104 protein-coding genes and 1 tRNA gene (2 of these 105 cut by a window edge) are annotated in these 115,343 nt (G+C 42.6%); 44 read left to right on the top strand and 61 right to left on the bottom strand.

What is annotated here, in order from left to right:
- The 5 genes from glpK to COR50_RS09590 all read right to left on the bottom strand — a co-directional run.
- Nucleotides 1–140, bottom strand: the beginning of a protein-coding gene (glpK, locus tag COR50_RS09610) for a glycerol kinase GlpK (protein WP_098193787.1). 1,348 nt of this gene lie to the left of the window's left edge; 140 of the gene's 1,488 nt are visible here — the first part of the coding sequence; it begins with the start codon at nt 138–140; its stop codon lies off the left edge, out of view.
- A 5-nt stretch (nt 141–145) separates the two neighbouring features.
- Nucleotides 146–496 carry a PadR family transcriptional regulator gene (locus tag COR50_RS09605; protein WP_098193786.1) on the bottom strand — a complete coding sequence of 117 codons (351 nt, stop codon included), beginning with the start codon at nt 494–496 and terminating at the stop codon, nt 146–148.
- A gap of 151 nt (nt 497–647) precedes the next feature.
- Nucleotides 648–1,421: a hypothetical protein gene (locus COR50_RS09600; protein WP_098193785.1), complete on the bottom strand. Its 774-nt coding sequence runs from the start codon at nt 1,419–1,421 to the stop codon at nt 648–650.
- A gap of 27 nt (nt 1,422–1,448) precedes the next feature.
- On the bottom strand, nt 1,449–3,023 hold the full coding sequence (locus COR50_RS09595; RefSeq protein ID WP_098193784.1) for a RagB/SusD family nutrient uptake outer membrane protein: 1,575 nt from the start codon (nt 3,021–3,023) through the stop codon (nt 1,449–1,451).
- Between the two features lie 8 nt (nt 3,024–3,031).
- Entirely contained in the window at nt 3,032–6,112 is a 3,081-nt protein-coding gene (locus COR50_RS09590; RefSeq protein WP_098193783.1) for a SusC/RagA family TonB-linked outer membrane protein, read from the bottom strand.
- A gap of 392 nt (nt 6,113–6,504) precedes the next feature.
- Here COR50_RS09590 and COR50_RS09585 point away from each other — a divergent pair, with 392 nt between their 5' ends.
- The 5 genes from COR50_RS09585 to COR50_RS09565 all read left to right on the top strand — a co-directional run bounded on the left by COR50_RS09585 (nt 6,505) and on the right by COR50_RS09565 (nt 10,211).
- Nucleotides 6,505–6,957, top strand: a complete 453-nt coding sequence (locus tag COR50_RS09585; RefSeq protein ID WP_198405817.1) for a hypothetical protein — start codon at nt 6,505–6,507, stop codon at nt 6,955–6,957.
- Nucleotides 6,958–7,034: 77 nt separating this feature from the next.
- Entirely contained in the window at nt 7,035–7,628 is a 594-nt protein-coding gene (locus COR50_RS09580) for a TetR/AcrR family transcriptional regulator (RefSeq protein ID WP_098193781.1), read from the top strand.
- Nucleotides 7,629–7,644: 16 nt separating this feature from the next.
- Nucleotides 7,645–7,890: a copper-exporting P-type ATPase CopA gene (locus COR50_RS09575; RefSeq protein ID WP_098193780.1), complete on the top strand. Its 246-nt coding sequence runs from the start codon at nt 7,645–7,647 to the stop codon at nt 7,888–7,890.
- A 23-nt stretch (nt 7,891–7,913) separates the two neighbouring features.
- Nucleotides 7,914–9,179 carry an MFS transporter gene (locus tag COR50_RS09570; protein WP_098193779.1) on the top strand — a complete coding sequence of 422 codons (1,266 nt, stop codon included), beginning with the start codon at nt 7,914–7,916 and terminating at the stop codon, nt 9,177–9,179.
- Between the two features lie 102 nt (nt 9,180–9,281).
- Nucleotides 9,282–10,211 carry a DUF6528 family protein gene (locus COR50_RS09565; protein ID WP_098193778.1) on the top strand — a complete coding sequence of 310 codons (930 nt, stop codon included), beginning with the start codon at nt 9,282–9,284 and terminating at the stop codon, nt 10,209–10,211.
- Nucleotides 10,212–10,297: 86 nt separating this feature from the next.
- On the opposite strand, the gene COR50_RS09560 is transcribed toward COR50_RS09565, so the two are convergent.
- Both COR50_RS09560 and yiaA read right to left on the bottom strand, forming a co-directional pair.
- Nucleotides 10,298–10,681, bottom strand: a complete 384-nt coding sequence (locus COR50_RS09560) for a hypothetical protein (protein ID WP_098193777.1) — start codon at nt 10,679–10,681, stop codon at nt 10,298–10,300.
- 537 nt (nt 10,682–11,218) lie between these two features.
- A complete protein-coding gene (yiaA, locus tag COR50_RS09555) occupies nt 11,219–11,620 on the bottom strand; it encodes an inner membrane protein YiaA (protein WP_098193776.1) in 402 nt (133 codons plus the stop codon).
- A gap of 178 nt (nt 11,621–11,798) precedes the next feature.
- Between yiaA and COR50_RS09550 the strand changes: the two genes are divergently transcribed.
- Complete coding sequence (locus COR50_RS09550) at nt 11,799–12,908, top strand: suppressor of fused domain protein (protein WP_098193775.1); 1,110 nt, start codon at nt 11,799–11,801, stop codon at nt 12,906–12,908.
- Between the two features lie 82 nt (nt 12,909–12,990).
- On the opposite strand, the gene COR50_RS09545 is transcribed toward COR50_RS09550, so the two are convergent.
- A complete protein-coding gene (locus tag COR50_RS09545) occupies nt 12,991–14,118 on the bottom strand; it encodes an erythromycin esterase family protein (protein ID WP_157760721.1) in 1,128 nt (375 codons plus the stop codon).
- A gap of 288 nt (nt 14,119–14,406) precedes the next feature.
- Here COR50_RS09545 and COR50_RS09540 point away from each other — a divergent pair, with 288 nt between their 5' ends.
- Nucleotides 14,407–15,207, top strand: a complete 801-nt coding sequence (locus COR50_RS09540) for a TlpA family protein disulfide reductase (RefSeq protein ID WP_098193773.1) — start codon at nt 14,407–14,409, stop codon at nt 15,205–15,207.
- 47 nt (nt 15,208–15,254) lie between these two features.
- Here COR50_RS09540 and COR50_RS09535 read toward each other — a convergent pair whose 3' ends face one another.
- Together COR50_RS09535 and COR50_RS09530 are read right to left on the bottom strand one after the other, a co-directional pair.
- Nucleotides 15,255–15,779: a hypothetical protein gene (locus COR50_RS09535; protein ID WP_098193772.1), complete on the bottom strand. Its 525-nt coding sequence runs from the start codon at nt 15,777–15,779 to the stop codon at nt 15,255–15,257.
- 9 nt (nt 15,780–15,788) lie between these two features.
- Entirely contained in the window at nt 15,789–16,484 is a 696-nt protein-coding gene (locus tag COR50_RS09530) for a hypothetical protein (protein ID WP_098193771.1), read from the bottom strand.
- 536 nt (nt 16,485–17,020) lie between these two features.
- Here COR50_RS09530 and COR50_RS09525 point away from each other — a divergent pair.
- Nucleotides 17,021–17,620 (top strand): dihydrofolate reductase family protein, encoded by a 600-nt coding sequence (locus COR50_RS09525; protein WP_317044439.1) that lies wholly within the window; start codon nt 17,021–17,023, stop codon nt 17,618–17,620.
- Between the two features lie 8 nt (nt 17,621–17,628).
- On the opposite strand, the gene COR50_RS09520 is transcribed toward COR50_RS09525, so the two are convergent.
- The 3 genes from COR50_RS09520 to COR50_RS09510 form a co-directional block, all read right to left on the bottom strand.
- Nucleotides 17,629–17,907, bottom strand: a complete 279-nt coding sequence (locus COR50_RS09520; RefSeq protein WP_098193769.1) for a hypothetical protein — start codon at nt 17,905–17,907, stop codon at nt 17,629–17,631.
- A gap of 50 nt (nt 17,908–17,957) precedes the next feature.
- Nucleotides 17,958–19,337, bottom strand: a complete 1,380-nt coding sequence (locus COR50_RS09515) for a B12-binding domain-containing radical SAM protein (protein WP_098193768.1) — start codon at nt 19,335–19,337, stop codon at nt 17,958–17,960.
- 109 nt (nt 19,338–19,446) lie between these two features.
- Nucleotides 19,447–19,749 carry a hypothetical protein gene (locus COR50_RS09510; protein ID WP_098193767.1) on the bottom strand — a complete coding sequence of 101 codons (303 nt, stop codon included), beginning with the start codon at nt 19,747–19,749 and terminating at the stop codon, nt 19,447–19,449.
- 265 nt (nt 19,750–20,014) lie between these two features.
- Between COR50_RS09510 and rhuM the strand changes: the two genes are divergently transcribed.
- Nucleotides 20,015–21,007: a virulence protein RhuM/Fic/DOC family protein gene (rhuM, locus tag COR50_RS09505; protein WP_098193766.1), complete on the top strand. Its 993-nt coding sequence runs from the start codon at nt 20,015–20,017 to the stop codon at nt 21,005–21,007.
- Nucleotides 21,008–21,042: 35 nt separating this feature from the next.
- On the opposite strand, the gene COR50_RS09500 is transcribed toward rhuM, so the two are convergent.
- Nucleotides 21,043–21,116 (bottom strand) — tRNA-Met (locus COR50_RS09500).
- A 99-nt stretch (nt 21,117–21,215) separates the two neighbouring features.
- The gene (locus COR50_RS09495) at nt 21,216–23,330 is read right to left on the bottom strand and encodes an alpha-ketoacid dehydrogenase subunit alpha/beta (RefSeq protein WP_232516330.1); all 2,115 of its coding nucleotides are present in this window, start codon (nt 23,328–23,330) and stop codon (nt 21,216–21,218) included.
- Between the two features lie 87 nt (nt 23,331–23,417).
- Between COR50_RS09495 and COR50_RS09490 the strand changes: the two genes are divergently transcribed.
- Nucleotides 23,418–23,858 (top strand): MarR family winged helix-turn-helix transcriptional regulator, encoded by a 441-nt coding sequence (locus COR50_RS09490; protein ID WP_098193765.1) that lies wholly within the window; start codon nt 23,418–23,420, stop codon nt 23,856–23,858.
- Between the two features lie 75 nt (nt 23,859–23,933).
- Here COR50_RS09490 and COR50_RS09485 read toward each other — a convergent pair whose 3' ends face one another.
- The 4 genes from COR50_RS09485 to COR50_RS09470 form a co-directional block, all read right to left on the bottom strand.
- Nucleotides 23,934–24,545: a fumarylacetoacetate hydrolase family protein gene (locus tag COR50_RS09485; RefSeq protein WP_098193764.1), complete on the bottom strand. Its 612-nt coding sequence runs from the start codon at nt 24,543–24,545 to the stop codon at nt 23,934–23,936.
- A 198-nt stretch (nt 24,546–24,743) separates the two neighbouring features.
- On the bottom strand, nt 24,744–25,313 hold the full coding sequence (gene pth / locus COR50_RS09480; protein ID WP_098193763.1) for an aminoacyl-tRNA hydrolase: 570 nt from the start codon (nt 25,311–25,313) through the stop codon (nt 24,744–24,746).
- A gap of 156 nt (nt 25,314–25,469) precedes the next feature.
- Nucleotides 25,470–26,051 carry a 50S ribosomal protein L25 gene (locus tag COR50_RS09475; protein WP_098193762.1) on the bottom strand — a complete coding sequence of 194 codons (582 nt, stop codon included), beginning with the start codon at nt 26,049–26,051 and terminating at the stop codon, nt 25,470–25,472.
- Between the two features lie 40 nt (nt 26,052–26,091).
- The gene (locus COR50_RS09470; RefSeq protein ID WP_232516329.1) at nt 26,092–27,063 is read right to left on the bottom strand and encodes a ribose-phosphate pyrophosphokinase; all 972 of its coding nucleotides are present in this window, start codon (nt 27,061–27,063) and stop codon (nt 26,092–26,094) included.
- A 185-nt stretch (nt 27,064–27,248) separates the two neighbouring features.
- Between COR50_RS09470 and radC the strand changes: the two genes are divergently transcribed.
- Both radC and COR50_RS09460 read left to right on the top strand, forming a co-directional pair.
- The gene (gene radC, locus COR50_RS09465) at nt 27,249–27,962 is read left to right on the top strand and encodes a RadC family protein (protein ID WP_098193761.1); all 714 of its coding nucleotides are present in this window, start codon (nt 27,249–27,251) and stop codon (nt 27,960–27,962) included.
- A 431-nt stretch (nt 27,963–28,393) separates the two neighbouring features.
- Nucleotides 28,394–29,377 carry a Gfo/Idh/MocA family protein gene (locus tag COR50_RS09460; RefSeq protein ID WP_098193760.1) on the top strand — a complete coding sequence of 328 codons (984 nt, stop codon included), beginning with the start codon at nt 28,394–28,396 and terminating at the stop codon, nt 29,375–29,377.
- A gap of 106 nt (nt 29,378–29,483) precedes the next feature.
- Here COR50_RS09460 and COR50_RS09455 read toward each other — a convergent pair whose 3' ends face one another.
- From COR50_RS09455 to COR50_RS09440, 4 genes are all read right to left on the bottom strand, one after another.
- Nucleotides 29,484–30,167, bottom strand: coding sequence for a 2-C-methyl-D-erythritol 4-phosphate cytidylyltransferase (locus COR50_RS09455; RefSeq protein WP_098193759.1), 684 nt, complete (start codon nt 30,165–30,167; stop codon nt 29,484–29,486).
- Between the two features lie 161 nt (nt 30,168–30,328).
- On the bottom strand, nt 30,329–31,378 hold the full coding sequence (queA, locus tag COR50_RS09450) for a tRNA preQ1(34) S-adenosylmethionine ribosyltransferase-isomerase QueA (protein WP_098193758.1): 1,050 nt from the start codon (nt 31,376–31,378) through the stop codon (nt 30,329–30,331).
- Between the two features lie 114 nt (nt 31,379–31,492).
- On the bottom strand, nt 31,493–33,253 hold the full coding sequence (locus COR50_RS09445) for an ABC transporter ATP-binding protein (protein WP_098193757.1): 1,761 nt from the start codon (nt 33,251–33,253) through the stop codon (nt 31,493–31,495).
- Complete coding sequence (locus COR50_RS09440; RefSeq protein WP_098193756.1) at nt 33,253–34,023, bottom strand: AMP nucleosidase; 771 nt, start codon at nt 34,021–34,023, stop codon at nt 33,253–33,255. The genes COR50_RS09445 and COR50_RS09440 overlap by 1 nt, the downstream gene beginning before the upstream one ends.
- A gap of 64 nt (nt 34,024–34,087) precedes the next feature.
- Here COR50_RS09440 and COR50_RS09435 point away from each other — a divergent pair, with 64 nt between their 5' ends.
- Entirely contained in the window at nt 34,088–34,531 is a 444-nt protein-coding gene (locus COR50_RS09435) for a type I restriction enzyme HsdR N-terminal domain-containing protein (RefSeq protein WP_098193755.1), read from the top strand.
- Nucleotides 34,532–34,589: 58 nt separating this feature from the next.
- Here COR50_RS09435 and COR50_RS09430 read toward each other — a convergent pair whose 3' ends face one another.
- From COR50_RS09430 to COR50_RS09415, 4 genes are all read right to left on the bottom strand, one after another.
- Entirely contained in the window at nt 34,590–36,020 is a 1,431-nt protein-coding gene (locus COR50_RS09430) for a Glu/Leu/Phe/Val family dehydrogenase (RefSeq protein ID WP_098193754.1), read from the bottom strand.
- Nucleotides 36,021–36,053: 33 nt separating this feature from the next.
- Nucleotides 36,054–36,293 carry a CcmD family protein gene (locus COR50_RS09425; protein ID WP_098193753.1) on the bottom strand — a complete coding sequence of 80 codons (240 nt, stop codon included), beginning with the start codon at nt 36,291–36,293 and terminating at the stop codon, nt 36,054–36,056.
- On the bottom strand, nt 36,286–36,951 hold the full coding sequence (ccsA, locus tag COR50_RS09420) for a cytochrome c biogenesis protein CcsA (protein WP_098193752.1): 666 nt from the start codon (nt 36,949–36,951) through the stop codon (nt 36,286–36,288). The genes COR50_RS09425 and ccsA overlap by 8 nt, the downstream gene beginning before the upstream one ends.
- 484 nt (nt 36,952–37,435) lie before the next feature.
- The gene (locus COR50_RS09415; RefSeq protein WP_098193751.1) at nt 37,436–38,095 is read right to left on the bottom strand and encodes a heme exporter protein CcmB; all 660 of its coding nucleotides are present in this window, start codon (nt 38,093–38,095) and stop codon (nt 37,436–37,438) included.
- A gap of 96 nt (nt 38,096–38,191) precedes the next feature.
- On the opposite strand from COR50_RS09415, the gene accC reads away from it, so the two are divergent.
- Together accC and COR50_RS09405 are read left to right on the top strand one after the other, a co-directional pair.
- Nucleotides 38,192–39,673 (top strand): acetyl-CoA carboxylase biotin carboxylase subunit, encoded by a 1,482-nt coding sequence (gene accC, locus COR50_RS09410; RefSeq protein ID WP_098193750.1) that lies wholly within the window; start codon nt 38,192–38,194, stop codon nt 39,671–39,673.
- 67 nt (nt 39,674–39,740) lie between these two features.
- Nucleotides 39,741–40,259: a GtrA family protein gene (locus COR50_RS09405; protein ID WP_098193749.1), complete on the top strand. Its 519-nt coding sequence runs from the start codon at nt 39,741–39,743 to the stop codon at nt 40,257–40,259.
- Between the two features lie 2 nt (nt 40,260–40,261).
- On the opposite strand, the gene COR50_RS09400 is transcribed toward COR50_RS09405, so the two are convergent.
- Entirely contained in the window at nt 40,262–40,834 is a 573-nt protein-coding gene (locus COR50_RS09400) for a thymidine kinase (RefSeq protein WP_098193748.1), read from the bottom strand.
- Between the two features lie 91 nt (nt 40,835–40,925).
- Between COR50_RS09400 and COR50_RS09395 the strand changes: the two genes are divergently transcribed.
- A complete protein-coding gene (locus COR50_RS09395; RefSeq protein ID WP_157760719.1) occupies nt 40,926–41,729 on the top strand; it encodes a hypothetical protein in 804 nt (267 codons plus the stop codon).
- Here COR50_RS09395 and COR50_RS09390 read toward each other — a convergent pair.
- The gene (locus tag COR50_RS09390) at nt 41,699–42,961 is read right to left on the bottom strand and encodes a 3-deoxy-D-manno-octulosonic acid transferase (protein WP_098193746.1); all 1,263 of its coding nucleotides are present in this window, start codon (nt 42,959–42,961) and stop codon (nt 41,699–41,701) included. The two genes, COR50_RS09395 and COR50_RS09390, sit on opposite strands and share 31 nt — an antisense overlap.
- 106 nt (nt 42,962–43,067) lie before the next feature.
- Here COR50_RS09390 and COR50_RS09385 point away from each other — a divergent pair, with 106 nt between their 5' ends.
- From COR50_RS09385 to rfbD, 6 genes are all read left to right on the top strand, one after another.
- The gene (locus COR50_RS09385) at nt 43,068–44,195 is read left to right on the top strand and encodes a DegT/DnrJ/EryC1/StrS family aminotransferase (RefSeq protein WP_098193745.1); all 1,128 of its coding nucleotides are present in this window, start codon (nt 43,068–43,070) and stop codon (nt 44,193–44,195) included.
- 7 nt (nt 44,196–44,202) lie between these two features.
- Entirely contained in the window at nt 44,203–45,513 is a 1,311-nt protein-coding gene (locus COR50_RS09380; protein WP_098193744.1) for a UDP-glucose dehydrogenase family protein, read from the top strand.
- A 6-nt stretch (nt 45,514–45,519) separates the two neighbouring features.
- Nucleotides 45,520–46,470 (top strand): UDP-glucuronic acid decarboxylase family protein, encoded by a 951-nt coding sequence (locus COR50_RS09375; protein ID WP_232516328.1) that lies wholly within the window; start codon nt 45,520–45,522, stop codon nt 46,468–46,470.
- An 89-nt stretch (nt 46,471–46,559) separates the two neighbouring features.
- Nucleotides 46,560–47,615 carry a dTDP-glucose 4,6-dehydratase gene (gene rfbB / locus COR50_RS09370; protein WP_098193743.1) on the top strand — a complete coding sequence of 352 codons (1,056 nt, stop codon included), beginning with the start codon at nt 46,560–46,562 and terminating at the stop codon, nt 47,613–47,615.
- Nucleotides 47,616–47,651: 36 nt separating this feature from the next.
- Nucleotides 47,652–48,215 carry a dTDP-4-dehydrorhamnose 3,5-epimerase gene (gene rfbC / locus COR50_RS09365; RefSeq protein WP_098193742.1) on the top strand — a complete coding sequence of 188 codons (564 nt, stop codon included), beginning with the start codon at nt 47,652–47,654 and terminating at the stop codon, nt 48,213–48,215.
- 5 nt (nt 48,216–48,220) lie between these two features.
- Nucleotides 48,221–49,081, top strand: a complete 861-nt coding sequence (gene rfbD / locus COR50_RS09360) for a dTDP-4-dehydrorhamnose reductase (RefSeq protein WP_098193741.1) — start codon at nt 48,221–48,223, stop codon at nt 49,079–49,081.
- A 38-nt stretch (nt 49,082–49,119) separates the two neighbouring features.
- On the opposite strand, the gene COR50_RS09355 is transcribed toward rfbD, so the two are convergent.
- Nucleotides 49,120–49,770 (bottom strand): ABC transporter ATP-binding protein, encoded by a 651-nt coding sequence (locus tag COR50_RS09355; protein ID WP_098193740.1) that lies wholly within the window; start codon nt 49,768–49,770, stop codon nt 49,120–49,122.
- 101 nt (nt 49,771–49,871) lie between these two features.
- Here COR50_RS09355 and COR50_RS09350 point away from each other — a divergent pair, with 101 nt between their 5' ends.
- Nucleotides 49,872–50,093 (top strand): DUF2795 domain-containing protein, encoded by a 222-nt coding sequence (locus COR50_RS09350; RefSeq protein ID WP_012794455.1) that lies wholly within the window; start codon nt 49,872–49,874, stop codon nt 50,091–50,093.
- A 101-nt stretch (nt 50,094–50,194) separates the two neighbouring features.
- Here COR50_RS09350 and COR50_RS09345 read toward each other — a convergent pair whose 3' ends face one another.
- The 5 genes from COR50_RS09345 to COR50_RS09325 form a co-directional block, all read right to left on the bottom strand.
- Nucleotides 50,195–51,001 (bottom strand): enoyl-ACP reductase FabI, encoded by an 807-nt coding sequence (locus COR50_RS09345; protein ID WP_098193739.1) that lies wholly within the window; start codon nt 50,999–51,001, stop codon nt 50,195–50,197.
- 97 nt (nt 51,002–51,098) lie between these two features.
- The gene (recN, locus tag COR50_RS09340; RefSeq protein WP_098193738.1) at nt 51,099–52,751 is read right to left on the bottom strand and encodes a DNA repair protein RecN; all 1,653 of its coding nucleotides are present in this window, start codon (nt 52,749–52,751) and stop codon (nt 51,099–51,101) included.
- 93 nt (nt 52,752–52,844) lie between these two features.
- Nucleotides 52,845–54,332 carry a tetratricopeptide repeat protein gene (locus COR50_RS09335; RefSeq protein WP_098193737.1) on the bottom strand — a complete coding sequence of 496 codons (1,488 nt, stop codon included), beginning with the start codon at nt 54,330–54,332 and terminating at the stop codon, nt 52,845–52,847.
- A 451-nt stretch (nt 54,333–54,783) separates the two neighbouring features.
- Entirely contained in the window at nt 54,784–55,536 is a 753-nt protein-coding gene (locus tag COR50_RS09330) for a zinc ribbon domain-containing protein (RefSeq protein ID WP_098193736.1), read from the bottom strand.
- Between the two features lie 3 nt (nt 55,537–55,539).
- Nucleotides 55,540–56,640 (bottom strand): Nif3-like dinuclear metal center hexameric protein, encoded by a 1,101-nt coding sequence (locus COR50_RS09325; RefSeq protein ID WP_098193735.1) that lies wholly within the window; start codon nt 56,638–56,640, stop codon nt 55,540–55,542.
- 84 nt (nt 56,641–56,724) lie between these two features.
- On the opposite strand from COR50_RS09325, the gene COR50_RS09320 reads away from it, so the two are divergent.
- The gene (locus COR50_RS09320) at nt 56,725–58,236 is read left to right on the top strand and encodes a carboxypeptidase M32 (RefSeq protein WP_098193734.1); all 1,512 of its coding nucleotides are present in this window, start codon (nt 56,725–56,727) and stop codon (nt 58,234–58,236) included.
- Nucleotides 58,237–58,285: 49 nt separating this feature from the next.
- On the opposite strand, the gene COR50_RS09315 is transcribed toward COR50_RS09320, so the two are convergent.
- Nucleotides 58,286–58,990, bottom strand: a complete 705-nt coding sequence (locus tag COR50_RS09315) for a rhodanese-like domain-containing protein (RefSeq protein ID WP_098193733.1) — start codon at nt 58,988–58,990, stop codon at nt 58,286–58,288.
- Nucleotides 58,991–59,062: 72 nt separating this feature from the next.
- Complete coding sequence (locus COR50_RS09310; RefSeq protein ID WP_098196165.1) at nt 59,063–59,692, bottom strand: methyltransferase domain-containing protein; 630 nt, start codon at nt 59,690–59,692, stop codon at nt 59,063–59,065.
- A gap of 232 nt (nt 59,693–59,924) precedes the next feature.
- Between COR50_RS09310 and COR50_RS09305 the strand changes: the two genes are divergently transcribed.
- The 4 genes from COR50_RS09305 to COR50_RS09290 all read left to right on the top strand — a co-directional run bounded on the left by COR50_RS09305 (nt 59,925) and on the right by COR50_RS09290 (nt 66,903).
- Nucleotides 59,925–64,748 (top strand): PKD domain-containing protein, encoded by a 4,824-nt coding sequence (locus COR50_RS09305; protein WP_098193732.1) that lies wholly within the window; start codon nt 59,925–59,927, stop codon nt 64,746–64,748.
- A 10-nt stretch (nt 64,749–64,758) separates the two neighbouring features.
- Nucleotides 64,759–65,784, top strand: coding sequence for a PorP/SprF family type IX secretion system membrane protein (locus COR50_RS09300; RefSeq protein WP_098193731.1), 1,026 nt, complete (start codon nt 64,759–64,761; stop codon nt 65,782–65,784).
- Between the two features lie 162 nt (nt 65,785–65,946).
- A complete protein-coding gene (locus COR50_RS09295) occupies nt 65,947–66,417 on the top strand; it encodes a redoxin domain-containing protein (RefSeq protein ID WP_098193730.1) in 471 nt (156 codons plus the stop codon).
- Nucleotides 66,418–66,570: 153 nt separating this feature from the next.
- Nucleotides 66,571–66,903 (top strand): T9SS type A sorting domain-containing protein, encoded by a 333-nt coding sequence (locus tag COR50_RS09290; protein WP_157760717.1) that lies wholly within the window; start codon nt 66,571–66,573, stop codon nt 66,901–66,903.
- Nucleotides 66,904–67,056: 153 nt separating this feature from the next.
- On the opposite strand, the gene COR50_RS09285 is transcribed toward COR50_RS09290, so the two are convergent.
- On the bottom strand, nt 67,057–68,229 hold the full coding sequence (locus COR50_RS09285) for a class I SAM-dependent rRNA methyltransferase (protein WP_098193728.1): 1,173 nt from the start codon (nt 68,227–68,229) through the stop codon (nt 67,057–67,059).
- Between the two features lie 169 nt (nt 68,230–68,398).
- On the opposite strand from COR50_RS09285, the gene COR50_RS09280 reads away from it, so the two are divergent.
- The 4 genes from COR50_RS09280 to COR50_RS09265 all read left to right on the top strand — a co-directional run bounded on the left by COR50_RS09280 (nt 68,399) and on the right by COR50_RS09265 (nt 72,739).
- A complete protein-coding gene (locus COR50_RS09280) occupies nt 68,399–68,965 on the top strand; it encodes a nucleotide exchange factor GrpE (RefSeq protein WP_098196164.1) in 567 nt (188 codons plus the stop codon).
- Nucleotides 68,966–69,096: 131 nt separating this feature from the next.
- The gene (gene dnaJ, locus COR50_RS09275) at nt 69,097–70,269 is read left to right on the top strand and encodes a molecular chaperone DnaJ (RefSeq protein ID WP_098193727.1); all 1,173 of its coding nucleotides are present in this window, start codon (nt 69,097–69,099) and stop codon (nt 70,267–70,269) included.
- Between the two features lie 78 nt (nt 70,270–70,347).
- Nucleotides 70,348–71,292: a class I SAM-dependent methyltransferase gene (locus COR50_RS09270; RefSeq protein WP_232516327.1), complete on the top strand. Its 945-nt coding sequence runs from the start codon at nt 70,348–70,350 to the stop codon at nt 71,290–71,292.
- 37 nt (nt 71,293–71,329) lie between these two features.
- The gene (locus COR50_RS09265; RefSeq protein ID WP_098193726.1) at nt 71,330–72,739 is read left to right on the top strand and encodes a sodium:solute symporter family protein; all 1,410 of its coding nucleotides are present in this window, start codon (nt 71,330–71,332) and stop codon (nt 72,737–72,739) included.
- Here the strand turns inward: COR50_RS09265 and COR50_RS09260 are convergent.
- The 6 genes from COR50_RS09260 to COR50_RS09235 form a co-directional block, all read right to left on the bottom strand.
- Nucleotides 72,729–74,495, bottom strand: a complete 1,767-nt coding sequence (locus COR50_RS09260) for a YfbK domain-containing protein (protein ID WP_098193725.1) — start codon at nt 74,493–74,495, stop codon at nt 72,729–72,731. The genes COR50_RS09265 and COR50_RS09260 overlap by 11 nt on opposite strands.
- Nucleotides 74,496–74,587: 92 nt before the next feature.
- Complete coding sequence (gene hpt, locus COR50_RS09255; RefSeq protein WP_098193724.1) at nt 74,588–75,124, bottom strand: hypoxanthine phosphoribosyltransferase; 537 nt, start codon at nt 75,122–75,124, stop codon at nt 74,588–74,590.
- A gap of 54 nt (nt 75,125–75,178) precedes the next feature.
- Nucleotides 75,179–76,663 (bottom strand): glucosaminidase domain-containing protein, encoded by a 1,485-nt coding sequence (locus COR50_RS09250; RefSeq protein ID WP_098193723.1) that lies wholly within the window; start codon nt 76,661–76,663, stop codon nt 75,179–75,181.
- A 73-nt stretch (nt 76,664–76,736) separates the two neighbouring features.
- Nucleotides 76,737–77,381, bottom strand: a complete 645-nt coding sequence (locus COR50_RS09245) for an O-methyltransferase (RefSeq protein ID WP_098193722.1) — start codon at nt 77,379–77,381, stop codon at nt 76,737–76,739.
- A gap of 174 nt (nt 77,382–77,555) precedes the next feature.
- Entirely contained in the window at nt 77,556–78,254 is a 699-nt protein-coding gene (locus COR50_RS09240) for an LOG family protein (RefSeq protein ID WP_098193721.1), read from the bottom strand.
- 32 nt (nt 78,255–78,286) lie between these two features.
- Nucleotides 78,287–79,783, bottom strand: coding sequence for a sodium:solute symporter (locus COR50_RS09235; protein ID WP_098193720.1), 1,497 nt, complete (start codon nt 79,781–79,783; stop codon nt 78,287–78,289).
- Between the two features lie 235 nt (nt 79,784–80,018).
- Here COR50_RS09235 and COR50_RS09230 point away from each other — a divergent pair, with 235 nt between their 5' ends.
- Nucleotides 80,019–80,573 carry an LOG family protein gene (locus COR50_RS09230; RefSeq protein ID WP_198405816.1) on the top strand — a complete coding sequence of 185 codons (555 nt, stop codon included), beginning with the start codon at nt 80,019–80,021 and terminating at the stop codon, nt 80,571–80,573.
- Between the two features lie 91 nt (nt 80,574–80,664).
- On the opposite strand, the gene COR50_RS09225 is transcribed toward COR50_RS09230, so the two are convergent.
- The 8 genes from COR50_RS09225 to tgt form a co-directional block, all read right to left on the bottom strand.
- Nucleotides 80,665–81,249: a hypothetical protein gene (locus COR50_RS09225; protein WP_098193719.1), complete on the bottom strand. Its 585-nt coding sequence runs from the start codon at nt 81,247–81,249 to the stop codon at nt 80,665–80,667.
- 199 nt (nt 81,250–81,448) lie between these two features.
- Nucleotides 81,449–82,861 carry an FAD-binding oxidoreductase gene (locus tag COR50_RS09220; RefSeq protein ID WP_098193718.1) on the bottom strand — a complete coding sequence of 471 codons (1,413 nt, stop codon included), beginning with the start codon at nt 82,859–82,861 and terminating at the stop codon, nt 81,449–81,451.
- A 56-nt stretch (nt 82,862–82,917) separates the two neighbouring features.
- Nucleotides 82,918–83,937 carry a PorP/SprF family type IX secretion system membrane protein gene (locus tag COR50_RS09215; protein WP_098193717.1) on the bottom strand — a complete coding sequence of 340 codons (1,020 nt, stop codon included), beginning with the start codon at nt 83,935–83,937 and terminating at the stop codon, nt 82,918–82,920.
- Nucleotides 83,938–83,944: 7 nt separating this feature from the next.
- Nucleotides 83,945–87,556 (bottom strand): gliding motility-associated C-terminal domain-containing protein, encoded by a 3,612-nt coding sequence (locus COR50_RS09210; RefSeq protein WP_198405815.1) that lies wholly within the window; start codon nt 87,554–87,556, stop codon nt 83,945–83,947.
- Nucleotides 87,557–87,859: 303 nt separating this feature from the next.
- Nucleotides 87,860–89,950 (bottom strand): ATP-dependent DNA helicase RecG, encoded by a 2,091-nt coding sequence (recG, locus tag COR50_RS09205; protein ID WP_262496298.1) that lies wholly within the window; start codon nt 89,948–89,950, stop codon nt 87,860–87,862.
- 128 nt (nt 89,951–90,078) lie between these two features.
- A complete protein-coding gene (locus tag COR50_RS09200; RefSeq protein ID WP_232516325.1) occupies nt 90,079–91,434 on the bottom strand; it encodes a citrate (Si)-synthase, eukaryotic in 1,356 nt (451 codons plus the stop codon).
- Nucleotides 91,435–91,550: 116 nt separating this feature from the next.
- Nucleotides 91,551–92,636, bottom strand: a complete 1,086-nt coding sequence (locus COR50_RS09195) for an LptF/LptG family permease (RefSeq protein ID WP_157760713.1) — start codon at nt 92,634–92,636, stop codon at nt 91,551–91,553.
- Nucleotides 92,637–92,706: 70 nt separating this feature from the next.
- On the bottom strand, nt 92,707–93,840 hold the full coding sequence (tgt, locus tag COR50_RS09190; protein WP_232516324.1) for a tRNA guanosine(34) transglycosylase Tgt: 1,134 nt from the start codon (nt 93,838–93,840) through the stop codon (nt 92,707–92,709).
- 152 nt (nt 93,841–93,992) lie between these two features.
- Between tgt and COR50_RS09185 the strand changes: the two genes are divergently transcribed.
- On the top strand, nt 93,993–95,129 hold the full coding sequence (locus COR50_RS09185; protein ID WP_098193713.1) for a glycosyltransferase: 1,137 nt from the start codon (nt 93,993–93,995) through the stop codon (nt 95,127–95,129).
- A 34-nt stretch (nt 95,130–95,163) separates the two neighbouring features.
- A complete protein-coding gene (rsmG, locus tag COR50_RS09180; protein ID WP_098193712.1) occupies nt 95,164–95,796 on the top strand; it encodes a 16S rRNA (guanine(527)-N(7))-methyltransferase RsmG in 633 nt (210 codons plus the stop codon).
- A 549-nt stretch (nt 95,797–96,345) separates the two neighbouring features.
- On the opposite strand, the gene COR50_RS09175 is transcribed toward rsmG, so the two are convergent.
- Nucleotides 96,346–97,245 carry a cation diffusion facilitator family transporter gene (locus tag COR50_RS09175; protein WP_098193711.1) on the bottom strand — a complete coding sequence of 300 codons (900 nt, stop codon included), beginning with the start codon at nt 97,243–97,245 and terminating at the stop codon, nt 96,346–96,348.
- A gap of 374 nt (nt 97,246–97,619) precedes the next feature.
- On the opposite strand from COR50_RS09175, the gene COR50_RS09170 reads away from it, so the two are divergent.
- From COR50_RS09170 to COR50_RS09150, 5 genes are all read left to right on the top strand, one after another.
- Nucleotides 97,620–98,180 carry an RNA polymerase sigma factor gene (locus COR50_RS09170; RefSeq protein ID WP_098196159.1) on the top strand — a complete coding sequence of 187 codons (561 nt, stop codon included), beginning with the start codon at nt 97,620–97,622 and terminating at the stop codon, nt 98,178–98,180.
- A gap of 11 nt (nt 98,181–98,191) precedes the next feature.
- On the top strand, nt 98,192–98,602 hold the full coding sequence (locus tag COR50_RS09165; protein WP_098193710.1) for a hypothetical protein: 411 nt from the start codon (nt 98,192–98,194) through the stop codon (nt 98,600–98,602).
- Nucleotides 98,603–98,647: 45 nt separating this feature from the next.
- Complete coding sequence (locus COR50_RS09160) at nt 98,648–98,857, top strand: hypothetical protein (protein WP_098193709.1); 210 nt, start codon at nt 98,648–98,650, stop codon at nt 98,855–98,857.
- 149 nt (nt 98,858–99,006) lie between these two features.
- A complete protein-coding gene (locus tag COR50_RS09155; protein ID WP_098193708.1) occupies nt 99,007–99,567 on the top strand; it encodes a DinB family protein in 561 nt (186 codons plus the stop codon).
- Between the two features lie 376 nt (nt 99,568–99,943).
- A complete protein-coding gene (locus tag COR50_RS09150) occupies nt 99,944–101,374 on the top strand; it encodes a matrixin family metalloprotease (RefSeq protein WP_098193707.1) in 1,431 nt (476 codons plus the stop codon).
- A 271-nt stretch (nt 101,375–101,645) separates the two neighbouring features.
- On the opposite strand, the gene COR50_RS09145 is transcribed toward COR50_RS09150, so the two are convergent.
- The 7 genes from COR50_RS09145 to COR50_RS09115 all read right to left on the bottom strand — a co-directional run bounded on the left by COR50_RS09145 (nt 101,646) and on the right by COR50_RS09115 (nt 108,786).
- Entirely contained in the window at nt 101,646–102,500 is an 855-nt protein-coding gene (locus tag COR50_RS09145) for a hypothetical protein (RefSeq protein ID WP_098193706.1), read from the bottom strand.
- Nucleotides 102,501–102,786: 286 nt separating this feature from the next.
- The gene (locus COR50_RS09140) at nt 102,787–104,664 is read right to left on the bottom strand and encodes a M1 family metallopeptidase (RefSeq protein ID WP_098193705.1); all 1,878 of its coding nucleotides are present in this window, start codon (nt 104,662–104,664) and stop codon (nt 102,787–102,789) included.
- 102 nt (nt 104,665–104,766) lie between these two features.
- Entirely contained in the window at nt 104,767–105,291 is a 525-nt protein-coding gene (locus COR50_RS09135; protein WP_098193704.1) for a hypothetical protein, read from the bottom strand.
- A gap of 159 nt (nt 105,292–105,450) precedes the next feature.
- Nucleotides 105,451–106,170 (bottom strand): 16S rRNA (cytidine(1402)-2'-O)-methyltransferase, encoded by a 720-nt coding sequence (rsmI, locus tag COR50_RS09130; protein ID WP_098193703.1) that lies wholly within the window; start codon nt 106,168–106,170, stop codon nt 105,451–105,453.
- A gap of 114 nt (nt 106,171–106,284) precedes the next feature.
- Nucleotides 106,285–106,530 (bottom strand): phosphoribosylformylglycinamidine synthase subunit PurS, encoded by a 246-nt coding sequence (gene purS / locus COR50_RS09125; protein WP_098193702.1) that lies wholly within the window; start codon nt 106,528–106,530, stop codon nt 106,285–106,287.
- 89 nt (nt 106,531–106,619) lie between these two features.
- Nucleotides 106,620–107,387 (bottom strand): CDP-alcohol phosphatidyltransferase family protein, encoded by a 768-nt coding sequence (locus tag COR50_RS09120; RefSeq protein ID WP_098193701.1) that lies wholly within the window; start codon nt 107,385–107,387, stop codon nt 106,620–106,622.
- A 103-nt stretch (nt 107,388–107,490) separates the two neighbouring features.
- Nucleotides 107,491–108,786 (bottom strand): aminopeptidase P N-terminal domain-containing protein, encoded by a 1,296-nt coding sequence (locus COR50_RS09115; protein ID WP_098193700.1) that lies wholly within the window; start codon nt 108,784–108,786, stop codon nt 107,491–107,493.
- A 383-nt stretch (nt 108,787–109,169) separates the two neighbouring features.
- Between COR50_RS09115 and pckA the strand changes: the two genes are divergently transcribed.
- The 4 genes from pckA to COR50_RS09095 all read left to right on the top strand — a co-directional run bounded on the left by pckA (nt 109,170) and on the right by COR50_RS09095 (nt 114,487).
- On the top strand, nt 109,170–110,774 hold the full coding sequence (gene pckA, locus COR50_RS09110; RefSeq protein ID WP_098193699.1) for a phosphoenolpyruvate carboxykinase (ATP): 1,605 nt from the start codon (nt 109,170–109,172) through the stop codon (nt 110,772–110,774).
- A gap of 125 nt (nt 110,775–110,899) precedes the next feature.
- A complete protein-coding gene (gene folD / locus COR50_RS09105; protein ID WP_098193698.1) occupies nt 110,900–111,787 on the top strand; it encodes a bifunctional methylenetetrahydrofolate dehydrogenase/methenyltetrahydrofolate cyclohydrolase FolD in 888 nt (295 codons plus the stop codon).
- Nucleotides 111,788–111,897: 110 nt separating this feature from the next.
- Nucleotides 111,898–112,527, top strand: a complete 630-nt coding sequence (locus COR50_RS09100) for a 7-carboxy-7-deazaguanine synthase QueE (RefSeq protein ID WP_232516323.1) — start codon at nt 111,898–111,900, stop codon at nt 112,525–112,527.
- A gap of 64 nt (nt 112,528–112,591) precedes the next feature.
- Complete coding sequence (locus COR50_RS09095; RefSeq protein ID WP_098193697.1) at nt 112,592–114,487, top strand: OmpA family protein; 1,896 nt, start codon at nt 112,592–112,594, stop codon at nt 114,485–114,487.
- A gap of 155 nt (nt 114,488–114,642) precedes the next feature.
- On the opposite strand, the gene COR50_RS09090 is transcribed toward COR50_RS09095, so the two are convergent.
- Nucleotides 114,643–115,343, bottom strand: the 3' portion of a protein-coding gene (locus COR50_RS09090; RefSeq protein ID WP_098196157.1) for a 5'-nucleotidase, lipoprotein e(P4) family. Its footprint extends 115 nt past the window's final position; the window shows 701 of its 816 coding nt (coding positions 116–816); the start codon falls outside the window, past its right edge; its stop codon occupies nt 114,643–114,645.

Raw genomic sequence — 115,343 nt, 5'->3', positions numbered from 1 at the left:
TCTACTTCGATCCAACCGGGTTGCGGGTAATACTTATCGTATTCCTTCTGCAATTGTTTTACAACGCGCCCTTTTTTATCAAATAAGACGACTCCTGCCGTGCTAGACCCTAAATCGAGGGATAAGATATGACCGTTCATAAAGATTACACGTTTTTCAAATCAGTAATGGCTTGCATCAGTTCACCGAGGTATTGATACATGGCTTCGAGGTATTCGTTACCTTGCTCTGTAAGTTTATAATATTTGCGGGGAACACCTTCATCCATTTCAACCCACCTGGAATCCACCAGTTTCTCCTTCTTGAGCCTGCTCAGCAGGGGGTAAATCGTTCCTTCTGCAATATCCATGTCAGCCAACTTCTTGATTTCGCTGATCAATTCATAACCGTAGCGCTCTTGTTTTTGCAAGAGCAACATGATGATATACTCGAACAATCCCTTTTTGATCTGGGATTGCCAACGGGTTATGAAATAGGCATTTTGCTTATTCTCCATGCGGATTTAATATCTTGATTCATAAAAGTAGGTAAAAAAAACTTTGCATGTAGCAGGCGATGGTAATAAGGTGGCCGGCATCCTGATAAAAGAAAAAGGCTACCTGCTAACAGGCAACCTTTCTGTCTTTTCACACATTCATACCTAGCAATTACGGGTACACAAATCCTTCTTTCTTGAAGAAGTAAAAGTTGCGGAACCCGCCCCAACTTTCAATATGTGTAGCCGCGATTACCAGTTCATTTTCATTGAGCTTTATTATATCGTAATTCCAATTCTGCCCGTTACTAACATCGCTTCCCACGAAAGATAACTTCATGCTTTCCACATCGAAGCTGAATTTACCCGGTTTATTACCATTCGGTGTAATCAACTCGAAATTATAACTACCGTTTAAGTCAAATGTCATCTTATCATTAATGATTGCTTGTTGATCCGCCATGTTATCTTTCCACCATGTGGGACCGTTATCCCGGTAATCGCCACCGCCGGTAATGCAGCCCAGGGGATTATCAACAGCCCATACCCAAGTTTTACCATCGACGCCGTTTGTTAATAAATCCCAGTACGGGTCAGCAAAGAAATTAGCATCATTTTCCGTTACGGTAATTTCTACTGAGTCTACAGAGGGGCCGCCTTTTCCGTAAGCGTAATATTTGATCGGGAAAGTTCCTGCAAAGGGGATTACCGCTTTGAACTTACGTGCGTTTGATACACCGAAACCATAATCCCAATATGGAATTATCTCCGGGGTGAGACTTTCCATGGTTACCTCGTTATCATAGCCTGGTGTTTGCGTCACCGTAAACTCCAATTGATCTGCGGGTAATGGTTTACCCATCGACTCGCGATCTTCCTTAGCGGTACAAGCTACGAACGAACTTGCGATGATGGCTATATATAGAGTATTGCGTAACTTTTTCATGTATAAGAATATTTACCTTGAAAAATATTAGTTCCAACCATCGTTTTGTACGAGGTTGCCATTAGAAATATTGATTTGTGTTTCGGGAATCGCGAATAATCCCATGGTGATCTCGCGGAAGTTTACATTCAATTCCGAGTTTGTACTGGTATTGTCTATGGCACTTTTAGCGATGTTTAGCCCTTGCCGCAGTAAGTCCCAATAACGGATTCCTTCCCCTGCAAATTCATATCTCCTTTCATCCATAATCAACTGCATGCCGTTAGCGTCTCCCGTTAATGTTTTGCGGTGCAGTTCGTCACCGAATGCCCTATCGCGTACACGGTTGTAATATGCTTGCGCTTTACCTAAATCGGCGTCCAGGTTCAATTCAGCCGCCATTAACAACACATCGGAAAAACGTATGGCGAGATAATTATCATAGTTGTCGATTTGAAAATCGCCCCCTAAATCTTCAGGCTTCTGATCGTTTAGCGGGGTATATTTCTTTTGGAAATAACCGGTGTACTGGTATTGATCTCCCAGGGAGTATTGCCCGGCAAAACCTTCTCCTTCGATAGAAATAATAGAAGCATTTCTCCTTAAATCTGCTACATCAAAAGCATTCCATAACTTGGGGTTCACGGTACAAGCGCCCCAGCCATTATAATACGGTAGCAACACTTGGCTCCGGATGCCGATCATAACCTGTACCCGGTTACCATTTCGCTCGTTCCCATCTTTCAAGCCCTTATAAGTATACTGGATATTAAACACGCCTTCCTGGCTGTTTTGCCCTGCATAATCCGTTGTACTCTCCGCGGATGCCCGCCATATATTTGAATACTTGGGAACCAGGTCATAACCGCTATTAACAATAACATCTTCTATGGCTGTCAACGCATCGGCCTTAGTAATAACCCCGGCAATACCTGGTTTACCATAATACCCCGTGTAATATAAAAATACGCGGGCGAGCAAACTTTCGGCAGCCCATTTGGTGGCCCTGCCATATTCTGTTGAAGTATATTCAGCATATTTTTTATCTAATAAATGGGGAATTGCTTCTTTTAGATCAGTCGCAATGAACATGTAGATACTATCGGGAGCTGCTTGTGGAACATTGTACTGCCCTGCTTCCAGCGGAACTTTAACCAAGGGTACATGACCGAACATGCGTACGAGATCAAAATAAAAATAAGCACGTAAAAATTTGGCTTCCGCTATATACATATTTTTCAAATCTTCATCTCCTTCAAAATCCACTTCATCAATTTTTGATAATAATATGTTGGCACGGTAAATACCGGTGTAGTATTTAGTCCAAGCTTCGGCATTATGATCGTAAATCTTCTCACTGCGATCCCATTGCCGCATACCGTTGTCGGAGTTTCCACCACCGCCGAAAGCATTATCGGATGCTATCTCGGATGTCAACAAAATATTGCCGTAACCATCCCAGTTCAATACATTATAAGCTGCCACCAATCCTTCGAAAGCATCGGTAGGCGTTTTATAAAAATTATCGATCGTTTTTTTATCAACTGGATCTATGTCCAGGAAATTTTTGCCGCAGGCAGACAATAACGTGGCCGCCAATAAGGCTAATAATATCTTTTTCATACGTGGAATTAGAATTTAACATTTAAACCAACCATAACTGTTCTCGGCATCGGGTAATAACCTAAATCAGTTCCCGATGACCAACTGTCGATCCCGAAACCTGCTTCTGGATCCATTCCTTTATAGTGGGTGAAAGTGTAAAGGTTCAGACCGGATACATATAAACGTAATTGCTCTACTGGCAAATGTTTAGCAATTGTTTTCTTAAAATCGTAACCGATATTCAAGCTTTTTATTCTCAGGTAAGCGCCATTGTGGGTGTAAAGCTCAGAGAACTTGGTGTAGTTACCATTGGGCTCATCCCCCAGGGTAACCCTCGGTATTGAATTGGAGGTACCTTCGCCTGTCCACCGGTCAAATATTTCGGTTGTATAATTATTATAAAAGCGATCATTGGCGCGGCTGCCGTTTACAACGGTGTTTCCACCTACACCATAGAACAGTACAGATGCATCAAACCCTTTGTAAGAAGCACTTAGGTTCATACCGTAAGTATGCGTCGGATTAGGGTTACCGATCATGGTTTTATCATCCCCATTGATCACACCATCATCGTTCAGGTCAACGAAACGCACATCCCCGGGTTTTGCCGTTGGTTGGATAACCGTTCCCTTCGAATTTTTGTAGGCATCGATCTCTTCAGCATTCTGAAAAATACCATCCGTCTTTAAACCGTAGAAATAACCGATCGGGTAACCGTTTTGCGCCCGGTAGTATTCGTCCATATTTGAAGACAACACATTGTTGTACGCGGGATGGATGACGCCCTCCTGGTTAGGAATTGACAATACTTTATTTTTATTGAAGGCGATGTTTCCCCCGATATTGAATTGCAATCCGCCTACTTTACCGCTATAACTAGCTACGATTTCGACGCCCTTATTCACGATGTTACCACCGTTGATATAAGGAGCTCCTGTACCAACGATGGCCGGGATTGGCGCTTGTACCAACCAATCGCGGGTAGTCTTATTATACCAATCGAAGGTCAACTCCAAGCTTTTAAACAAGGTCGCATCAAAACCGACATTCGTTTGCTCGGATGTTTCCCATTTCACGTTAGGGTTCGGGATTTTATCGGGCGAAGTCCCGATGAAACGTTCATCACCACCGAAATAATAAGCCCTGTAGCTAGAGCTTACGGTTGCGCGGTAAGCATCCGCTACGATCCTATCATTACCATTTTGTCCCCAGCCACCGCGAATTTTCAAGAAGTTAACCCACGAAGGCATCGAGAAAGGTTCCGCAGTTATAATCCAGCCTGCTGAAACTGCCGGAAAAGTGCCATAGCGGCTATTTTGTCCGAAGTTCACGGAACCGTCGCGCCGCAAGGTGGCATTAAATAAATACTTCTCTTTAAATGAATATGTCAAACGACCAAAATAAGAACTCAAAGCATAATTTGACATGCTCCCCATGGCTTGCTGGGTAGCTTCGTTGGTAGCATTGTTCAAGATAGCGTGGTAGAAATCCTTTATAATTAGATTTTCCTTTCTACCGCTTACATCGAACCCCCGGGTTCTCCTTGCCGACATACCTACCATCAGGCTGAAGTCATGATCTTTTAAAGATTTGCTATAAGTAAAAAAATTATCCCAGTTCCAGGCAGTATTCCGGTATAAACCTTGGGTAGCATAATCGGCAGTATTTTTATTGTTATTGGTTAATGTATAAACCGGGGTGAAAGAGTTAGTTGAAAATATATTAAGATCCAAGCCGAAATCGGAACGAAAATGTAAGTCTTTATAAAGAGCCAGGTCCGCATATATATTCCCTACAATCCTGTCGGTAATGTTTTTCGACATATTTGTATAATACATGATACCGATAGGGTTCACTTCTTCCGCGCTGAGCGAGGAGACACCAAAGGTACCGTCCCCGTTATAAACCGGGAAAGTTGGGCTGGCATTTAGTAACCCGCGGATCGAGTTATTATAAATATTCCCGGTACCGATGCCGTTACTAGCCGCGTGGCTGTAGGTAATATTCTCCCCAATCTTCAAGCGGCCTTCATACAAGCGGTGTTCGGAATTCAAGCGGAAAGTAATACGGTTGAAGTAAGATTGATCTTCTAAACCGATAACACCCTCTTGCCCTTGGTACGAAAGCGCCGATGAAAAAATAGAGACATCGTTTCCACCCGCCAATGAAAAAGTATAAGCTTGAATAGGCGCATTTTGGCGGGTGGCGGCATCCTGCCAATCGGTACCTTTCCCTAAAGCAGCCAGTTCTTCATCGGAATAAATAGGCGCTTTGCCGGAATTGATCGAGGCCTCGTTCATAATAATACCATATTCATGAGCTGTTAATAAATCCAGCTTTTTATATGGATTTGCCCAGCCATAATAAGCATCTAAGCCCACCTGCATCTTACCGGCGCGACCTTTATGCGTGGTAATCATCACGATACCGTTAGCTGCACGCGCTCCATAAATGGCGGTAGACGCAGCATCTTTCAATACATCGATGCTGGCAATATCGGCAGGATTGAGGTACGAAATATCATCTACAGGCATATTATCTACAATAAATAGCGGGTTAGAATTACCATTAGTACCCACCCCCCTGATATTAAATTTCAAGGCATCGCCAGGTTGACCGGAATTAGCGGTAATGTTTACACCGGCAGCTTGTCCTTGTAAAGCTTGCTCCATACTCAGTGCATGGTTTTTACCTAGATCTTCGCTGTTGACCTTAACGGTGGCGCCTGTTACGACTTTTTTCTTCTGGACACCGTAAGCCACCACGACTAACTCTTCGAGGTTGCTATTGGATTCCTGTAAAGTGATATTAATTACCTGCTGGTCCCCGACAATCACTTCCCGCGAAGCGTACCCTACGAAGGAGAATACGAGTACATCGCCTTTCTTAGCAGTGATTTTGTATGAGCCGTCCTCCAGGGAAGCAGTACCCGTGGAGGTACCTTTCAAACGGATGGTAACGCCCATAACCGGTTCATTATCTTGTGAAAACACCTTCCCTGAAACCTGGGTTGATTGAGCATAAGCAGGAACTAGCTGCAATAGGAGCAAACACCATAAAACGGTCCATGGCTTCCATGAGCTAAAAAGTTTGTACATGTTTTGCATAACATTGGAATTTTGAAATGTACAGGACGTGGAAATACTTTCTTTTAAATTGAATAAAACATGAATCTTGGTTGTATCATATTCCAGTAATCAAAAAGGTTAAAAGCGGTTTCTAAATGAAACGGCCTAACGTGGAATAACGATCATCCAAATTTAACCGCAAGAACAAAATTCCAGGTAATGGATATGTTTACATTTAGGGGATGATTTGTTAACGCGCAGGGTATCAAAATTGGGGTATGCTTTGTTGCATATCGCCATCACGTTGAATTAGAGCCCGTTAATGCAAGGGATTTGCGCTGCCGGAAATAGTTCGTATATTGTGATACGGGACAACCATTTTTTATTGAAATCGTATGAATACCAGCCCCAAAAAACACTACGCAAAAACCTTGCGGACTATTATTATCGCCACCTTAGTAACCGGCACCTTGGATGGCATCGCTGCATGTTTGATGTATATCATCAGGACAGGCAGGTGGGATGTGCAACCAATTTTCGTATACATTGCCAGCGGCGTATATGGCAATGATGCATTCGAAGCGAGGGATATTATGCTCTGGCGCGGCATCTTGTTTCATTACTTGGTAGCTTTCATTTTCTGCCTTGTTCTCGTTCCATCTTACCGGTTGATTTTCAAAGTATTACCCAATCAATTTTTAGTTGGTCTCGTCTACGGTTTATTGATCTACGGAACGATGAACTTCGTGGTTTTACCTTTATCCAATGCATCTATTAGACCTTTTGAATGGGGAGGCGCCATTTTAAGTAGCCTCATCTTGATCCTATGCGTAGGGTTACCTATTTCATTATTGGCACAGAAGAGGTTGGTTATCAACGCTTAATTTTTCCAATAACAAGGGCGTAATTATCATGAAGAAATAATTTTATAAATGAATGTTCATTTACTTACCTTTGCAAGATGCGGGTAAGGGATGAAAATAAGATCTGTAAAGTGCGCCAATACACGGTAAGCTTGATCGTAGAGGAAGGCTTGGATGGTTTTAGCATGAATAAATTGGCTAAAGCCGCCGGGATCTCACCTGCAACATTATATATTTATTATAAGGATAAAGACGATTTAATTACGAAAGTCAGCACGGAGATAGCCCAAGAGATGGTGCGGGAATCCCTAAAAGACTTTGACCCTGACATGCATTTTGCAGCCGGCTTACAGTTACAATGGCAAAACAGGTCACGGTATTTTGTAAAATACCCGTTGGAAGTTGAGTTTATAGAGAAAATACGCTATTCAAACGTATATCAAAAAATTCAACCTATCATTAAACAACCCTTCAAAGAAATACTAGGAAAATTTGTTAAGAATGCTATTGAAAAAAAGGAATTAATCGATTTACCATTAGAAGTATACTGGTCCATTGCATTTGCCCCATTGTATCAATTGATCAAATTTCATACGCAACGCAATCCTATTGGAGATGAACCTTTCCAACTGAACGAGGATCATCTAAAACAAACATTACAATTGGTTTTGAAAGCGTTGCAACCATCGTAATCGAAAGTCTATTACCATGCAACACCCAACATCCGGCGAAGAAAACCATGACATCTTCGTCTTTAAAACAAACCTGGCAGATGACCATGCCGTCTCCAGGGTAGCCAATATCCTCAACACTACGCCCGGCATCAGGAAGTGGAACGTGGCTTTAGATGATGAGGATAAAGTACTACGTGTTGTTTGTGCTTCAGTCCAGGAGCACGCAATTATCCACCTAGTTCAAAAAGCCGGTTATCACTGTGAAGTATTACCCGGTTAACATTCGTTTATCAACTTAGTCCAATGACGACTCAATTAAAATCTCAACAATTCACCAAGTATCAAATCTTGGTGATAATCCTGTTGGCTGTATTACAATTTACGATCGTGCTCGACTTCATGGTACTTTCCCCATTGGGAGCCATCTTGATGCCAACACTCAACATCTCCGCGTCCCAATTCGGGTTCGTGGTTTCTGCCTATGCTTTCAGCGCCGGGATTTCCGGTTTCCTTGCCGCCGGTTTTGCCGATAAATTCGATCGCAAGAACATGCTGATTTTCTTTTATATCGGCTTTATCATCGGAACTATTTTCTGTAGCCTAGCTCCCGATTACCATACACTTCTACTGGCGAGGATCGTAACGGGCATGTTTGGTGGTGTTACGGGTTCAATCGGGTTTGCCATCGTTACGGATCTCTTCAGCTTGGAACAACGGGGCCGCGCCATGGGATTTATTCAAATGGCTTTCGGTGTCAGCCAAGTAGCAGGCTTACCCATCGGCTTGGTTTTGGCCAATCATTACTCTTGGCATGCACCATTCACGATGATTAGTATCTTCGGGATTTGCCTAGGCATTGCCCTATTCTTCCTGAAGCCTATCAATGAACATTTGAAACTTAGTAAACCGGTAAATGCATTCACTCACCTCACGAAGACCTTGAGTAAAAAACAATATTTGCTGGGCTTCGGTGCCACCACATTGATGGCAACCGGGGGATTTATGCTGATGCCTTTCGGTACCACCTTCAATACGTTCAACCTCGGGATCGCACAGGATGACATTCCCTTGATTTACTTTATAACGGGCCTATTTACACTCGTGATCAGTCCTTTAATGGGAATTGCCAGTGATAAAGTCGGCAAATTCAAGATTTTTATGTTCGGTTCCTTGCTAACCATGTTGTTAGTATATGTTTATACGAATTTGCATACCGCTACCCTATTCCAGGTTATTGCTATTTCGGTTGTAATGTTTATAGGGGTTAGTTCGCGGATGATCGCCGCTACCGCCTTATTATCGGCTGTACCCGCTTTGCAAGACCGCGGCGCGTTCATGAGTATAAACTCATCCGTGCAACAATTATCCGGCGGTATAGCATCTTCTCTTGCCGGTTTAATCGTGGTGGAAAACAGCAATCACTCCCTGCAACATTTTGATACTTTGGGTTATGTGATCATTGGCACCATGATCATTTCATTAATCATGCTTAGCCAGGTAAACCAGGTAATTAAATCGCGGGGTACTACCACCGCACCCTTAACGGGTGTTGCAGTTACCGCAGAATAATTTTGACCTTAAAAGGATACCCAAGGGGAAGTGAGTAGCTTCCCCTTTTTTGTGTCTATAAAAGGGTTAAACTATTTCTTTTGAAAATATTATTTTGTATTCATGAGAAGTAAACAGCTTATATATATTTCTTTCCTGGTAATTTTACTTGTATGGACTTGGCATAATAGCTACGCACAAGAATTTGTATTACCAAAGGGTAAAAAACTAATCGTTGCTGCTGAACAATCCCAACATAGGGTAATTATTATCGATCCTGGGAAAGGAACTATTAGCTGGGAATGGAAAGCGGATAGCATGCAACTTCCGGCTACACATGTCAAATGGTTTAATAATCCTAGTGACGCAAAAATCATTTATAATGGCCGATTCCTTTTAACAAGTGCTTCTGGCGGGGGTATAGCGCTAATTAGAATCTACGATAAAAAGATTTTATTCCATGCTTACGCGGGAGGTAATACGCATTCGATAGAAGTTTTGCCCGGGGGAAACATCGTGAGCGCATCGAGTACGGGGAACTATTTGCGGCTGTTCCAAGTTGATACAACTATTCAACAAGATACGGTTCCTTATATACAATATGCTTTACCCTTTGCACATAATCTTGTTTGGGATAAGAAAAGATCCTTGTTATGGTCCGCGGGAATGCATGAAATGTACGCTTATAAATATGTTCTGGAAAATGGGAAGCCGCGGTTACAGTTAGCATTTCACCACCCTTTACCGGGGGAGCAAGGTCATGATTTATTCCCTGTACATGGGAAAGATTCATTGTGGTTTACGGATCATCAACACATTTATATTTACGACCCGGGAACAGGATCATTGGAACAGGTAAAAACAAGAAGGCAGAAGGGCATAAAAAGTGTATCCAGTGGCCCTGCTGGATATCCTACCATCGTGATATTTCCTAAAGAACAATGGTGGACCGATGAAATATTTGATTTAGAAGGAAAGCGTATTTTCAAGCAAGAAGGACTAAAAATTTACAAGGCCAGGTGGGTATTACCGAACACATTTAGTTATCAATAAATATAGCCGTTTAAAATGCTGGCACATAAAATAGCAAAAAGCCTGTCGTCAACCGTGACAGGCTTTTCTTGTATAGATTGGCGGCATTATTGTTTTTGTAAAGACTGTAAAATCCCGAATTGGCCTTTATCACCACATCTTACAACCTTGTAAGTGTTCGTATCTTCCAATGTAATGATATATGTTTTGATACCTTCAACGTTTAGTTCAACGATGCTAACAAAATCGGCATTGGGTACCTTTTTCATCAATTTAGAGATGACTTTCAAAGGCAGTTCATCATCATTGATATAACGCATCTCGATCCAAGTATTGAACTCTTCGCTATAAACATGCTTGATAACATCCGTAGTACCGGCAATATATTCTATGCTATCCGCGGGTTCATTTGTTTTTGTTGCTTTACCGTTTGCATTCACATTTAATTGTAAAGAAAATAATACGGCAAATAAGGCGATCATTGTTTTCATAATAGTATGTTTTAAATGTTTTGAATTAGTATTTGAAAAATTTGATTTGTTGTTATTTCGTTTTGTTAACACAAATGTAGCGCGGCTTTAAAGGCTTGAAAAGGGAATAGTTACCGCTGGAACAACGGTCCAATAACCTACCAAAAGTGTCCGCTTTCATTACATGCGAACACTGGCTAAAATCAATTTAAAATACTAATAATCAATTACTTACAAGAATAAAACGATACCGAACTCACGAAATCTCACGAAGTGGTAGAAATCCTTTCATCGGGAAGGATGGCATTCAAAAAATGGTCATTTTCGAAAGCGGACAGTAATTCTCATAAACGGACACAAAAAGGGCGAATAGGCTGTATTAATACGGTTTTTATAGCAAAATTTAGGGGGAAATGTATACGGAGATGCAAATACTTGATGATTTCCACTTGGAACAAAGAACTATATGACCGGTTGTGCAATAAAAAGACTTCGATCATTTATAATTCGGGAATTATTCGCGGATTAAAAGACAAGGCAATTAACCCGCGAACCCTTTTAATCGTTTATGATGCGTGATGCTTGGTTATCGCGTGTATTTTTTTGAACCGCGATTGCCCCGAAGAGGCTTAATAAAAATGCGAATGCGTAGAATCCCTTTTCACTCGGCTGCATGGTGGCGTTCCATAAACCGATGATCAATAGTAAAATTGCCAGCAATGTGGCAACCCAGCTGATGCCGTAATACAAATCTGTTACCGGTACATTCTCCAATCTATCCCGAACACATTTTTGAACAGATACAGCGGCAAATAAGCCAAACATCAACACGGTAAAATAATAACCTTTCTCATTCAACTCCAAGTCGGCATTAAACAAACCGATCAAGTAGCCTACCATCCCAATCAATAAGGCTGCCCATGAAGCAACAACAAATGCTGTGGATGTTTTTTGTTTCATAGAAATCATTTTGATGAAATCCGAAACTAAACTTTAACATTAAAAGAAAAAATGATCCGCAAGTGTTTTAACAAAAGATAAGGACAGATGTTAAAAAAATTAATATCACACGAAAGTAGCATTTACATTAAATTTGGTTCTTCGAGACATTATTGCATATACCTAAATCACGACAATTATGATGAATGACCCAGTTGTCTTGCTAGAAGAGACAAACACGAGGGGTACCCTACAAGCTGTAATAGAACAAGATGATCGCACTGCCTATTTCTATTTATTCCCCGGTCAAAAATTTGCCCATCAATTTGAACCCCGCGCCTGCTGGTTACGCAACCTCAAAACAGCACCGGCTACCCGCGATTTTGAAGCCATGAGCCAAGGTCAGGCACCGATGATAGAAGCAAGCTTCTGTGACCATCCAGATGGATTGCCGCCATTGGAAGCAGAACGCTTAAGCATCGTCTGGCTAGAAAGCGGCGATGGCGCAGCCGCTTTGTATGATGATAAAATCATCGGGTTCATCCCCGGCTGGACATTATATTCAGATCAGCCCATAGCCTATGCAAGCAGCTGTACTGGCTCTACGGAGTTGAGCATGATGTTTCCAATGAATGAAAACGCGACGCCTATCATCTACGGGCAAGTAGCCCGCGCAACTGAGTTCTGGAACTCCTGGGAAGGAGAAAGCAATACGCAATGGGGAGCATTACAAGAAAAGTACATCAGCACGTATGAAGAAATATTCGGCCCAATACAAAAATATTATGCTATCGACGGCGATCAATGGCCACCGATGGCCATCGGTGAATTTGAAAAAGACGGCATCAAATATTTTCTGTCAATGGGCATCGGTATCCGTGCCATGCCATGGGTAGATTATTTATATAATGATAATGCATCCGGTTTCCGTAGGATGGAACTAGCCATTGCAATAGATATGAAAGATTTTGATGCAGAAGCGCAAATGCGGTTCGCAGAAATCATTAGCGGGATGGCTGATTCACCATGGCGCGACATAACCTGGTACGGGGAAGGTCATACCAATAGCGCCAAAGAATTACCCGGCGAATATGAAAGTTTAATTTTATCAGCAGCGCTGTATAACGGTTCTAATATAGCATTACCGGACATGTATGGTGATAAATTAAATCTTTATTGGTGTACGCCGATTACATTAAAAGAAAGGGAATATGCCCACAGCATCCCTAATGGGGGCTATACTTTATTGGAGGAGATGATTAATGAAGGGATGAGCCATGTAGTGCGTAAACGGTCATCTTTGAAGTAAATAATGCGGTAAATCTAATTGATGGGCGATACAAGCCTGTATCCCCCATCAATTAGATACTAATACGGGGAGAATAAATCGATCACCTCGTAACATGCACCGCTTTCCTAATAAAGAACCATCCATCGAACACCTTGTTCCACTTTCCTTCCAATGTTATAAAATCAAATAAAGTTGCTACACCGTTAACTTTTTCCTGGTGCAATCTACCCTTAGTATAATCGAACCAATTATAAGACATCGGTTCAAGGGCCAGTTGATGATTAATTGTATTATAATCGACTCCGGGTACAGATAATATTTTGCTGTCCACGTAATTCATATAAGTACCCATTTCACTAACAAAACCTAGCATATAAGCTTTCTTACCGAATCTCTTCTTTATGGTAGTCCCCATCGGAACATACGTTTTCAAGAAATCCATTTCCGGGTTATCCGAATTAAGCTCCTTGGTTTCTTTTGCAATGTGAATGTTATGTGCCCATACGATGATCTTTTTCCCTTTATAATAATCATTTGCCAACCATGTCAGATTATTAGCCATCTGCAAATCACGCACACTTAATTCATTCCCCTTCACCAGTTTCCAGTAACGTTTCGCTTGGGATGCAAGGCTTCTCGTCACCTCGTACCAAAAGCCATTTTGCCCAGTAATATCTTCACCTGATCTTGATTTTCTTGTTACGGCTAACAATTTATCGATCATCTGGAAAAACATTTTTTGATCCGGCAAAGAAGGTAAATATTGATTGGAGCCAAACATTTTAGTTCCAATGGATTTGAAAATATCCCAATTGTTTAGGCTGGTATTAGGAGCGTATTTATCCAGGTACATTTTAAAATTATCAAAGAGCCGTTCTTTCGATGCGGCGCCGGTATGTTGGCTCTCGAAACCTGCTAATTCGAGGGGGCGAGCAGTATTTAGTTGTTGCTGTAAATATTCAAATAATGGCAACATTTCCTTGCTGTCAGCATACATATAAAAAAGGTTGCCTTTTACTGCATCTTTCACGTTAGCTCCAGCCTGAACAAGTTTCCACACATCAGCACAATCATAGAAACCACTTTCAAAAGCTAACACATCGAAACCCATTTCTTCATGCAAATATTTTATCAACCTGATTTTCGCTTCGAAAGTAGTCGCTTCTCCATGGGTTTGTTCCCCTAGCAATACCATGGAACAATTCTTTAGAACAGATTTCACAGGCATTAAATCATGGAAATTTATATCAGATGGATCGATAGTTCTGATGGGAAAATGATCCTGTGCATTTACAAATCTTGTAATTAAAACTGTGAAGATGAAAATGGCTGTGCTGTAGATAGTTTTCATTGGGATTGCGTATGTTAATAGTCAAGGAAAGATACAGAATTGTGAAGAGATTGTATCATTGCGGTAACTTGTTGATAGGTTTAGGGATCAAAATATTTACGATTTTTTCGTATAATTACGATATATTCGTAACTAATATTCTGTTGCCGACTAAAATGGCTTACCATGAAACAAGTATTCATCATAATATTACTGATATCTTCAGGCTTCTTTGCCAAAGCGCAGGAAAAAACGGTTGCTGTACCCCAGTATATCATCGTAATTAACGATTCAGCCGTTGTGGATAAGGATTATTTACTTAAGAACTTGGATCCCAATCAATTGAAATCAATGAATAAAGGTGTTTCCGATGAAAAAATGGAAATGCTGAGAAAGAAGTTTGGAGATCAGGTTGGGGATGATAAAAGGTTTATCATGGAGATCAAGTTATTGACAGAAGCAGAGATGAAAGAGAAGGCGAAGCGCGTTAAAACAGCTCCTGCCACCATTCAGAAGAGAATCCCCGAGATCGATGAAAGCTATAAACTAAACGTGAACGATGCCGCGGCAGATTTTACCGTGGAAATGCTCACCGGGGAAAAAGTAACACTATCTTCCTTAAAAGGTAAAGTGGTATTGCTCAATTTTTGGGCCACATGGTGCGGACCTTGTATCATGGAGTTCCATGAAATTCCATCTAAAATTATTGCGCCATTTAAAGATAAAGCTTTCGTTTTTCTTCCCGTTTCACGTGGCGAAGAACGGTCTAAAGTAGCTACCTCCAGCGAAGAACTAAAAAAGAAAGGCATTGATTTTAATGTTGCCATAGATCCCGACAAAAAAGTATGGGACAAATACGCTACTTCATTTATACCCAAAAATTTCTTGATTGACAAAAACGGGGTGATCCGTTTCGTATCTACCGGTTACGGTGAAGATAAAGTGGATCAATTGGCCAAGGAGATTGAGAAGTTGTTGGAAGAGTAGGTGTCTCCCGGTCTTTCAAGCCATGTTACTTAAACTTATAGCACACATTACTGAAAAATTGAAAGAAGCTGTTCATCCTTTAAATAGTTGATACTGTCATGCATATAAACGATGCCACTGACGAACTTCTTTGTTCCGATTGAGTCCGATTTAATTAGATCGATTTGCAGTATATCCATATTTTTAGGATTGATATAAATTAATTGCGAAAATTCAGGGGGGAGATCATTTAGCTCGAATTCTCCCAAATACTCGAAATCCCTATATTGTTTCTTATAGCTTTGCCCGCCTTCGTTATTCTCAGATTCTATGATACGCAAAGTATCCGGGATATTAGCTCTATACGCAAGCAGAATATTCTTTGCTGGTAAATAATGAATTTTGAAGGAATCCTTCAAATGGTACACTTCGGTCCATGCTAAAGGATGCTTTTGGGTGGGTACCCTATCATAAAAAACAGTATTTTTTATATGGGTAACGAAACCATTTTTATAATTCTCCTGGAAATTACAAGCGGTTAACATCATAAAAAATGTAATAATACTCCCAAGTCCATTCCTAGAAAAACTCATAATTTAAAATTAAAGTGTGCCATAAAATGAACCGTGAATTGTTCCGGTATGATAAAAATTTGGGTAATGAATATTCCAGCCACTTGCAGCAACCTTTATTTCAAAAGTAATATATCCAGAATGCACACCGACTTCATTTTGAGCTGATTGAACCACAAAGCCTGCTTCAAGCTCTTCGCCAACCTGAAATACTTCGGCATTTAATCCCGCTGTAATTTTAACCTTACCATTAATAGACCTTATAATTGTTCTCCTTTCATTTGCATTATATACAGCGTTCCCTCCTGTTATAAGATCCTGGTTTTCGCTTGTTGTTGTTACGGGTTGTAAATATCCCATAATGTTTATATCTACTATATCTCCTTGTGTTCCTATAAAATTTAATAGATATCCCTCGCCAGAGCTTACATTATCAATTTTATATATAATGCCCTTCTGCCGATTATAATCATATTTAAAAATAACGGTAGCCATAATTGTTAACCCTCTTTTCGTATAAGGAGCTCTAATTTCTACCTTTCCGTAATAAAATCCTGCATACAAACTTCCAGTATGACTAAGTGGAGTATAGTAATTGGCATCACCTCCCATTTCAATATCTCGATTACCTAAAACAATTTGAGAATAGTAATTAGTAAATTCATCTGTACCAACCTGTCCTTCAACAGGAACATTATTTACTTTGAGACTAAAATCATTATTCAAATGATTGATCAGTGTTCTCTAATCCATTATTATTTTTTCTGCAACCAGCAAAAACCAGGTTGCAAATAACGATTAATAAAATAGATTTATTCATGATTTGGAGTTTTTACTAATGTGAAGATTACAAAGCGATAAATAATCTAGGTTTACAAAATATCAATATAAACAACATCTATTCATACATGTTCGCACAATTCTGATGAATATAAGATTATATAATCATTCTTTTTTAATTATTAAATTACTAAGCCCAAATTGATAAGTTTCCGTCAAGAAAAGTCCTAAAGGTTCGGATTAAAAAACCAGTTACAATACACTACTTGTGGTGCTTTAACCATCTCTCACTTAGATCAATTTTATAAGAAAATTAAAAATGATAAGATTATCTAGTAGTAATACTACATCCAAATCAAACTAATTCTTGTTCTTTTAAAAGGTATGCTCTCTAAAATATTTACAGACGCATTCACCATCTAAGATTGTCACTTTCCCCCTCCCCCTGTTCTGTTGATATACCGTACATTTGAGAAAATTAAATGTTACTTATGCGAAAATTAATGATGAAAATGTCGATAACAATCGATGGGTTTGTATGTGGTCCCAATGGGGAAAACGATTGGATATTTAAGTCCTCAGATGAGAGCTCAAGGGCTTGGGCTGTTAGTCAAAGCATGGACGCAGGCTTGATTATAATGGGAAGAAAATCATTCGTATCTATGGCTCCTTACTGGCCCACGGCGAGCGGTCCCTTTGCTGCGCCAATGAACGAGATCCCTAAGGGACTGTTTACTCAAAAAGGTTTTAAAGGTATTGACCCTATAAAAACAGAAACAGCGGAGCAAGCACTTGCTGCAAAATCCTGGGTAGAAGCCAAAATTTTCGATGGGGACCTGGCCGAAGAAATAAGAAAACTCAAATCAGAACCAGGCAAGCCTATCTCTGCGCTCGGTGGCGCCGGATTTATGCGGAGCTTGATAGCAACAGGTTTGATCGACGAATATCACCTGGTTACCCACCCTGTTGTTTTAGGCAAAGGGCTTACGATTTTCAACGACGTATTACAACCAATGGATCTTACATTGGTAGATGTAAAATCATTCCCGTTAGGAATTGTTGCACGTACTTACCATTCATAGGTTGAAAATCAAAAGCTTTTTATCGTCAATATTACCGTGATTACCAGTGTAAGAAATGCTGCTATGAATAAATATTTATGCTCTTTCCCTTTTGTAATAAGAAGCAAAATATGGTATAAAAATAAATATACACTAGCTCCTAATGATGTGTACATTTTCATCAGGTCGTAAGATCCGCCGCCGATGCTGTTTCCGGGACTGAAATGATCCCTAAATAAGAATACATATATTAGCACAAAAATGGGTAAGGCCAGCAAGATTACTTTGATGATGACACCTAGTTTCATAAAATGATATATCAATAATATTCTACATCACAATATATTGAATTTTCAATCTAAATTTGAACGAGTTCCCGATGCGAAGGCAATATCGGCGCTACTGCTGTATGAATATCTTCCCGTTGAGTCATATCTATGGGAAGATTTCGTTTAACCCGTTTATAGCAATAGAATGTATTCATAAATGTTGATAATAAAAAAGCGCCCCATCTTAAAGTAAATAATCCACGCAAGATCCTTGTTATAGCATATCTTGGAGAAAATGATTTCTTCCATAAAGATCGATGTGCCTGTAATAGTTGCACTTCACTAATTTTTTTGGGAACAAAAGCCACGTTGTAGCCGTTATAAAAATTCCAATTCCGATCTTCTAATATCCTGCCTTCTTTGTGAAGGGAGTTATAAATAGGCGTTCCCCTGAACGGCGTCATAATACTCAGGAAAGGGACATCGATCCCTATATCCATTAATTGATCCGCCATTTGGATAATACTATGTTCATCGTCATGATCGAATCCGGCTATAAACCCTGCCATTACCGCGATACCACGTTTCCTGATTGCTTTTACAGCCGCACTGTAATTAGCAATTTTATTCTGTCTTTTGTTAGCATCCTCAAGTGATTCTATCCCGAAAGATTCAATCCCCAGGAATACACCTATACAACCTGATTTTTTCATCAAGTCCAACAACTCCGGATCCTTGGCAATATCCATACTAGCCTGGGTGAGCCACCATTTCTTCAAGGGGATCATTTCTTTTAATAATTCCCTGATATATGGTCTTTTGATCGTAAGATTATCATCCCAAAACCATACAACTTTTCTTTGCCACCAGTATTCAAATTGATCATAAGCCGCATCGCGGATAACATCCTTTACCGGCCTTAACCTAAAACCGGGGTTCAGGGAAGGCACGGTACAGAAAGAGCATGAAAATGGGCAGCCGCGCGTGGCCTGTATTACTTTTTTTATAAAAAAACGGTTGGGTAAAAGATCGTACCGGGGTGTCGGCAGATCTTTCATATCGCAGGGAGTTCCGGTATAAATATTTTTCAATTGTCCATTCGCTGCATCATTCAACAGTACTGGCCACACGTTTTCAGCTTCACCTGTTACGATCGCATCAAAATACTGTAGCGCTTCGTCTTTACAATAAGTAACATGCGGCCCGCCCGCCACGAGCAGCTTCCCCCTTTTACGGAACTCGACCGCTAAATTGTACGCAGACAGCGCAAAACCGCTAAAAAAGGATATTGCGATTAGATCCGCATCGGTTTCCAAGTCGATCTTATCAACCTGTTGATGAATGACCCTAACGGAGTGTTCCGCTGGCGTTATGGCCGCCAGGTGAATTCCCGTAATCGGGGGCACGAAATCGCGTTCATGACCAAATTCATAACGTTGAATGTATGCGATGATGAGGTCAATTTTCATGGTGATGTAGGTTTAATGATAATTGAAAATGGCATGCGTTGTAAGGATATTAGTTCGCTATGTTCAGCCCGCTGTATTTGGTTCATAAATTCAAGCGTGTTGTATTTAATCAACAGCAATCGCGGAGTACGCGGTCATGCACGATTACAAACGTCATCCATAATATGATTAAGATTAATAGCAGGTTGATAACCGCCAGGATCGTATAACATTTTTTCCTAAAACTGTTGGACCGGTTAATAATATTCTTTGCGTAATACCTGGCAGCCACCGGGATCAAAACCAAGAGGCAAAGCACGATAATACCCGGGTAAAAACCGGTTGTAGTAATGCCAATAATACTGAGCATTGCAGCGGCAATAGCTATTATCATTGCTATGGAAATAACAATCCTGAATGTTTCAGGTTCCATTTATAATGATTTAAGATTCGATGATTAAAATACAACCCTAAATTATAAAAAGTACTTTGAATTACAAAGTAATTATTTTCTATTGTATTTCATAGTTCCTGTCCAGGGTTTCCGCAGAAAATTTTTTTCTTAAAAATTGAATTTTTTTTGTCCTTTGGCACAGCGAGATTGGAAGAAATATTGCGACTGGGAGTTGCATAGCATATTGACTGCTAATGATTTGTACACTTCGATTCGTTAACTTTATTGGAATAAAAAATACAATATGGAAAATAATCAGATCGTCATTTATCAAACACCCGATGGGGAAACATCGATAGATGTGGCACTTGATCAGGATACGGTATGGCTGACGCAAAGTCAAATGATAGAGTTATTTCAAAGCAGCAAACAAAATATTAGTTTGCATATAAATAACATATTTAAAGACGGTGAACTTGAACGCGAAAGAACTGTCAAGGAATCCTTGACAGTTCAAAATGAAGGGAAAAGAGCCGTTAAACGCAAAATTGAGCAATATTCGCTGGATGTAATAATATCCGTCGGATACCGGATCAAATCCATACGCGGCACACAATTCCGTATCTGGGCAAACAAGGTGCTAAAAGAATACCTGACCCAAGGATATGCCCTGAACGAAAAACGGCTACAAGAGAAAAGCGAACAATTTGAAGCCCTCAAGCAAACGGTGCGGTTGATGGGCAATGTGATCGGCACTCAACCCCTTTCTTCCGATGAAGCTAACGGGCTATTAAAAGTAATAACCGATTATACCTATGCGCTGGATGTCCTGGATAAGTATGACCATCGCAACCTTACCATAGAAGCTACCCATACCCAGCATACTTTTACTGCTTCGTACGAAGAAGCAATGAAAGCTATCCATGGCCTTAAAGATAAATTCGGTGGCAGCAGCTTATTTGGTAACGAAAAAGATGAATCTTTCAAAAGTTCTATAGCGACGATCTACCAATCCTTCGGTGGACAAGAATTATATCCCAGCATTGAAGAGAAGGCCGCGAACTTCCTTTATTTCGTTGTAAAAAATCATTCATTCTCTGATGGAAATAAGCGTATCGCAGCTTTCCTGTTCGTTTGGTTTCTTGAAAAAAACAATATCCTTTACCGGGAAGATGGCTCAAAACGGATTGCAGATAATGCACTGGTAGCGTTGACCTTAATGATTGCAGAGAGTAAACCGGAAGAAAAAGAAATTATTGCGCAGGTAGTGGTGAACCTAATTAATGGATATAACTAAAAAGGCTTCCAGGTAACCTGGAAGCCTTTTTCCTGTAGCGAGATCGGGACTTGAACCCGAGACCTCAGGGTTATGAATCCTGTGCTCTAACCAGCTGAGCTACCTCGCCAAATGCACGTCACATCGTCATCATCTTCAAAATCGGAGTGCAAAGATAACTGCTAAAAATTTAATTTTCAAAGTAAAGCCGTAATTTTTTTTCGAAATGTTAATAACTCATTATATGTTGTAGCTTGGCTACGACTTTCTCCACCGTTGGTAACATTACTTTTTCCAAAGCCGTATTCAAAGGTACCGCAGGAAGGTCTAAAGCGCCCATCGTAAACACCGGCGCATCCAGGTACTTAAAACATTGTTCCTGTATCCTTGCTGCCAAGGACTGAACGAAAGAATTATTAAGCTGTTCTTCAGTAAGCACCAAACATTTGCCATGTTTCCGAACGGTTTCAAAGACAAGCTCCTCATCGAGAGGATATAGCGTTCTAAGGTCAATAACCGTTATCTGCCCGGGAAAATTTACCGCGGCTGCTTTCGCCCAGTATACGCCCATCCCATAAGTGATGATACAGGTACTTTCCCCATTACTTACTTTTTCTCCCGTAGCATCCAGCACCAAGCGCCCCTTACCGAGAGGAATCACGTAATCTTCCGAGGGTTCAATACACATCGCTTCCAATGTACCGGGTACTTTACTCCAATACAAACCCTTATGCTCTAACATTACAACGGGGTTCGGATCGAGGAAAGCAGCCTTCATCAAACCCTTCATATCCGCAGCATTAGAAGGATATACGATCTTAATCCCTTTAATCGTCAACAAGGTAGATTCTATGCATCCAGAATGATACGGTCCGCCACCGCCGTAGGCGCCGATGGGAACACGGATCAAAGATTGTACGGGGTATTTCCCCCCGCTTAAGTAACAGGATTTGGAAATTTCGCTCACCAGTTGATTAAAACCGGGGTAGAAATAATCGGCAAACTGCACTTCCACTATAGGCTTCACCCCTACCGCGGATAAGCCTACCGTGCTTCCTATAATATAAGCTTCTTGAATGGCTGTGTTATAAACCCGGTCATCCCCGAATTTCCCTGCTAAAGTAGCTGCTTCGCGGAAAACGCCACCTAAGCGGCCGCCAACGTCCTGGCCGTATAAAATGGCTTCGGGATATGCTCTCATAATTTCTTCTACCGCATGCAACGCGGCATCAACCATCACTACTTTAGCCCCGTTGGCAGGCATGCGTTCACCTTTTTCTACAGTTACCGGGGTAGGCGCAAAAACAAAGTCGTGAATAGAGCTTAATTGGGGCTCTTCAGCATTTTTGGCCTGCTCAAAAGCTTCATCTACCTGTTGTTGACTTTCCATCGCGATCCAATCCAAAGTCTTTTCATTGATCCCTAATGCTACTAAGCGTTGATATAATTTAGGTAAAGGATCATTCGCAGCATGTTTTTCCAAATCCTGTATGCTACGGTACCATTCCTTACGTACTCCCGATGTATGATGCCCCAATAAAGGCACCGTGGCATGCACCAGTATCGGTTTGCGCTGCACACGAACATATGCTACCGCGGCTTGCATCGCCTCCAGGCTGGCTTCAAAATCGCTTCCATCTACCCTCATCCTCTCCAAGCCCTTGAAACCTGCTGCATACTCGTAAGCGTCCATGGCACGGGCTTCCCGGGCACTCACTGAAATACCCCACTCGTTATCTTGTACCAGGTAGATAATTGGCAATCGGTGTAAAACGGCAAATTGCAGCGCTTCACTCACTTCCCCCTCGGTCATACTGCCATCACCGATGGAGCATAAGGAAATAGGTTGTTGATCACCCTGCAAGAGACCTGATTTTTCAAGGTATTGCAAGCCCTGCGCTACACCCGTTGCCGGGATCGCTTGCATACCTGTAGCGCTGCTCTGGTGGGGAATTTTAGGCTTCGCGGGATCATTGCTGCTCGGGTGGCAATAATATGACCTACCACCGCTAAAGGGATCATCTTTTTTGGCTAATAATTGCAACATCAATTCGTAAGGACTGAAACCCATCCCTAGCAACATGCTATCATCGCGGTAATACGGACTCACGAAATCTGTTGGTTCCATGAGCATACCCGTTGCGATTTGGATAGCTTCGTGGCCACGGGAAGTAGAATGCACGTATTTGCAAATATTCCGGTTGGCCTCGTAGGTTTCAGACATACTTTTGGCGGTACAAATGAATCGATACGCTTGGAGTAACGTGTCTATTTCCGCCTCGCTTCTTTCCTTATTAAAGGAAGTTGCTTTCAAAGTTGAATGGCTTACATTATCTTTAAACACGTAAAAAAGTTTTGGTGTAAAATGGTTGGTTCCAGATCATCAAAAAATAGTTGCTACTGCAACTGTTGCTAATGCAAATATAAGAATATGCCCGATACTTTCATCAGCAATCCATCATTTTACAAGCTGGATGCTACATTAAAAAAATTGCGCAATTATTGGCAAAAAACATTCGACTCCTTGAATAAGGATATCACGGTGGATCAATGGCTGGTGATTGAAAACATCTACAAGCATAAAAAACTAACGCACAATGAGTTAGCTCGACACACCTCCAAGGATATTACCACGGTATCGAGGATCATTGAATTGTTGGTAAAGAAAGAATTGGTGAGCCGGATGGCATCCAAGGAAGATCGTCGCAAGGTATTTCTACAACTGACGGAGAAGGGTGTAGATAAATATAAAGATGTGAGGCCACTGGTACTGGATATGCGTAAAACGGGTTGGCAAAACTTGTCGGAAAAAGACTATGATGAACTGACACGGATCTTGGATGTAATTTATTCGAATATCCCGTTAGAATAAATTAGCCCTGCGAAGCCCGGGTTACTTACGTTGCCACGACGATCAATCAACTCCGGTTTCGCAGCTAAGCCAATATTATTTTACCATAAATTCTAGCAAACTGTCATTTTCGATAAATGCTTCGAGGCTATCACCGATTTCCACGGGGCCAACACCTGCCGGGGTGCCTGTAAAAATAAGGTCGCCGATGTTGAGGGTGAAATACTTGGAGATATAAGCCACGAGCTTATCGAAGGAGAAAATCATTTCCCCGGTGTTCCCTTGTTGAACTACTTCCTTGTTCTTCTGCAAAGAAAAGTTGAGGTTTGCCAAGTTCAATGTTGGGGCAATGGGGATAAACTTGCCAACGATAGCAGAGTTATCGAATGATTTTGCAATTTCCCAAGGCAATCCTTTGGCCTTCAGCTTCTCTTGGATATCACGCGCCGTAAAGTCAATGCCCACAGTAACCTGGTCGTAATACCTATTGGCAAAACGTTCCTGGATGTGTTTCCCATTTTTCGAAATTCGCAATACCAACTCGCATTCGTAATGTAAGTTTTCCGTAAACTCCGGATAATAAAATGGATGGTTGTTTTGCAGCAGGGCATTTTTGGGTTTCATGAAAATCACGGGTTCGGAGGGCACTTCATTCTTAAGTTCTTCTGCATGTTTGGCATAGTTTCTTCCAACGCAGATAATTTTCATAATGCGTGTATTTAAGGTTAATAAAGCCTATGGTCATTGTTCTATAGCCAATTCTGCAAGGGGTACCGCAACATCGATATCTTATATCCTCCCCGTGTAATTATAAGATATATAAGTGCCGGTATACCCGGAAAAGTGGTCCATAGCTTGAAAGGTAGGGTACCTTTTAGGCATGAAATATACAATTACTTTCTAAGATCAAAAAGCCAGGTTATTATAATTATTCATCGTTCGTTGAATTCCTATAGTGGCAAAGCTTTCAATAATCTCGGTACTTTTTTCGATCTTGGCTTTCACGATTGCAAGTTCCGCTTCTGTCCATTTACCTAGTACAAAGTCAACCTGGCGGCCCTTCTGGTAATTATTCCCAATCCCGAAACGTAACCTCGGGTAATTCGTGGTTCCCAGCAAATCCTGGATATTTTTTAATCCATTATGACCGGCATCACTGCCACTGCCTCTTAACCGCAGGGTTTCAATCGGTAAAGCTAATTCGTCCACGAGAACTAAAATATTCTCCATGGATACCTTCTCCTTATCCATCCAATACTTGACCGCCTTACCGCTCAAGTTCATGTAGGTGTTGGGTTTAATAACAATAAATGTCCTGCCTTTCCATTTAATTTCAGCGATATCGGCTAAACGATCGCCCTTGAAATTACCGTTGTGCTTGGCAACAAACGCATCTGCAATATCAAAACCGATGTTGTGGCGGGTATGGGCGTATTCAGAGCCTATATTACCCAAGCCTACAATGAGGTATTTCATACATTAGCAATATTCATTATATAAGGATACAAAGGTTGTAACCGAGAATTTCGGTGCAGTATAGCAAAAAGATTGCCATATTATCTAAAACTACCGCAAAAATAAAAAGCCCGGCCAAAAAAACAGCCGGGCCATTAAGATAAATTATTTACCCAATTATTTTTTCTTACCTTCTGCTGCCTCTTCTTGACGCAATTGACGTGTCATTACTACGGAAGCTACTGGAATACGGGCAGAGTTCATAATCTCCATGTTTGGAGCTTCGATGTCCTCTACGCGGATATTTTCATTGAGCTCTAAATTTTCAACGCTAACTTCTAAGTGCTCTACCAAATCTTTCGGTAAAGACTTAACTTTTACAGTCTTCATCTTTACTACTAACCTACCACCGGCTTTAACACCTACGGATTGGCCTACTAACTTAACAGGGATGGAAACGATCACTTTCTTGTCGTCTACCAATTCCATGAAGTCAATGTGTGCTAATTCGTCAGTTACCTTGTCAAATTGTAAGTCTTTCACTACACATTTGTAAACTTTGCCGTCCAATTTAATTTCCGCAAGTTGGAAACGGGAAGTGTAAACTAAGGGTTTTAATACCGCGATTGGAGCAGAAAATGAAATGCTATCAGCACCCCCGTAAATAACACAAGGCACTTTCTCCTCAGAACGAAGTTGGCGGGTGGCTTTTTTGCCTAGGTCGCTCCTGAGTTGTCCTTCGATTGTTACTGTGTTCATTGATTAAACATTTATAAATTAAAAAGTAAAAACTTGTTTATTAGCGATCCCTTCGCTGGCTGTGCACGAACAAGCTCGTTATAGACTTGTTTTCATGCATATTTCGGATTGCTACCGCGAACAAATCCGCCACGCTGATCACCTTGATTTTCGGGCATTCTTGCTTCAATGGAATGGTGTCGCACACCACCAACTCATCAAGCACCGAATTTTCAATATTCTCGTAAGCTTTACCACTCAAAACCGGGTGCGTACAGAAAGCGCGAACACTCCTTGCCCCTTTCTCCATCAACAAGGCCGCTGACTTAGTCAATGTACCGGCAGTGTCGCAGATATCATCAATTAAAACGATGTCCTTATCTTTCACATCACCGATCACTACCATGGAAGCAATCTCGTTAGCACGCTTACGATGCTTGTCGCAAATCACCATTTCAGCATTGAAATACGACGCAACTTCCCTTACGCGGGTAGTACTACCCACATCTGGGGACGCAAAGGTAAGATTTTCTAGCTTTAGATTTTCTATATAAGGTATAAAAATTGCAGAGCTGTCGAGATGATCTACCGGGATATCGAAGAAAGCCTGGATTTGCGGTGCGTGCAAATCCATGGTAATCACACGGTTAGCACCAGCAGAAGTCAACAAATTAGCTACCAATTTGGAGCCGATTGCTACGCGTGGCTTGTCTTTACGATCTTGCCTTGCAAACCCGAAATAAGGTATTACCACCGTGATATAACCCGCAGAAGCACGTTTTGCGGCGTCAATCATCAATAATAATTCCATAAGATTGTCGGAAGGCGCGTTGGTACCTTGTACCAAGAAAACGTAGTCACCGCGAATACTTTCCAAAAAGACCGGCTGAAATTCGCCGTCACTAAATTTTTGGATTTTGACCTTACCCAGGCCGTTGCCGTACCTGGCCGCAATTTTCTCTGCCAAGGCAGGATTGCTATTGCCCGTAAAGATTTTAACTGATGGATTCATGATCAAGGAAAAGAGCTGCAAAACTAAGGATTTTACCCGCATATCAATCCTTTGCAGACATTTTTTTTAGGATGAACCCAAATAAAAGTTCTAAAAAGCCCTACTGTCCACTATTAGGGAAATAAAGGAGAAAATTTTGGAGAAATGCTAAAAATATTAGTATTTCAAAACTAAAAATATTAGCTTTGAGAAAATTGGAGGGAAATATGGAAGCAATTATTTATTTGGAAGCCCCGGTACTAAAAAGCATTAAACATTGGCCAGAAGAGGATAAACCCAGGGAAAAACTTTACCGTAAGGGAGCATCATCGTTAAGTAATAAAGAGCTCTTGGGTATTCTCATCCAGTCTGGAAACGGGAAGAAATCTGCCGTAGAACTAGCGGATGAAATCCTACAGTTGTCGCAAAACAAGTTAGCAGAACTAGCCAAGCAAGACATCAGGTTCTTACTCCAGGTAAATGGCATCGGTCCCGCCAAAGCGATAACAATTGCAGCGGCATTAGAATTGGGCAGGAGAAGGCAGTGCGAGGGGCATTTAGACAAAACTACAATTACCAATAGCCGGGAAGCAGCCAATTATTTACAACCCCTGTTAGCCGATCAAGACCACGAATCGTTTCATGCGCTCTTTTTAAATCATTCCAGCAAAGTGGTACACCACCGCTGTATCAGCCAAGGAGGAATGACGGCAACCGTAGTAGATCCGAAAATTGTTTTCAAGGAGGCATTATTATATAAAGCCACGAAAATACTTGTATGTCACAACCACCCTTCAGGCTCATTGAAAGCAAGCCTCGCGGATATTAATATCACGAAAAAACTTGTCCAAGCAGGCAGGCTATTAGATATTGAAGTCATTGATCACCTGATAGTTTCCGATCATGGTTACTTTAGCTTTAAGGAAGATGGTTTGATTTGATAGGTTGCCGTATAAAGAAAGAAGTATAACGCAATATTTACAGTTTAGATATCACATTTTTGATACAGGGGCCTTATCAGGCGATATGAGACCACTTGGTACCGGGGATAACGGTAAAACATACAATAGATAACTGTAAAACATATAATCATGATATGGCTCAGTTAAGCCGAAAATAATATAGTTCTTTGAAATACCATTGTTTGTTGAAATTGTTCGTGAAAAAACCTAGCCGGCTTGCATATTTATTGGCGTTTGCAAATTTTGCATGAATTGATGATAATTTTTCATGGCACTGTTAGTATTTGCCTTCATGTATTAGATGAATTCGATTTTAATGGGATTCATATATTTTTCTTTATCATTTAGTAATTACATCTTTACTTTGCAGCAATATTTTATATTGTTTTTGGCAAATAAATCGTAATCATATGCTTAAAATCGGATTGTTCGGCGTAGGTCACCTTGGGAAAATTCATTTATCGCAGCTTACCAATATGAAAGATGTAGAGGTCGTAGGATTTTTTGATCCCAACGACAGCAATGCCTCAAGCGTGCACGACCAGTACGATATTAAGCGTTATACCTCTGCCGAAGAACTCATATTGGCAGTAGATGCGATTGATATCGTTGCCCCTACCACCTTGCATTTCCAGATTTGTGAAATGGCAATCCGGAATGGAAAACACATTTTCGTGGAAAAGCCCATGACCAATACCATCGATGAAGGTAAAACCCTGGTAAAGTTAGTTGAAGAGGCAAATGTGAAATTTCAGGTGGGACACGTAGAGCGTTTTAACCCTGCATTCCTCGCCCTGAAGGGATACCAACTCAAGCCCATGTTTATCGAGGTGCATAGGTTGGCAGAATTTAATCCACGCGGTACCGATGTTAGCGTTATCCTCGACCTGATGATTCATGATATTGACATTGTCCTAAGCATAGTAAAATCCACTATTAGCAGGATATCTGCAAGCGGGGTTGCCGTGATGAGCGATACACCCGACATTGCTAACGTACGTATCGAATTTCATAACGGTTGCGTCGCCAACCTTACTTCCAGCCGGATCTCGTTAAAAAAGATGCGTAAAATGCGGCTGTTCCAAAAAGATGCCTACATCGGCATCGATTTCCTGGATAAGAAAACAGAGATCATCAAGTTAAAAACACCGGAAGATGAAGGGAAATTTACCTTGGATATTGCCACCAATTCCGGTAAGAAAACCATCGCTATTGATAACCCGGAAGTAAAACAGTCAAACGCCATTCGGATGGAACTCGAACTTTTCCGTGACAGCATCTTGAATAATACACCTGTACCCGTTAACGCGATTGATGGCTTCCAAGCCTTGGAAGTTGCACACCAAATATTAAACAAAATTAATAAAGGGCAAGGGAGCAGCGACCAACAATGATCACGGGCTTAAGGGTTTCAAGGATTATTATAGCCCTTTTGATTGATGTTTCTTGTATTATGATTTGGGCGTAGATTTTGTTTTTGTTTTTCCGGCTTTTGGGTTGCTAACTGTTATTTAAGAGGGATTCTGCAATTATCAAATCCAAGGGGCGGGTAATTTTTATATTGCCCTCTTCTCCATCTACTAAATGAACCGCATGGCCTGTTTGCTCTATGACGGTTGCTTCATCCGTAAATGATTCGTTATAGGTTGTTTCAAATGCCGGTACAATGATCTCTGAAAGAAAAGTTTGCGGCGTTTGGATGATTTTATAATGTTCCCTGTTCACTGCTTTATTGATACCTTCTTCGGGAAACAACTGCCTGACACTATCTTTCATGGGAATGGCCGGAATGGCATTACCATATTTTAACGCATGTTCACGGCAACTGTGTATAAGCTGGCTGCTTACCAAGGGCCGTACTCCATCATGTATAAATACTACCGCAGGATCATCTATTTGAGCTAAACCATTCTTTACGGAATGGAAACGGGTTGCACCTCCTTCAATAATAGTGATAGAACCCGGCTTACTTAGCTTGGGAATGATAGCCGCCGCCATGGCCAAGTGGGCTTTTGGTAATACCAATATGATTTCTATATCTTCCAAGGCATCTAAAAACGCCTGTACGGTGTGTTGAATTATGGGTAGGCCAGACAGATGCAAGAACTGCTTGGGCTTGTCAGCACCCATTCTTTGACCCGAGCCCCCGGCAACTATAACGGCTATATTCTTCCTGGCTTGCATAGTAATAGTAAAATTGAATCTGAAGTAAAAATAAAAGATATAAGCTGTAAAAATAAGAATTTCCCCTTGGGAGAGAATCAAGCACTACCAGCGCTTAAAGAAGGTGCATAAAAAAAGGTCCCGTTTGATGACGGAACCTTTCCATGTAATATTGTAGATGATTATAAAATCAACATGGCATCTCCATAACTGAAGAAGCGATACTTTTCTTTGATAGCTTGCTGGTAAGCTTCCATGATAAGATCGTAACCTGCAAATGCGCAGACCATGATTATCAAACTAGTTTTAGGTAGGTGGAAGTTGGTTACCAAGGAATTAGGAATCGAGAAATCATACGGGGGATGAATGAACGTATTCGTCCAACCTTCGGCAGCCTTCAAATGATTTTGAGCCGTCACGGAAGATTCTACAGCACGTACACTGGTAGTACCGATAGCACAGACACGGCGGTTTTCCTCTTTCGCTTTGTTAACGATTTTAACAGCATTCTCCTCGATATGGAAATACTCGGCATCCATCTTGTGCTTGCTCAAATCTTCTACCTCGATCGGGCGGAATGTACCTAAACCCGTATGCAAAGTTACTTCCGCAAACTTAACCCCCTTGATTTCCAAGCGCTTAATCAATTCACGGCTAAAGTGTAAACCTGCTGTCGGGGCAGCCACGGCACCTTCATACTTAGCGTAAACTGTTTGATAACGCTCTTTATCGTCATCTTCCGGCTTACGTTTGATATACTTTGGTAGCGGTGTTTCACCTAAACTTTCCAGTACTTGTTTAAACTCTTCTTCAGAACCATCGAACAAGAAACGGATCGTACGACCACGTGAAGTGGTGTTGTCTATAACCTCGGCAACCAAAGACTCATCATCCCCGAAATATAACTTGTTGCCCACGCGGATTTTACGAGCCGGGTCAACAATTACATCCCAAAGGCGGTTTGTTTTATTCAGTTCACGCAACAAGAACACTTCGATTTTAGCACCGGTTTTCTCTTTACGTCCGTACAAACGTGCAGGGAATACTTTCGTATTGTTCACGATCATTACGTCTTTGTCATTGAAATAACCCAGGATGTCTTTGAATAACTTGTGTTCAATCTTTCCAGAATCCCTGTGCACGACCATTAAACGAGATTCGTCCCTGGTCTTAGATGGGTGTTGCGCAATCAGGTTGGTTGGGAGGTCAAATCTAAATTGTGATAATTTCATATTACGGTATGAATGAATTTTAAAGGGTGCAAAGTTACGATTATTAATCAACTCGACCAAAAAAGAACAATTCTTTTCTCTAAAAGTTTAATTGGCAATCAGTAAAATATAACTCTAACCGTGCATTTTTTGCCCGGGAATAGCATCGATCAACTTCCGGGTATATGTTGAACTAGGATTCATGTAAATGGCATCCGCGTTGCCCATCTCTTCTATCTTACCTTTTCTCATTACCATCATCCTATCACTTATAAAATGAACCACCGATAAATCATGCGAAATAAATATATATGTGAAATTAAATTCCTTTTGTAAATCCATTAGCAGGTTTAATACTTGGGCTTGTATACTTACGTCCAAAGCTGAAACAGATTCATCGCAAATAATAAAACTCGGCTCCACCGCCAAAGCCCTTGCAATTACTATCCTTTGACGTTGTCCACCGGAAAATTCATGCGGATAGCGACTATAATGAGCCGGTTGCAAGTTAACCTTGGTAAGCAATTCCAAAACTTTTTCCTTCCTCAGCTTATCATTACCGTACATCCCGTGTACTTTCATCGGTTCCAAAATCGCTTCCCCGATCGTTAACCTGGGGTTCAAGGATGAATAAGGATCTTGGAAAATTAACTGCATCTCCTTACGGATATCGTGCATTTCAGATCGCGAACAGTCCAGCAAGCTTCGTCCCTTGTAAATAATTTCTCCGCCGGTAGGTTCCGTCAACCTAAGTAAACTACGGCTTAAGGTAGTCTTACCGCAACCCGATTCGCCCACTAGGCCAAGGGTTTCACCTTCTTTAACATCAAAACTAATACCATCTACCGCCTTGAACCATTCCGTCACCTTCCCGAAGAAATTTTTCTTCACCGGGAACCATTTATTCAAATTTCTCACCTCCAAAATGGTTTGCCGGTTTCCCAGGGAATGCAACCTTTCCTCGATGCTGCTGATCGGTACCACCAAGGATTGTTGCAAACTCTTTATATCGGTAAATTTTTCCTTGAAAGTACCACCGGGAAGCATCTCCATAAAGTCCAAAATTACCGGCAGCCGCGTAAGCTTATGGTCCAATGAAGGTCGGCAAGCCAATAACCCCTTCGTATAAGGATGCCGGGGATGTTGAAATACTTCCTTTACCGACCCTTCCTCAACAATCCCCCCTTTATACATTACCAGCACGCGGTCGGCAATATCAGCCACCACGCCCAAGTCGTGGGTAATGAAAATTACCCCCATACCGAGTTCTTCCTGTAGGGATTTAATGAGGCTTAATATTTCTTTTTGAACCGTCACATCCAGGGCCGTAGTTGGCTCATCAGCAATCAATAAAGATGGCTTGCAACAGATGGCCATAGCAATCATAACCCGCTGTTTTTGTCCTCCCGAAAGTTCATGCGGGTATTTATCGATCATTTGTTCCGGCATCGGCAATTGCACCTGGGTAAACAACTCGATGGTTTGGCGGCGAGCCTCCCTTTTACTTACTTTTTTGTGCAATCGCAGGGCTTCCATTACCTGGTTTCCACATGTATATAATGGATTCAGGGAAGTCATCGGCTCTTGGAATATCATACCGATATCATTCCCGCGGTAAGCTTGGACCTGCTGTCCAGGAATTGTTAATAAGTTTTGATGGTGATAGGCTTTCGCGTTGAAGATGATTTTTCCTGCCGTAATTTTTCCAGGTGATTGAATCAACTGCATGATGGAAAGTGCGGTAACCGATTTCCCGGAACCGCTTTCCCCTACGATTGCCAATAATTCACCCGGGGCAACATGAAAAGAGATGCCCTTAACAGCGTTAGTGGTATGCCCGGTAGATTGGAATGCTACTTCCAGGCCTTCCACGGAGATCAAGGCTTTTTTGTCCATTAAAACCGGAGATGTTTTACCGTGAGGTGATTGTTGATTAAGTTATTCAGGGAATCGATACCGATTCTTAAATGGCGCTCTACGAACTTAGATGTTACCTTACGGTCGCTGGCAGCTGTTTTTACCCCTTCCGGCACCATTGGTTGATCAGAAACTAATAACAATGCACCCGTGGGGATTTTGTTATAAAACCCGACAGAAAATATGGTAGCCGTTTCCATATCAACACCCATGGCACGGATACTTTCCAAGTAAGCTTTAAATTCTTCGTCATGCTCCCATACCCGGCGGTTGGTAGAATAACAGGTACCCGTCCAGTAATCGCATTCATATTCCCGGATAGTGGTCGAGATCGCTTTTTGCAAAGCAAAGGCCGGCAACGCGGGAACTTCGGGTGGAAAATAATCATTCGAGGTACCTTCTCCCCTGATGGCAGCGATAGGCAAGATTAAATCACCTATAGCATTTTTCTTCTTCAAACCGCCACATTTACCTAAAAACAAAACTGCTTTCGGTTTGATGGCCGATAGTAAATCCATAACGGTAGCAGCGCTGGGGCTGCCCATCCCGAAGTTGATAATAGTTATATCTCCCGCCGTTGCACAGGGCATGGGTTTATCCATTCCAACAATCTTCACGTTGTTCCATTCAGCAAAAAGGGTGAGATAATTCGTAAAATTAGTTAGGAGAATGTGAGATCCAAAGTTTTCCAACTTCTCTCCCGTATAGCGAGGGAGCCAATTAGCTACAATTTCTGCTTTTGTCTTCATAGCTTTTTGACAAGTAAATATAAGTAAAAAGGATGAATCAACCTTATTTACTTAGTTTTGTAAGGTGATTCCTATTCAATTTCCAGAACCGACATTTAAAATTGTTCAGCAAAACGGGCAGCATCAAATTTGGGATGCTTACCGGAAGAAATATGTTGTTTTAACCCCGGAGGAATGGGTAAGACAAAACTTCATGACTTACCTTGTTCAAACATTAAAATATCCATCAGCTCTTATAGCCCTAGAGCGGGAAATCTTGCTGGGCACGTTGAAGAAACGTTGCGACATCGTTGTTTACAACCGGGAGATGCAGCCTTGGATGATCGTGGAATGTAAAGAAATGAAAGTGCCGCTTTCAGAAAATGTACTGGACCAAGTCATCCGTTACCACTTGGCCATACCTGCAACTTACCTCGTAATCACGAACGGGCAACATACCTTTTGTTGCCACATGGATAAATTTGGCGGCAAAGCTACTTTCATGCAAGAATTGCCGGTTTACCCATAAAAATGCCCTGCCGTTTAGGGCAAGGCATTTTTGGCATATAAATATTGTAATAAAAATATTAAGGGAAAATACCCAGTTGTTCGTAAGAAGCACCTACTTTGTCGATAGCAGCTACATAAGCAGCGGTACGCATATCGTTGATCTTAGGATTCTTCATATAAGCTTCTCTCACTTCATGCAAGGCCGTGTACATGGTTTCTTCCAAACCGGAATACACTAAATCCACCTCGTCGGCGCCGTGAGCGATAAATTTACGTTCTTGTGCAGACACTTTTTTGCCGGTTAAATCTTCGATAACCTGTAAAATGTGAATGTTCATATTCTCATCGAAGCGTTTACCGAGGCGACCGTAACGAACATGGCTCAGGTTTTTCAACCATTCGAAGTATGAAACGGTCACACCACCAGCATTCAGGAACATATCCGGTACTACGATTACGCCTTTTTTGGCTAGGATTTCGTCGGCTTCCGGCGTAATGGGACCATTTGCAGCTTCACCGATGATCTTAGCTTTAATGCGCGGGGCATTATCGGCATCGATCACGTTTTCCAGGGCAGCCGGGATCAAGATATCACAATCCACTTCCAGTCCTTCCATGTTGATAGTAAGGTTTTTACTCCCTGGGAAGTTCAAAATCGAACCGGTTTCTTGACGGTGTTTCAGTACTTCGTCGGGATTCATTCCTTTTTCACTATAGATGGCGCCATCAAACTCGATCAGGCAAGTGATTTTAGATCCTGCTTCGTAAAAGTATTTGGCAGCATGGTAACCCACGTTACCTAAACCTTGGATTACAACACGTTTCCCGTCTAAACCGGGTTCCAAACCCAGCTTTTCCATGTCTTCCTTCACGTTGCAAAGTTCGCGCAAACCGTAGAAAACACCTAAACCGGTAGCTTCCTTACGTCCGCGCACACCGCCTTGAGCAATGGGTTTACCGGTAACGCAACCGAGGCCATCCACTTCACCGGGACGGAGGCTCATATATGTATCGAGGATCCAGCTCATTTCGCGTTCACCGGTACCGTAATCAGGTGCAGGAACGTCGATGCCGGGGCCGATAAAGTTTTTCTTCACCAATTCAGCCGTGTAACGGCGGGTGATTGCTTCCAATTGGAACGGGGTATAATTGCGGGGGTTAATCTTGATACCACCTTTAGCGCCACCGAAAGGAACGTTTACGATAGCACATTTGTAAGTCATCAGGGCGGCCAGGGCCATCACCTCATCTTGATTCACCTCTTCGCTGAAACGGATACCACCTTTACAGGGCAATTTATGATGCGAGTGTTGTACACGGTAAGCCTCGATCACCTCGATCGAACTACCAACTCTCACGGGGAATCTCATGCGATAAACCGAGTTACAGGCCTTGATTTGCTCAAGGATACCCTTTTCCCACTTGGTAAATTGCGCTGCTTTATCGAAGCTTCTTTCTACACTACTGAAGAAATTATAGTGAGCTTCCGGTGCAAGTGCGTTAGCCATAAAAAAATTGTTTTGGATATTGTTTTGGTATGTTTAGTTAGAATTTGCTTGTTCGTCTTCTAATTTCTTTAAGCGGCGATCCAGTCTAAAAAGGTATAACACGATACCGATAAAAATGATCACTAGAACAGCCACAACTACGTTAATCTTATCGTCTTTCCGCATCCATTCATTCAGGAATCCGGTTTCCGTATTTTGTTGTTGAGCCGATGCCACCGAAGATATCAGCAATAAGAATAAGTTGGCCAGCAAAAAGAAGGTTCTTTTAACCATGAAGTATATTTTTAAGCGCTAATTTTTTATATCGAACACGTAAAGTATAGATCCAAACACTGAGCAGCGTCCAACCGGTAAATGCGGGGTAAAACACCATTTGCAAGGTATGGGCTGTATCGCTAGACTTAAAGCCAGGCGTACTGGCGCTTCCCGGGTGTAAGGATTCTTGCATCCTCGGTATGATATAGGTTAGCGGAATCAGTAAAGCGAAGGCGAAAATGTTATATATGGCTGACACTTTAGCCCTTTTATCCAAATCGGTAAAAGACATTCTCAGTACGAGGTAAGCGAGATAGATCAATAAAGCGATGAAAGTACTAACCTGCTTAGGATCATCCGTAAGGGTTCCACCCCAGGTATAAGTGGCCCAAAGTGAGCCGGTCAGGAAACCCATTACCCCGAATAGCACCCCAACACTACCGGCGCTGGAAGCTAAAATGTCCATCTTCAGGTTATTGGAAGCTAAATAACGGATCGAGTTAACGACAGAGATCGTGAACAAAGTGTACATCGCGATCCACATGGGAACGTGAAAAACAAGATTCCGGGAGGTTTGACCATTTGTTCCGATAGATGGAATCTGGATATAAAAACCTGCTATAATAGTGTATAATAAGAGTATTACACTTAAAATTTTCCACCAATGTTTCTTCATTGTTCCTCGTGATATGTGGGGGCAAACCTACAGGTTTTATGAATAATCACAAAGCTTTTCCAGGAAATTCGGATTCGTATAAAAGCCCTGCAATAGTTTGAATAACCTTCAGAAAGCCCACGGTTTTATTTGAAATTAATGAATATTTGAAATCATTGTTGTCCGACTAAATTTTAACCGGGGAGCAATTTGATCCCGCAATAGTTCGATTCAATGATCATCTGCTCGTTTCTTGCACTTTTTTGTTTACCCAAAAAAGCACCAAAAAAGGGCACAAATTGGCCATCACGGCCACCAATTTGATCGCTCGATCTGGCCTTGCTACTACTGTATGGCCAAGCTACCCTTCGCTATCAACGGTGCGAAGTTCCACGGTTCTCTTGGCGGGGGGTGAATGTATCATCATTCGCTTATATCCTTGTCCAGGTAAGGAATTCAAGTACCTTTAAAGCATTTTTAGCTGGACAACAATGTTTTGAAATGATTAATCTTTCCATAAAAACGGGAAAAGTATACAGGCCAAAGCTATCACCAGTATATCCATACCCGCCAATAAGTAAAACATCCTCGTTAAACCGGGCTGCAAAACTGCTATAAATGCACTTCTCGAAATATTGGCCAATAACATCAATACCGGTAAAACCAGCGGGAATCCCATAATAGCCATCAGGGCTGCGTTCTGGCTTGCCTGGGCTGCCAATGCCGCCAGCATCGTAAATAAAAGCGATAAACTTACGCCACCCAACAATACCACCCCGATAAAATACAAGGGCTTAATAATAGGATTACCCAAGAAGATAACACAGCAAACCAAGGCAATGACACTCATGATAATCATCAACAATACGTTGTAGATCAGCTTCGCCAAGATAAACTGCCTCGGGTGAACGATAGCATAAAAATACAGTAAACGTCCCTTGCTCTCCTGCAAAAAGCTTTTTGCTATAGCATTCACACATACAAACAGCTGCACAACCCAAAACAGTGCATTCCAGATCTTTTCATCCGGCTGGTGAATCATCAGGTTGATGACAAACACGGTTGAAAACACGTATAGCAAAATGCCGAAAAAAGCATGTTTTTGGCGCCATTCCAGCACCATATCCTTTTTAACCAGGAACCAAATTTGTTGTATCGCAGTCATCTCGGCAACAAAAATACAATCAATTTATCCACTTCCCCAAGCAAAGCACGATACTTAGTTGTAATTACTTAACTTTACCCACTTTATAAATTTCGCATGAAAAAGATTCTTGTAGCCAATAGGGGGGAAATAGCTTTACGGGTAATGCGTTCTGCGCGTGAATTAGGGATACTGACCGTGGCCGTGTTTTCGGAAGCCGACAGGACGATGCCCTTTGTACAATTTGCCGATGAGGCCATTTGTATCGGGCCGGCCCCATCATCTCAATCTTATTTAATAGGCGATAAGATCATCGCCGTGGCAAAACAAACCGGCGCTGATGCGATCCATCCCGGCTACGGCTTTCTCAGCGAAAATGCAGGCTTTGCCGATGCTGTCACCAAGGCAGGCATCACCTTTATAGGCCCTTCTGCCGCGTCAATCGAGACGATGGGCAGTAAACTGGCCGCCAAGCAAGCCGCTCAAAAGTTCGATGTCCCAATGGTGCCAGGAACCGAAACTCCCCTTAAAGATTTAAATGAAGCCAAGGAAGTAGTTAAAAGAACCGGCTTCCCCATCCTCGTAAAAGCTTCTGCCGGTGGCGGTGGTAAAGGAATGCGGGTTGTTGAACATGAAAAGGACCTGGAAGAGCAAATCCGGCTTGCTAAAAGTGAAGCCCTCAGCGCTTTCGGAGATGATGCCGTGTTTATCGAGAAATATGTTGCGGCGCCGAGGCATATCGAGATTCAAATCTTAGGCGACCAACACGGTAACTATGTTTACCTATTCGAAAGGGAGTGTTCCATCCAAAGAAGGCATCAAAAATTAATCGAAGAAGCCCCATCTTCTATACTTACTCCAGCGATCAGGGCAGCTATGGGACAAAAAGCCGTCGATGTAGCAAAAGCCTGTAATTATTACGGCGCTGGCACGGTAGAATTTCTTGTAGATGAGCAATTGAATTTCTATTTCCTCGAAATGAATACCCGCTTGCAGGTGGAGCACCCGGTAACAGAAATGATTACCGGCCTTGATTTGGTAAAATTGCAAATTGCCATTGCCAGGGGAGAAAAACTGCCATTCAGCCAAGAAGATCTCAAAATCAATGGCCACGCTATCGAATTAAGGATTTGCGCGGAAGATCCAGCAAATAATTTCTTGCCAGACACCGGTTCCTTGAATACTTACATCCGCCCCGACGGTTACGGCGTTAGGGTTGATGATGGTTATGAAGCCGGCATGGACATTCCTATCTTTTACGACCCGATGATTGCTAAATTAATCGCCTGGGGACAAGACCGGGAGGAAGCGCGCAAGCGGTTGATCCGTGCTATTCAAGAATACCGTGTAGAAGGAATCAAAACCACGCTACCATTCGGGGAATGGGCTTTGCAACAGGCCCCATTTATTACCGGTCAATTCGATACCGGTTTTATAGGAAAATATTTCAAAGCAGGCGCGTTAGACAATAATGACCCGATGGAAGCTACGGTGGCCGCACTTCTAGCAGTTCAAGCTTGGGAAGAAGTAGACCCCTTAAAAATCCCGGAGAAGAAAGCTACCAATTGGATCAACAGGCAGGAGATGCGCAAACAGTAACCTATTTTTTACGGGGTTACCGCGTGAAGAACTACCGGAAATAATATAACTTTGCGCCAGTTTGGATATGCAACAGCTCATTTTAAATATTCTAGCATTCTTTTATAAGCCGTTTGAAAAATATATTCCTTTTCAAACTTTCCGTTACGTAGCTTGTGGCGGAGGCAATACGGTGCTGGATATTTTAATATATTTCATCAGCTACAATTTTATCCTGCAAAAATCCATGGTTGACCTCGGGATTGTTACGATCTCGCCGCATATCATGGCATTTATCATTTCTTTTTCCATCACGTTCCCCACAGGTTTTTTACTCTCTAAATACATTGTATTTTCGGAATCCAACTTGCGGGGAAGGGTGCAATTATTCCGCTATTTCCTACTGGTCGCGATCTGCATCGCCCTCAATTATATTTTCCTGAAATTGTTCGTAGAACATTTCCATTTGTACCCGACCGTTTCCAAGATTTTGACTACGATCATCGTGGTATGTTTCAGCTATATTACGCAGAAAAAATTCACATTTAAGGTTAAAAACCCAATAGTGGCTACAAATGGCGAAACCTCCGCCACTATCCAGCAATAATTTTATTTTTCGTTGTAATAACAATGCCTACACCGCGGCTCGTACAAGTCTTTTTCCCCGAGTAAAAAAGTATTGTCATCCCCGCTTTTACGGAAAGAGTAATTGGCAATATTGCCACATTTCACGCAGATGGCGTGTAACTTGGTAATATATTCTGCCCTCGCTAGTAATTGCGGTATCGGGCCAAAAGGCCTGGCCTGGTAATCCATATCCAGCCCGGCAACAATTACCCTGATACCTCTCAAGGCGAGTGTTTCACAAACATTGGGTAACTCCGGATCAAAAAATTGTGCTTCATCGATGCCAATTACATCCGCCTCTTGCGCAAGTAATAATATTTGTTGAGAACTCTCAATAGGGGTTGACACCACTTTATTTTCATCGTGCGATACAATATTTTCAAGGTCGTAGCGTGTATCTAATAGGGGTTTATAGATTTCCACCTCCAGGTTGGCGATCTTGGCGCGTTTTAATCGGCGGATCAATTCTTCGGTTTTCCCGGAGAACATGGATCCGCAAACTACTTCAATCCAACCCCTGCGGCTACCGCCTGAAAGTGAAGGTTCAATAAACATATATTATTCTTTTGATAATTAAGTTCTTAAATTCTGTAACTTTATGCAAATAAAAGAAAATCGTTCTAAATGCATTAATACAGGAGTCAGCATGGAAAAAATCAATGCATTAATCGACAAATTGTCATCGCTTAAGGATTCCAATTCCGATTTATACACCATTTCGTATTATTCGCAACTGCTACAGGCAGAAGTGATGCATCATTTGCATCTGCAACAACAATCACAGCCCCAAGCAGCAAGCAGCAAGCCTAATATCGCTGTTATTATGCCCAGTAGGCCCGTGGAAGAAATAGCAGCTATGCAAGCACAACCTACCCCGCCACCACCACCGGCCCTAAACCGGGAAATCGAAGCGGCGCAAACTTTTGCCGCCAAGGTCGAAGTAGCACCGGAACCATCGCCAGAAATTGTAGATCCGCTCCCGGCCCAAAAGCCTTTGGAAACCGAAGAAGTCAATAAAGAAACCGTGGTTTCGAACGGCGCAATTATGCCGAGCCTCTTCGATCTTGCCGCGAACGTGGCAAGCCCGGTGACAACATCACCCAAGAAACCACCTGTTTCCATTGATATAGATGAGGATGAAGCGGATGGTAAATCGCTTAATAACTCCCTCCGTAAAAACACGGTAGAGCTCGGTCAGAAATTGGGCCAGATGAGCATCCCCGATCTAAGGAAAGCAATTGGTATCAATGATAAATTTCAATATATCCAGGAGCTTTTCCGTGGGGATATTGCCATGTACGACAGGTCTGTTAAGACTATCAACGAATTTACCGACATCCACGAAGCCAATAACTGGATAGAAAGGGAACTGAAGCTCAAATTGGGCTGGTTGGAAGAGGACCACCTAGTACAACAGTTTTACAATGTTGTCAGGAAACGTTTTCCATGAATATAATCGAGGATTTTCCGGGTTGCCCCTTGCCGCTCTTCCACGAATTTACCTGCAACCGTGGCAGTTTCCCTGTATTTAGGCATCTCGCTTAGGCCCGCAACTGTGGTGGTAAAAGAAAATACATCCCTAACAATAAATGCACCCCGTAGTTGAACTAATTCGATAGCTTCGGGGAACTTCTCGATATTGGGTCCAAATAGTACGGGTTTGCTATATGTTGCCGCTTCTAGGATATTGTGTAAACCACTCGTGCCGAACCCGCCACCAACATAAGTTACATAAGCATACCTATAAATGGCGCTCAGCATCCCGATATTATCGATAATAAGTACTTTAGAAGTAGTCACCGGGTTCTTAGCATACTCGCTATACCTAGTAGCCCCGGGAAATTTTTGCTGGATTTGCGCGATATGTTCCCCATCGATTTCGTGCGGCGCCAAGATGATAACCCTCCCCTCTTGCTTTGCATTTTGCCACCACGCAGCGATAATTTCTTCATCCTTAGGCCAAGTACTCCCGGCGATTAAAGCTTTTTGCTCCCCAACGAATTGTTCTATCAGCGGTAAGTCCCTCGCTTGTAAGCGCGCGGCCCAAACCCTATCAAAACGGGTATCCCCGGCAAGCGTCACATTATTTAGTTGAATACCGGTTAATAAGCGCAAAGAATCTTCATTTTGCACAAAAATTCTATCAAAACCCTGCAATAATCTCCTAAACATACCACCATAAGGTTTAAAAAACACCTGTTTTTCCCGGAATAGCCCTGAAACCAATACTGTAGGCACATTTTGATAGGACAATTGGGTTAAATAATGGTACCAAAACTCGTATTTGACAAAAATGGCCAATTCCGGGCGAACGATGGCAAGAAAATCCTTTGCATTCTTCCCCGTATCCAATGGCAAATAACATATGGTATCCACTCCTTGATAGTTTTTCTTGTTCTCGTACCCCGAGGGAGAGAAGAATGTCAAGATGAGTTTATAACGGAGATAATCTTTCCTGAAAGCCTCTAACAAGGGGCGTCCCTGCTCAAATTCCCCGAGGGAGGCAGCATGCATCCAAATATAAGGCTGGTCATTTTCCACCGCATCTGCCAATTTTTGCCGCCAATTTTTCCTGCCATCGAGCCATAACCGGGCCTTTTCCTTACCTAAACTGGCCGCGACCCTTACCCCGGCGGCGTATGCAGCAATAGCTATATTGTATAATATTGTAGAAAATCCCACTATAATTACTTTAACGTAATGTTATTAAAATCTTGCAAATATAATCCCCTGCCCAATCTCATTTTTTGTAAATTTGCTCACTTTAAAATAAAAATCTATTTCCTGAATGGTACCGATACAAATGGTTGATTTGAAGCGCCAGTACGCGAAGATAAAATCTCAAGTGGATGTTGCAATGCAAGAAGTACTGGAAAGTGCTGCTTTTATTAACGGGGCACCCGTGCAGATGTTTGGAAAAGAGTTGGAAAATTACCTTGGCATAAAGCATGTCATCAACTGTGCCAACGGTACCGATGCTTTGCAAATTGCTATGATGGCAGCGGGTTTACAGCCTGGCGACGAGGTGATCACCCCTTCTTTCACCTTCATTGCAACTGCCGAGGTGATCGCTTTACTGAACCTGAAACCGATATTTGTAGATGTAGATCCGCAAACATATTGCATTGATCCCGGCAAGATCGAAGCGGCCATTACCCCGAAAACGAAGGCCATCGTCCCGGTACACTTATACGGGCACGTTTGCGATATGGATGCGATCATGGAAATCGCGGATAAACACCAACTTTTAGTGATCGAGGATAATGCGCAAGCTATCGGTGCTGATTATACTTCCAAAGATGGTAGCGTTAAAAAAGCCGGAACGATCGGGCATATTGGCTGCACCTCGTTCTTCCCATCCAAAAACTTGGGATGTTACGGTGATGGCGGCGCTTTATTTACCAATGATGATGCCTTAGCGGCACAGATCAGGATGGTAGCGAATCATGGCCAATCCGCAAGATATTACCATGATGTAGTTGGCGTAAATTCCCGTTTAGATACTTTACAAGCCGTGGTTTTGAGAATCAAACTGCCTTTATTGGATTCCTATATACAAGCTAGGAGAAAGGTAGCTGATACTTATGATGCCGCTTTTGCGAATCATCCCAAAATCGTAACGCCGTTCAGGGCAGCATATAGCTATCATGTATTCCATCAATATACATTGCAGATCGAAGGTGCGGATAGATTAGCCTTGCAAACTTATTTGCAGGAGAAACAAGTGCCGGCAATGATTTATTATCCAGTGCCTGCACATAAACAAAAAATGTTTGCCGCTTTCGGAAGCAGTGCATTTAATTTACCTATTACCGATGAACTAACAACCAAGGTTATTTCCTTACCGATACATACTGAAATGGACGAAGATCAACAGTCACACATCATTGAATCTGTTCTATCATTTTTAAAATAACCCCCATATGAAGATTTCTGTTGTAGGAACCGGTTATGTTGGCCTAGTAACCGGGACCTGTTTTGCCGAAACAGGCAATGACGTAACTTGTGTAGATATCGATGCCAACAAAGTTCAAAAATTGTCCAACGGGCAAATAACTATTTATGAACCCGGCCTAGAAAAGTTATTCGAACGGAACTTGAAACAAGGCCGTTTGCACTTTACTACAAACCTGGAAGAAGGTATAGCCGATGCGCAGGTTATTTTCTTAGCCTTACCAACTCCGCCGGGAGAAGACGGTTCTGCCGATTTATCTTATATCCTGAAAGTGGCGGATCATTTAGGTAAAATCATGACCGACTATAAAGTCATCGTTGACAAAAGCACCGTGCCGGTAGGAACCGCGGAGAAAGTGCGCGAAGTGATTGCTAAAAATTGCAAAACTCCGTTTGACGTGGTTTCAAATCCTGAATTTTTAAGGGAAGGTGTTGCCGTAGATGATTTTATGAAACCAGATAGGGTTGTAATCGGTACCGATTCTGAAGAAGCCCGTAAAATAATGGGAGAATTATACGGCCCGTATGTTAGGCAGGGTAATCCCATTTTATATATGGATGAAAAATCGGCTGAATTAACGAAGTATGCTGCCAACTCATTCCTAGCGACCAAGATTACGTTCATGAATGAAATCGCGATCCTTTGTGAAAAACTAGGCGCCGATGTTGACATGGTACGCCGCGGTATGGGTAGCGATGACCGTATTGGTAAAAGGTTTTTATTCCCGGGTATCGGTTACGGCGGTAGCTGCTTCCCTAAGGATGTGCAGGCTTTGGCTAAATCATCCCAAGAAGCAGATTATGATTTCAGGATATTAAATGCCGTGATGGATGTGAACGAAGCACAAAAATTGTTCTTGATTCCAAAGGTAACCGCGTACTTTAATGATGTGAAAGGCAAGCACTTCGCCTTATGGGGCTTAGCTTTTAAACCTAATACGGACGATATCCGTGAAGCTCCCGCTTTATACATGATAGATGCCTTAACTAATGCAGGGGCAACTGTCAGTGTATTCGACCCTGAAGCAATGCCGAATGTAAAATCTGTCATAGGAGATAAAGTTAAATATGCTGAAAACCAGTACGACTGTCTTGAGAATGCAGACGCATTGGTGATTGCGACTGAATGGAGCGTATTTAGAACACCTGATTTCGAAAAGATAAAATCATTATTAAAACAACCGGCTATCTTTGATGGAAGAAACTTGTTCGAGGTATCACGCATGCAAGAACTTGGTTTCCATTATGAAAGTGTTGGTCGTACTCCTGCTAAAATCTAATACCCCATGAATATGACAAAAAAACGTGTACTTATTACCGGCGCCGCGGGATTTTTAGGCTCGCATTTATGTGACCGGTTTATACAGGAAGGTTATCATGTGATCGGTATGGACAATCTCCTTACCGGGAATATGAAAAACATTGAGCACTTGTTCCCTTTACCTTCATTCGAGTTTTATCATCATGATGTAACTAAGTTTGTTCATGTTCCGGGGGAATTAGATTATATCCTTCATTTTGCTTCGCCGGCAAGCCCGATCGATTATTTGAAAATGCCGATTCAAACGTTGAAGGTGGGTTCGCTCGGCACTCACAATCTTTTAGGATTGGCAAAGGCTAAAAAGGCAAGAATCCTTGTGGCTTCAACCTCCGAGGTTTACGGCGATCCGCTGGTGCATCCGCAGACTGAAGAATATTGGGGCAACGTGAACCCCGTTGGTCCGCGGGGCGTATACGATGAAGCTAAGCGTTTCATGGAATCCATCACGATGGCATACCATAATTTTCATGGCGTAGAAACCAGGATCATCCGTATTTTCAATACATATGGACCGAGAATGCGACTCGATGATGGCCGTGCATTACCAGCCTTCATGAGCCAAGCTTTGACGGGTCAAGATTTAACCGTTTTCGGGGATGGTTCTCAAACCCGTTCGTTCTGTTACGTAGATGATTTGGTTGAAGGGATATACCGCCTTTTATTAAGCGATTATCATTTGCCGGTTAATATTGGTAATCCATCAGAGATTTCATTATTGGAATTTGCGGAGGAAATAATTTCCTTAACCGGAACCCAGCAAAAGATCATCTTCCAACCTTTACCGAAAGATGATCCCAAGCAAAGGAAACCAGATATTACAAAGGCTAAAGAATTATTGGGATGGGAACCGAAAGTTTCCCGCCAAGAAGGTTTGAAGATCACGTACCAATATTTCAAAGAAGCATTGCATAAATAATTTCGATACTATTATTCAAATAGCCGGGATTTGATATCCCGGCTATCCATATTTGTAAATAACCATACCCAATTCATAATCTTACCAAAATGAAGAAGAAACTGTTGATAACCGGTGGTGCAGGATTTATTGGCTCCCATGTCGTTAGACTGTTTGTCAATAAATATCCTGGGTATCAAATTTATAATTTGGATGCACTCACCTATGCTGGGAATTTGGAAAATTTAAAAGATGTAGATCAAGCCCCGAATTATCAATTTATAAAAGGCGATATTACGGATGAAGTATTTATCAATAACCTTTTTCAACAACAACAATTTGACGGGGTCATCCATTTAGCAGCAGAAAGCCATGTAGATCGCTCCATACTGGATCCTTTATCATTTATTAAGACAAATGTATTAGGCACAGCGGTACTACTGAACGCTGCTAGGAATACCTGGAAAGATCAACCTGGAGACAAAAGGTTTTACCATGTTTCAACGGACGAGGTATATGGATCATTAGGGGAAACCGGTCTTTTTACTGAAGAAACGCCTTATGACCCGCGCTCTCCCTATTCTGCATCAAAAGCGAGTTCAGATCATTTTGTAAAAGCTTATTTTCATACCTACCACTTACCGGTAGTATTATCGAATTGTTCAAACAATTATGGCTCAAACCATTTCCCTGAAAAATTAATCCCTTTAGCGATTCACAATATCAAAAATAATAAGCCCGTTCCTGTTTATGGAACCGGGGAAAATGTGCGTGATTGGCTCTTCGTGGAAGATCATGCCAGGGCAATTGATACCATCTTCCACCACGGTCGGCTCGGGGAAACATATAATATCGGCGGGTTCAACGAATGGAAAAACATCGACCTCATCCGGTTGCTATGCAAAATTATGGATGAAAAATTAGGTCGCCCCGGGGGTACATCTGCCCAATTAATCACCTTCGTTAAAGATCGTGCGGGTCATGATATGCGCTATGCTATTGATGCTACGAAACTTAATAAAGAGCTTGGTTGGTCTCCCTCCCTCCAGTTTGAAGAAGGCTTAGCCAAGACGGTAGATTGGTACCTGGATAATCAAGAATGGTTGGACCATGTAACCAGCGGGGCTTATAAAGCATATTACCAAACCCAATATGAATCCAGGTAAAACTTCTATCACGAAATCATCTTAGCCAAATATATAATGCCATTTAAAGAAACAGGAATACCGGGATTGGTCATATTCGAACCGAAAGTTTTTCCGGATGAGCGGGGATATTTCTTCGAAAGTTATAATTATAATACTTTCAAAGATGCAGGGATCGATATAAAATTTGTTCAAGACAATCAAGCCCGTTCAACTTACGGCGTACTCCGTGGTTTACATTTCCAAATGGAACCTTACGCTCAAACTAAGCTCATCAGGGCTATCGAAGGTAGCATTCTGGATGTTGTAGTGGATATACGCGAAGGTTCACCTACCTATGGAAAATCATTTAGCATAGAACTATCTGCCGACAATAAATTGCAATTACTTGTTCCCAAGGGTTTTGCACACGGTTATTCCGTATTAAGCGAAACCGCCGAGGTCATGTATAAATGTGATAATTTTTATAATAAAGCCAGCGAAGGGGGGATTATATTTAATGATCCTAGCCTAGCCATCGATTGGAAGATCGACCTTTCCAAAGCCCAGGTTTCGGAAAAAGATTTAAAATTACCGACCTTAGCAGATTGCAAGCACAATTTTGTATATAAAGCTCAATAATCAATATGAAACATATTCTCGTTACCGGTGCTAACGGACAATTGGGAAAAACTTTCCAGGAAATAGCATCGCAATATCCCGGTTATCAATTTACATTTACCGATGTGGATGAATTAAATATTACGGATGCCGATGCCGTAAATCAATACCTCGGTGCTCAAACATTTGATGCATGCATTAACTGTGCAGCATATACAGCGGTTGATAAAGCGGAGGCAGACGAGGATAATGCTTTCTTATTGAACTTCCAGGCGCCTTTATTCCTGGCAGAAGCTTGCTCCAATCAAGGAACGCAATACATTCATATTTCTACGGATTATGTATTTGATGGTAAGGCTTGTGTTCCTTATACCGAGGAGGATGATGCCAGTCCCAGCACTATATACGGCAGTTCAAAAATGCGCGGTGAAGCGGCAGCTTTGAGCGCTAACCCATCAACTGTAGTGATCCGTACATCCTGGTTATATTCCAAATATGGCGTAAACTTCGTGAGCCGCATGCAGGAGTTAATGGCGGAAAAAGAATCCTTATCGATCGTATTTGACCAAGTCGGTACCCCTACGTACGCCCTGGATTTAGCAAAAGCCATATTGTCCATGCTAGATTTTAAATATGAAAAGCTGGATGAAATCGGCGGAATTTATCATTATAGCAATGAAGGTGTTGCTTCTTGGTATGATTTCGCGGTTGCCATCAAATCATTAAGCGGTAGCCAATGTAAATTAGAGCCGATTACTTCGGAAGCCTACCCTACTGCTGCCGAACGACCATCTTACAGCGTATTGAATAAAGGGAAGATCAAAAACGTATTCGGTTTAGAGATACCTTATTGGAAAGATAGTTTGCAAGCCTGCATAGGTAAGTAACATTCGAGATATTAAGAGTTGGCAAGTATTGTTTTACATTAAACAATCTTGCCATCTTTCATTGTAAGGCTGCGTGTACTCATCTTGGCCAGGTCTTCATTATGGGTAACGATGATAAATGTTTGTTGAAAACGCTCGCTTAATTCTGTAAATAATTGATGTAACTCCCTGGCATTCTGCGAGTCCAGGTTACCCGTAGGCTCATCAGCCATCACTATTTTAGGTTCGTTAATCAAAGCCCTAGCCACGGCGACCCTTTGCTGCTCCCCGCCAGATAATTGGGCCGGGCGATGTTCGAGGCGCTCTTTGAGGCCAAGCGTTTCCAATAAAAATACGGCCCTGTCTTTAACGATATTGGATTTGGCGCCCTTTATAAAACCGGGTATACAAACATTTTCCAGCGCAGAAAATTCCGGTAATAAATGGTGAAACTGGAAAATAAAGCCCAGGTTACGGTTCCTAAAATCCGCCAACTTGTTCCCCTTCAATGCTGTAATATTGACATCCTCTAACCAAACCTCGCCACCGGTGGGCGTATCCAAGGTTCCGAGGATATGCAACAAGGTACTTTTGCCAGCCCCGGAGGATCCGACGATCGTCACGATTTCACCTTTACTGACATTTATATCCACCCCTTTTAACACGGGTAGATTGGAATAGTTTTTGGTGAGATTGCGGGCAATAAGCATAAGTATTGTTTATAATTTAAGCTTTAAATTAGGAAGTGTTGTTTATTTCAAATTAAATAATACTTTTGCGGAAAATCAGAAAAGTAAAAAATTTTAATACGATGTACTGGACTCTAGAATTAGCTTCATACCTGGAGGATGCTCCATGGCCAGCTACCAAAGACGAACTTATTGATTACGCCATCCGTTCCGGTGCACCTATCGAAGTAATCGAGAACTTGCAGGAACTGGAAGACGAGGGGGAAATTTACGAAGGCATTGAAGATATCTGGTCCGATTATCCATCTCAAGATGACTTCTTCTTCAATGAAGATGAATATTAATCGTCCATTCGAGCAATAGCCCGGTAAATTCAAAAATGTACCGTCCCGATTTCAATTGGAACCGGGACGGATTTTTTATGCAATTTTATTGCTTGATTTACTTATTTCTTGTCTAATACGGCCATAGTTACACCGGTAGAAGAGAATCCACCGTCATGGTACAAGTTCTGCATGGTCACCATCCTGGTTAAATCGGAGAACAGCGTAACGGTATAATCCGCACATTGGTCGGCCGAAGCATTACCCAGCGGGCTCATTTCTTCCGCGAAGTTGATAAAATCATCGAAACCCTTTACCCCACTGCCGGCAGTTGTTCTTACCGGTGATTGGGAAATCGTGTTGATTCTCACCTTATTCTTGATACCGTAATGGTAACCGAAGCTACGGGCTACAGATTCCAACATGGCCTTAGCATCTGCCATCTCGCTGTAATCAGGGAATACCCTTTGAGCTGCAATATAAGTCAAGGCAACCACCGAAGCATGTTCATTTAACGCATCCAGCTTATAGGCTGTTTGTAACACCCTGTGCAATGAGATAGCGGAAATGTCCATGGTTTTATGCGTAAAATCGTAATCCAGATCTGTATATGGTCTGCCTTTACGCATATTGATACTCATTCCGACAGAATGCAGTACGAAATCGATCTTACCGCCAAAATGTTCCATGGATTGTGTGAATAAGTTATTCAAGTCATCCATATTCGTGATATCCGCAGGTATTACCGGGGCATTACATTCTTCAGCGAGTTTCTTGATTTCGCCCATACGTAAAGCGATGGGAGCGTTGGTCAATACGATCTGTGCACCTTGTTCCACACAACGCTTCGCGGTTTTCCAGGCAATGGACTTTTCATCCAACGCACCAAAGATGATGCCTTTCTTACCTTGTAATAAGTTTTGAGCCATTGATCTAAATTTTGGCAAAAATAAAAGTTAATTCTAAATTTTAATTTGAAAAATCCACATAATCCATCATCTGCAACAATCCTATTGCAAACATACACTATTGCATCACCATTTCCCGCGCATTTTCTAATGCTGCTGCCGTGGGCTTCTCCCCACTCAACATTTGGGCAATCGTAGTAATGCGTTCCTCCTTCGATAATTTACGGATATGTGAGCTAACCTTTTGACCTTCAGTCTTTTTGTAAACGAAATAATGTGCATCAGCCTTGCCCGCGATCTGCGGTTGGTGCGTAATACAGATAACCTGGTGAGCCTTTGCCAAATCTTTCATGATAATCCCCACCTGCTTGGCAGCTTCCCCGGAAATGCCAGTATCAATCTCGTCAAATATCAATGTGGGCAAAGCTTCCTTGCTTGCCACCAAGGATTTGATACATAACATCAATCGACTCAATTCACCCCCGGAAGCTACTTTGCGTATAGGGGCGAAATGATTGCTTTTATTAGCATCGAAGAGGAAAACGATCTCATCAAGGCCGAAAGCGCCTAGTTCGATCGGTGAAACTTCCACTTTTATCCGTGCGTTAGGCATTCCTACCTGCACCAGTAACTCATTTACTTTTTGCTCAAATGGGAGCTGCTGCGCCTGCCTGCGGGTAGATAACTGCTTACCTAGCCCTTGTAAACTTACTAGCTGCTTCGCTAATTGCGTTTCCAGTTGCAGGATTTTATCATCGATATTTTGCACATCATCCAGGCTGGCTTGTAATTGTTCTTTAAGAGTCAACAACTCGTTCGTAGTATGTAGATTGTGCTTTTTCAACAACTTATAACCGGTGGCGATCCGCTCATTCAGCGCTTCAATCCTGGCGCCGTCAAATTGAACCTGGTCATTTAGCCTTTCAATATCCCCGGCAATATCTTGCAATTCAACATAGGCCGACTGCATTCTTTGCGCGAGGGCAGGAATATCTTGGTGAAAAGTTGAAAGCGCCTGTAAAGACGTTTGCAATAATTTTATTTGTTGCACAACCGGTTGTTCATCTTCTTTCAGCTGGTAATACAGTTTATTCAACGAGCTTTTGATTTCTTCCGCATGGCTTAATACCTGCAATTCTGCATCGGCTTCCTCTATCTCGTTTTCCTTAAAATTAGCTTCTAACAGCTCATCTAGGAGAAATTTATTGAAATCAGTCGTTTTATTGGCCTCATCCCTTACTTGCATGGCATCATATAGGGATTGCTGCGTTTTAGCGTATTGCTGGTAAGCTTTTGAATAGGTTGAGATAAGATCTCCATTCAATGCCAAGGCATCAATTACATCCCTTTGAAAGCCTGATTTCTCCAAATCCAGGGTATCGAATTGTTGGTGGAGATCAACAAAAAAACTGGTAAGCGTTGACAGTTGGGACAGGTTAACCGGCGTATCATTGATGAAAGCCCTTGATTTCCCCGCCGGGCTAATTTCCCTGCGGATGATCACCTGGTCCTCCAAATCCAGCTCGTTCGCTTCGAAAAAAGCCTGTACCTGTTGCTTTTTAACCTTAAAAATCCCTTCTACAATACATTTCCTGTCTTTATCGAATAAAGAAGCCGGATCGGCGCGTTCGCCCAGGATTAGCGATAAAGCGCCCAATAAGATAGACTTACCCGCACCGGTTTCACCGGTAATGATGTTAAGATGCCCGGAAAAGTCAACTTCCAGCTTGTCAATGATAGCGTAATTCTGAATAATTAGTCTTTGCAACATACCTAGGAAAATTCCAATTTGCGAACACCAAATTCCAAATAAAATTCAATAAAGAAAATTTCATTTTCCCACATTTCTTACATTGCCTGTGCATTACTTACCGTCTAGGCGCAATAAACCGGCTTTGGCCTTTTGATCCAGCGAGTTTTTATAGTCATGGCCATCCATACCGATGCAGGTATTAAAACATTCCTTTGCCTTGGCAATATCATGTCTTTTTTCATAGATAAAGCCCAGTTGTAAAGCCGACCGGGCCGCAAAATATTCAGGTCTATCGATCCCGAGTTCCACGGTTACGTTGTACATGCGGATTGCCATATCGTCACGGCCCATTTCATCATAGATGCGGCCTAACCTGTAAGCATATTCCAATTGTTCGGAGATCGTACCAAAATCCCGGGCTTTCTTAGCCGATAACAACGCCAATGCCTTGTCAAAATACCCACCATCACTTAGCAAGCGGGCCCTTAACAATATCACATTGGGCCATTTGCCGCTCTTGGCATCTTTCAGCGCTTGCTTGTCGGCATCTGTTTCAGCGTTTCCACGGTTGGCAATCATGCCGCGGTATTTCTCGGCCATGGCTTGGTTACCTTCGAGGTAATAAGCCCAACTTAACCGCTGCAAAGCCTCTTTAACATAAAATTTGCCTTTAAATTGGTTCAGAAAGCGCTCGAAATAGGGAATTGCTTCATTGTCCATCGCTTCCAAGTGCAGGATACCCGCTAAGTAATATTCGTAATACAAGGTGGTATATTCCTGGTTATGGGTCCTATTGGCCAATATTTCCAAACCCTGCGCCGCTTTTTGATTATTCATCGACAAGTTAGCGACCATCAGGGCAAAAAGATGATTGTTGCGGGTATCGAGCTGTTGGTGTTCAATGAATTGCCAAAGCTCTTCCGGTTTATTTTCTATAAATAATTTCAGGTAACAATAGTAGTAATAAGATTCGTCCTTGAATAATTTGGCAGTAGCATCTTGGCTATTAACGAATTGTTGTAATGTTTGGGTACCTTGTTTAATGCTGCCTTTCAATCCCAAGATATTGGTAATCCATTTATAGCCTTCGGGGATCGTTCCGAAAACGGTTTGCATGGTCCCGATCATCATTTTATTGGGTTGGAAGTATGGGAATTTCTTCTGGTTATCCTTGAAAGTTAAAAAAGCTTTCCTGACTTCCCAGACGGCATCCCATTTTTCTCCGAATTTCACCTTTACCATGGCCCATTGGAATTTAATCGCAGCCTGTGTATACAGATAGAAAGGATCATTGGTTGGGCCTTCTTGCATCAAGGCTAAGCGTTCGGAGCGCAGTTTCTTTTTCGCCGAGTATTCGGCAGGATTTTCGTTAAAGAACAACGGGAAGAAGTCGCAATAATTCTCCAGGTAATACGGGATGAGGTTGCCGGGATTTTCCTGCTTTTCCTGGGCCAATATTTGCCTGCCTGTTTCAAGTCTTAACTGCATAATAGCATGATAAGCCTCTTGGCAGCGTTCGTTAAATTCAAACTTCTTCTGTTGGGCATTCAAGAACAGCGGGGCGCAAAGCAACCCTATAATAATCAGGAATAATCGCATACGGTTTAAAAAATTGAGTCCGGTCAATGAGTCATTGCCACCTAGCCTTGCAAAAATCGGGCAAATCCTTTAAATATGGTGAAGATAAGTGTACATTAATATTATAACCTTGTAAAAAGAATTGATATCTTTAAAACCGGGTTGGCTTCCACGGGGAAGTAAAGGTTAATTTTTCAGTTTTACCGGGCATTAAAGAATACCGGTTATGCCTAAACCGGTTTAAAATCGGATCATGGAATTCAAATCATTCCTTTTAACTATTCTAATTAACGTATTGCCAATATTTATGGCAGTGATAGTTGCTGTATACATTATCTTAAAACAGCGGAAAAAGCGGTACCTGTTGTTAAAAACACTGCAAGAAAAAGAACGGGAGCAGGCAACGGAAAAATAAAAAATCCCGGTCAAGCTATGACTCAACCGGGACATTTATTATAATAAACCCTTTATATTAAATTTCTGTAGAAGCATCCAAATCGTTATCTACCAAGATACGGCCACAGTGTTCGCAAACGATGATTTTCTTACGTTGGCGGATTTCAGCTTGGCGTTGAGGTGGAATCGCGTTGAAGCAACCGCCGCAGGAATCCCTAACGATGGTTACCACGGCCAAACCGTTGCGGTAATTTTTACGGATCTTCTCGTAAGCGGAGAGTAAACGCGGGTCTACTTTTTCGCGGGCATCTTCGCTTTGCTTATAGAATTGTTTTTCTTCCTTATCGGTTTCGGCGATAATTTTCTCGAGTTCACCTTTCTTATGTTTCAGGTTACTTTCTTTTTCACCGATACTTTTCTTGGCAGATTCTAGAATACGAGATTTGTCTTTGATTTCCTCGCTAGCATCCTTGATATGCTTTTCCGCGAGTTTGATTTCGAGGGATTGCATTTCAATTTCCTTGCTGATGGCTTCAAATTCACGGCTGTTTTTTACGTTGTTCTGTTGTTTCTCGTATTTTTTGATCAAGGCGTCTGCATCCTTCATCAAGTTCTTTTTAGACGTGATAAAGTCCTGGATGCCATTAATTTCCTCTTCGATGTGAGAAAGGCGATGGTTCAAGCCTTCGATCTCATCTTCCAAGTCCTTCACTTCGATCGGCAACTCCCCTTTCAGGATTTGGATTTCATCCAACTTGGAATCAATCTTCTGTAATTTCAATACAGAAACCAGTTTTTCCTCTACGGAGTATTCTTTAACAGTAGCCATGTATTATAAATAATTTACCGGGTTTGTGCAAATGGTAGATTTAAGAGGCGCAAAATTAGGGAATTTTTCGGTCAATATACGGTAAAATAATTCCACAACGAACTGCTCGCTCTCAAAATGCCCTACATCTGCTATAATCAATTGATTTTCAGCATCAAAAAACTCATGGTATTTAAAGTCTGCCGATACGTAAGCATCCGCCCCGGCACTTTTTGCCGTTTTAAGCAGGAAACTTCCGGCTCCACCACATAGCGCCACCCTTTTAACCGGTTTACCACGGAGCGGTGTGTACCTAACGCAACCTGTCTTCATTTGTTGCTTCACGTGTTCCAGGAAGCTCATTTCGTCCATTTCAACCTCCAGGTCGCCAATTAAGCCGAACCCTACTTCCGGGTAAGCATTATCCAAACTAATGATGTCGTAAGCTACTTCTTCGTAGGGATGTGCCGCCAATAAGGCACTCACTACTGCCGGCTGAAAATGCCCCGGGAAAATTACTTCCAGTTTACTTTCCGTTTCCGTATGCCTGCTGCCAATTTCTCCGGCGAAAGGCCGTGTTCCACTACCGGCTTTAAAAGTACCCGCCCCTTCCGAGCTGAAACTACATTCACTATATTGGCCGATTGATCCGGCGCCGGCCTCGAACATTGCATCCCGAACCACTTCTAATTGCGCTGTTGGTACGAATGTATATAACTTTTTCAACAAATTTAGTTTCGGCGCTAATACCCGGGTATTCACCAGGCCTAACTGCTTGGCAATCATATGACTTACGCCCGCGCGAACATTATCCAAATTGGTATGCGCCGCGTAAATGGCGATATCGTTCTTAATTGCTTTGATCGCCACCCGTTCCACGTAATTCTTTCCGTTGATCTTCTTCAATCCCCCGAACACTATAGGGTGATGCGCTACGATCAAGTTACAACCTTTTTCGATAGCTTCATCTAACACGGCCTCGGTGGCATCGAGGGTCAACAAAATATTTCGCACAGCTGTTTGGGGATCCCCAAATATCAAACCCGCGTTATCATAACTTTCCTGGTATTGCAAGGGTGCGAACTGTTCAATTGCCTGCACCACTTCTTTTATACTTAACTTCATGATCTATTTTTATCGACTCGTGTGAAAATCTTGATATTTACAAAAATATCGCATATTATGATCTTGGAAAATTGGATTTAAAAAATGGATATACAAAAAAATTCTAAGGAATTATACGCCGAATTCAGGGAGCAGATGGCCAAAATTGCCGATGTAAAAAATGCAATCGCGGTATTAAGCTGGGACCAGGAAACATATTTACCGGGAAAAGGCGCGGGTTTCCGGGGGCAACAAATTACTACCCTCTCCACCCTGGCCCATGAAATGTTTTCCGATGATAAATTGGGGAATAAGCTCCAAGAACTACTATCGAGGGATGACCTGGACAATGTGCAAAAGAAAAATGTTGAACTCTCCTGGGAAGATTACAGCAAAAATAAACTATACCCGGCCAGCTTCGTCGCGGAATTATCCCAAGTAACATCTGAAAGTTACCATGCTTGGATCAAGGCCAGGAAAGATGCCAGCTATGCTGTTTTTCAACCGTTACTTGAGAAAATGATCAGCCTAAAGAAACAGGAATGCGATATCCTGGGTTTCGAGGGTCATCCATATAATGCCTTGATTAATGAATATGAAAAAGGTATGACCACTACTACCCTCGATCAGATTTTCGATGAAGTTAAAAGTTCGCTGTCTCCTTTCTTACAGAAAATCGCCGGCCATGAAAAGCCGAATAATAACTTTCTCAAAACGACCTACGGTAAAGATGCCCAATGGCAATACGGTTTGAAACTTCTAAATGATATGGGCTTCGATTTTGAAGCGGGAAGGCAGGATCTGAGCGAGCATCCTTTTACCACCAGTTTTAACCCCAGGGATGTTAGGGTAACGACCCGGGTTGATGAACAGGACTTTAACAACATGACCTGGAGCTGTATCCACGAAGGGGGACATGCTTTGTACGAACAAGGATTGCCGGTAGAACAATATGGTTTACCATGCGGTGAAGCTGCCAGCCTCGGTGTCCACGAATCGCAATCCCGGTTATGGGAAAATAATGTAGGCCGGGGCATATCATACTGGAAACATTATTACCCCGGGTTGCAGGAATTATTCCCGGGTAATTTATCCGGCGTTCCGTTGGAAGAGTTTTACAGGGCCATCAACCTCGTAGAACCCTCCTTATTGAGAACGGAAGCAGATGAGATCACTTATCATTTCCATGTCATGATCCGCTATGAAATAGAAAAGGGCCTGATCGACGGATCGATTTCAGCCAAGGATTTGAATCATACCTGGAACGAGTATTATAAGAATTTTTTACAGGTCACCGTACCGAATGATACCTTGGGCGTTTTGCAAGATATACACTGGTCACACGGCAGTTTCGGATATTTCCCAACCTATTCACTGGGAAGTTTTTATGCCGCCCAGTTTTACCAGGCTATCAGTAGGCAGATCAAGGATTTGGAGGAACGTATCGCGAATGGTGATTTTGCGACCTTATTACAATGGTTAAGGCAGAACATTCATGTTCACGGAAGATTTTATACTTCGAATGAATTATGTGAAAAGATTACGGGAGAGCCGTTGAATTTTTCTCATTTTATGAAGTACGCGGAAGGAAAATACGGCGAGATCTACCGGGGTTGATGCTTGTGCGGTAAATATGTGCGGAGTAGAGACAGCGCATGCCTTGTCTCTACTCCTGTGTTGAAATGATTTTATCCAATTCCTTCATTTCAAAAATGCCGGATTTACGCCAAATTTCTTTCCCGTTTTTATAAAGCACAAATGTCGGCAACACCGTTGCATCAATCGATTTCATAACATCAATATCTTTACCTCCATCTACATTGAGCAAGGAAACTTCCGGGTGTTTTTTCAACCAATCATCAACCAGGGGTTTCATTTTGCGGCAAGGCGGGCACCAAGCTGCGCCTACATCCACAAGTGTTAATTTATTTTTCTTCAGCCCGGTTGTAAATGAGCTGATCGACATTTGTTTTTCGTTGACGGTATTCCCGGTAACGGGTTTGCCCGCTTGCTTCCAGGCACTGATGCCCCCGTTAAGGTCAACTACGTTTGTAAAGCCATTTTCCGTAAGCCATGCAGCTGCTTTGGCACTTCGTCCACCGCCGAGGCAATAGACGTATACCGGTTTATTTTTATCAAGGTATTTAGCCCTTTCCCGGAACTCTTCTTGTTTTAAATAATCGGCTTGTAAAGCGCCTTTGATATGACCGCTATTAAATTCTTTGGCAGTTCTGACATCGAAGATTTGAACACCTTCCTGTTGCAAGCCTTTCTGAAAGCTGTCAACATCTAGATGTTTCACTTGGGCGGAAAGAAATTGTCCAATTAGTAAAAACAAAACCAGCAGGCTGATTTTTTGAACTCTAAGCATTAGCACCTTTTTTTCAATTCGCAAAAATATTCAGTCCTATAAAGTTACAGAACCCCGAGCAATTAACAATTGTTACTTCTTTCGGTAAAGGCCATTCCTTGGCGCAACTAGCATTTTTTCTTTCTTGCGGAAACTGAAAAACAACTCGGAACCCTGCCTCGCAGGATGGGAGTTCACGCAGGGAGCAAACGTATGAAAATCGAAATAAGGCTCAAATAACCTCCTGTAATCTTTTACCGATCCCCCGAACGGCGGCCCGGGCTCATCGAATTGCCGCTTGAAGATCACGCCGATAAAACGGCCATTCTGCCATAATAAACTATACATTTTCTTGGCATAACGGTCTCTTAATGAAGGATCTAAAGCGCTTAAAAAAGTTTGTTCGATAATAATGTCATATTCCCCTAGATGCTGGAAAAAATCTTCCGAGATAAACTTTATGCCGGTATCGCGGTATTTCCGTTTCAAATTCTCGATTAATTCATCCGAAATATCAACCACCGTGATATCTGTGAAACCTTTTTCCCACAAATACTGGGCTTCGTAGCTATTTCCCCCGCCAGGAATAAGGATCCTGGCCTTCAAATTTTGGCATTGGTCGATATATGCTGCTATTGGAGGAGATACCTGCCCTAAGTCCCAGCCCGTTGCACCGGTACGATAGCGTTGGTTCCAATAGTGCTTATCGAGTACTTCTCTCATATAAACAGTCATTCGAATAGTTGGATTTATAAAATATATATGGTTAGGCGCGCAAATCTTCGGCAATTAAAGCATAAATCTTTAATCAGTTTGATAACTAATTGTTAACGTAATAAATAATTGTTTTTTTAATATTAATTTAGCGCCATATTGTCCCGCTTCCGAGTATTGCCAATGAAGAAACCGGGCGATTAATTAATAACCATTTCCAACTAAAACCTACACCCTGCTGATGAAGCGGTTTTTCACCTATATCCTTTTAGGGACAGCCTGTTGTCTCCTATCATTAATTACCCATGCTCAAACCGTCGATTTCACCGCAGATAAATGGGAAGGTTGCGAACCATTAACCGTAAAATTCACCAATCTTACAGACCCCTCCGCTATTGCTTATAACTGGGATTTTAGCTTGGGCGCCAATGCAAGCGACAGGGATGTAGACAAGATATTCGGTATTCCTAATATCTATAATGTTACACTCACAGCCACCTTTCCCGGTGGCGTACAGCGATCTGTTAGCAAAACCATCACGGTTTACGCCAATCCTTTACCGCTATTCTCTGTATCAGGTACCTTAGGTTGTACCCCCTACCAAGTGAATTTTGAAGATCAGTCTCAAGCTGGCAGCGGTTCTATAACAAGGATCGTTTGGGATTACGGGGACGGTGTCACCGAAGAAGCTACCAGTCCCACCCATACCTATCAACTAGCCGGATCATTCCCGGTTTCCAATATCGTTACGAATAGCTACGGCTGTGTAAAAGGCTACACTTTACCCGACCCGATCGTTGTCAATGAAACACCTCGGATAGATTTTAGTGCTGATGACAGGGCTAGTTGTACCGCACCCTTAACGGTGGATTTTATCAGCTCGGGACCCGCCGCTGCTAACTACACCTGGGATTTCGGTGATCCCGCTAGCGGGACAAGTAACACCTCAACCCTTGCAAACCCAAGTCATTCTTATAATCAACCCGGTTTATATACGGTTACATTAACAGCTACAACCGCCTCTGGATGCACTTCCCAGGTAACTAAGTACCACTATGTTACGATTCAACAGCCCACTGTAGATTTTGATATACCTGCCAATATCTGCTCCAATAACCCCATTACGTTTACTAATACAACAAACCCTAACCCTACAATCGCGAATTGGCAATTTGGAGATGGCACATCAAGTCAAGCGATCGATCCAACTAAAACATACTCAAGCCCGGGAGACTATGTAATTACCCTGGAAAGCGGCACCCCGGGATGTACACAGGTTATTACACGCGATGTTCATGTTGAGGAAGGACCGGTTGCAAGCTTTCATGCTACGCCTCAAATTGGCTGCGAGGCGCCGTTCACTACGCAATTTAATTACGACGGCACCGGGGCAACAGGATGGTTATGGAGTTTTGGAGATGGCGCTACGAGTACCTTAGAAAACCCCAACCATACTTATAATCAATTAGGGACCTACGATGTGACATTAACTGTGACCAATGCCAACGGTTGCACTAATACCCTAAGTTTGCCGGGCTATATACAGGTACAGGAGCCGGAAGTCAATTTCACGATGAACCCTCCGAACGGTTGCATTCCGTTACCAGTAACATTTACACCCAATATGGTTGTAGGTGGCCCGGTACAGAACTATCTCTGGAATTTTGGAGACGGCAACACTTCCAATGAAGCTAACCCTACACATACCTATACAAGTCAAGGAATATTCACGGTGAACCTAACCGTTACAACAGTAGCAGGATGTACAGCCAGCTTTACCTCCACGGTACAAGCCGGGGAAATTCCCATAGTAGCATTTGAAGCTAATCCAACATTTACCTGCGCGAACCTGCCCGTTCAGTTCACGAACTTATCTGTTCCGCGCGGCACTGCTTGGACTTGGATTTTCCCGCAGGATAACAGCACTGAAAACATAGAAAATCCATCCCATACTTTCAATACTTTAGGTTATCACGATGTCACGCTGATCGTCGATAATTTCGGATGTATCCGGGAATTAACAAAGCTGCAATACATCAACATTTTGCCTCCCATAGCAGATTTTGATTTCACGAGGGATTGTAGTGATAAATACTTGGTTCAGTTCAATGATCTTTCACAATTCGGGCCCAACCCACCTGTTAGAAACTGGCATTGGGATTTCGGGGATGGCGCTACTTCTACAGATCAAAGCCCCGTTCATACGTATACTAATCCCGGCTCTTATACCGTGCATCTTACCGTAGATAACGGCGCTTGCACAAATGAACATGAACTGCAAGTTACCATCATTGATGAGAATGCAACGATTACCGTGAACAATAACACCGTATGCGCCGGTAATGAAATTGAATTTACTTACGCAGGAATCGATGCCGGTAATATTGCAACATTTAGCTGGGATTGGGGCGATGGTACACGATCAACTAGCACGCAATCGCCGGTTTCCAAAAGTTATGCACAACCCGGCAATTATACGGTACAACTGACTATCACGGATGATAACGGTTGCGTAACGGCATCAAATTCACTAGGCATTACGGTCAACGGGGCCATGGCCGATTTCAGTTTTATTGGAAGAAATTGCGTAAATGATGCTATCTCTTTCACCGATTTATCGATTACTACCCATGGCAATACCATTACAAATTGGACATGGGATTTCGGGGACGGTAGTCCTACAGAAAGTACTAGCACACGGCCTGTCAGCTATTCCCATGCTTTCAGTCAAGGAGGGAATTTTAATGTTAACTTGATCGTAGAAGATGCGAGTGGTTGTACGGTTTCCTCGCAACATACCGTTAACGTGGTAGATTTAGATGCCGACTTCAGCGCCGATCATGATTCTACCTGTATCATGGCGCCGGTGCTTTTTACTCCGAACACGGTTAATAATTCTATCACGTACAACTGGGATTTTGGCGATGGTACTACATCAACAGAAGCCACCCCCAGGCATCACTACGCGGCTCCGGGCGACTATACGGTGAGGCTTATCATGACGAATAACAACGGTTGCAGCGATAACCGGGAATATGTAAACATGATTCACATTTCTAACCCACAGGCTCAATTTTCAATCCCGACAGATTTGTCCATCTGCCCGCCGATCCAGATTGATTTTATCAATGAATCTACCGATTATAAAAGGGTGGAATGGAATTTCGGGGATGGTAGTAACTCCCTTTTAGAAGATCCATCACATATATATACGCGTCCCGGTGATTATACGATCACGCTCACGGTATATTCTGCCGGAGATTGCCCGGCTGTTTATTCACAAGACATCCACCTTCGCGGACCAACAGGTTCCATGCAAGCCAGCCCTAAAGATGGCTGCGAAGGTTTAGAGGTAAATTTCAGCGCCAATTCTACCAATGCCACGACATATACCTGGGATTTTGATAATGGTACCGTACAAACATCCACAACACCCAACATCACATATCAATACAAAAAAGCAGGAAGATACGTACCACGGGTATTATTAACGGATGCCCAGGGTTGTACTGTTTTAGCAACCGGTAGCGATACGATAACAGTCGATAATGTTGAAGCAAAGTTCAACATCAGCATGCCTAATGCCTGTGATTCGGCCACGATTTTATTCGAAGATCAGAGTAGCAGCTATACCCTTGATTCATTATCGCAAGGTTTAACATACACGTGGGATTTCGGGGATTTATTTACGCATTCCGACAGTAGTTCCCAACAAAACCCGGCCTATTTTTTCCCAAGACCAGGTACATATACCGTTTCATTAACAGCAACGAGTTCATTCGGCTGCCAGGATACTGTTACCGATACCATTTCGATCGATACAAGCCCGGAAGCGATCATCGACCCAGTCAATCCTGCCTGCGGCGGGGATTTCATCCAATTTACCGGGCATGACCAAAGGCAGTTGCCCAATACTACTTACCAGTGGATCATGGACGGAGTACCAACTTACACGGAACAGCAAACACCCCCGGTCGAGTATACGCAACCAAGGTTATACGACATTGCCTTAATCGTTACCAACGAGAACGGCACCTGCCACGATACAGCCAATTTACCGTTCCGCGTAAACCCCGGCGTTACATTACAGGCAGCGCCTCGGAATATATCCATTTGCAGGGGCGAATTTATTGCCATGCTAGCTCAAACAAACGCCAACCAAATATCTTGGACGGATTATAACATCAACGATCCACAGTTAGCAATGCCTGTTGCCAACCCCGATATTGACACGGTATATTATGTAACTGCCACTAACGATTACGGATGTACGAAAACAGATTCAGTGCGGGTATCCGTATCGCAACCTTTCACGGTACAGGCCAGCGATGTAGATATTTGCGAGGGAGAAAGCGCACAGCTTCAGGCCAGTGGTGCAGTAAGTTATTCATGGTCGCCGGCAAGTAGCCTGAGTAATAGTACCATCCCTGATCCGGTAGCGCATCCTATTGCCGATACACGTTATACGGTGATCGGTTACGGTTCGGATAACTGTTTCACGGCGCGGGCAGAAGCCCTGGTAAGAGTTCATCCAACGCCAAAAGTGAACTTGGGACCTGACCTGGTTATCCCGGCAGGAAACCCGTACACCTTGCAAGCCAATGGCAATGATATTGCAAACTGGGAATGGTCGCCTTCGACTGATTTAAGTTGTACATATTGCAGCAGTACCGTATTAACACCCCGGTCCGATCAGACGATCAGTGTTAGGGTAAGTTCTATTTACGGTTGCGAAGCTTCCGATGAAGTAAATGTTAAAATCATTTGCCAAGCAGATAACATTTTTGTTCCGAACACATTTAGCCCCAATGGCGATGGACGGAATGATATTTTCTACCCGAGGGGGCGCGGCATCAGGGCGGTAAAAATCTTCCGGGTATTTAATCGCTGGGGGCAGATGGTATTTGAAAGGAGCAATGTTCCGGCAGATGATCCAACCTACGGTTGGGATGGAAAGTATAATGGGAAGTCATTAGAACCGGATGTGTTCGTCTATTATTTAGAACTCATTTGCGATACGGGGGAAAATTTTGTGATGAAAGGAAATGTAACCGTCCTGCGATAAAAAAATTGTAATGAAAAAATTCATCGTCATCATATCCTTTTTTTGCTGCGTGTTTCAAACAACATGGGGGCAGGATATCCATTTATCGCAGTTTACTGAAACGCCCATTCTCCGCAACCCGGCATTGATGGGAATTTTTACGGGAGATATCCGGCTCCAAGCCGTATACCGGAACCAGTGGAACAGCGTCACGATCCCTTATCAAACCGGGACGCTGAGCGGCGAAGTCAAATACCCTGTTGGAAAAAACAACGATTACGTTACAGCCGGGATGCAGTTAACATACGACAAAGCGGGTACTTCATCTTTGCAGGCTGTACAGGTTTTACCTGCCGTCAATTATCACAAGTCTTTGAGTGCAGATTTCACAAGGTATTTGTCGGTTGCTTTCATGGCCGGCATCGTACAAAGGCAATTTGATCCTTTAGCACTAACTTTCGATAATCAATACACGAATGGCCGTTATGACCCCACGATGCCGACAGGCGAAGAAGGCAGCTGGAAAGTTGCCGGCTACCAGTATTTTGATGTTGGCTTCGGCATTAGTTATAACAGCACTTTCGGGGAGAATGCAAACTATTATTTAGGGCTGGCTTATTACCACTTCAATAGACCCAAGGTTTCATTTTATGATAATGCCAGCGTTACCTTGGCGCCGAAGATCACGTTCAATGCAGGGGTCTCCGTACCGATGGGAGAGCGAAGCAAGCTCATCGCCCATTACAACCAGTTACATCAAGGCTCGTACCAAGAGTTTATGGGTGGTTTAATGATCGGTTACAGCTTGTTTGAAGATGGTTATAGCAGCGATCACGGGTTTTACGGTGGTGTTTTTTATAGGTACAATGATGCCGTAGTTCCCATGGTACGCCTGGATATGGGAGTATATGAAATAGGGCTAAGTTATGATGTGAATGTATCCAAACTTGTGGCTGCCAGTCATTCTATGGGCGGGTTCGAGATTTCCTTGGTTTATAAGGATTTTTTCAAGAAACGTTCGAGTACGTATAATAGTACGGCATGCCCGCGTTTTTAGGTTCTCCAATCATGTTCACGGATTTTTGGGGATTTAGGGATTGCACGGATTTTTTTGTTTGGTTGGGGATGGGAGTTTAGGGGATGGGAATTTGAAGTAATGGATTTGGACTTGGGCTTTAGGGGGCGTACATTTACAGAAATTTTAAATCATTAAATTATTATGGTACCACAAGTTGGCAGTCCGGCCCCTAATTTCTCCTTGTATGATACGGAGAAGAACAAGGTTTCTTTAGAAGATTTCAAAGGTCAGAACTTGGTTGTGTTGTTCTTTCCTTTAGCTTTTACAAGTGTTTGTACGGCAGAATTATGCTCCGTTAGAGACAATATAGCTCTTTACAATAATGCGAATGCTAAGGTCGTAGGGATATCTGTGGATTCCCTGTTTACGCTGGGTAAGTTCAAGGAAGAGCAAAAATTGAATTTCCCCCTGTTATCCGATTTTAATAAGGAGGCAGCTAATGCCTTCGGCGCATTGTACCAAGATTTTGTATTGGATATGAAAGGTGTAGCTAAAAGATCTGCATTTGTAATTGATGGTCAAGGAGTTGTGAAATACGCTGAAGTATTGGAGTCCGCAGGCGACCAACCGAATTTTGCAGCGATACAAGAGGTATTGTCAGGGCTACAATAAAAATTCGTTAAAATTTTGAAAAAAGTGCTTGGCAAGTCATCTTTTTGGCTTGCCATTTGTTATATTTATAATGTGATCAACCGAAATACGGGATAAAATATTCAAAAAAATCGTTATCTTTGAAATGCTATGTTGAAAAACTCTACCCTTCTATTGTTCCTTATCCTTTTTACCTTGGGCTTGTCCTTTCAAGCTCAGAGTGGAAAAGCCGTGCCATCTCACTTTGAAGATGGCGTCAGTAAGGTTGTAAAACTATATCCCAATCCAGCTACTACGAAGATCAATTTCGAGATACTTCATTCAAACGATAAGGTATACGAGATTATTGTGTACAATTTTTTGGGAAAGAAAATGGATCACCTGAAAAATGTAGGTGTCAGAACTGTTTTAAACCTAGACAATTATTACAGCGGGATTTACATTTACCAGTTGATAGACAACAAGGGCAATGTAGTAGAATCAGGAAAATTCAACGTAGTTAAATAATTCAAAGATTGTAGCTTATAAGATAAATTTTACTCTTTAATATATTTGCAGCAGCCCTTGGGCTGCTGCTTCTTTTTACATTCTCCCCAATATAAAAAACCGCCTTACATAACATAAGGCGGTCATTAATATATCAATTAAATTTTATCCAGGTTAACTCACTTCCACGATCAGGAATTTGAGATAGGTTGTATTATCAATATTCCACAAAATCGGGTGATCTTGCGCTTGCGTTTGGAAAGTCACCTGCTTGATCTTCTTCTTGGCATCTTTTGCAGCCATATCGATAATTTCCAGGAATAAAGAAGGCGGCACCAGGTTGGTGCAGGAGGCCGTAACGAGGAAACCACCGGGCTTCAACAATTTCATACCGCGCAGGTTAATTTCCTTGTAACCTGTAATGGCCTTTTGTATATTTTCCCTGCTCTTGGTAAATGCCGGGGGGTCGAGAATAACAACATCAAATTTCTTATCTTCTTTCGTCCAGGCTTTCAATACATCGAATGCATTTACCGCTTGAAATTTACAAACATCGCTCAAATTATTAAGCTCGGCATTGCGGCGCGCGGTATTTACAGCTGTTTCCGAAATATCTAAGCCCAAAACGCTTTTCGCACCGTAATACCCCGCGTGGCAAGAAAAAGTGCCCGTGTAACAAAAAGCTTCCAAAACATCCGCATCCTTTACTATATGTTGTATCGCGCGGCGATTGTCTTGTTGATCTAAGAAATAGCCCGTTTTTTGCCCATTTACTACATCTACATGAAATTTCAGGCCATTTTCATTAATAACCAGGTTCGTATCGAACGGCTCTGAAAGGAAACCCTTGATTTGAGCCAGTCCTTCCAATTCACGCACGGGCACATCGTTTCGCTCGTAGATCCCCTTGGGTTGGAAGATTTTATTCAAAGCATCCACGATGGCGCCTTTCCAACGATCCATACCGAGGGCAAGGGTTTGCAGCACGAAATAATCATTGAATTTATCGATGATCAGGGCAGGCATTTCATCCGCTTCACCAAATACTAGGCGACAGTTTTCCACGTAGCCTATCTTTTGGCGGTATTGCCAGCATTTCATCAGACGGTTATAAAAGAATTGATCGTTGATCTGCTCATTCTTATCCCTCGTCAATAAACGGATAATGATCTGGGATTGCGGGTTGATATATCCACGTCCAACAAAGAAACCATTATGCGTGAACACATCTACTATATCACCGGGAGAAACTTCCCCCGAGATTTCGCCAACCTCGTTGCCAAATATCCAGGGATGGCCGTTTAGCACCCTATTTTGAATCTTTTTTCGTAAAAAAACTTTTGTCATGGTGTGCAAAGGTAAGAAAACCATAAAGTTGAAAAACGAATTTTGCCTTCCCTTTAGAAAATTATACCTTCACGGCTTTTATTACCCGGATTCAGAATGCCAATTTGTCGGGGAATATTGCCTTGGCAAAATTCTTGACAATGGTAGTCCAGGAGAAATTTTTACCATCATGACAGAAAAAGATAAGCAAGCAAACGAGCAAGAGCAATTGCCAATTGATAATGGTTTAAATAGTGATGAGAATCAAAGCGGTTCTACTCACCTCAACGACCCTGTTGAAGAAACCGGCGAGGTGGAAAAGCTGAAAGCTGAACTGACCGAGATGAAGGAAAAATACCTGCGTTCCGTTGCCGAGTTTGACAATTTCAGGAAACGTACGGCTAAAGAAAGGTTAGAACTTATTCAAACTGCCAATAAAGAGGTAATTATAGCCCTCCTTGAAGTATTAGATGATAGCGAACGGGCTGCAAAACAATTAGAAACATCTGGCGATATTAATGCTATTAAAGATGGGGTGATGTTGGTATTCAACAAGTTAAAGTCTACCCTTCAAGCGAAAGGTCTAAAACCTATGGAGTCTATCAACAAAGAATTCGATGCCGACCTTCATGAAGCAATCACCGAAATTCCCGCTCCAACTGAAGAATTGAAAGGAAAAGTTGTAGATGACGTGCAGAAAGGTTATTACCTGAACGATAAGATTATCCGCCACGCGAAAGTTGTGGTAGGCAAATAAGATTTTACCGTCTTGTTGTCAGCCGTAGGAAAGCCGCCCGGTTAAAGTGGCAGCAAGTACTATATGGATTTGTATTAAAATAAAGAATTATAACAAGCCAGTCGTTCGTACTGGCTTTCAAGCGTATTCTAATGTCTACTAAGAGAGATTATTACGAAATATTAGGCGTGGCCAAAACGGCTTCCCAGGATGAGATCAAGAAGTCTTACCGCAAGGTAGCCATGAAATATCACCCGGATAGGAATCCTGATAATAAAGAAGCTGAAGAAAAATTCAAAGAAGCTGCCGAAGCTTACGAAGTATTGAGCGATAGCGATAAGCGCTCTCAATATGATCGTTTCGGTCATGCCGGTGTTGGCGGCCGCGGCGGTTTCGGTGGCAGTGGCCATATGAACATGGATGATATCTTCTCCAACTTCGGTGATATTTTTGGTGATGATATTTTCGGTAGCTTTTTCGGCGGCGGTGGCGGGCGCGGTGGCGCCAGGGGAGCGGGTTCCCGTGGTCGCGGTACCCGCGGTTCTAACCTGAGAGTAAAGATCAAGCTGACTTATGAAGAGATCGCGAAAGGAGCCAATAAGAAAATCAAGGTTAAGAAATATGTTCCTTGCTCCACCTGTAACGGTTTAGGCGCCAAGGACAAAAACTCTTTCCAAACCTGTAGCACCTGTCACGGTAGCGGCCAGGTAAGAAAGGTAACGCAAACCTTCCTCGGCCAGATGCAAACCGTAACAACTTGTCCTACCTGTAACGGGGAAGGGCAAACCATCACTAATAAATGTACGAGCTGTAAAGGCGAAGGAAGGGTTTACGGGGAAGAAACCGTATCGATCGACATACCTGCCGGCGTGCAGGAAGGCATGCAACTGAGCATGAGCGGTAAAGGTAATGCCGGCGAAAGGGGCGGCGCACCCGGGGATCTCATCATCCTGATCGAGGAAGAGCCGCATCCTGAATTGCAAAGAGAAGGCTTGAACGTAGCTTACGACCTACATATTTCCTTCCCCGATGCCGTATTCGGAACGCAAGTGGAAGTACCAACAGTTGATGGGAAAGCGAAGATCAAGATACCTGCCGGAACGCAAAGCGGTAAGATATTCCGCCTGAAAGGGAAAGGTTTTCCCTCCGTAAACAGTTATGAAAAGGGCGATCAATTGATCCATGTGAACGTCTGGACACCTCAGAATGTATCATCCGAAGAAAAGCAACTGATCGAGAAGTTGCAACAATCGGAGAACTTCAAACCGAACCCGGAAAAATCCAGCAAGGGCTTCTTTGAAAAGGTGAGGGATATTTTTAGTTAGATATTTTAATATTAATTTACTCAAAATACAGGCGAAAGTGGCTTTATTGTTACTTTCGCCTTTTAATTTGATGTTGCCATGGATAAGTTTCAAATGTTCGAAAACCGCTTGGTTAAGGTATTTCGCCACCTGCGTAAAATTGCGCGTAAGCAAGGCGTTACCTGTTACAGGGTGTATGATAATGACCTAACGGAGTTCCCGCTTTGTATCGATATTTATGAAAACAGCCTCTACGTTGCAGAGTACAAAAAAGAACATAACTTATCGGAACAGGAATACGAAGAATGGCAAGACCGGGCCATAGAAATCATGTCGAAAGTGCTTGAGATCCCCGTCGAAAATATCCATCTAAAAGAAAGGAAACGTAAAGAAAACCGGCAAGATCAATATGAAAAAATATCCTTCGAACAACAGGATTTTACTGTTCATGAAGGAAGTCTCAAGTTTAAGGTTAACCTAAGCGATTACCTCGATACCGGCCTCTTCCTCGATCATCGTATTACCAGGCATATGGTTAGGGAAATGTCGGAAGGTAAACATGTACTCAACCTGTTCTGTTATACAGGCTCCTTTTCCGTTTATGCCGCGGCAGGGGGAGCAGCCAGCGTTACTTCCGTTGACTTATCAAAAACTTACCTCTCCTGGGCAGAAGACAATATGAAGTTGAATGATTTATATGAACCTTCGAAACATCATTATGTGCATGCAGATGTTTTGCAGTATTTAGAATCACTTAAGCTCAACACTTTTGACCTCGTGGTCGTAGATCCCCCAACATTCTCGAACAGTAAAAGGATGAAGGAATTTCTTGATATACAAAGGGATCATGTCGACATATTAAACAATATACTTCTAGCAACTAAGCCTGGTGGAACAATTATTTTCAGTAATAATTACCGCAAGTTCAAATTGGATTACGATGCCATAAAAGCAAGTTCCATCAAGGATATTACGGCGCAAACCATCCCCTTCGATTTTAGCGGTGGAAAGATGATCCGGCATTGTTTTAAGCTGGTGAAATAGCGTCCATCGAAAAAATTGATTTATTATCTTCACGCGCATGTTAACAGCTTTCATACTGGTATACATGGCCATCACGATCCTAATCGGTCGGTGGGCAGCCCAAAAAGTAAAAAGTGCCAGCGATTTCGTAGTAGCGGGAAGGCATTTGCCACTCGGCATTAGTACTTGCGTAATTTTCGCTACCTGGTTTGGCTCCGAAACCATGTTAGGCGCAAGCAGCGAATTTGTTGATAACGGTTTTCTAGGTATCATGGAAGATCCATTCGGGGCATCATTATGCCTGTTATTGGTGGGTTTATTTTTTGCAAGACCTTTATACCGTTTTAATATCCTTACTTTCTGCGATTTTTTCCGCATCCGTTTCGGTAAAAAATCAGAATTAATATCGGCCCTCCTTATGATCCCCAGCTATTTTGGATGGATCGCGGCGCAAATAGTCGCGATGGGCATCGTGATGAATACCGTCATGGGGATACCGCAAGAAGTAGCGATGATCGTTAGCGGGTTAATCGTCATGGGATATACGTATATGGGCGGGATGTGGTCTGTTTCGGTAACGGATTTTATACAAACGATATTGATCATTATAGGCCTGATTATCATCACAGTTGACATATTGAATAAAGCGGGAGGCATTTATCCCTTAATCGACCAAACACCGAAAGAACACCTGCGTTTATTGCCGGAAGCAGGTTGGCAAAATTGGTTGCATTATATTGCTGCTTGGCTAACGATCGGCCTTGGTTCCATACCGCAGCAAGATGTATTTCAAAGGTTGATGTCTGCAAAAAGTGAGAAAGTGGCCGTCAGGTCTTCGTACCTGGCATCATTGATGTACTTATGTATCGGCATGATGCCCATCTTGATCGTTATGGGCGCGAGGGTATTGTATCCCCAATTGCTTACGGGTGAAAATGACAAGATTCTACCGCAGATGGTCCTGCAACATGGCTCCTTATTTATACAAATATTGTTCTTCGGAGCATTACTTTCAGCTATTATGAGTACCACCAGCGGCGCCATTTTAGCCCCGGCAACGGTGTTGGGAGAAAATATCATCCGTAGGTTTTACAAGGAAATCAGCGATCAAAGGTTGCTCAGGATCATCCGGTTATCTGTAATTATTGTTTCGATTATTTCCCTGGTAATGGCATTGGGCAGTCAGAATATTTATGAATTGGTAGCAGCTTCTTCTGTCTTGAGCTTAGTCTCTTTATTTATTCCTTTAACAGCCGGTCTTTATTGGAAAAAAGCAACGGCTTTAGGCGCATTATTATCTATAATCATGGGTACCTTGGCCTATTTATGGGCGGAATGGGCCACAACAACAACCCCTACATTAATTATCGGGTTGGTGGCAAGCATGCTAGGTATGTTGGTAGGAACTATTGTTGAAAGGAATTTCAGGTTACCGGCTTGGTTACTTGATGAAAAGGCTACTGTTTAATACACTTTTTCCCTTGTTTTACTAATTTAACAAACTCCTTGCGGTAGCCAGCTTCATCTTTTCCCAAGGCTTTTTTTGCCAGCTGCTGTACAAGCTCGTAAGGTTGATCTCCCTTGTACTGCGAGCCTCTCAACCACATCCCGAAAAGCGCCACTGCATTAGAAAACTGGAAATCAACAGGGCTGTCATGCCATGGGGTATATCCTGTTGTTATATCAAAATTATCTTCTTGAAGTTGCTCATTTACCGGTGTTCTATACTTTATGTTTAGCCGGGCCCAATTTTTCATACTATTTATGTCGATGCCTTGCCTCGGAACGATCTCGTATAATACAACTACGCAATGACCTGAACCGATAATACCACCTTGGATAAAATTTGAGTCAACCACGGGATCTTTTATCATCTTATTTTCGAAACCGATTAACCTATACGAAGCTACTTGTTGATCATTGAATGCCACCGTAGCTTTAACATCCTTGGCCACCGTGAACAAGGTGCCTCCAAATTCACGGGAGAACACTTTATAGGCTTCTTCCAAATCATCTATATAAGCAAAGTTCCCATTACCTTTGCTAGACAGGGTTTCCAATTTAGAATCCTTGTAGTCATGCATACCGAAACCCAGGCAAGTTAAATACACGCCGGACTCCTTCTTCATCAATATGAGATCTTCCATATCCTTATCGCTCGTTTGCCCGATGTTAAAATCACCATCCGTTGCAATGATAACACGGTTGTTGCCTCCCGGGATGAAATGGCTTTCCGCAACGCTGTAAGCCAGGTGCAAGGCCGCCTCTCCTGCCGTTGCTCCCCTTGCGCTGAGATAATCAATTACTTGCAATATTTTCTCCTTTTCATTTCCCGGAGTACTGTTCAGTACCAAACTCGGCGCCCCGGCGTAAGTCACGATAGCTATTTTATCCTGTGGACGGAGGTTTTCGACCAAGACCCTGGCTGCTGCTTGAACTAAGGGCAATTTATTCGGCGCCGACATGGAGCCCGAAGCATCAATTAAAAAAACCAGGTTACTCGGCGGCAGCCTGTCCGATGGTATTTGCTTAGCTTTTAAGGCAAGTTGCAAAACGAGGTGCCCTGGGTTCCATGGGCAATCGCTCAAGGTGGTATACAGGGCAAAGAGCGCTCCATCCAGCGGGGGAGCATAATCGTAGCAAAAATAATTTACCATTTCTTCGATCCTCACGGCATCGGGTGGAACATCTTGTTTTAGTTTAATGAAACGGCGAATGTTGCTATACGAGGCACGGTCTACGTCTATCGCGAAGTTAGATACATTTCCTTTGGAGGCGTCAACGAATTTATTTTCATAAATTTTACCGTAAGTTTCATTGAAATAAACAGGGATACCGATACCCACGTTACCGTAGTTGGGGTTTACTCCGCGCGATAAGCGGGCTTTAGCTTTGGCTTTAGCAATGGCTAATTCATTATCTGCGGCAGTTTGGGGTAAAGGTTCGAGTACTATCAAAGCGCGATCATGTGCAAAGACTTCCACGATTTTAGTTTTGTATCGCGGGTGCTCAAATTTTAACTGGATGGCGCCCGGCGGCGTGGCTAAACGAAAAAGGCCATACTGGTTAGTTACTGTCTTGGTTGAATCTCCTACAATTGATACGCTAACATTGCCGATTGGATCATGAGTCAATGCATCTTGCACCGCGCCATCAATCCTGTTTTGCCCATATAAATTGATACTGCAACAAATGAAGAAAAGCCAAGAGAGGAGCTTTTGCATCAGTTTACATGCTAATCTATATATTAAAAATAAATAAACGCCCTAGGATTACAAAATTTCCCGGGCGCTGCTCTATATAAGAAAGTTACAGGTTACTCAACTAATTGATAAATAGCGGGTAAGTTTCTACCCAGTCCATCATAGTCCAAGCCATAACCCAGTAAAAACTTGTCTGGCACGCTGAAACCCAAGTAATCGATCTTAAGGGGATGCGTGGTTGCTTCCGGTTTGTGTAAAAGCGAAGCAATGATTAACCTTTTGGGCTGTTGGTGCTCTAACTGCGGTAAAAAGGTACTCAAGGTTTTGCCCGTATCGACGATATCTTCCAGGATGACCACGGTACGACCAATCAATTCCTCATCTAAACCGATACTAGTTAATACATTCCCAGTAGATTTCGTTCCTCTATAAGAAACCAGCTTGATAAAAGATATCTCCGCCTCGATGGAAATATGCTTGAATATATCTGCCGCAAACATAAAGGAACCGTTGAGGATAGCAATAAACAATGGTTTCTCCCCTGCAAGATCCTTGCTAATGGCTGCTCCCATCTCGCGGATACGCTGTTGCAAGGTAGCTTCGTCAATATAAGGTTGAAATTTTTTATCATGTACCTGGATCACCGCCATATCAACATTTTTTTACGTATTAGCCATAATCAAAACGCAAATATACGGATCGATTTACTTCCGGATGATCAACCGTTGCCCAATTTGTATATCATATCCCGGTAAATGATTCCATTCCCTGATCTGCGCTACCGTCACATTATAACGCTTTGATATATTATAAAGGGTATCTTTCTCCACTACCTCGTGGTAACTCATACCAGCCGGCAGATTGCCAGGCTGTGGTTGTGAGGGCTTTTGCTGCCCCGTGGATACCGGTTGCGGTTCACTATTGGAAGTGGCAGGAATCGTTTTTTGTACCGGGTCCGGGCCCCTTTTTTCCACGGCAGGAACATCCCTGGGAGCTGATGGTCCCGGGCGGGTTCCGTTTTTCTGTACCTGCCCCTGGTTAGAATTTCCAGCAATTTCATCCGTATTGGAATTATTGGCTGTATTTTGCACGATATCTTTACCTGTAGAAGTAATCTCCTTGATGAATCCATCACTAGCATCCCCCGCATCATCCGGATCCATTCCCTTCGCAAGCAATTCGGGTGTTCGGGATGCATAGCCATTCAAGGCTAAACGCTGTCCCGGTGTTGGTTCATCGCCCTCTTTCATCTTATTCCTCCTCAACAGCCAACGCATCTGGATACCTTCAGCCTGGGCAATATCATGCATAGATTCGCCTTTGGCCACCAGGTGATAATCCGTTTTGCCCTTCTTATTTTTCTTCTGAAGGAATAAAACCATTGCTTTTCCGGGGGGATTATCGTTTGGCAGATCATTGTATTGTACTAACCGGCTCAACCTGATCTTATGCTCTTTTGCCAGTTGGATCATGGAGCTTCCCGCGGCAACGTAAATGGCTTTGCGGCCGTTGATTTCGAAGGTACCATGGCTGGGGTAGGTAACATTGCGCGGTTCCGGGAGCGGTTTATTATTAGTAGTTGTACCGGGCTTTGTATAACCGGGAGTTTGCACGGCATATGCCGGCTGTTCCTTAATATGGTGGCTAGCAGCATATTCGGCGTAAGAGCTTTTATCCCGCAAACCTTCTAATGTTACATCTTCCAGATGGTACTTCTCTATCGTGGAAATGATATGTTGCGTATATGTTTTACTGGTAGCGTAACCCGCCTGTTTCAACCCGTATGCCCAGGATTTATAATCTTTGACATCATATTTAAACAGGAACCCGTAACGGGGATTGTTTCTTAAAAAATCAGAATGATCTTTATATGAATCGTAAGCGCTGGGGTATTTCCTAAAGCACTCCCCTTTTTCATCATCATCGTAATACACGGATTCACCGCCCCAGTTATTTTTACATTTTATACCGAAGTGATTATTGGAGTTGATCACAAGCCAACTATTCCCGGCTTGAGTTTCGATTATGCCCTGGGCCAATTTGATGGAAGCAGGCACACCACTGCGCTTCATTTCGGCAATGGCTAAATCCTTGTACATCTCGATATATTGGGTAGGCGTAATCTTTTGCGCCCGCGAAATGGCCGTGAAGCCAAATACAAACAGGAATATCCAGCAACATTTACGCATGTCGATAAAATTAACGGGTTAGTAAGTTAGTATTACAAAGTTTGTAAATATTATTGAATTTACGGTACTATCTCTACTCATTTTTGCGGATCATCAACAATCCATCACGTAAGGTCAGGAGTACTTTCGTGGCTCTATCATCCGCTATCACCTTCTCACAGAAGCGGATCATCGCTTTTGCTTGCGTGCCCTGCTCCGAAGTGTCTTTCAAAACATCACCATGAAACAATACATTATCCGCTAAGATAACGCCGCCAGGCCTTAATTTATTCCATACCAGGTCAAAATAAGTTATATAACCTGATTTATCCGCATCGATAAAGACCAGGTCGAATACTTCATCTAGCGTGGGAATAATCTCTGCTGCTTTACCGATGTGCATCGTAATCTTACCGGTTAATCCTGCCGCGTTAAAATATTTTTGACATAACTCTTCTAACTCTTCGTTGATATCAATCGTGTGCAAATGTCCATCCGAAGTTAAGCCCTTTGCTAAGCAGATAGCAGAATAACCCGTGTAGGTACCTATTTCAAGGATTCTTTTAGGCGCCATGATTTGACTTAACATGGAAAGGTATTGACCTTGCAAATGGCCGCTAAGCATATGGGGTTGTTCAACTTTCAAATAGGTTTCGCGATGTAAGCGGTAGAGTAAATCACCCTCCGGGGAGGTATATTTTTCCGCGAATTCTTGTACGGCTGTTGGTATCAGCTCCATGAGTTAATCCTGTTTTGATGTTTATGCAAACCTACTTTAAAATATGTAATTCTGTGTCAATGAATCCAATGAAATGGAATATCCGCTGAATTTTACACAAATCGTCCAATTTTATTTTCAATGGCTGAAAAATAAAAAAGGCAAGAAGCGGGTGCTCTTGCCTTGTTGTATTTACTAGAAGTTTGGTCTTAGTTTGTTGGTGGTATAAAATACCCTGAAATATTCAACCACTTCTTCCGCCGTATCGAATATCTGGACGAGATCCATATCACCCGGGCTGATATTGTGTTCCGTTTCTAGCATCACCTTCCTAACCCAATCAAACAACCCTGACCAATAAGCTTTCCCGATTAAAACCAGTGGCGTCTCTGTCATTTTCTTGGTTTGTATCAAGGTCACCACCTCGAAAAATTCATCCATCGTTCCAAAGCCACCCGGCATCATGATGAAACCTTGGGAATACTTAGCGAACATCACTTTCCTAACAAAGAAATAATCGAAGTTCAAGCTCTTATCATTATCAATATAAGGATTGGCAAACTGCTCATGCGGCAACTGGATGTTCAAACCTACGGACTTACCATTGGCCTGTTGCGCCCCGCGGTTAGCCGCTTCCATAATCCCCGGGCCACCGCCCGAAATTACACCGAATCCTTCATCTGAAAGCCTGCGGGCAATATCCATCGCTAATTCATAGTATTTATGCCCGGGCTTAGTTCTCGCGGAACCAAAAATAGAAATGCAGGGACCAATCTTTGCCAGCGCTTCGAAGCCCTCCACGAACTCGGCCATGATTTTGAATATCTGCCAGCTGGAATGCGCCTTGGTTTCCGTCCAATCGCGAAGTTTGAGGTTTTTAAGTGAATCATTCATCTACTAACAATTTTCCATTAACAATCTAAACGTTACCGGGTGCTATTTACTTCCCGCTTTTTCGAAAATATGTACAACCCGATATACGTAAGCATACCGTTTACGATTAGGAGTTCGTTCCCAAATTTATAGTGATTGAACCATTCTTCCGAATTTTGTTTCAGGATAATGCAGATTAAGGGCGCGGCAATGCTTACCAGGATGGAACTCGCGTCCCAGGTAACCCGTTTATTCAATATACCGAAGGCAAATAATCCTAACATCGGCCCGTAAGTGATCGTGGCTAAGAAAAGAATGGTATCGATGATCGCATCATCGTTATACGCTTTAAACATCAGGATCGTTAACAGTAGCAAGACTGCGAACGACACGTGTACTACATTCTTGATCCTTTTTTTCTTGCCATCCATCTCATCGGTCTTCATCCCCAGGATATCGATGTAGAAAGATGTCGTTAAAGTAGTCAGTACGCTATCTGCACTTGAGAAAGTGGCAGCAGTTAAACCAACAATAAATACGATCGCGGCGAAAGTACCGAGATGGTATAATGCTAATAATGGCAGGATATTATCCGTTACAGCTATTCCTTCCGAATTTGTTGGTAAGGGGATGCCTTTTGCTAATACATATTGATAGAGCAGGATGCCGAGCGATAGGAAAAATACATTTACTACCAACTGCATGATACTAAATGAATACACGTTTTTCTGAGAATCTTTCAACGTACGGATCGTCAAGTTTTTCTGCATCATATTTTGATCCAAGCCGGTCATCGTAACCGCGATCATCATACCGCCGAAAAATTCCTTGGGAAAGAAGTTGGCAGCTTTCCAATCCCAGAAGAAGGTCTTGGAATAAGGACTGTGTATCACGTTGCTGACTAAATCGGTAACTCCCCAACCCAGGTCTCTCGTGATGATAACAATCGTTAACACCACTGCCACCAATAGAAATGTTGATTGCAGCGCATCCGTCCAAACCAAGGTTTTAATACCGCCCCGGTAGGTATATATCAACATCAGGACAATCATGATAGATACCGACAATTCAAATGGTATATGGTAATGTTCAAACACGAACAATTGCAATACACCGGCAACCAAGAACAGGCGTGCCGCTGCACCTACTAACCTGGATATTATAAAAAACACGGCGCCCGTCTTCTGTGTAATGGGACCGAAACGTTCTTGCAGGTAGGTATAAATAGAAGTTAAATTCCTGCTATAGTATAAAGGCAATAATACTTTGGCAATAATCACGTAACCCAATATATAACCTAGTATCGTTTGTAAATAGGAAAACTGCGCCACGCTTACTTTCCCGGGAACGGAAATATAAGTTACACCGCTCAGCGAGTCACTAATCATCCCGATGGCAACAAGATACCAAACGGAGTTCTTATTCCCTGTGAAATAAGAGTCCGTATCAGCTTTCCTTCCCGTGATATACGATATCAATAATAAAATACAGAAGTAACATGCTATAAAAAATAAGAATAAAGCTGGTGCTACCGGAGCATTTGTTCCCATAAAAATAAATTCAAATTATGCTGGTTGAAAAATCATTCACATCGACCTCATCATACAATTACCATTCAAAATCCCCCTTGATTCCCGGGTACAAGTTGGCAGGTAAGGGGAGCATGAATAAAGTAGATCACCCCATTGGATCATTAATTAATGTTTAAAAATAGGTAAATACTTCGAATTTAGTAACCGTAATCAAGGGGAGCTTTGTACATTCGGAGAATTGAAATCTCTTGATATGATAAAAAGCATTGTTATTTTTTGCGGTTCAAGTGTCGGGAATCAGCCCATTTATTCAGATATGGCCAAGGAACTGGGTAAATTATTAGCACGAAAAGACATCAAGATTGTTTATGGTGGTGGGCAAGCAGGTTTAATGGGGTTAGTAGCCGATAGCGCGCTAGCAGAAGGAGGGGAAGTAATCGGCGTCATCCCCGAGTTCCTGAATACTAAAGAACGGAAACATCAACATTTGACACAGCAGATCGAGGTGAAAACGATGCATCAAAGGAAAACGATCCTGTACGAACTTTGCGATGCGGCAATCGCCTTACCCGGCGGTTTCGGCACCTTGGATGAATTATTCGAAATCATCACCTGGAACCAGTTGACTTTACATAGTAAAACTGTAGGCTTGCTGAATGTAAATGGATTTTATGATCATTTGTACCAACATATCCAATTTGCCTGTAAAGAAGGCTTCGCCCAACAAGCACAAACAGACAATCTACACATCGCCGACAATGTGAACGGTTTACTGAAAAGCATGTTAGAAGCTGATTTGATCGATTGATATCATATATCATATAAAGCAAAGCGTTTATGCTAGGTTACATTCTGCATAAACGCTTTAGATTTTTATTTATCAGCTAACTATTAAAAGATTATAAACCGATGTTGATACCTCCTTGGTAAATCGGTTGGCTGCCGTAAGGTGAATTGGCATCCTGTAGAACATCGTATAACAAACCGATCGTGAAATACGAGTTTCCCCCGATAGCCTGCATATATCCACCGCCAACCAATAAGCTGGGAGCGCCGTAATTAGCAGTAAAAACCTGCCTGGGATTAGTATACACGGTTTGTTTTTCAGATATCGCGTTATATTCCGGTTGAACATGGATGTATAAAAATTCGAAAGGGTGTACCCTTCCCCAAACGCCACCACCGTAAACGGTGTATTTATATTTGTCTAACACGTTATTAGTACCCCAATCCCGGGTTTTAGAAGATGCGTATTGAAAGTTAACATTAATACCCGCGGAGATCCATTGACTGAAACGATAACCGACCATCGGGGAAATATTAATATTGGTATAATCACCGAAACCTAGACCCAACATACCTCCAACGATTAAGCGGGACTTATCAAAACCTTTCCTTTGCACGGTATCGGTTTTATAATATTGCGCTTTTGAAACTTGTGTAGCCAATAGCAAGATAATTGCCAATGTTAGTAATCGCTTCATAATATCGTTTTAATAATGATTGGTACGAATTTAAGTTCTTTTCCGTATCGTGCTGCAAATGTCGAGGTAAAATGTATAAAAAGTATCTATTATACACTGCCTGCTGAAAAACCCTGCGATCAATAATGCATACTAGGAAAGACTTTAAGTGGTAGATTGCATTAAACTAATTCATTGAGTTTCATACCTATTAATACAATCATTCACCATCAAAGATCTTCCCCCGGTTTAATATATAATTCGGATCGAAGACTTCCTTGATCTTGCGCATCAATTGCATCTGGATAGGTTCAAACACGATACCCATGAACTCCTTCTGGACCAAGCCGATGCCATGCTCCCCGCTAATAGTGCCGCCCAGTGATTTTACCAGTGTAAATATTTCCCGGATGCCATCTTTCAGGGTGCCGTTCCATTGTTCATCGGTCAATTGACCACGGATAATATTTACATGCAAGTTGCCATCACCTGCATGGCCGTAACAAACCGATTGGAAGCCGAATTTCTGCCCGATCGCTTTCACACCATTTAATAAAGCCGGCAATTCAGCTCTTGGCACCACGGTATCTTCTTCCTTATAAACAGAATTGGCTTTCACTGCTTCCGCAACGCGCCTGCGTAGTTTCCAAAGCTCTTCTTTCTGTTGGTGACTTTCGGCAAACAAGATTTCACCTGCATCGAAACCCATTACCACTTCTGCAATGGCTTCCATTTCTTGCATTAATACTTCGGGATAATTGCCATCCACCTCGATCAACAGGTGGGCTTGCACATTATCATCGATCTTGACCAGACTACTATCCACGAAACGGAGCACCCAATCCAAGGCGTCCCGTTCCATAAATTCCATTGCCGATGGCGTATAGCCTGCCCTGAAAATAGCACTTACAGCCGCGCAAGCATTTTCAGCTGATGAAAAAGGTACCAGCATCAACAAATCATGCTTTGGTAGGGGAATCAATCGTAGGACGATCTTTGTTACAATACCCAACGTTCCTTCACTCCCGATTACCAGCTGCGTGAGGTTATAACCGGACGCGTTCTTCAAAACACTTGCGCCGGTCCAGATTATGGATCCATCCGGCAATACTAGCTCAAGATTCAAGACATAATCTTTTACCACACCATACTTTACAGCCTTGGGACCACCGCTGTTTTCAGAAATATTTCCCCCTATAAAGCAAGAACCGCGGCTACTGGGATCGGGGGGATAAAACAATCCCTTTTCTTTCACGGCATCTTGCAAAACCTCTGTTATAACGCCCGGCTCTACCGTAACCTGTAAATTACGTTCATCGACAGCGAGAATTTTATTTAACCTTTCGGTAGATACCAGTACACCGCCCAATTGCGCCAGCGCACCACCACTTAAACCGGTTCCCCCACCCCTCGGCGTGACCGGCAACATATGTTCATTGCAATACCGCATGACGGCAGCCATTTCAGCCGTATTGGCCGGTTTTAATACCACCTGTGGAAAGAATATTAAATCTTCTGTTTCATCATGTGAATAAGGTTGCATGGACTCTTCATCACATAATGTATATGCAGCACCCAGGAGGTTTTGAAAATAGGCTATATCTTGCCCCGTTACTTGTTGCAATTGGTTCATTCCGCAAAATTATGAAAGTAATAGGGCGATTTTTGAAGATTTCTCTTAATAATTTGTTAGAAGCTAGGGCATAAGGTTTTCCTTGCAGCATTTCTAAATTGAAGGTTCGGATATAATCCCGTATATATAATTCCAATTTCATAAGCCCCCTGCCTGCGGTTGCTGCTAGAGAATTGTGACGTTGTTACATCGTAATTAAACATCATCTTGACGTTTTTAACCTGGTAGCCTACCAGGAATATAGCGGCATCGTTGAACCTGTAATATAGTCCCCCGAATAATTGCTGTGCTCCATCCCCCGACAAATTATAGGCAGCATTACCACCTATTACGACTTCGCTGGCTTTGGCCTGCTGCGAATAATAGCCGCCCGGGTTAATGATGACCATATCGGAAAGTTTAATACTGGCATTCAGAAAACCGATATAACGGCGGTCGATCTGGTTATTATTATTGTAGAATGTTTCCTGGGGTTTATTTACATGGTGAACAGAAAATCCACCATTGATATACACATTTTCATTCGGAAAATATGCGTAATTCATACCTACCTGTATATCCAGATAGTTGATATTATTTTGAGCAAAGGGTTCGGCAGTAGGAATTTGGGAATCGAAAAACTGCCCATTCCACTGGTCGCCAAAGGTTAATTTCGTTATATCTACCCTTTTATTTGCCCAACCCACATTAAAACCTGCGGAAAGCAAACTGCTAAAACCCAGTAGCTGATGATATGCAATAGAACCATATACCTTGGTAGAAGTTAAATTTCCGGTACCTGCAACATCGTGTAAGATCATGCCTCCTACGCCAACCCAACCATATTCTAACCGGTCCTTAAACAACTGTGCATCCCCGAAAGCAGACATGGTTTTGTACGGCACTGGAATACTAGCCCACTGGTTGCGGTAGTTCACACCGACACGGTAATCACCATCGGGAATAAAACCTGTATTAGCGGGATTTGTAGACAATGGCGAGTTGAAGAATTGCGAGAAGTGCAAATCCTGTGCTGTTGCTGCAAAACCTAGCGTACACAATGTAACGGTTAGCAAATATGGTATAATTTTCTTCATCTCCGAATCATCTTAGTAATGTAACATTTCCCGATCGTGAGCCCTTGGTGCCGTCCGTAAACTCAACGAACACTTGGTATCCATATACATCCATGGACTGTAAAGCTCCTTTATATTTACCATCCCAACCAACATTCGGATCAGAACTCTCGAAAACGAGTTGTCCCCAGCGGTTGAATATTTTCATATTAAAACGTACTGCCCCGAATACCTTCACTAAGAAAACATCGTTAAGTCCATCATTGTTGGGTGAGAAAGCACTCGGCACATCAAATTGTGGTACTACAATCGCGCTAACCGTTTGACAAGTGGTGTCTAAACATCCATATTGGTTGATAACCGTTTGACAAACATCGTACGTTCCGGTTCTTAAGAATTGATGTGAAGGGTTTGCCAAAACCGAAGTGTCCCCATCACCGAACGTCCAATAATAATCTTGCGCACCGGAGGCGGTACTTGTGAATTGCGTTGGCGTATTCGGAACAGGTTGCTGCGGGCTGAAAACATAGCCTGCTACCGGGTTTTCCCTTACTACAACATATATGGTAGTATCGTGCATACCATTGCAGGTATTCGGATCATAAGCGGTTAATTTTACCGGGAAGGTTCCCACATCCGGGAAAGTAAAAGTAGGGTACGGATCATTAGAATCGATGGTACCATCAGCGAAAAAGTCCCATTCGAATCTTGTACCGCCTTTTGAAACATTATTAAACCTAACGGTATACGGTGCACAGCCTTCTCCCGGATCAGCGATAATAGCAGTAACGTTTTCAGCTACACGCAATTGTTGAATGATCTCATCCGGGGCATTACAATAATTAGTATCCACTAATTGCAAGGAAATGTTATAGACGCCTTCGGGATAACCATGTATAATATCCGGGGTAGAATTACTATAAAATGGTGGAGTGCCGTCACCTAAATCCCAAATAAATGATTGATCGGTGAAAGGTTTTCCCGGCGGCGCTTGCGATGTATTTACAAATTGGTATTCCAAGTTCGTGCAGGGTCCTATCCGCTGCATGGTAAACCCTAGGGTTGCCCTATCGGAACGGATCCTAATCGGTATAATGGCCGTATCCCTTACATTGCACGAAGCAGGATCGTATTTAATTAAACGCAGTTCGTAATCGCCGTTTTGAGCATAAACATGTGTTATGGGCTCCTTGGTTGTTTGTACAATATCCGGTGTACCATCTCCCCAGTTCCAATGCCATTCTACAGCTTTTGTTACACTGGTATCTTCCGCGGTGATAGGATCGCCGGAACAAAAATGACTTTTATTACCGGTTGTTTTGATACTAGCTTTTACGCCGTCAAGGTTGAAAGCGATTTTCAGCACTGCAAGATTACATGTATGCGGGGTACCCGTGTAATATGAACCTGCCGTAGTTGGAAATCCTATCGGCGCATTGGGGTTACAGGATGAACATATGGCTTGATAGATGACCCCGTTGTAATCAAACCGGGAGGTTCCACCGTCCACATGTTCTGCTTGCCCCGTGGCTCCAAAATATGTTCCGTATAGGATGTCTAGCGCATCCCTTTTCATAACGAAGAAATAGAAATCGCTACCATCAGAAATCTTGGATTTGGCGTCTCTCGTAATGGGCATGTTAATCGTAAGAGCTGAAGCGTCCGCGGCGGAACGGTATCCTGCCGAAACATTAATTCCTCCACCCCAGCCTGAAACATACACGTTTTCGCAACGATCTACCAAGAATGCTACCGGCGACAAAGTAGGTTGCTTACCACTGTGTTGACCAAACGTTGTCGAATACACGTAATCACTTAAATCCGGTAATAGTTTAACTATAAATTGCTTCGAATTATCATTGTAAAATGTTGGCGTTCCGGTCGGCCTAACAATGGGCCAACTTCCTTCGGTGGTACCCATCGCGTAAACATTCCCGGCCCTATCAAGCTGCACACCGTAAGCCATATCAGGCGCACTTCCGCTGGATTGCAAGTAGGTGAAATTTCGAACAGTGCTGCCATCCGAAGAGATCCTCATGATATATGAATCGCAGCCCCCGCCGGAAAAATTAGGATTGATACCCGTATTAATAGAACTGATATTTGAACTGGTTGTAGGTCCCGCGACGTATATGCTATTAGTTTCATCACTAGACACTATTACAAAGGCGGCATCATTGCCACTTCCGCCAAGAAAAGAGGCCCAGAGAATATTATTACACGTAGGGTCAATTTTCACCACAACTCCATCTTGGGCGCCACCACCGAAAGTAGGTTGGAACGCGCCGGCAGTTACCGGGAAATCCCTGGATTGTGTACTCCCTACTACGTATATATTACCTGCATTATCGATAATTACTTCACTTCTCGCATCATCTCCATAGTTTCTTTTGATGTCTTCCATTCCGGCTTTCTCCGCGGATTTATTCACCCCGTCATTGTTAGAACCACCGACGTACATGCTGCCGATGAAGCCGGTACCATTTTGATTTAACTTGGTTACCACCATATCGTATCCACCTGCCAACGTACTCCCGTTGGTAGTAGGATAATCCCCGGAAGTTGTCCTGCCGGAGATGACCAGGTTACCCTGTGCATCTACAAACAAGCTGTGCGGCTGTTCTACACCGCTTCCCCCCAAATAAGTAGAGTAAAATATATTGCTCCCATTACCGTAGAACTTTGTCACTGCTATATCAAATTCCCCTCCATTCAAACCGCTGGAAATTGCCCCTGGGCTTACCGGGTATCTGCCGCCACCGAAAATGATGCCCGCACCATATAGGTTACCTTGGTTATCATAAGTTGCTGTGTAGCCCCAGTTTGAAGCTGTAGAACCGGTTAAGGTGGAGAATATAACCGAAGGATCGAGTATTAGCGGGTAGTTCGGATCATATTTGCCCGATACCTTGTAAGTAACCTGGTTACCTTTCAATTCGTACTTGGCTTTTACCTTGACCCGCTGGTTATTGATATACTGGTAGGCATACGGCTCTAATTCGTACGACTTACCTACTGAAGTAGTAATGTTTAATTGACCTTTAATCAGCTCTACTTTTTCAGCCCCTTTATATTCCAGGCGGATTTGATTGACATCCCCGCCCGGCTTCACGATCAGATCATATTTGACCTGCCCGGAACCGGAATACATCAAAAGGTCAATGTTTGGATACAAGCCTTCGTAAGTCACCGCCTGAAATGATTGCACATCCGTCCCCCATTTGGAAGGATTATTGCCGATCAGGTAATTGCTAACACCTTTTTCAGCCTTATCTCCTTTCACGAACACATCCGGGTTAGCCCCGATAAAATTGACTTCGTAAGAGTGGGATCTTAATTTCAGGTTATCAAAAGAACCGATCTTGTCGTTCTTAGGATATGACTTGGCAATATCTGCAACATTCACGCTAGCCTTGCCATTGCCGGAAGGATCGAAAATAATCGGCGGATCTCCCCCCGCTGAATGGCCATGTCCATGGATGGCTTCAATAATGGCATCCATGTCATTTTTATTAAACAATTGGTAAAGTATGCTCGTTTTACGAAGGTATACCGTAGAACCGCCCAATTCGGCTTTAAACAGAACAGCAGGATCCCATTGTCCTTTATTTTCCTTGTATACCACGGGAGTATAGGACATGGAATTTTGTGATTGAGAAACAGCCGGACCTGCCCACAACATGCTAATTATGCAACAGATCATACCAATAGGGAGCGTAGATTTCAAGCGGTTCGATTTAAGTTCTTCTTAAACTAATATAATTATTTTAACGGACAGCTAGTCCAAATTGTTACGGTTCCGTTCAAATAACTGGAAGCTAGTATTTCATATCATCATCAAAAACAGGTCGCAGACTAACTAACCGAATCTTCTAGGGATAACGTCTTTGCTTAAACGAATAAAATTACTGTCCTCTTTTATAATAATATAACGTGAAAACCGTTAAGAAATTTTGCTCCAGTTCGATTTTGAGCGTTGGCGGGTCAAAAATTCATGCAAGTTTCTATGCTGGGGTAGTTCCAGGGCAGGGTCTTTCTCCAGGATACGTTCGGCGGTTTCCCTGGCCGCGGCCAATATTACCTTATCTTCCACGATATCAGCAATCCTAAGATCCAAGATGCCACTCTGCCGTGTACCTTCAATATCTCCCGGGCCCCTCAATTCCATATCCTTTTCAGATATAATAAATCCATCATTTGTTTGTACCATTACCTTGATTCTTTCCTTGGAATCATTCCCTAATTTATTACCAGTCATCAATATACAATAAGATTGTTCGGCGCCTCTTCCTACCCTACCCCGCAATTGGTGTAATTGTGACAAACCGAAACGTTCCGTACTTTCAATTACCATTACAGATGCATTGGGAACATTTACACCTACTTCGATTACCGTGGTAGCTACCATGATCTGGGTATCACCGGTTATAAAGCGGTGCATATTCGTTTCGCGTACGTCAGCAGGCTGTTTTCCGTGCACCATGCTGATGTAATATTTCGGTTCGGGGAAAAAGGCTTTCACTTCTTCATAGCCCCGCATCAGGTTCTCGTAATCCATTTTTTCCGAGTCTTCGATCAACGGATAAACTACGTATGCCTGCCTGCCTTTACGGATTTCATCCTTAATAAAATCCATTACCTGGGCTCTTTGCACCTCGTTTCTATGAACGGTTGTAATTGGTTTCCGTCCAGGCGGCATCTCGTCAATTACTGAAACATCCAAATCCCCGTAAACAGTCATTGCCAGTGTACGCGGGATCGGGGTAGCAGTCATAACAAGAATATGGGGCGGTGTATTGTTTTTTTGCCAGAGCCGGGCTCTTTGCGCTACGCCGAACCGGTGTTGTTCATCGATGATTGCCATGCCGATATGCTGGAATACCACTTCCGGCTCCAACAGGGCATGCGTACCGATGAGGATATGTATTTCCCCGGCAGCTAATTCTGCTAATATCTTCTTGCGGGCCTTCCCTTTTATGGAACCAGTCAACAATGCCACTTTCAGGGGCATACCTTCCAGTAGTTCACTGATGCCTTTATAATGCTGTTGGGATAATATCTCCGTGGGCGCCATCAAGCAAGCTTGGAAGCCATTATCAATTGCCAGCAGCATGGTTAATAATGCCACTATTGTTTTGCCGCTGCCAACATCCCCTTGCAACAAGCGGTTCATCTGTTTGCCGGCCTGGGTATCTTGCCGTATTTCCTTCAATACCCTTTTCTGCGCCCCGGTGAGGGGGAAGGGTAAGAAAGTATTATAGAAATTGTTGAAATGGTCACCGACGTTTTTAAATATAAATCCTTGCGATTGCTGTTGGCGCCTTAACTTTAAGCGGAGTATCCTGATTTGGGCGATGAAGAGTTCTTCAAACTTGAGCCTTCGTTGCGCTGCCCTCACATCATCATCATTGGCAGGGAAATGGATCTTGAAATACGCGAGATGTCGCGGCATCAACTTAAATTGGGCGGTAACATCCGCCGGGATATTTTCCTGTATTTCTGTTGGGGCTAATTGCTCCAGTAAGTTTTTAGTTAGTTTGCCGATGCCTTTAGCGGTTAATCCCCTGGCTTTCAATTTCTCGGTAGTAGAATATACAGGTTCTAAAAATTGTTTGCCCCCGGCAATTTCTTCCGTCAATAAGTCCATCTCCGGGTGGGAGATTTGCAATGCCCCGTTAAATGAAGAAATCCTACCGTAAACCAGGTAATTTACATTTTCGCGGATGGATTTCTGCACCCATTGGTGGCCTTGGAACCAAACGAGTTCCAACTCCCCCGTTTCATCCCTCAGCGTGGCCACTAAGCGCTTGGCCCTATTTTCACCGATCACTTCCTTGTGAACGATCCTACCGCGCACCTGTACAAAATCCATCCCACCGTGGATGTCCCTAATTTTGTCGATCTTGGTACGGTCTACATAACGGAAAGGGAAATATGAGAGTAGATCGGCAAAAGTGTGAATAGCAAGTTCTTTCCTTAACAATTCACCTTTTTGCGGCCCTACCCCTTTTAAATATTCGATTGGGTTCGACAGTATGGAAGCAACGTAATTGATAGTTATTTCAATTTAAGAATCTCAAATATCGATAAGATTCTGAATAAATTAAAACAAAAAGGCAAACAGCGGGAAGCCATTTGCCTTTTCAATATATTAAATGAAGATTAATCTTCTATCGGTTCCAATTTTCCTTCGGCGAAAAGTTTCATCCATTCGGTGGTAACTGATTTCGGTCTTTCGATTGAAAGCCCGAGTGCGCGATCCCAACAAAGGGAGGCCAACACGCCTAATGCGCGGGAAACCCCGAACAACACGGTATAAAATTCGTATTCTACCAAACCGTAATGAACCAACAGGGCGCCGCTGTGTGCATCCACGTTAGGCCAAGGATTTTTAGCTTTACCTAGTTCTTTCAAAATGCCGGGAACGGTATCGTATACCATCCAAACGATACGAACCAATTCATCGTTCGGAAGATGTTTCTTTGCAAATTCCATCTGCGCCGTGAAGCGTGGATCCGTTTTACGAAGTACGGCATGACCGTAGCCCGGAACAACTTTACCTTCGGCTAAAGTTTTGCGAACGTATGCTTCGATCTGATCTTTAGTTGGCATTCCGCCACCCAGTTCTTCGCGCATGTCGAGAATCCATTTGATTACTTCCTGGTTGGCCAAGCCATGCAGGGGTCCGGCTAAACCATTCATGCCGGCAGCGAAAGACAGGTAAGGATCACTTAATGCAGAACCTACTAAATGCGTAGTATGGGCGCTTACATTACCACCTTCATGATCCGCGTGGATTGTCATGTAAAGGCGCATCAACTCGTGGAAATCCTCATCTTTAAAGCCGAGCATATGGGCGAAGTTCGAAGCCCAATCCAGTTCCGCATTCGGTTGGATATGTTGACCGTTTTTATACTTACGGCGGTAGATATATGCCGCTATACGTGGCAACCTCGCGATCAGGTTCATCGCATCTTCGTAAATATAACTCCAGTAATCTTTCTTGCTGATTCCTTCGGAATAAGCTTTCGCGAAAGCGGATTCGGTTTGCAATGCCATGATACCAACGGTAAACATGGTCATCGGGTGAGTATGAAGCGGTAATGAATCTATTGCGGAAAAAACGTGTGTGGGAACATGGGATCTTCTACCAAATACAGAAGAGAGGAATTGAACATCAGCTTCGGTGGGAAGCTCCCCGATTAACATCAAGTAAAAAAGACCTTCGGGAAGTGGTTCTTTACCACCGGGTGCTTTCGGAAGTTTTTCCCTTAACTCCGGGATGGAATAACCCCGGAAACGGATTCCTTCATTTGCATCTAACAGGGAAGTTTCAGTCACTAAACCGGTAACACCGCGCATCCCCTGGTACACTTGTGCCAAGCTAACCTCATCAACTTTGGTAGAGCCATGATTCTTAATTAACTCCTTGACTTCAACGCTGAGCTCGTCTGCCTTCTCTTTGAACTTTAGCTTGACGTAGCTCATAGGCTGTTGCTTCTCAATATTATTACTCATTTGCCGCTAATTTGGTATGTAAAACAAAATCGATCAATTAACAAAAATAAGAAAATTCCGAGGGAACTAGATCAAAAAATCCCCCCGATTCGTTACAAAATTGTTATAATTCGGGCTTATTTTGGCGCTTTTCTATATAAATAGATCGCCAATCCACCGAAAATGAAATTGGGTATCCAAACTGCCAATAAGGGGTTCAAGGATGCTTTCGTGGCAAAAACCGTGGAAAATTGTAGGAATAATATATAAAGTGCACTGATCACGATGCCCAAGGCCATATGGAACCCGCTCCCTCCGCGTACTTTCCTGCTGGCCAAGACAGCCCCGATGATGGTTAATACGATGATCGCGAATGCTGCCGATGTTCTCCGGTACAATTCTACCTTAAAGGTAGATAGTCCTTCGCTGCCCCTAATTTCTTCCCGGGCGATAAATTTCTTCAACTCGGGCGTGGTCATTGCCTCCTCGATGTTCTTTTCATCGACCACCAGCTCTGACGGCTCGAAGGGTATTTTCAACAAGGTATCCGGAACGGTTGAAACATGTTCTCTCAACCCGTCTATCCGCCGCATTGAAACGCCGGTCAATTTCCAGGCTAAATGTGCCGTGTCGTAATTGGCCCTGTCGGCCCTCATTTTAAAAAACACCTTTTCATCGCGGATTCTTTGGAGCAGGAAACTTGAACCGTAGTTTGCCTGCCGGTCAAAATAACCTAATGTAACATAGGTGATCGTATCGATCCTGAAAGTCCTGTCCACGATTTTCCCTTTATTCTCATCCGGTTTGTCAACGTATTTCCTTTCAAAAGTAGTCCTGATCTTGTTGGCAGCCGGTACAACGTACTGGTTGGCAAACCATAATACGACGGCAAACAGGATCGCCCCCACCCAGTAGGGCCGGAGAAATCTCCTGAAGCTCACCCCTGCACTCAATATGGCAATTATTTCGGTTCGGTATGCCATCTTGGAAGTAAACAGGATAACAGAAATGAATATGAATAAAGGAAATAAAAGAGCAACGATATGCGGGATAAACCCTATATAATATTCGAATACAATCTGCTTGAAGGTAAGATTGTGTTCGATGAAGTTATCGACCTTTTCCGTAATATCGATTACCACGGAAATGACGAGCAAAACCATCAAACAGAAAAGGAAAGTTCCTATGAACTTCCATAAAATATACCAATCTATTTTTTTCATATAATGCCAGGCGCTAATAATATAAAGGTGCCATTTCCACCCCATTTGCGCAACTAAATTATAAGATTTATTATAATCTTTGCCTCAATTGCTTTACCATCCCTTCTTTCCAAGCTGCGAAAGTTCCTTCTAGAATCCTTTTGCGGGCTTCTTTAACCAGTTCCAGGTAAAATGCTAAATTATGAATGCTGGCCAATTGCATTCCTAAAATTTCCCCGGCGGCAAACAAGTGACGCAAATAGGCTTTCGTGTATTTACTCGTTGCAATGCAGGGGCTGTTCGCATCGATCGGCGTAAAGTCGGTCGCCCACTTCTTATTTTTTATATTAATAACTCCCTGCCAGGTAAATAACATGCCGTTACGGCCGTTCCTGGTAGGCATTACGCAATCGAACATGTCTACCCCCAGGCTAATATTCTCTAAAATATTCCAGGGTGTTCCTACACCCATCAAGTACCTGGGTTTTTCTGTGGGCAAAATATCGCAAACCAATTCGCACATCTCGTACATATCTTCTTCCGGTTCTCCCACGCTTAGGCCACCGATGGCATTTCCCAGGCAATCTTTAGATGCAATTACCTCCGCAGAAATTTTACGCAGATCTTTATAAGTGCTTCCCTGCACGATAGGGAATAAGGCTTGTTCATATCCATAAATAGGATCGGTGCCCTTGAACCTACGGATGCAGCGGTCGAGCCAACGGTGGGTTAGCTCCATCGATTGCTTCGCGTATTTATATTCTGATGGGTAAGGCGGGCATTCATCAAAGGCCATGATAATATCTGCCCCGATGACGCGCTGGGTATCCATCACGTTTTCCGGGGTAAAAAGATGGCGAGAACCATCTATATGCGATTGGAAAACACAGCCTTCCTCCTTGATCTTCCTATTATTGGCCAATGAAAACACCTGGTAGCCGCCGCTATCGGTCAATAGCGGTCGTTCCCAACCGTTAAAACCGTGCAAACCACCTGCTTGACGCAAAATTTCCAAGCCCGGCCTTAAGTATAGGTGGTAGGTATTGCCCAGGATGATTTGTGCATTTATCTCTTCGCGCAATTGTTCCTGGGTCACGGCCTTCACGCTGCCTACCGTTCCTACCGGCATGAAAATCGGGGTTTCGATCTCCCCGTGAGCCGTTGTAAGCTTTCCGGCTCTTGCCTTGGAAGCCGGATCTTTGTGTAAAAGTTCGAATTTCATCATTTCAGCCTGCAAAAGTATTTCAAAGTGAGCAAAAAAAGCGGATAAGTATTTGTATGCTTGCCGAATATTGTATTTTGTGATGAAAATTGCCTTTAAGAAAATTTTTATCAAAGAAATATATAGATAAATAAAAACATATATTTTTGCCCCGTATGTTGGATAATTTAGGGCTTATTATTTTTTACTGTTTTGCCGCAGTTGCAGGTATACAGGTATTATATTACCTGTTTGTTTTTTCTCGCTTAGCATTCTACAAACGCCAATTCGATGAGTCGGCCAAGCCGGAAGTACCGTTATCGGTCATCATTTGTGCTAAGAATGAAGAAGCCGTATTGCCTAAAACATTACCGCAGGTGTTGGGGCAGCGTTACTTAAATGGCGCCGGCCCGGAATACGAGGTAATCGTGGTAAATGATAACTCCGAGGATGATACCAAGTATTATTTACGTTCTATAGAACCGGCTTATGCTCATTTCAGGCACATCGAGATCAAGCAATCCGCGAAATTTATACCCGGCAAAAAATATCCCCTTTCCGTCGGTATTAAAGGGGCTAAGCACGATACCCTCGTGCTTACAGATGCGGATTGTAAACCCAGCAGCACTTATTGGCTGTCTTATATGAGCCAGGGCTTTGAAGGCGACAAGGAAATTGTACTCGGATACGGTCCTTATTATAAAAAGAAAGGATTCCTCAACAAAGTAATCCGGTACGAGACTTTTTTTAGCGCCATGCAATACCTGTCTTATGCCATGAGTGGTATGCCGTATATGGGCGTTGGCAGGAACCTCGCTTATAAAAAAGATCTTTTCTTTAAAAATAAAGGCTTCACGACCCACCAACATATTGCCTCCGGGGATGATGACCTGTTTATCAACAAGGTGTCTAACGCTAAGAATACGGCCGTAGTAATCGATAAAAACGCCTTTGCATTCTCCGAACCAAAAGATTCATGGAAAACATGGTTCAGGCAAAAAACCAGGCATATGAGCACGGGCAAGCATTATAAATTTGGGCATAAACTGATGCTAGGCATATTTTCGTTAACGCATTTCCTCTTCTATCCCTTATTTATAGCGGCCATATTTTATCCGCCGATGCAACAAATTACCCTGGGCATCCTCGGCGGTAAGTTATTGATACAAGGAATTATCATGTTTTGCGGTATGAAAAAGTTAGGGGAACAGGATCTATTCTGGTATAGTTGGTTCCTCGATATCTTCATGTTGCTATATTATATTATCTTCACGCCCGCATTACTCTTTAAGGCTAAATCTACCTGGAAATAGCTCATCATCCGGGGAAATGCGTGAAATTTGTGTTATGGAGATAATAAACCAATATTTTAGTGATTTTTCACCTCGGCAAACCGAGCAATTTGCAGCATTAGAAGGCTTGTACAAGGAATGGAATGAAAAAATAAACGTCATTTCGAGGAAGGATATTGATTCTTTGTACGAAAAACATGTGTTGCATTCTTTAGCCATCGTGGCAACCGGCGATTTCCCGCCGGGCAGTCAAATATTAGATCTCGGTACCGGTGGCGGTTTTCCCGGGATACCATTGGCAATTTATTATCCTGATATCGAGTTTCACCTCGTAGATTCCATCGGAAAGAAACTCAAAGTAGTGGAAGCTGTAGCGGAAGAACTGGGCTTAAAAAACATTACGACGGCACATATGCGTGTCGAAGATATTAAGAACCGTAAGTTTGATTTCGTTGTTTCGAGGGCCGTAGCGCCTTTAAAGGATCTATGGCGATGGAGCAAACCGGTTTTAAAGAAATCCTCTCCAGAATTTTGGAAATCCATGAAGCATGGGCTGATCTGTTTAAAAGGTGGCGATTTAGCTCAAGAAATATCCGAAAGTGGTTGCAGACCCATGTTGACGGAAATTTATGAATTGTTCCCGGAAGAGTATTTTAAAGAGAAATACGTGGTTTGCGTTCCATGTTAGAATAGTAAGCATTCTGTAGCCATAGGTTTTCGAAACCTGTTTTTCGTGTTTGGGCTTTCTAACCCATTTTCGAAACAACCTGAAACCTTCGTTGGTTCGAACTTCCAAACTCTTGTTCCCGCCTGGTGCAACGTTCAACCGGGAGAACATCTTGTTTGGCAGCATTATCCTACAATTGACAGTTCGTGGTGCAAGGAGTAAGTACTATTTCGTTTCCGGAACAATTGTGAATTTCCTCAATTCGGCGTGGGTCCGAGCTTGGAAGCTCGAACCAGCAAGACTTTAAGGCTTTGATGAGAAGTATTCACATTTATGAACCCAGATTTCCAGCACTTATTGTTTCTTGCGTGGGTCTGAGCTTGGAAGCTCTAACCAGAAAGACTTTCGGGCTTTGATGGGAAGTATTCACATTTATGAACCCAGATTTCCAACACTTATTGTTTCTAAGACCGGACTTACATTTGAAACAACAAACCGCTCATGGAGAATCAAATTTGGTTGCACTTGAAATCCAACAAGTATGCGCCTATGACTCAAACAACATGCCACTCAATAACCAAGATCATCATCGGTATGTTTCAATTCCAATTCCAAGGTGGCATGCCGAATACCGAGGTGTTCTAATACGTGCTTCAGTTCATTTTTTATTTGATCCATCCGTTCCGGGTTTAGCCCCGGTTCAATTTTAACATGTGCCGTCAGCGCATTATCCGTAGTACTTACCGCCCAAATATGAAGATGATGCACATCTCTCACCCCGCTAACTTTTTCCATTTTGCCACGAACAGTCTCCAGGTCAATATTTCGCGGAACACCGTCGAGCGACAAGATTAAGCTATCGCGTAATAAGCCGTAAGTACTCCACAGGATCACCAGTATAAAAACCAAGCTAATGACAGGATCTACCCAGGTCCAGCCTTTCCATAAAATAATTAACCCGGCCACTACGGCACCCAGAGAAACAAGGGTATCTGCCGCCATATGCAGGTAAGCGCTTTTAACATTGAGATCTTTTTCTTTATCCTTCAAAAACAAGTAAGCCGTAAACGCGTTTATAACAATCCCGACGCCGGCTACTATCGCTACAGTTTTCCCGGCTACGGGTTCCGGGTTGCTAAATCTCCGGATCGCTTCATAGCCGATAATCCCAACTGCCAGCAGTAAAATCACGGCATTTAATAAGGAGATCAAGACCGTACTTTTCCTGTAACCGTAAGTAAACGTTTCATTAGGCTTCAACCTTGCCAGGCGAAAAGCGAGCAAGGATAAGGCCAGGCTAGCTACATCACTTAAATTGTGCCCCGCGTCGGAAAGTAAGGCCAAGGAACCGATCGCCAAGCCCATGATGGCTTCAAAGATGACATAGCCGATATTTAAACAGATGCCCCAGGTAAATGCTTTATTGAGAGCCGCAATAGAACGGTGATGTGTATGTGAATGATCGTGCATGTATAGTTGTTGGTTTACCAGTTGATAACAATATTCGAATTAAAAAGTCATTATTGTCCGACTAAATTTTCAATGAAAAAATTATGAGCTCCCTTGAAAGTTCGATTCAATGTCCACCTGCTCATTTCTTGGCAGGGCTACCCGGAATTTGAACCTAAGATCCTTCGCTTATACCCTTAACCAGGTAAGGAATTCAAGTAAATTTTAAGCAATTTTAGCCGGACAACCATGATAAAAAGCTATAATACTGATATACAGGGCTTTACACTTATAAAGTAAAAGATTTGAAAAAAAAGTTACAATTTTAAAAATATCCAGACAATTTGTTCGTCTTCCTTATTAAGATGAAAGAGTTGCTTCTCATAAAACCCAACATGGCAACGGAACAAGACCAGCGCATACAACAGACTGTTCAGAAGGAACGGAAACGTTTGCTACAATTTATCCAAAAGAGGGTAGATAATATGGCGGATGCGGAGGATATATTGCAAGATGTGTTCTTTCAATTTACGCAATACCTGAGGCTCGGTTCACAAGTTGAATCCATTACAGGTTGGTTGTTTGCCGTCACCAGGAATAAAATAACGGATTGGTTCAGGAAAAAGAAAGAACGTAGTTTCAGCGATGAGCAAGTGGTGAAAGAAGATGGGGAAGATGCTTTATCGCTCGCGGATATCCTTCCGGATATGCAGGCCGAAACGGATGCTCCCCTTATTCGGAAAATCATCTCGGAAGCCATCATGGAAGCGGTAGAACAATTGCCCGAAGAACAACGCTATGTATTCATTCAACATGAAATCGAAGGGCGATCTTTCAAGGAGCTGGCTGAAGAAACAGGGGTTTCGGTTAATACCTTATTATCCCGGAAGCGATACGCGGTATTGTATTTAAGGGAAAGATTATTATCAGTTTATCAAGAATTATCAACGAAATAAATTTATTCAAAATGAAAAGGTTCACCTGGGTGAAATTAATCAAAGGAATTGTCTGCGCGGTAGCGATCGTGGCGGTAATCGGTACGGTTACCAAGTACCTGTGGAATTGGCTGATGCCCGAGCTATTCAATTTGCCCGTGATCACTTTTTGGCAAGCCTTGGGGTTATTCCTGTTAAGCAAATTGTTGCTCAGCGGGTTCCACAAAGGCGGCGGTGGCCACAGGAAGCATTGGCGCGACAAGATGGCTGAAAAGATGAAGCACATGAGCCCCGAGGAGCGCGAGAAGATGAGGGAAAAATTTCAGAAATGTTGGTCTAAAGCTAAATATGAAGATTTTTTTAATGAAACGGCCCATGAAACAAAACCGCCGGTCGAAAATAAAGATGCGGCCAACAAAGATCCGGAGCCTCCGCTAACCTAACAGTATCATTTTCAAAATTTACCACATTACTAAAACCTACCCACTATGATTGGCATATTCAAAACTAATATCGCCACTCCCGAGGCGAAGTCTACCGTGCTGGATGCTATTCAGAATAGTTTCGAAATAACTGCTTGCAATGTTGATATCGAGGATTGTGACCGCGTGTTAAGAATCGTGGACTTAAAAGTTCCCGAATCGACTGTAATTCATTTCGTTAGGGATATTGGTTACGATTGCGATGTACTCGAATAATGCCATTTATTCGTCATTCTACCGCGGTCATCACCATTCATATGAAAAAAAGATTAATTTAGCCTAAACCAGCCCGACATTGGAATTATAAAGGCAAATGCTAACTATTTACCTATATCTTTATTGGTTACTATGAAAATCTGCAAACCATGAAAAAAGCCATTATTCACGAACAGCTCATCCTACAATTCGATGCTTTCGCAGACTATATCCAAAATTTGTCTGTGCATCGTTTTACGGTTTCCCCGGAAGGCAAGTGGTCGGCAGGGCAACAATTAGATCATCTCATCAAAAGCACCAAACCAGTTAACTCGGCATTAGCTTTACCCAGGATGTTATTGCGCTTTTGGGGAGCCCCCAAGAGACCGACGATGACCTATGACGAAATCGTCACTGAATATCAACAGGTACTTTCAGCAGGTGGCCATGCAACGAAAATGTATATGCCAGCTATCGTCGAAGGGTATCAAAGGGAAGCCTTGTTGAAACAGTTTATCCAGCAAAAAGACCGTTTATTGCAATTATTGAGGCAATGGCATGAAGATGATCTGGATAAATATTTGTTGCCGCATCCGTTGATGGGCAAAATCACGATCCGCGAAGTGATGTACTTCACTATTTACCACACCCAGCACCATCTGCAATCATTGAAACAGCGCGATCAGTTGAATCAAAGCTGGAGTGATCAATTGGAGCGGATCTTCCAGTAGAGATTCCTTTGCACTAAACCAGAAGTTAACTTATGACTAGAACCCACATCCAGTCAAAGGAATTTCAAATACACTTTCTTTAATCAGCTTTATCCATGCTAAGTTTCCTATTCACTAGTAGTGATTAAAACGTGGGTAGGTCAATATATATTCAATATCACTTCTTAAAAATTTACTAGAAAGTTAAGAAAGGGGTTCAAAATACAAGTTCTCCTAATATTATTCTTGCTGAATTTAGCGTGAAATAAAAATTTTTCATTATTAAAAAGATATTTATCGAATATATTTTATTATATTCATATTATATATAATTACATATATTTAACCCAAATCCCAAGTCTATTTAATTAAGTTAATCCGTAGTAAAACCCTTATTATGAAAAAAATTTACGTGATTTTTCTCTCATTCATTTTTATTTCAGGCAATCTAATAGGCCAAGTAAAATACGATGATGGCCCTATTAACACTAGTTCTTCCTTTGCAGTCAATGGCGATTGGAATAAAACTAATATTAGCTTCAATTTTATGAATGGAACTAGCGACATAGCCGGAGACAATGAAAAAGATGCCATCAGGGAAGCCTTTAAAATTTGGCAAGACTATACGAATTTAAATTTTACAGAAGTTTCATCTGGTGGGGATATTCAAATATCTTGGGCAGTTTTAGATCATGGCGATGGCTACCCATTCGACGGATCTAATCCTATCCTTGCGCATGCCTTTTATCCCCCCCCGTTAGGTGGATCATTAGCAGGAGATATACATTTTGATGATGACGAAACTTGGACAAACTCAGAAAGATTAGGTACGAGCTCACAACCTATTGATCTTGTAACTGTTGCTGCTCATGAAATAGGGCATGCAATTGGGTTAGCACATAGCAATGACACTGACGCTTTAATGTATCATACTTATTACGGTTCACACAGATACCTAGGATCGGATGATATTTCAGGTATTAGAAGCATTTACGAATCTAAATCTGCTGTAATTTCTAATAATTACACATGTTCGGGAGGAGAGTTTAACATAAGAAATTTACCAACCGGAGCAACAATAGAATGGACAAGTTCACTAACAGGAGCAGCAACCATAAGTTGTAGTAATTGCCAATCATCGATTCTTACATGGAATGGTTCTTCGAGTGGTCAAACTACTATTAGTGCTCAAATAACCCTTCCTACTGGCGATATTGTCACAGAATCAAAGGATGTATATATTGGAACTATAAATGGTGCGTATTCCATTAAATATTTTTCTACACCTGAACCTACTTGTTATGACCTTTGGTCAATACACGTGTTTAGACCAAACTATATTTCGGGGGAAAGCACATCTGATTTTCAATGGGGATATCGTCTCATAGGGCAAACAGGAGAAACATTAGCGCCTTCTCCTAGTTATGATTATACATTCTTACCCGCCAGCGCAGGTACTTATGAGATATTCATGAGGCCACAGAATGCATGTGGAACAAGTATGAATGAAGCTATAAAAACCATAACTGTTGAAGAAACTTGTTTCAGTGGTTGGGCTAAAATTAGCACTTTCCCTAATCCGGCAACTAGTCAAATCCTTATTCAGATTGATTCCGAAAGCAAAGAATCAAGCAGAGCCAAAGTATCAAACATAGAGGTCTCCTTAATAGAAATGAATACCGGAAATATCTCAAATAAATGGAATCTAAACTCAGGTCAAAAAAGTTATACTCTGGATCTTAAAAATATTAAATCAGGTATTTATATTTTATCTCTCAAAAAAGGTAAGCTTATCACTTCGAAAACTATAGTAATCAGAAAATACTAAATATTGAATTAAAGGTTGAAATAAACAGCATTAAATCCTTATTTCAGTATTTAATGCTGTTTATTTCCCCAACCAATTCATATTTATAGCATCTTACAGATTTACATATACCATCCTTTAACTAGAATCAATTTGCCAGAATTGAATTCCACTTTTTGCTATATCTATTATACATTCGCATGCTAGCGAAGCCCATTCCAATCTGAATATTCAATTCCTTAACGAGTGAAGAAGTATCTCATATATTTTAATAACACTTTTACTAATATAATTATTCTATTTCCATGTAATACATCCTTGGGCCTATTACGGGAGTGGAACTATTATTTACGTTTTTATAATCAATCGAAGAAGGTACCGTTTCATGTTCTTCGAAGTGATTGGTTACCTCGTACTTATAGTTATATACAATATTTTCGTTAGGGAAATCCGCTGATATTATATTATTTACACTGATCCTTTTAAGCATCAATGATTCCTGTACATTAGGTTCTAAAATCATGAACCATGGACATTTTTTCCGTATAAGATAATAAGGGTTGGTTGTCTTTTCATCATAGGTAAACGTTATGGTTGAGTCATAATGATTTTGATGCTCCACTGCCACCAGGTTCCCTGATTCAAAATGGTAAGTTGTTGCCGCCAAATAATTCACGCTATCCTTATGCTTTTGAGAAATCATCCAAGTATTCCCATCCCCGGACCACTCTACCTTGGTAATGAAATTAAAGAATGGTTCCGGGGAATAGATTAAAGTATGTTCATCAGGGTAAGTGTATTCTGCCCAATGTGCTACTTCATGATTGGCATTCAAAAAATTAGCCTTTTCAAGACGTCCGTTATTATCGTATAAATATTCTATAGAACTTAACATATCACCATTCAAGGTATTATATACCTCATGGTATAAAATCCTGTTATTATCATCGTAAATAAAAGAATCGATCGTAATCCCTTCTTCATTTACACAATGTGTCAATAAATGGATATTATCAATCTTAAATTCACTTTCACCGCTTCCCGGCCCGTTATCATCAGACTTTGAGCAAGAAGATATTACAGTTAACAAAAGAAGACATACAATAGAGCCTGGCAGAACTTTTTGAAGGTTCAGTGAAATTTTCATAGTACGGTTATTTAAAAGTTATCAAATGAGGAAAATTTAATTTCCCGGTTCATTAAATACATAAAACGCAAGGGATTTTTTCGCAATTATCAAGGCATAGGTATAGTTAACAACTGGGTATTAACATTCGGATCGTTGAAAATCATTTTGATACTTGCGATTGCACTTACTAGTCTGCGCTAAAATATAAAATTACCGGGACAAAGTGATAGCTACACCTTAATTAAAAATACGAAACCCGGCACTAGCAAGCGCCGGGTTTCATTATAAACTTTTTCAATGATCATCAATCTACATTATAAACATTATTCTCCCTGTCCACATCCGCCATTCTCTGGCTCGGGTCTATTTCCAGCGATTGAATTTCATTCTTTGGCATATCAATGACACATTCGTAGGTTGGGGAAGTCCATTTCCAGTTTGCATGTTCCACCCTCGTCATACTTGGATCTTCATTAGGCTTGTTATTAAACATTAAACCAAGTGGAATATAGTGCATAATTTTCTTGCCGTCTTTCGTAGTCAATACCAGGTCAATCGGCATCGGCATTTTCCCAACGCGGGCCAAGGTTACCACGGTTTTACCATTTCTTTCTTCTACGCTTTGAATACCGTAATCAATATGCTTGGTAGAATAAACGAAATAAAGTTTATACCAATCCAACTGGATGCCGCTTTGTTTTTCCATCACGCGGATAAAATCATTCACATTCGGATGCTTAAAGCGCCATTCCCAATAATAATTCAACAAACCTTGATCCCTGTTAGCCGCACCGATGATGTAACCTAATTGCTCCATGAATACGGCACCTTTGCTATAAGCAGTAATGCTGTAGCCCATATTGGTATTATAATGATCGCTATGCGTACTCATCGGCTCTTCCAAACCGTTGCCGGTTAAATAGAAATAGCTTCTATAACTATTTTGTAAAGGCCATTTACCTTTCAATGAAGGTGTCGTGTTATAGATAATATTATCTTCTGCAAAAGTTGTAAAACCCTCATCCATCCAAGGATACAGGCTTTCGTTTGTTGCCAACATGCCTTGGTACCAACTGTGCATCCATTCATGAACGGCTACGCCGTATAAACCTGCCATGGTGCCATTGCCTAGGATCAATGTTGCCATCGGGTATTCCATACCGCCATCGCCACCTTGAATGAAGGAATATTGCTTGTAAGGATAAGGTCCGAAATGCGCTTTTGCATAAGCGTATGCTTCCGCCATTTTCCCGGGCAAGTGTGGCCAAGTATCTTTTGTCTTATCGTTCTCGATATAAAAGAAATGCGCTGTAAAACCGTCGATCTCCCGGGTAATGTGCTTGTATTCAGGATCCGCGGCCCAAACGAAATCGTGCACGTTAGGCGCCACGAAATGCCAAGTCATTTCTTTGCCCCGCGGGCGTTTCACGCTTGAACCGGCTTTCTCATATCCATATCCAATTTCTTGCGGGTTTTGCAAGTAACCGGTTGCTGCCAATACATATTTTTGGTCGATAGATATCTTTACATCGTAATCTCCCCATACGCCGTAAAATTCACGCGCGATGTAAGGATCGGGGTGCCAGCCCTCGTAATCATACTCTGCCATTTTAGGATACCATTGCGCCATCGAATAATCAACGCCTTCTTTATTATCCCTGCCACTTCTCCGGATTTGAACCGGCACTTGCGCTTCAAAATCCATATCGAAAGTTACGGTGCTATGCGGCAATACCGGTTGCGACAGATCAACGATTAAAACGGTTTCATCTGTCGTGAATTTTTGGCTTTTGCCATTCAATTTCAATGACAAAACTTTTTGATAACCGGTTTCTGAAGGCGACAGTTTGGAAATACGATCCATCACCCTGCCATCCCAATCGTAGCGATTATTTCCTTCCCGATCTTTACCGACAACGATTTTGCCCAGTTCACGGCTACGGGTATCCATCATGCTATTAGGCTGAAATGCGTTCCAATACAAGTGGTAGTACACCCTTTTCAAAGTGTCCGGGGAATTGTTCGTGTATTCCAATTTTTGTTTACCGGTAAAGCGATGGGTACTTACATCCATTTTGATATCCATATCATACTTCACCCTTTGTTGCCATCGATCAGATTGGGCCCATGTAGCAGGACAAAGCGCCACTATCAATAAGCCGGTTAATAAAGATTTTGTCATGATACCTATTTCCTAAAGTTTGGCTGCTAAAATACAAATTACCTTGTAAGCCAGGCTTGAATCTTACAAGAATGGGTTAAAATAAGGTTGAAACCGGGTTATTTATTCAATTTCTTGCATTTCGAGGTCGGAATCGGCCCCGTTGGTGGCTTCTTCTTTCATGAATACGAGATAATTATTCGTAGTTGTCGGTTGAAAAAAATCGATGGCTAATATTTTTCCCGTGCAGGCTTCTATGCTGAGACCGATGCCTTTACCGGGATATATGTCAACGGATTCCCCTACCTGTCCTTCTTCCATATTAAACTCCAAGATAGACTCCGGGGATGGCCAATGGTTAGGAACAATGTCTTCTACATATAACTCCTGGTAACATTTCAACTCGATCTTCATCCAATGCTCGTCCCTGTAAAAAATAGACATCGGGTTATGGGAAACGGGTAATTCGAAGGATTTCATTTCATAATGAACCAAGTTGGTTCCCAGCAATTTATCAACAGGCTCCTGGTTGTCTTCATCGAAGCAATATAAAAATTCAGACAAACTGAGCGATTGTGACAATTCAGCCCAACTATCGAGCTCAAAATTTTCAACAATTGACAATAAGCGGTTGCAAAGTGTGGTCATGATGCCATGAATTTCGAGTTGATAAAAGAAATTACCTCCGTGCGGGACTCATTACATGGTATTAGCAAGTATTTTAAAGATACATTTTTTCGCTTAATGAGAAAGTATTGCAGTGGGATTAATTATACACAGCAAGCGGATCATAGTGGATAAATGCCGTTATTCGCCACCGTCATCATCTTGGTAGCGGCTTTTTTTCTTGGACTTGGGATCGAATCCTTCCAGGACGATCACGATTTCCCCTTTTACCGTTTTGGCGGCAAAATAGTCATGCACTTCTTGCAAAGTGCCGCGTTTATTTTCTTCGAACATCTTGGTGAGTTCCCGGCTTACGCAACAATTGCGGCCGGCACCAAAGTAATTGATAAAATCGGATAATGTTTTAACGAGGCGCATCGGGGATTCGTAAAAAACGAGGCTTCTTTCGTCTTCAGCGAGCTGGGTCAACAAGGTATGTCTCCCCTTCTTTAGCGGGAGGAAACCTTCGAAGGCAAAGCGGTTCATCGGGAGGCCGCTATTCACCAAGGCCGGGACAAAGGCCGTTGCCCCCGGCAAACATTCCACCTTGATACCGGCTTGAATACAAGCTCTCACCAGTAAAAAACCGGGATCGGACACCCCGGGCGTACCGGCATCCGTAAGCAAGGCCATCGTTTTACCGGATTCAATTTGAGATACGAGGTGTTGTAAAACCTTGTGTTCGTTATGCTGGTGATATGGTGTAACGGGTTTATTAATATTATAATGCCTGAGCAATACACCGGAAGTACGGGTATCCTCCGCCAAGATCAGGTCTGCCTCTTCCAATATTTTTACCGCGCGGTAAGTAATATCGGAAAGGTTGCCAATGGGAGAAGGAACGAGGTACAACTGCGACATAATGCTACATTATAAAGTTTGAAACGCTGTAATTTACTTGCAGGCAGCAAAATAAACTACAGCGTTTTATAAAAGTAAACCAGCCGTACATGCTAAAAAAGCATGCGCTGATCCTTATTGAATCGTGATTTCGAAATATTCCATCACCTGGTTCGCCAATAATTTTTGGCTGGCCGCTTCCGCGATAGAGTAAGCTTCTTCCTTGCTGGCAGCTTCGATTTGCAAGCTGATGTGTTTACCAATCCTAACATCGTGCACGCCTTTCATGCCGAGGTTGTTCAATCCGCTCAATACTGCTTTACCTTGAGGGTCCAATAGTTCTTTCAGCGGCATTACATTAATTAGTGCAGTAAAAGTCATCTTTTAAAATTTTGACGCAAACCTACGTGTTTTTATACTAATTCGAAAGAGGCAAGCGGTACTTACCTGGTAAATTATTGGATAAACCCTTAAGCATCCTCGATTTTAGGAGGCATTACCAGGGATAAAATCACGTAGCTCGCAAAAATGATCGGTACGGCGAGGAATTTAAACACCGGGATACTGACAATCACGATCGCGATCACCAGGAAACGGGGCAGATTCTCCTTGGCCTTCAATTTTTTGAATTTCATGCTGATCATCGGTATTTCTGCGACCATCAGGTAACATAACACCGCGATGATGGCGTAAATAATCCAGATATTACCCAAATAATGCGCTACGTTATACTGATCATACAACATAATCAACGGAAAAGAGGCCACCAGCAAGCCAACAGCGGGTGTCGGCATACCGATGAAGTTCTCGCTTTGACGGGTATCCAGGTTAAATTTCGCCAGGCGGTAGGCCGCGAAACAAGGAACCAGTAAGGCGGGAGCTAAATTAACATACGAAACATCGAAGATATCGGGTTGCTGCATGTATGCGCTTCTCAGGATGCGGAACAGGATCATGCCGGGTACCACCCCGAAGCTAACAACATCCGCCAAGGAATCCAGTTCCTTCCCCACCGGGGATGACACTTTCAACATCCTCGCCACCATGCCGTCAAAAAGATCAAATACACCTGCCAGCACTACGAATACCGATGCCCAATATACAGGCGCGGGGTTCGTGACGGAATAATCCACGCCGTTAAGCTCCGTAAGCGTTTCCGGTGCATAGAGTACAAAAATGATCGCCATACAGCCACAGAAAAGGTTGGCCAGCGTCAGGATATTAGGAATTTGTTTCATAGTATATTAATGCCATTACATTTATATGCAATGTATTAAAGATATGCTTGTAATACAATATAAAAATCCCTGCAAGTAGGCATGCAGGGATCATAAAATATTATTATTTCGACTGCATGATGGCTTCGATCTCTTCAGCCGTAACCGGGATATTTTTCATTAAATCTATATTATCGCTTTCACGTACCCAAATGTTGTTCTCGATACGGATGCCCATCTGTTCTTCCTCGATGTAAATACCCGGCTCTACCGTTACCACGGCATCTACCGGTAAAGGTTTGTACATGGATGGCCCCAGGTCATGAACATCCACGCCCAGGTGATGCGAGATACCATGGTACAAATACTTGCGGTAAGCGCGGTTAGCAGGATCTTCATTCTTCACATCGGCATCGGTCAACAAGCCCAATTTTATAAATTCCTTCGTTGCTTCATCGCCCATCTGCTCGTGGTACTCGGCAATCAAAATGCCCGGCTTGAGCAAGCTTTTCGCGTAGTTATGTAGATGTAAACACGCATTATACACTTCCCTTTGCCTGTCGGTAAACTTTCCGCTAACGGGCACCGTGCGGGAAAGATCCGCGTTGTAACCTCCGTATTCAGCGCCGAAATCCATTAAAATCAATTCCCCATCCTTGCATTCCTGGTTATTGGAAACGTAGTGTAAAATGCGGGCACGGTCGCCTGATGCGATAATAGATCCGTATGCTTCGCCACGGGAGCGGTTCATCAAGAATTCGTGCAAGATTTCCGCCTGGATTTCATATTCCCAAACACCCGGTTTGATAAACTTCAATATCCTGCGGAAAGCTTTTTCCGTGATATCCATCGCTTGTTGCATTACCACGATTTCTTCGGGCGTTTTGGCAGCTCTTAGCTCCTTCAATATCGTAGCGGCCCTCAAATATTGATGTAAAGGATAACGCTCTTTCATGGCCGCTGCATAGCGATAATCACGCACGGGAACCAAGCTAGATTTACGGTTATTTTCGTTCGAATTGAGATAGATATTCGCCGCATCGTGGATCCAAGGCTGCAATAAACCATCGAGGCTGTCTAACCAAACGATCGTTTTAATACCTGAAATCGCGGTAGCTTCATGCGAGCGTAAACGGTGGCCATCCCATTTTTCCTTCAGTTCGTTGGGGCGCACTAAAACTAACACCTCGCGGTACTTCGGATCCGGGTTATCCGGGAAAAGTATCAACATGGTATCTTCCTGTTCGATACCTGTTAACCAATACAGATCCGAATTTTGTTTGAAAGGGTATAAAGCATCGCCATTGGTAGGCAGTTCATCATTAGAGTTAAAAATCGCTATCGAATTAGGTTTCATCCTGTCAATGAAGCGGGCACGGTTCTTTACAAAGATCACCGGGTCTAAGGGTAATGCTTTCATTATATAATACTTTTATTTTTATGAGTTCAAAGCGGTTCAAGTGGCATCAAACCTACACAGATTTAAGCAATCAACAAAAAGAAGCTGTAGCTGATAAACCGGAATTATCCAAATCCTATCATATTTTATCGCTATATAAATACACATTTTCGCATAACACAATATGTTAAAATTAAATCGCTGCATTCCCAATGTGGATATCATACTTTCCGGGCATAAGTCATTGAAAATCCCTTATATGAAATCGATATAAATTAAATAAAATCTAACACATCCAAGGTAATCCTACCCGAGTATCTAAATTTAGATGGTGTAACGTCTATAAAAATTGATAACATCAAAAATTACCTAGCTTTGTTCTTACACCAAAACAATCTTTCTTTATGCACATCAGTAGTGTAAGAGATACTCTTACAGAATTAAAGGAATTAGGCATAGAGAACATCGAAAACGTACATTATCAATTAACTCCAACCGAGTTGGTTGAGCAAACTGTCGCCCTGAACCAGGGTCAATTGACGGATACCGGCGCCCTAGTAGTAAATACGGGCGAATTTACGGGCCGTTCACCTAAAGACAAGTTTATCGTTAAAGATGAACTCACTGCCAACAGTGTTGATTGGAATGATTTCAACCTTCCGTTCAGCCCGGAAAATTTCGAGAAGCTCTACAACAGGATTACCAGCTACCTCGCGGGAAAAGAAGTATGGGTAAGAGATTGTTACGCTTGTGCTGATCCTAATTACCGCGTGAATATCCGCGTTGTGAATGAACAGCCATGGGCAAATTTGTTTGCTTACAACATGTTTCTTCGCCCTACGGAAGAGGAATTGGAACACCTGGAACCCGGTTGGACGATCATCCAAGCTCCCGGATTCAAAGCCGATCCCGTTATTGATGCTACCCGCCAACACAACTTCGCCGTTGTAAGCTTCAGCAAGAAAATGATCCTCATCGGCGGTACTTCATATACCGGCGAAATCAAGAAGGGTATCTTTACTGTCTTAAACTATATTTTGCCCCATGATAAGGGTGTATTGAGCATGCACTGCTCAGCCAACCAGGGACAGGATGGAGATACAGCTATTTTCTTCGGTTTAAGCGGTACCGGTAAAACCACGCTGAGCGCCGATCCTAACCGTAAATTGATCGGTGATGACGAGCATGGTTGGACAACTGATTCGGTTTTTAACTTCGAAGGTGGCTGTTATGCTAAAACAATCGACTTAAGCGAGGAAAAAGAACCGCAAATCTTCAATGCTATCAGGGACGGCGCCCTGTTGGAAAATACCGGGTTTTACCCGGGTACTAACAGGATCAATTATGCTGATAAAAGCATTACTGAAAACACGAGGGTGTCTTATCCCTTGAGTTATATCGATAATGCCCTGGAGCCTTCCATCGGTAATCTTCCTAAAAACATATTTTTCCTGACCTGCGATGCTTACGGCATCCTGCCGCCAATTTCAAAATTGACGCCCGGGCAAGCTATGTACCAGTTCATTTCGGGCTATACGGCCAAAGTTGCCGGTACGGAAGCAGGTATCACGGAGCCTAAATCAACCTTCAGCGCTTGTTTCGGTGCGCCTTTCATGCCTTTGCATCCTGCCAAATATGCGCAGATGTTAGGGGAAAAGATGCGCCAGCAAAAGGTGAATGTTTGGTTGATCAACACCGGTTGGACCGGCGGCGCTTACGGAACGGGAAACCGCATCAAGTTGAAATTTACCCGCAGTATGATCGGGGCTGCCCTGGATGGTAAACTGGATAAGGTAACATACTTAAAACATGATGTTTTCGGTATCGCTTACCCTGTTAGCTGCCCCGGCGTGCCTGCCGAGATACTCGATCCGAGGAACACTTGGAGCGATAAAGCTCAATACGATGCAAAAGCCAAGGAATTAGCAGGGCAGTTTGTCCGTAATTTCCAAAAATACGCATCCCAATCAGATGCGGAAATATTGGCTGCCGCACCGAAGGCCGAATAAATTTAACAACCAGTTTAATTGATGTATTTGTACGGGAGGCACCCTTAACCGGGTGTCTCCTTTTCGTGTTAAGGCAAAAAATTAGGCGCTTGATTATAATTCAAATATCCTATGTACCTTTGCACATGCAAATTTTGGACGGTAAACTAGTTTCTGCGGCGATCAAGGCCCAATTGGCCGAACAGGTGACCGCATTAAAAGCAATTGGAAAAAAGATTCCCCACCTGGCCGCTATCCTCGTGGGAAATAACGGGGCTAGCGAAACATACGTAGCTTCCAAGGTAAAATCTTGCGCGGAAATCGGGTTCAACTCTACACTGCTCCGCTTCGATGAACAAATTTCCGAAAAGCATTTATTGGATCAAATCACTTCCCTGAACGAAAATGCGGATATCGATGGCATCTTGGTTCAATTGCCATTGCCGAAGCATATCAACGAGGAACTCGTGATTAACCAAATCGATCCCAGCAAGGATGTAGATGGCTTCCACCCCATGAACGTAGGTAAGATGGTCAGCGGATTGCCTACTTACATCCCCGCTACCCCTTACGGTATCATGCTAATGTTACAGCATTACAATATCGATACCAAGGGTAAGCATGCTGTTATTATCGGTCGTAGCCATATCGTGGGAACCCCGATGAGCATCTTGTTGAGCCGCAACAGCAATCCCGGCAACTGCACCGTTACATTAACGCACTCCCACACCAAGAACCTGAAAGAGTTATGTTTACAGGCAGACATTATCGTGGCCGCGATCGGTAAGCCGAATTTCGTAACGGCAGATATGGTGAAAGATGGCGCTATCGTGATCGATGTAGGTATTAACCGTATTGCCGACAGTAGCAAGAAAAGCGGTTTCAGACTCGTTGGTGATGTTGATTTTCAAGCGGTTGCCCCGAAATGTAGCTACATCACCCCGGTTCCGGGCGGTGTAGGTCCCATGACGATCGCCGCGCTGTTGAAAAACACGTACCTAGCGGCCATCGGGCAGAAGGGCGGAATGAACTAAGGTTAATTTAATTAAGATATAAAAGCCTGCATTCCAAGTGGATGCAGGCTTTGCAGTTGTTATCCGCAATAATATTTGGGGATGGCCTGTAGAAATAGGAATTTTGCATTATGCAGACGCAGACGATGAACATCATACAGACAGATACCTTACCCGTGATGGAAGCATTTTATACCTTGCAAGGGGAAGGTTTTTACCAAGGGCAGGCTGCCTATTTTATCCGCTTAGGTGGTTGCGATGTAGGTTGCCATTGGTGTGATGTGAAAGATAGTTGGGATATCGACAAACATCCCAGGCAAGCTGTCCGGGAAATTGTGGATACCGCTGCTTCCCAGCCCGGCAGGATAGCCGTAATTACCGGTGGAGAACCTTTACTGCATGATCTAACGCTGCTAACTAAGTACTTGCATAAGGCGGGCTTCCGAACACATATCGAAACTTCCGGCTCATCGCCCATCAGCGGATCTTTGGACTGGATCACGCTCTCCCCGAAAAAATTTAAAGCGCCGTTAACAGAAGTTACCCAGCGCGCCCACGAGTTAAAAGTAGTTATCTATAATAAATCGGACTTTGCCTGGGCCGAAAAATATGCGGCGCAAACCAACAAGCATTGCAAACTATACCTACAACCGGAATGGAGCCGCGCTGCTGAAATGACACCTTTAATCGTTGATTATATCAAGGAAAATCCCCAATGGCAACTTTCCCTGCAAATACATAAATATATTAACGTTCCTTAATATCTAAGCTTTCCATAGCCAATATCCTGGTCTTTTTTTCGTTACTTTGACAACGGGAAAGACTATGAAAAAACAAACCTTATTATTGGCCTGTTTACTTGCCTGGTCCTGCATTTCATGGGCGCAGGCTGTAAATTATACCTCCGCGGGAAAAAAAGCCCAGCATAATTATGATAAAGCCGTGGAAGCGCTACGTTTCTACCGGGACGATGAAGCTATTAAATACCTGGAAGCAGCGTTAAAATCCAGTCCCAATTTTATTGAAGCCATGGGACAGATGGGTTTCATCCGCTTACAACTCAAGCAATATTCCGAAGCAATTGCCTATTTCGAAAAAATGATGCAGCTGGATCCTGACCAGTTAAAATTAATCGGGTTTGCCTACAGCAAATCATTGGCCGGAACCGGGAAATTCCAGGAAGCGCTGGATATGATTCAGCGGTATTTGGAAGTAGCCAGAAATACGACCAATAAGCCTTTACTGTTCAGGGAAAACATGAAGTTCGCTGTAAATAACAGCCAACCCGTTCCTTTCGAACCGAAAAATCTCGGGCCTAACATCAACTCGGCCGAACCGGAATATTTTCCATCAACGACGATCGATCTATCAACACTCATATTTACCAGGCGTGTAAAAAATGTAAATGAAGATTTTTTCATGTCGCATAAAGACAGTACCCATCCCTGGTCGCCGGCAGTAAATATGGGCGAGCCTATTAACACATCATACAACGAGGGGGCGCAAAATATTTCTCAAGATGGTGAAATGATCGTATTCACGGGTTGCGACTTCCCTGAAGGATTCGGAAGTTGCGATATTTATTATTCTATCAAGGAAAACGGGCAATGGTCACAACCTCAAAACATCGGCAAGGCAATAAATACCGATGCGTGGGAAACACAACCATCTTTATCTGCCGATAATCAAACGTTGTACTTCGTTCGCGGCACCTCCAATCACGGCCACGACATTTATACCAGCACCAGGGATCGGAACGGTAACTGGACTACAGCCGTTCCGCTTGGATCCACGATCAATACGGATGGAAATGAAACCACACCATTTATCCATGCCGACAACCAAACATTATTTTTTGCTTCCGATGGATGGCCCGGTTATGGACAGCAAGATATTTTTGTTTCTAAACGCCAGGCCGATGGCAGTTGGGGCAAACCTTTAAATTTAGGCTACCCGATCAATACTATCGAAGAAGATGCCAGCTTGGTTGTAGCGGCAGATGGCAAAACGGCCTACTTTGCTTCCGACCGACCGGATGGCTACGGGCAACTTGATATTTATAGTTTTGAATTATATCCAAGCATACGGCCATCGCGCACCATTTATGTAAAAGGAAATGTGTATGACTCTTTAACCAGGGAGCCGCTCATCGCCGTTATTGATCTCATTGATTTATCGAATGGTCAGACTTCCGCCACTATACGTAGTGACAAAACAGGAAACTTCCTGGTTCCGCTACCTGTCGGCAAAGATTATGCATTCAATGTAAACCGCAGGGGGTATTTATTCTATTCGGATCATTTCACCTTAACAAAGGATCTGGACCATTCCAAGCCATTTGAACGGGATATTCCGTTACAACCTTTAGCGATCGATGCAGAAATCGTATTAAAGAATATCTTCTTTGCCACCAAGGAATACAAACTGGAAGCAGCATCGGAAGTTGAATTGAATAAACTAGTAGCGTTGCTGGAAAACAACCCCGGCATGAAAGTAGAAATCAACGGTCATACCGACAATGTAGGAAAGGATGAAGATAATATGGTATTATCTCGAAACAGGGCCAAATCCGTTGTAGACTATATCATTGCTAAAGGAATAGATCCTGGAAGAATTACCGCGAAAGGCTACGGCGAAACACAGCCCGTTGCCGACAATAATACGGAAGAAGGCCGCGCACAAAACCGCAGAACCACACTGAAGATACTAAGCTTACACTAAAAAAAATTGACACTGCAATAAATATTGCAGTGTCAATTTTTATCAAATAAAATACTTTTAAAATAGACAACCTCCGCCACCACATCTCGTAAAAATAACACATAAAACATACAACAAAATCCGTATCATCAGCGTCACCTGCACAATCCCTGACCTTAGCGAACCAGCCTTGCCCGCAACAAACTATCCCTCTGACCCATCCCGGCACCGTATTGGTAATCGATCAACGCATTCTGCCAATCACCGTACATGGCATTCGGCAACATAATAAATTTATCCCCGAATTGCACCCTCAATGAATCAACAACAGCATTGCGTTCCGCGGTCGATTTATGCCCTTCAAATACATCCGCGAAATCCGCAAGATTATCGCCTAACAGCATCACGATTTCAAACTTTTTAGACACCTCGTTCCTGCGATCCGCTTTAGAAGAAGTGGTAGACTTCAATAACAGGTGTTCATTATCCGCGAAAGGGAAACCGAAGGACTTTAAATTCTTCAAAGTAGCGGTTGCTTCATTCGTTTTCCGGTTACTGATATAGTAAATTGTTACGCCGCGGGAAGCAGCATATTTAAAGAAACTAGCGCCGCCGGGAACCGTATCTGCGCTGGCTTTATCAGTCCATACCTTCCAGCTTTCATCAGAATACTCCTTGCCTTCTAAAGCGCGGCCGGCACTATAAGGACTATTATCCAGGATCGTTTCATCGATATCAGTTACGATCGCGATTGGACGAAATGTTTGTCTTGTCAACAATACATCTAAACGCATTTTGGCAAGTTGGTACGCCTGGAAGCATAAAGCCCTGTATTCACCGGCGTGTTGCGTGTACAAAGCGCCCCAAGCAGGCCCGC

The sequence above is a fragment of the Chitinophaga caeni genome (assembly GCF_002557795.1).
Taxonomy (GTDB): Bacteria; Bacteroidota; Bacteroidia; order Chitinophagales; family Chitinophagaceae; genus Chitinophaga; species Chitinophaga caeni.
The sequence above is the reverse complement of the archived record's forward strand: the minus strand, read 5'-3'. Positions and strand labels throughout refer to the sequence as shown.

Bases quoted from the DNA above. Each gene is read 5' to 3' on its own strand.
- COR50_RS09605 (WP_098193786.1), bottom strand. From the start codon at position 496: ATGGAGAATAAGCAAAATGCCTATTTCATAACCCGTTGGCAATCCCAG.
- COR50_RS09600 (WP_098193785.1), bottom strand. From the start codon at position 1,421: ATGAAAAAGTTACGCAATACTCTATATATAGCCATCATCGCAAGTTCG.
- COR50_RS09595 (WP_098193784.1), bottom strand. From the start codon at position 3,023: ATGAAAAAGATATTATTAGCCTTATTGGCGGCCACGTTATTGTCTGCC.
- COR50_RS09590 (WP_098193783.1), bottom strand. From the start codon at position 6,112: ATGCAAAACATGTACAAACTTTTTAGCTCATGGAAGCCATGGACCGTT.
- COR50_RS09580 (WP_098193781.1), top strand. From the start codon at position 7,035: ATGCGGGTAAGGGATGAAAATAAGATCTGTAAAGTGCGCCAATACACG.
- COR50_RS09575 (WP_098193780.1), top strand. From the start codon at position 7,645: ATGCAACACCCAACATCCGGCGAAGAAAACCATGACATCTTCGTCTTT.
- COR50_RS09570 (WP_098193779.1), top strand. From the start codon at position 7,914: ATGACGACTCAATTAAAATCTCAACAATTCACCAAGTATCAAATCTTG.
- COR50_RS09565 (WP_098193778.1), top strand. From the start codon at position 9,282: ATGAGAAGTAAACAGCTTATATATATTTCTTTCCTGGTAATTTTACTT.
- COR50_RS09560 (WP_098193777.1), bottom strand. From the start codon at position 10,681: ATGAAAACAATGATCGCCTTATTTGCCGTATTATTTTCTTTACAATTA.
- yiaA (WP_098193776.1), bottom strand. From the start codon at position 11,620: ATGAAACAAAAAACATCCACAGCATTTGTTGTTGCTTCATGGGCAGCC.
- COR50_RS09550 (WP_098193775.1), top strand. From the start codon at position 11,799: ATGATGAATGACCCAGTTGTCTTGCTAGAAGAGACAAACACGAGGGGT.
- COR50_RS09545 (WP_157760721.1), bottom strand. From the start codon at position 14,118: ATGCCTGTGAAATCTGTTCTAAAGAATTGTTCCATGGTATTGCTAGGG.
- COR50_RS09540 (WP_098193773.1), top strand. From the start codon at position 14,407: ATGAAACAAGTATTCATCATAATATTACTGATATCTTCAGGCTTCTTT.
- COR50_RS09535 (WP_098193772.1), bottom strand. From the start codon at position 15,779: ATGAGTTTTTCTAGGAATGGACTTGGGAGTATTATTACATTTTTTATG.
- COR50_RS09525 (WP_317044439.1), top strand. From the start codon at position 17,021: ATGTTACTTATGCGAAAATTAATGATGAAAATGTCGATAACAATCGAT.
- COR50_RS09520 (WP_098193769.1), bottom strand. From the start codon at position 17,907: ATGAAACTAGGTGTCATCATCAAAGTAATCTTGCTGGCCTTACCCATT.
- COR50_RS09515 (WP_098193768.1), bottom strand. From the start codon at position 19,337: ATGAAAATTGACCTCATCATCGCATACATTCAACGTTATGAATTTGGT.
- COR50_RS09510 (WP_098193767.1), bottom strand. From the start codon at position 19,749: ATGGAACCTGAAACATTCAGGATTGTTATTTCCATAGCAATGATAATA.
- rhuM (WP_098193766.1), top strand. From the start codon at position 20,015: ATGGAAAATAATCAGATCGTCATTTATCAAACACCCGATGGGGAAACA.
- COR50_RS09490 (WP_098193765.1), top strand. From the start codon at position 23,418: ATGCCCGATACTTTCATCAGCAATCCATCATTTTACAAGCTGGATGCT.
- COR50_RS09485 (WP_098193764.1), bottom strand. From the start codon at position 24,545: ATGAAAATTATCTGCGTTGGAAGAAACTATGCCAAACATGCAGAAGAA.
- pth (WP_098193763.1), bottom strand. From the start codon at position 25,313: ATGAAATACCTCATTGTAGGCTTGGGTAATATAGGCTCTGAATACGCC.
- COR50_RS09475 (WP_098193762.1), bottom strand. From the start codon at position 26,051: ATGAACACAGTAACAATCGAAGGACAACTCAGGAGCGACCTAGGCAAA.
- radC (WP_098193761.1), top strand. From the start codon at position 27,249: ATGGAAGCAATTATTTATTTGGAAGCCCCGGTACTAAAAAGCATTAAA.
- COR50_RS09460 (WP_098193760.1), top strand. From the start codon at position 28,394: ATGCTTAAAATCGGATTGTTCGGCGTAGGTCACCTTGGGAAAATTCAT.
- COR50_RS09455 (WP_098193759.1), bottom strand. From the start codon at position 30,167: ATGCAAGCCAGGAAGAATATAGCCGTTATAGTTGCCGGGGGCTCGGGT.
- queA (WP_098193758.1), bottom strand. From the start codon at position 31,378: ATGAAATTATCACAATTTAGATTTGACCTCCCAACCAACCTGATTGCG.
- COR50_RS09445 (WP_098193757.1), bottom strand. From the start codon at position 33,253: ATGGACAAAAAAGCCTTGATCTCCGTGGAAGGCCTGGAAGTAGCATTC.
- COR50_RS09440 (WP_098193756.1), bottom strand. From the start codon at position 34,023: ATGAAGACAAAAGCAGAAATTGTAGCTAATTGGCTCCCTCGCTATACG.
- COR50_RS09430 (WP_098193754.1), bottom strand. From the start codon at position 36,020: ATGGCTAACGCACTTGCACCGGAAGCTCACTATAATTTCTTCAGTAGT.
- COR50_RS09425 (WP_098193753.1), bottom strand. From the start codon at position 36,293: ATGGTTAAAAGAACCTTCTTTTTGCTGGCCAACTTATTCTTATTGCTG.
- ccsA (WP_098193752.1), bottom strand. From the start codon at position 36,951: ATGAAGAAACATTGGTGGAAAATTTTAAGTGTAATACTCTTATTATAC.
- COR50_RS09415 (WP_098193751.1), bottom strand. From the start codon at position 38,095: ATGACTGCGATACAACAAATTTGGTTCCTGGTTAAAAAGGATATGGTG.
- accC (WP_098193750.1), top strand. From the start codon at position 38,192: ATGAAAAAGATTCTTGTAGCCAATAGGGGGGAAATAGCTTTACGGGTA.
- COR50_RS09405 (WP_098193749.1), top strand. From the start codon at position 39,741: ATGCAACAGCTCATTTTAAATATTCTAGCATTCTTTTATAAGCCGTTT.
- COR50_RS09400 (WP_098193748.1), bottom strand. From the start codon at position 40,834: ATGTTTATTGAACCTTCACTTTCAGGCGGTAGCCGCAGGGGTTGGATT.
- COR50_RS09395 (WP_157760719.1), top strand. From the start codon at position 40,926: ATGGAAAAAATCAATGCATTAATCGACAAATTGTCATCGCTTAAGGAT.
- COR50_RS09385 (WP_098193745.1), top strand. From the start codon at position 43,068: ATGGTACCGATACAAATGGTTGATTTGAAGCGCCAGTACGCGAAGATA.
- COR50_RS09380 (WP_098193744.1), top strand. From the start codon at position 44,203: ATGAAGATTTCTGTTGTAGGAACCGGTTATGTTGGCCTAGTAACCGGG.
- COR50_RS09375 (WP_232516328.1), top strand. From the start codon at position 45,520: ATGAATATGACAAAAAAACGTGTACTTATTACCGGCGCCGCGGGATTT.
- rfbB (WP_098193743.1), top strand. From the start codon at position 46,560: ATGAAGAAGAAACTGTTGATAACCGGTGGTGCAGGATTTATTGGCTCC.
- rfbC (WP_098193742.1), top strand. From the start codon at position 47,652: ATGCCATTTAAAGAAACAGGAATACCGGGATTGGTCATATTCGAACCG.
- rfbD (WP_098193741.1), top strand. From the start codon at position 48,221: ATGAAACATATTCTCGTTACCGGTGCTAACGGACAATTGGGAAAAACT.
- COR50_RS09355 (WP_098193740.1), bottom strand. From the start codon at position 49,770: ATGCTTATTGCCCGCAATCTCACCAAAAACTATTCCAATCTACCCGTG.
- COR50_RS09350 (WP_012794455.1), top strand. From the start codon at position 49,872: ATGTACTGGACTCTAGAATTAGCTTCATACCTGGAGGATGCTCCATGG.
- COR50_RS09345 (WP_098193739.1), bottom strand. From the start codon at position 51,001: ATGGCTCAAAACTTATTACAAGGTAAGAAAGGCATCATCTTTGGTGCG.
- recN (WP_098193738.1), bottom strand. From the start codon at position 52,751: ATGTTGCAAAGACTAATTATTCAGAATTACGCTATCATTGACAAGCTG.
- COR50_RS09335 (WP_098193737.1), bottom strand. From the start codon at position 54,332: ATGCGATTATTCCTGATTATTATAGGGTTGCTTTGCGCCCCGCTGTTC.
- COR50_RS09330 (WP_098193736.1), bottom strand. From the start codon at position 55,536: ATGGCTACTGTTAAAGAATACTCCGTAGAGGAAAAACTGGTTTCTGTA.
- COR50_RS09325 (WP_098193735.1), bottom strand. From the start codon at position 56,640: ATGAAGTTAAGTATAAAAGAAGTGGTGCAGGCAATTGAACAGTTCGCA.
- COR50_RS09320 (WP_098193734.1), top strand. From the start codon at position 56,725: ATGGATATACAAAAAAATTCTAAGGAATTATACGCCGAATTCAGGGAG.
- COR50_RS09315 (WP_098193733.1), bottom strand. From the start codon at position 58,990: ATGCTTAGAGTTCAAAAAATCAGCCTGCTGGTTTTGTTTTTACTAATT.
- COR50_RS09310 (WP_098196165.1), bottom strand. From the start codon at position 59,692: ATGAGAGAAGTACTCGATAAGCACTATTGGAACCAACGCTATCGTACC.
- COR50_RS09305 (WP_098193732.1), top strand. From the start codon at position 59,925: ATGAAGCGGTTTTTCACCTATATCCTTTTAGGGACAGCCTGTTGTCTC.
- COR50_RS09300 (WP_098193731.1), top strand. From the start codon at position 64,759: ATGAAAAAATTCATCGTCATCATATCCTTTTTTTGCTGCGTGTTTCAA.
- COR50_RS09295 (WP_098193730.1), top strand. From the start codon at position 65,947: ATGGTACCACAAGTTGGCAGTCCGGCCCCTAATTTCTCCTTGTATGAT.
- COR50_RS09285 (WP_098193728.1), bottom strand. From the start codon at position 68,229: ATGACAAAAGTTTTTTTACGAAAAAAGATTCAAAATAGGGTGCTAAAC.
- COR50_RS09280 (WP_098196164.1), top strand. From the start codon at position 68,399: ATGACAGAAAAAGATAAGCAAGCAAACGAGCAAGAGCAATTGCCAATT.
- dnaJ (WP_098193727.1), top strand. From the start codon at position 69,097: ATGTCTACTAAGAGAGATTATTACGAAATATTAGGCGTGGCCAAAACG.
- COR50_RS09270 (WP_232516327.1), top strand. From the start codon at position 70,348: ATGGATAAGTTTCAAATGTTCGAAAACCGCTTGGTTAAGGTATTTCGC.
- COR50_RS09265 (WP_098193726.1), top strand. From the start codon at position 71,330: ATGTTAACAGCTTTCATACTGGTATACATGGCCATCACGATCCTAATC.
- COR50_RS09260 (WP_098193725.1), bottom strand. From the start codon at position 74,495: ATGCAAAAGCTCCTCTCTTGGCTTTTCTTCATTTGTTGCAGTATCAAT.
- hpt (WP_098193724.1), bottom strand. From the start codon at position 75,124: ATGGCGGTGATCCAGGTACATGATAAAAAATTTCAACCTTATATTGAC.
- COR50_RS09250 (WP_098193723.1), bottom strand. From the start codon at position 76,663: ATGCGTAAATGTTGCTGGATATTCCTGTTTGTATTTGGCTTCACGGCC.
- COR50_RS09245 (WP_098193722.1), bottom strand. From the start codon at position 77,381: ATGGAGCTGATACCAACAGCCGTACAAGAATTCGCGGAAAAATATACC.
- COR50_RS09240 (WP_098193721.1), bottom strand. From the start codon at position 78,254: ATGAATGATTCACTTAAAAACCTCAAACTTCGCGATTGGACGGAAACC.
- COR50_RS09235 (WP_098193720.1), bottom strand. From the start codon at position 79,783: ATGGGAACAAATGCTCCGGTAGCACCAGCTTTATTCTTATTTTTTATA.
- COR50_RS09230 (WP_198405816.1), top strand. From the start codon at position 80,019: ATGATAAAAAGCATTGTTATTTTTTGCGGTTCAAGTGTCGGGAATCAG.
- COR50_RS09225 (WP_098193719.1), bottom strand. From the start codon at position 81,249: ATGAAGCGATTACTAACATTGGCAATTATCTTGCTATTGGCTACACAA.
- COR50_RS09220 (WP_098193718.1), bottom strand. From the start codon at position 82,861: ATGAACCAATTGCAACAAGTAACGGGGCAAGATATAGCCTATTTTCAA.
- COR50_RS09215 (WP_098193717.1), bottom strand. From the start codon at position 83,937: ATGAAGAAAATTATACCATATTTGCTAACCGTTACATTGTGTACGCTA.
- COR50_RS09210 (WP_198405815.1), bottom strand. From the start codon at position 87,556: ATGTCCTATACTCCCGTGGTATACAAGGAAAATAAAGGACAATGGGAT.
- COR50_RS09200 (WP_232516325.1), bottom strand. From the start codon at position 91,434: ATGAGTAATAATATTGAGAAGCAACAGCCTATGAGCTACGTCAAGCTA.
- COR50_RS09195 (WP_157760713.1), bottom strand. From the start codon at position 92,636: ATGAAAAAAATAGATTGGTATATTTTATGGAAGTTCATAGGAACTTTC.
- tgt (WP_232516324.1), bottom strand. From the start codon at position 93,840: ATGATGAAATTCGAACTTTTACACAAAGATCCGGCTTCCAAGGCAAGA.
- COR50_RS09185 (WP_098193713.1), top strand. From the start codon at position 93,993: ATGTTGGATAATTTAGGGCTTATTATTTTTTACTGTTTTGCCGCAGTT.
- rsmG (WP_098193712.1), top strand. From the start codon at position 95,164: ATGGAGATAATAAACCAATATTTTAGTGATTTTTCACCTCGGCAAACC.
- COR50_RS09175 (WP_098193711.1), bottom strand. From the start codon at position 97,245: ATGCACGATCATTCACATACACATCACCGTTCTATTGCGGCTCTCAAT.
- COR50_RS09170 (WP_098196159.1), top strand. From the start codon at position 97,620: ATGGCAACGGAACAAGACCAGCGCATACAACAGACTGTTCAGAAGGAA.
- COR50_RS09165 (WP_098193710.1), top strand. From the start codon at position 98,192: ATGAAAAGGTTCACCTGGGTGAAATTAATCAAAGGAATTGTCTGCGCG.
- COR50_RS09160 (WP_098193709.1), top strand. From the start codon at position 98,648: ATGATTGGCATATTCAAAACTAATATCGCCACTCCCGAGGCGAAGTCT.
- COR50_RS09155 (WP_098193708.1), top strand. From the start codon at position 99,007: ATGAAAAAAGCCATTATTCACGAACAGCTCATCCTACAATTCGATGCT.
- COR50_RS09150 (WP_098193707.1), top strand. From the start codon at position 99,944: ATGAAAAAAATTTACGTGATTTTTCTCTCATTCATTTTTATTTCAGGC.
- COR50_RS09145 (WP_098193706.1), bottom strand. From the start codon at position 102,500: ATGAAAATTTCACTGAACCTTCAAAAAGTTCTGCCAGGCTCTATTGTA.
- COR50_RS09140 (WP_098193705.1), bottom strand. From the start codon at position 104,664: ATGACAAAATCTTTATTAACCGGCTTATTGATAGTGGCGCTTTGTCCT.
- COR50_RS09135 (WP_098193704.1), bottom strand. From the start codon at position 105,291: ATGACCACACTTTGCAACCGCTTATTGTCAATTGTTGAAAATTTTGAG.
- rsmI (WP_098193703.1), bottom strand. From the start codon at position 106,170: ATGTCGCAGTTGTACCTCGTTCCTTCTCCCATTGGCAACCTTTCCGAT.
- purS (WP_098193702.1), bottom strand. From the start codon at position 106,530: ATGACTTTTACTGCACTAATTAATGTAATGCCGCTGAAAGAACTATTG.
- COR50_RS09120 (WP_098193701.1), bottom strand. From the start codon at position 107,387: ATGAAACAAATTCCTAATATCCTGACGCTGGCCAACCTTTTCTGTGGC.
- COR50_RS09115 (WP_098193700.1), bottom strand. From the start codon at position 108,786: ATGAAAGCATTACCCTTAGACCCGGTGATCTTTGTAAAGAACCGTGCC.
- pckA (WP_098193699.1), top strand. From the start codon at position 109,170: ATGCACATCAGTAGTGTAAGAGATACTCTTACAGAATTAAAGGAATTA.
- folD (WP_098193698.1), top strand. From the start codon at position 110,900: ATGCAAATTTTGGACGGTAAACTAGTTTCTGCGGCGATCAAGGCCCAA.
- COR50_RS09100 (WP_232516323.1), top strand. From the start codon at position 111,898: ATGCAGACGCAGACGATGAACATCATACAGACAGATACCTTACCCGTG.
- COR50_RS09095 (WP_098193697.1), top strand. From the start codon at position 112,592: ATGAAAAAACAAACCTTATTATTGGCCTGTTTACTTGCCTGGTCCTGC.